Genomic DNA, 109,997 nt, shown 5'->3' with positions numbered 1-109,997 from the left:
CTCTCACGCGCATTTATCGTGTTCCCGAGGCGTTGATCGGTCCCGACTCCCCCGAGGGCATTGCTGTGTCCCATCGGGTTGCTGTCATGCACTATCTGCTCGACATGGGATAGGCGAAGAGATTCGTTGTAGAGGCTTCAAGCCATCTCCGTCTTCCCTAATTGATTTGGGTTCCGGTTCTATAGAGATCTGGATGGCATGACAGCAGTTCGCCCACGATCGATCTGCACCCTTCAGTTTTTCTCGGCAGCTCCACAGATCAACAGGACGACCACCGTTCTGTTGATTGAAATGAGTGACGCCAATCCAGCCCATGAATCAACTACCTATCAAGAGCGGCATAGCCATCCCGCGTTGGCTTGATGGGAGTTGGAGTGGATGGCCACACTCCAGTTCATGAGTAAGAGGGTTTATTTCTTCGTCTGCTACAGGCTTGAGGTGCCTGTCAGTTCTTGGGGCGGTGGAAGGGGGCTGCGGACGACTCGAGCTTGGCGTGGGCCTTGTCTGCCTTTCTCAAGATCTTCTGAGCTTCATCGCGGGTCAGGCACTCCTCAGCGGCGAGCTGGAGGGACTCGAGGTGTGAATGGGCGGTGCTTGTCTTCATCTCTTCATAACCTATTCATAACCTTTTATCGCAAAACGCCTGCAATATCAAGCGTTCCAACCCAAAAAATGGGATCTGTCAGCGCTTGGCGACGGCCAATGGGGTGAGGAACGTGTGATTTCAATGGCTCGTTCTGCCCCACTGGCCTGATCGATTCAGTTGCAGCCGAACACGCCAAAGGTGATCTGGCTCACGATCCCGTGCCCCGTCAGAGCTTCCGTCAGCACGCCCACCACAAAGCCGATCATGGCTGCGCGGCCATTGAGGAGTTCTGCTCGTTCGAAACGCTCGCTGCGAATTTGAGCTGCTGCGGCGCTTTGGAACCAGTCGTCGTTGGGAGTTGAAGAAGTCATTGCTCGTAGGAAGGTTTCGAAATGTTAACGCCCTTGTAACGGTTTGTGAATGGGTGGCGCTTCGGCTCCCTAAGAAGCATCACTAATTCCTGCCAAGTAGCTCGGTCCGTAGCCAGACCGTATGTAGGTGCTACCGCTCTAGTCATGTCAACGTCGCGAAACCGAGCCCACAGCCGCTTCTCCTCGCGTCGAATCGACCAGGAGCTGCAGGGAGCTCAAGACGCTTTGATTGCTTTTGAGGGGTATGGCTCCAATGGGCCAATGCTGCATGCCTCGGCATTGCAGCGGCCTGCTGGTCGGCGCTCAGGTACCTGGCTCGACAAGCTTGTCGAGCCGATTCATCAACTCCTGGCTGCGTTCAGCCGACGGAATTGAATGAACGGGTGGTGCGAACACCGCGTTGTTGATTCCTTCGTTGTTGGGATCCAACGGCCAGGTGGTGAAGTTCCTCTGGATTCAATGGACGCACTGCAGACATGAGTGCGTCATCAGTCCAATAGTCGGGGCTATCGAGAACTCCCAACCGCAATGGGCAGGATGGGCCAGAAATCATGGCTTCTCCTTTAAGGATGTCTTCAGCATGAAGCATCACAATTCCGAGGGGTTTGAACCTCCTGCTCCATATTTAGTGTCTCCTCAAGGCGGGCTCCCTTGCACTGGATGCATTGATGCTGTTGCGTTATCTGGCCGCTTCACGCATGTTCACCAGAGTCTTAAGTGAGGTTGACGTCCACTACATCTGGTGTTTGGTGGGTATTATTTTTTCATTGCATCAAAGATTGGTGCAGATCGCCGGGTGATGGGGATTGCCTTGGCTATCGAGCCGCTCCAGGGATGGAGCGGTTTTTTGTCTGCACCAGACGATTTATACCCTTGGTGCCCTGTGGATCAAGTCCGCTGAGGCTGGATCAGGTCAGCTGTGCATCTGCACCTGAACCCCTTGCTTGGAGAGTGGCAAGGCGGAGGCCGGGCGCATTGAGCAGTTGTTCAGTGGCTTGGTTGCGGTTGAGCGTTGCCAAGATGGATGTAGGTTCTCAATAAGTTCAGACCAGCAGCGAGATAGAGGAGAAATTCGGCCCACTCCTGATCGATATTGATTACAACCTCCGTTCCCGACTCAGTCGCCACGAAGTAAGACAGAAATGCCGCGCAGAAGAAGAGGGGCCAGAAGTATCGCGGAATGAAAAAGTTGCTGTTGGGAATCCGACCTTCATCAAGGATCGTTGTGCGCATCCTTCGAATTGAAGGCCGCCACAGCACCAACACCAAAAGCACGACCGAAACCAGGAAAAGATTGAGGTCGAGGTAATTCTGGAAGAATTCAAGGTTGTGGAGCGTTGTCTGGTTTTGGGCGTTGACTGCAGCGATGTTCTCAGGTGTTTTCCAGCCGAACAGGATTTGCTCCCAGGCAATCTCTTCCAGGCCAACCAACAGCATCACGAAAGCAATGATCGCGTAAACCACTGAATGCAGGCGCATGGACAAGCGCTGGCGGAAATCTTTGGAGATGAGCCACCCGATCCAAGCGGATGTAAAAAGAATCAGAGCTTGTGAATACTCGAGGATTCCTCCTTCGCCAACCAGGCGTTTGTAGCGATAAATGTCCTGAACATAAAGTTTCAGTAAAACAACGCAGCCGATGATGAATGATGCAAGGGCGAGCATGAAAAAGGCTCGTCTTGCGTGTGCTGAAGGATTTTTTTCCGACAGCAGTGTTGTTATGAATGCTGAGTTGAGAAAAATTCGTCCTGCCGCGACCAAGATCAAGCCAGCTGTACCAAGTTGCAACTCAGGTCAAGGCGAAGCATCAAGCCAAAAAGCGCTGATGAATTTATAAAGAGAGACCCCGAGAACAGCTATTCCAAACCACACAAGGGCCTGGCCGCAGATCCGCTGCACTGTTTTCTGTCTGGTCAAGCTCTCGGATCGCCTCTTCCTTGGGGACGAATCAGCCTCGAAGTCGTGTGTTAGGGGGGCGATTCACGAAGCAGCCTTCTCATTAAGAGGAGGTTATGACGCGATCGCGTGGATTTGTGCCAGGGCAATCAGGATTCTTGTCCGGTCACGCGGGCATCTCGGAATAACGCAGTGGTCGAACCAGTGAGATCGATCTTGGGGGATGGGACCTCAACCAGCCAATCTGGCTTGCCGAATCGATTCAAAATCGATACCCATCACTTTGGTTAGAACGAGGTATCCGCCCCAAGCGACAACGTTGAGGCCAAGGGCCCAGAGATAAAGCGTGCGTCTGGCTTGGGTTGAGTCATCGCTCATCGGTTATTTCCGGTTCAACAGGCACCAGGCACCATAAAGGGCAAGGCCAAGCAGGATCCAGGGAAAGATTGCGCGCAGCAGTGTTAATCCAATCAGGACGACCACAAGTGTGATCGCAGATCGCTTCACCATGGCTTTGCTGCTGTCAGTCATGAACTGCCAGCGGGGAATCAAGGCCATTACAACAACGATGCTGAACAGCGTTCTAGGAGACTTGGACGCAAATTGCCAACCTTTCTCTCAGGCTGGTCAATTCGCCATTTAAGGCTTTGGTTGGATGCCTGTTAAGCCGCTGTTTTTGGTTCTGATGAATCAGCTTGTGGCTTCAGCAATCGTATTCGAGATGAGATTTCTGCTCACGCTTGCCAAAATCGGCCTCTTTCATCTGTGATTCGTCATAAGCCCAGTCGCTGTAAATCCTTGATTCGGAAAAGCTCTTTTTAAGACGAAGTGCAGTGATGCGTTGGCCAAGTAGTTCGAATGACCACTTTGCTGCTGAAAGAACCTTGCCCATGACACCCCTTTGCAACGCTACCCATGTGATAGCCCATGGATACCAATTGAACATTGGTGCATATGCTCATTGAGGCTCGGTTTGATTCAAGCCTCCTCGACGGAATCATCGGCGTTTTGTTTGATGCCCTGTTGGCGTCGACTTGATTCATAGTTCCGGCACTCCTGTTGATCCAAGCCAAAGAAATTCAGAGGTTTGATGTCACCGCAGCTGATGCACTGACGTCCCTCTGCCAGGGGGGGCCTTCAAAGGCCATGGTGGTCACTCCTTGGTGTTGATCGGCGTTGGTTTGATCCGTTCTGACAACGCCTGGGGAGACCATAGGCGCCTCTGTTGATGGCACTGGGGGCAGTCCCCTCTCAGACTCGAGTGCATGTGACCACAGTGCGCACAACAAATCAGTGCCATGGCTGTTGTTGCTGATGCACCACGCTGATTGTTCAGATCGCATCAGGCATCGGTGTTTGTCCCTAGTTCGATCCCAAGGTTTGGCGGTTCTCAGGATTGATCAAAGATCTTTTGCAGGGCAGTTCGCTCGTTTTGAAGCGAATTCGCCTTCATGGGGTTGCCCAGTGGCCTTGGCTGTCGGGGTCGATTCAAAAAGACCTTGCTGAGCCACCAAAGCTGAAGCCCGACAAACGCCAGGGCGAGTAGTGCCAGTTCAGTTGCCCCCTGCATCAGTAATGCTTGCCGCGATTGTCGATCGCATCTGTTTTAAAGCACTCCAACTCTTCGGGTGTATGCAATGGGGGTTTCTCCCGTTGGCCATTCCATCGCCGAAGCAGCTGCAGCAATCGTTTCATCCCTTGAATATTGATTCATCAAAGCCATGTGCCATCAGGCTATGCCAATCCTGATTTCATTCGGCATCAAATTGGTTGTTGTCATTGCCTCTAAGCTTGTCCGCAGCAGAACACTCTGTTTCTCGTGACCTTTAAAGAGCTTGTGGCCAGTTTCAACAAACAAGGCACGAGCTGGGATGAGCTTTGTCTTGAAATCAGGTGTGAGAGCTGTTTTGCATCGGTTTTTGATGAAGTGAACGAGCAAATGGGCTCTTCAAGTGATGTACTTGCTCGGCTTGCCGATGAATTTCCCAATCACTACAAGAGTTATGCCAAGGAGAGGGGCCTGGTTCAGCCGTGACCAATCAGCCTTGATCAAGAGGTGTGAGAGAGGCAGTAGGTCGTGACACCACCCACCAAATCAAGCAACCACGCCCGAAGAGGTCTCCCTCTCACCTCCCAACCCTAGTTGTGGCTAGGGCCTCCGTCAGCCCCGGGTTCACCGAGAGGCAGCCAAGTTCGCTTCCGCTGTTTTTAGGGCTTCCTCGCAGGCCGCTCGGTCTTCGCTGTCGATGTCACCCTGACTGCCGTTCAAGCGTGCCTTCAGGAAGGCGATCTCATCAATCCAGTAGGCCCTGTCTTTGCCTTGTTGATCAGTCACGCGTTTGGAAAGGAGCCAGTCCATCGCACCCTTCATAGAGGAACGCTGCCCAGGCGGCTGCCACCACTGTCTGGTTTGTTCATGGCTTTGGGCTTATGCGCTTAGAGGACGCAGACTGGGTGGATCTGAAGAAGGAGCGCATCGCCATCGACGAGACGTCTCCAGTTACCCCCATGACCGCGCTGGTCATCGATGCCGATGGGCATCTGACGTACATGGGTGAAGACGGATGCCGCCGGCAGATTGTTGGTGATCCAGAGCTCTTGGCGCGTTTGCAAGAGTTGCCAGGGAAGGACTGCACTGATGGCGATGTCGATGGCGATTGGCAGTTGTAGTTGGTCTCGCCAGATCTCCCAAGATCAGCCGAAGATTTCTTCTTTCTTCGGAGCTGAATGAGTCTTTTGACCGATGGGCTGTTTTGCTTGCTTTCCTTATGACGAGCAAAGCCACCTTGAAGTCATGGACACAATGTTTTTCGTTGGCGTGAATGCGGGCCTTCTGATCCTGCTGATTTTTGGTCTTGTATCTGCCAAAGCCAAGATCAAGGCTGGCCGTAAAGAGATCATCTGAGCCATCAACGAAGCGCGTTTCATTGCTGGTAGGGGCAAGAAAAAACCGGCGCGTTACGGCACCCGGAATCTCTTCATCACGAAGATCAAAGTCCTGTCGATTCGTTCAGGGCCTTTCCTCGGTGGTTGTCAGAGCTGCCAGTGCTCTTTCGATTTGTTCAATCTCCTCTTTTTGGCGTATGTCATCGCCCTTGTATGGGGGGAAGCGGGTTGTCGTTCAGAGTCCTAAACCCAATCATCTGAATATTTTGTCTTGGTGGCACTCAGTTCACGTATGTCTTCTGTGAGGTGCTGTGCTGCCCACATTCCTCTGACGACTTGGCAGACCCCTTCTTGGTCACAAACCCTGTAGTACTCGAAGCCCTCTGGAGCGGTGGTGAGTCTGGTCTTGGTTCCTTTCATGTTCTTGATCTCCGCTGATCCAACAAATAGGCAACAAGATGAGTCCCGGCTAGGCGGATTGAGACAAAGAGTTCAGCTTGTTACAAATCCTTGGATGGCTTAACAGGCGCAATTTCAATTCAGGCCCTTGGCGCGATATGGGTGACAAGGTCAGCGTTCAGTCAGTTGATATGGCCGTTGTCCACGTCTGCGACCTGGACGAGGGTGGGGCATTGGGATTTCTGGCGCTACCGCGCAGTGAGAAGCCCGTTCAAGCAGCGAGCTTGAGAAGGGAGAGGAATAAAAAAACCGCCCCTTGCAGGACGGTTTAAAACACCAGCTGGGGACTGGTTTTTGATCGCATCGGGGAGACAGGATTCGAACCTGCGGCATCTTGCTCCCAAAGCAAGCGCGCTACCAAACTGCGCCACTCCCCGAACACAGAAATCATAGTGCTCAGCGGGCTTCCAGCGCTAGCAACGGTTTTGGGCTCTGGACATACGAGGGCAAATAGGGCCAAATAGGGTCACGTTGTCACTCGTTTGTCACTCGCTTTTGTCACTCGCCTAGATGCCGCAGCGCGCTCACGCTGCTGATTGGGAAGTTGGTTTACGGAACCAGCTGCGCAACACCGTTGGCTCTGCCTATCGGATTGGAGAGCAGCGCGGCAAAGCAAAGCTGGATGTCCGGTTCAGTGATGGCACTCGCAAAACCAAGTCACTCGGTATTCCTTGGCTTCAAGCGAGTGCTGGTGGCATCCAGAAGGCCGTTGAAGCGATTGCTCAGGGTGTTGCTGTTGGTCTGACTGTTGAAGAGGCGTTAGAGGCGCACCAGGGCCAACAGAAGCAAGCGCCGCTGCCAACTAAGAAGGTTGACCCCAACCAACTGGTGTCGCTCTTTGATCAGTGGCTGGCGTCGCTTTCCAAGCTTGGGAAAGTTCGTTCAGACACCCAGTTCAAGTACACACGCAATCGGCTGGTGCAGGCGACTGCTGCTGCTTCTGCTGACCAGTTGCTGGAAACAGTGGGAGACATGTTTCCGAAACCAGGACGCAGCAAAGAAATCAGGCTTCAGCACCTGGCTCGTTTTTTGCGTTGGGCAGTCGAGAAGAAGCATCTCGATGCCAAGCGTTGGACGCCACCAGTGACGGTGAAAGACGTTGTTGGCGACAAGGAGAAGAAGCCAAAGGTTGGTCTGCCGCTGCAAGACCAAGAGATCCTTGACCTCATTGAGTCGCTGCCAACGGATAAAGCTGGTGAACGCTGGAAGACGGTTCTCCGCTTTCTTGCCACTTACGGACTAAGGCCAGTTGAAATCCAGCACCTATCAATCCATGCGGATGACGGTCGCTTGTGGTGCGACTACATCAAGCGCTCTGGCGGGGGCGATACAGATCCACGGGTATTGAAACCACTGCATGAGGAGTGGGAACAAGAGTGGGGCCTGCTTGAGCAAGTAGCCAATGGTTTGGACTTGCCACCTTTTGGCGGTGGCGTTGCCAATGCCGGGCGTCGTTATTTGACGCGGCAGCAGGGCTGGAAACCATTGGAAGCCAAAGGCGTGACGATGTACGCGTTCAGGCATGGCTATGCCCTTAGAGCCCACCAGCAATACGGTTTAAGTGCACGAATTGCTGCCCGTGTGATGGGACACTCCGTACAAACGCACCAAACTAATTACGGCACCTGGGCAGATAATGATGAGATCGATAATGCTTTTGAAGCCGCAAAACGCTATAGACAGCGATTAAAAGGTTGACGATTGTCGCAACCTCGGCAAGGATGTAATCACAACACCGATCACCTCATTTGTAGGTGTTGTCTTATTCGACCTCCGACCCGGTTGAATCACCAGTTTTGGCTGGTGCTTCGCAGATCAGAGACCCTTCCTCTGATTAGCGACTCTCACAACTTGGTGATAGTTGTGTAGACGGCTTTTCAGCGTAAGAGCTGGAATTCGGCCCACAGGCGAGTCCGCAAAGCGGATTGGGCATTTTCCACTTCTTATCTATGCGTCATGGCTGCCGAATGGCTTCGAACTAACGAAGCGACCGTTGCATTGCAGACAAGCCGCAAGACGATGACTCGTCGAATCAAAGACGGGTACTTCGTTTTGGGCGATCACTTTGTTCAGATTGGTCCGCATAAAACTGCGACCCGTATCTGGAACATCGAACGCTGCCGTGAAACTCAGGCGCGTTGGGATGGGCCTACTCCTGTCTGCTGACAAGAAAAAAGCCCTGCCCGCACGCAGAGCCTTTGAAACAAAGATTCCGTATCCATCATGCCGTATTCCGTAGACACCGGCAGTGCAGCCGGTGACACTTCTGCTATCTCTGAAATTGTCGAGGTTCCTGCTTCTATTGTATTAGAAGAACAAACCTTTGAACTCGAAGACATCGACGAGGAAGAAGCTCTTTGTCATCTTGAGGCGCTTGGTTTTGGTGAGGATGACCCCTGCATCCTTGCTTGCTATGGCGAGACCTCTCGCTATGTGCCTGCCCGCAATCTGAAAAAGGATCTGCCTTACGACTGGGACAAAGTTGTTGCCAACTTCAACGGTGACCGCCGCTTTGACTTAGTACGCCACCACCTTCAAGATCCGAAGACACCCAACGTTGGCTTCCTCTCTGCCATTGGTGGCACGAGTAAGCGTCGCGACAAGATCACCGGTGTGGTGTGCATGTCGTATGAGATCGATGAGGGTCTCGACCTTGAGGGTCAGAAGGTTGCTTGGAAGAAGGCAAATTTGCCGACTCCGACGCTTGGTGTGTTCACAGGCAACCGGAGCATCCATTGGAGCTGGGTCTTCAGAACACCGGTTGGAGTTGCTGCTGCTGAGTTCTGTCGCAAGCGACTGAGCAAAGCGATTGAGGATGCCAACCCCGGTGTTCAAACAGATCACAACTTGCACAGTGCTGTGCAGGTACAGCGTCTTGCTGGCTCAGTGCATCCGAAAACCGGACGCAGGGCTGAAATCATCCACTTGTCATCTCAGACGTATGAGCTGGATGACGTGCTGTCGTTCTTGCCTGAACTGGATGAACCAGTTGATGACGTCACTGACAGCGGTGGTGACTTCAGGCCAGCAGATGGTCCTGAACCTGATGACTATGAGCAGTTTCCTGACTTCTCAACCCTGCCCCCGGTTCAACTGACTCAGGCACTTGGCCCCAGAACGCGAAAGCTGTTGCGGGGTTTAGATCCTGACTCTGATGACCGTTGGCGTAAGTGCTGGCAACTAAGCAAGCATCTGCGCGCTGCGCGCCTGCACCTTGAGTCGCTCGGTTGCACTGTTGTTGATGCCGACAGCATCGAAATGACGTTGATGTCGGATTTCATCGCCAATAGCGGCATGAAAGGTGGCGACGTCGAAGCGGCTCTTGAAGAGCATTACCGGCCTGAACCTTGCGGCACATCCGATTACTGCGACACCTACCTCAAACGAAAGTTGCGGGCGCACTTTGAACGCCAAGGTTTGTGGCGTCCTTCCTATGGCTGGCACAAGAAGCGTTTAGTGCCTGCATCCAACCAAGACGATTGGACCGCAAACATCGATGACTCGTTTTGGACGGTATGCCGAAACAAGACCTGCGAGGTGGTCATTGAGAACGCCATTGGTGTGAAAGGCGAGCTCACGGATAAGCACCTTGCTCACAGTGGTGGGCGCTTTGTCCGTTACACCCCTGACCAGGGCTGTTGGTTGCACGTTTCGCGTGACGCGATGAAGCGTGAGGTCGCAGACCTACTGCTCAAGTGCTTTGTGGTCACCAAAGCAGGGGACAAGAAGTTCAGCTTCTCAACCGCTGCACGGGTGAGGTCCTCAATCGAGTGGCTTCAAACCATGACTGCTGATGCAGAGATGGATCAAACCCCCGCCATTGCGTTCGCAAATGGCACCTACCTGATCGATAAGGGTGAGCTGGTGCCTCATAAGCCTGAGTACCGGCTCACTTATTCGATCCAAGGTGACTTCATTCCGGACTGCGTTCAGTGTCCGCCGCACCTGCATGACTTCATCGTCAGTAGCTTTGGCGATCACTACGTCGAACCGGTGCAGCAGTTGCTGCGCTACATGGTTGATCCGACGCTGCCTAACCGAAAGATCGTGATGATTATCGGGCCATCTGGCAGCGGTAAAGGCGTCTTAGAACGACTGATTGAGAAGTTGTTCCCGCCTAGCTGCGTCAGCTCCATCACCAGCAGCATCAAAGAGATCAACTCACCGGAAAAGATCCGGCAATACGTCTCGGGTAAGCAGCTGGTCGCTTTCCCTGATGTGCAGGGTTTGCAAACCGGGGTAACCACCATCTATTCAATGGTTGATGGCGGCTTGATGGCTCAACGCAACCTGTTTACTGATGACACCGAAGGTGTCGTCTTCACTGGTCGCGTCGTCATTTGCAGCAGCCAAGCGCCTCAGTTTGAGAACGCTGGTAGCGGCATGGCACGCAGGGCTTTGATCCTTGAAACTCAGCGGCCTGCGGAAAAGCCTGATGCTGACTTGGATCAGAAGCTTGCTGCTGAACTTGGCTCAATCGTTAGTTGGGCGCTTCAAGCCAAACACGCTGATGTGAAGCGTGTGCTGGTTAGCGGCAACCAGACCTTTATCGACGCTCAACACAACGTTGAGGCCGACATGGATGTGGTTCGCCAATTCCTCGACAACTGCTGTGAGCCCTGCGGGGGCGATTACATGCCGAAGTTGGGGGTGCTGTACGAAACGTTCAAGCAGTTCTGCGAGGACTTTGGTTACTCCAAGGTCATCAACAGAAGGACGCTGCTGACTCGGATCAAACAGGCGTTACCCAACCTGCACACTCAACGTCTTTCGGTACCTGGCACCAACTCAACCAAGAAGGTGAACCCTCAGTTGTTTGGCTTCCGGATACGTGCGGAGGTTGATACAGCTGGCCGGTGGGACAAACGCAATTACCGCGAAGGCAACTGGGCTGCTTTGTCCACGCATAAGGCTGAAGCGCCTACGCCTGAACAGGTGTTTGAGCACCAACGGCTATCCAACTAGTTCGTCGTCATCTAAGAGGGCATGGCCTTTGGCAACTCTCAGCACCTCTCCAGTTTTGGTTGGGGTGCTGAACAGAATTCGATAGGTGTTGCCGGTTGCCAGCGATTTGGTGCGGGCATGGACGAACGCCTTGAATTCAGTGCGAAAGCACATTTCTCTGGCCCACAGGTTGTGGCCACTGTCCCGTTCAACGCAGTACATCGCTCATGTACAGAGGACCCGCAGCTTGATGACGCTGCGAGTAAAAGCTCTCTAACTACAAGTCAGCTTCGGGATCATGTCTTCAGTTGGCTACCAGACATCTCCGGAAGCGCTTAAACAGCTGAGACCTTGCCGTGGTCAATGACAACAACCACGTTGCTGGTTGCCTGATCGACAACTCTGTAGTTGCAGCCTTTCACCTTCGACATCGTTCTTGCTCGGACAAAAGCTCTGAGCTCTGTCTTGAAGCAGAAGTCCTGAACCCATTGACCCGGGCTTGCTTCTCGATGGATGCAATACACGGCAACGTTGGTTTACCTAACTTCGTGCTAACACAGCCCGGACATGTCCGACAACACCCGGACACTATTGACCGTTTCGCTGAAAAGCCCTGCGGTGGCTACCTCTGGACATCTCGGACACTGTTCACACTCCTTTTTATGAGAGAGGAAAAGTAAAAGAGTTGAGGAGCTGTTTAATCACCAACGCCACCCAGGGTTGAACGAACACCGAAATGATGATGTCCGGGTTGTCCGGAACGTCCGGGCGTAGTTATTGCAAGGGATTTCAGCGATAATGGAATTGACCCGCATGATGTCCGGGACACCTTTGACGCAGTTTTTCGCCATTTAGACGGCGGCGCTTTTCTCACAGAAAAAACCATGAGTCAGTACCGCGACCTGATGGCGTTACAGCGCCAGGTAGACCGTCTTCAACGGGTTAAGAAGCCACCCACTCTGAGGATGGTGCGCATCTTTGACGAGTCACGTCCTGAAGAGCCGATTGGTGAATACACCCTGACCTACAAGATTGAACCGCCGTTGGACTGGCACAAAAAAACAGCTCAAGACTGAGCAGGCTTGTGCCGCCAACGCTCTAGCCGCCGTAATTCCACAATTTCTAGCCGTCTTCTGTTGGTTTCGATCTCAGCTTCACGCGCTAATTGTTCAAGTTGAGCATTTGCGCGTTTTTGGTGTTGAGAAGATACAAAAGACATTGGAAATAGGCAATTACATGCGCAGAACCTAAAAACCGCGAGAAATTGATGCGTGAAAGTGTTACCCAACTACACCCATTCATGTAGTTAGGTAACGGCCCATTCATAGGGTATTGATGGCAGCCCGTCTCTGCTTTGGCGTACAGCCGAGATAGCGCGAAAGGACATCCAAGCTTTGGTGACCAGAGACTTCCATGATGTGGCGCAGTGGTGTTCCGGCATCAGCCAGCTTGGTAAGCGAGCTTCGGCGCATTGAATGTGAACTCGCGCCTTTAATGGCGAGTTCTTCCAATGTTCGCCGTAATACCCGGTCGTAACTTTGCCGTTTCATGTGGGTTGCAAAGCCAAGACCGGGAAACAGGAAATGATCTGCCCCGGGCAGGGCTCCTTGTGCAATATCCACACGTTCATGAATTGGTTTGCCGTTTAGTCGGTAGTCCGACCATTCGGTTCGCCACTGATCTAAGGCGCAACTCAAGCGAGGATGAATGTCTACTTCTCTGGTCTTGCCGGACTTTGTGATTGATCCTGGGAAGACGACCACACCATTGGCGATGTAGCCCCAGCGCAGAGCTAAGCACTCGGAAATCCGACAAGCGGTGTACCGAGTGAGTAAGCAAGCGATCCGATGTGGACCTGCTGGCATCGCTGCTGCTAACTGGTCGAGCTGTACGTCATCGAGTATCTGGGCTTGTCCAGATCGATTGACCTTCATAAGCAAACAGATTGTCGAGGTTCAGAGCCTGTCTCCGAGGAGACTGTGCTCATTTGTGTATTAGAGCAGCAGTTGAACCCAGATTGTTGCTTATGGCGTACTAATTAGTATCAGCGTTTTTCGCAATCATGCGAGATAGCAATCATGAATACTGTTATCACTGATGTGTATTGTTTGCGATTAGGTTAATCAGTATACTTGTTATCAGTAGTTGCAATAGATGGGGGTAGGGTTGCAACTTTTGCTTATGTAATCGTCGCGCGGGGAACTTACTTAAACAGCATACATAGGCGAGAGAGTAATCGCAACCCTTGGGACACCCCAAGGTTTATTTAGTTCTATACTTTGAGAAGAGTTGATAACTCTATGGGTGATGATGACTGGAATCTAGATGCTGACACCTGGAGGATTATGAGCCGCTGCAACTCAGCAGCTCGAATGATCTTCCCGTACAGCACATCTAGCCAAGATGCTTGGTCATTAATGGCCTTTCGAAAGTGGCAGACCCAGGGTGTCCCACCCGAAGTTTTGAGAGATCAACGCTGCCCACAAATAAAAGAGCTGCATACTCTCCGCCCACCAAATCTGCGTAACTTCTGATGACCGACAACCTCCAAGACTTTGTAAGCACCTTCCAGAACTTGTTTCCTGGTGTGCAGGTACCCCCGATGCCAAAGAAACCGGGTGAATTGGGTCTGAGTGCAGAAATGGCTATCAGGCAAAGCAACCCGCAGCTTTGGCAGCGATTGTTTGGCGGCCAAGGTGCACCACTTCCAGCTGACATCCAGCAACGGTTGCTGAATGGTCAGGTCTTTCCCGAAGACGCAGCTGCTCTTCGTGCTGCACACATGGATGCGTATGCAGCAGAAGCAGATCAGCACCGTCAAACGATCATTGATCGTGCTCGTGAGGCCACCAGGGCTCGTGAGAAAGCGATCTACGAACAGCAGGTTCAGCGATCGAATGAATTCCGATCAATGGGTCTGCTTGGTCGTATGGCTGCTTCACCCGTTAGTGAGCGCGCAGCAGCTCAAGCAAGAGCCGCTTGGGGCATCTCTGAATGACAGAGACCCCAACTAAAGAAGGTCGGGGTAGACCTGCAATCGAAACGCGAGAGCTTCCTCCCGACATTCGAATTGCAATACAAGCGCGCAGCCAGGGCCTCACTTGGAAAGCAGCAGCAGATCGTGCCGGTACAACTGCAACTCGCGTCAGAGGGTTTATGCAGCGGCACCCAGACGCGAAAGCGTGTCTGGATGGCTGTCTGCAAGACCAACTGGATCAGAGCCACTCGATCCTGATTGAGGCAGCACCCGAAGCAGCTCAATGTCTTATCGACATCATTCGCGACGGGCGCTGTAAGCCGTACTCAAAGATCGAAGCGGTCAAAACCCTTTTCGCGATTGTCGAGAAGGGCAAGACCGAACGAGAGGTTGCTGATGCGTTGAAGAGCCTCAAAGACCAGCTGACTGCTCTTGAGGGTGGTCCGGTTTATGACGTTTGAGCCAAAAGCCATGACCCTCGAAGAGGCTCAACACCGCAACCATTGCGGCTGGTTCGTCCCTCAACTAACCATCAGGAGTCCCCAAAGTCGCAGACGGCGTCGTCGTAGACATCAATGTGAGGCCACTCAGGCTCTTGAACTGGCATCTCCTTATCCAGGATCAACGCAGCCATTGCCGTAATCGTTTGATCGGTCGGCAGCAAATAGTCGTCAGGCTCAAAATCGCGCCCCATTAGGGCTTCCCATGCCTCACGTGTCATCTGCGGATCATCAGTGTGACCCCACTGACCACGACCTTTGAGGATTTCCTCTTTCGCGATGAAAGAGAAACTCAGTGTGTGTTGGTGAGTCATGAAGGCTGCGGCAATGCGCCGGATCGCCTCAATCTCCCGTTCATACGCAAGTTTCATGAACATGAGTTTGCGGCGAGAGAGCTTGCCGTTGAGGCAGTACTCCGTTGTGACAGAGCCAAGATCCCACTCGTTTTGTGGGCGAGTAGGCCATTCGACAGCAGTGGTCTGCTGCTTCTGAGAGTTGGTCATTGTTCAGTTGGTATTACGCAAAAACCATCCACACGCCGAAGCGGCTTTGGCTGGATCGGTTAATTGCTTTGCAAGTACCAGACCACGCCGAAGCGGGATTGCGTCCAGTGCTGAAAAGTTAGCAGCACTGTCAAACCCCACCAGGGCTGTTTGCTTCAGACAAGCAAGCGCGCTGAAAAGCACTTGTCACTCGCTGTCACTCGCTTGAGTTGTCGAGGTGCTCAGAAACCTTGCGGTAACTGCGTTCGGGCTTGGGACTTTTGGAGCTCCCAAAGCAAGCGCGCTACCAAACTGCGCCACTCCCCGGCGCATACAGAGATTAGCGGTCAGCGTGCAGCCGTTCAGCCAGGTTGACGCCGCTGCTGATCGCTCCCTCCGCTCGGCCGAAGCCAGTCCCTGCGATCCAGTCGCCACAGAACCCCACGGCGCTGGTGGGGCACCACTGCAGTTCTTGTGGCAAGGGGTTGTTGAGGGGCCGTGAGGCGCCCCAGCGCATCACACCCAACGGCGTCGCCTGGTTCAACGCAGCTGAAACAACCGGCAGGGCTTGCAGAAGTTCGGGCAACAGCTCCTCCAGGCGCTGTTGCTCCTGAGCCAGCAGGTGCCCCTGGCTTTCGGGCGTGATTGCTTCCCCGGAATCCAATCCATGCACCACAAGCCCCCAGCGACCATCGCTTTGGGGCTGCAGCACGATGCGTTCCACCTTCCAGCGCGCCTTGGCGTCGTCGTCCAACCAGATCTGAGCGGGTAGCTCCTCAACGTTGAGCGCGAGCATGCCCAGATCCACCATCAGGTTCCAGCGCACATCAGCTTGGCTGTGTTGCAGCAGGCTCAGTGTCTTGTCGAGGTCGTCATCCACGCCTTCTGTAACGGCTGTGCGCAGGGGGACGTCATCCCAGGCGAGCATCTTCAGTGAGCGGGGATGGGCCAGCAGGGTTCCACTGAGCACAAGGCGTTTGGCCCTGAGGCTCCAGGTTCGATCCTCGTTCTCCAGCAGCCAATGGTCCTTGCGGCGCTCCAGCCAGCGCACACGGGTTTCGAACTGACGGCTCAGTTGCGCGGTGCCAGCCGTATCGAGAAGCGCCTCGCAGATGCTGGCCATGCTGGGAACACCATGCCACCAGCCACCATTTGGCAAGGCGTCTGGGCTAGTGGCAGGCGACAAACCGGCTTCGATATCGAGCGAAAGCACAGCTCGATCGTCCCGCTGAAGCACACCCTCTTCCCGCAACGGCTTCAGCAGTGAATCCATCCCCTTAGGCATGGATTCACTGAGGTTGAACCCAGGTGCTCCATGGTTGAGCAGCCAGCCACGTTGGCCGCGTCTTCTGCGGGTGGCCGTGCGTCCACCTGGCCCCCGGCCGGCCTCGATCAAAGCGATGTTGAGATCGGATCCCAGCTGCTGGAGCCGGCCAATCAGGCTGCAGCCAGCAAGCCCTGCACCGATAACGGCGAGATCAACCTCAGCCACGTCTGCTGGTGCCTCTTCCGCCGATCACATCCAGTAGCGCTCTGCGGCCACTCGAGAAAACAAACCACCCAGCAATGCCAGAAGAATCGTGACGCCAAAGAATGCGAAATACGCCATCCGAAATGTTGGCCTGATCAGAAATTCACGGCTTTCTAACAGCCGCTCGGTCGTCGGATCGGTTGAGTCACGAGACGACATCAAATCGTGGATATGGGTCGCCTGAGATTCGAACTCAGGACCAGCCGGTTAAAAGCCGGATGCTCTACCGCTGAGCTAGCGACCCGTGCCCGCTTGGGCATGCCAATTCGGCACCAAATGAGGTTATCACTCAGGTCGCCGGGGAGACTGGTGGCTGCTGAACCATGGCCATGACTGGCTCCAAGCCCTGGCTCGATCCCCAGATTGATGCCAACGCCTGGGTTGCTGAATCCGCCGTCGTGATTGGCAATGTGCAGATGGCAGCGGGCAGCAGCCTCTGGCCCACGGCCGTTGCGCGCGGCGATCTCGAGCAGATCAGCATCGGAGCAGGCAGCAATGTTCAAGACGGTGCCGTGCTCCATGGCGATCCGGGGCAGCCGGTTCGCCTCGGTGCTGATGTCACCGTGGGGCACAGGGCTGTCATTCACGGCGCCACGCTCGAGGATGGATGCCTGGTGGGCATTGGGGCCATCGTTCTCAATGGCGTCACCGTCGGTGCGGGCGCCCTGGTGGCGGCTGGTTCTGTTGTCACCAAGGATGTGCCTCCCGGAACCCTGGTGATGGGCGCGCCAGCGGCGGTGAAGCGGGAGTTATCGCCTGAGGCGATTGATCAACAGCGCTGCCATGCCCGGCGCTACGCGCAATTGGCGGCCTCCCACGCCCAGATCAGGCCTTGAACACACTCCTTTGATTGCTGCGAATTCGATCAGCTTTCCAGGAAGGTCGTGGGATCAACGGAGAAGTCCGTAAGATCGGCAACACAGATTTCCGTTTTCAAGAATGGTCCGAGTTGCCATCGGTCTGGTCCTCATCCTGGTGATCGTCGGTTACTCGGCCTTCAGCGTGATCACCACGGGCCAGGTTCTGGGTATTGATGCACGCCTATTCCTGGTGGTTGCCCCGATCCTGGCCGCCGTCAGCTGGGCTGCTTTCAACATCGGCCGTGCGGCTGTGGGTCAGCTGCAGCTGATGCTCAAGCGAAGCCGCGCCTGATCCAGGCAAGCGAGCTTCGTAGGCTGAAGGCTGCTTGATGCAGCCGGTTGTCTCAATCTCCCCATGTCATCGTTCTTGGTGCCGGTCTGGCAGGTACTGAGGCGGCCTGGCAGATCGCCCGAGCAGGGGTTGCGGTGACTCTGGTGGAGATGCGCCCAATTCGACGCTCCCCTGCGCACCACAGCAGTGATTTCGCTGAATTGGTGTGCAGCAACAGCTTTGGCGCTCTGAGCAGCGACCGTGCCGCAGGTTTGCTGCAGGAGGAACTACGTAGACTTGGCTCTTTGGTGATCGGCACGGCCGACACCCATGCCGTGCCGGCCGGCGGAGCCTTGGCCGTGGATCGCGGTCGCTACAGCGCTGCCCTCACTGAAGCTCTCGACCACCATCCTCTGGTCACGATTGAACGGCGTGAGCAGCAGGCTCTACCGCCGGAGGATGCGATCACCGTTTTGGCGACGGGGCCGCTCACGAGTGAACCGTTGGCGGAGGATCTGCGCCAGTTCACCGGCCGTGCCGACTGCCACTTCTTTGATGCGGCCAGTCCGATCGTGCATGGGGACAGCATCGATCTGTCGGTGGCATTCCGCGCCAGCCGCTACGACAAGGGGGATGCCGACTACATCAACTGTCCGATGGACAAGGAGCAGTACCTGGCGTTCCGCCAGGCCCTGCTGGAGGCGGAACAGGCGGAACTCAAAGACTTCGACAAGAACGACGCCACCTTCTTTGAGGGCTGCCTGCCGATTGAGGAGTTGGCGCGTCGTGGTGAAGACACCATGCGTTATGGCCCCCTGAAGCCGATCGGGCTCTGGGATCCCCGTTGGGGCGATGTGAACGATCGCGATGTGCGCCGCGCCAAGCGCGCCTACGCGGTGGTGCAGCTACGGCAGGAAGACAAGGACGGGCGCCTCTGGAATCTCGTGGGTTTCCAGACGAATCTCAAATGGGGTGAGCAGAAGCGAGTTCTGCAGATGATCCCCGGGCTGGGCCAGGCGGAATTCGTGCGCTTCGGGGTGATGCACCGCAACACCTTCCTGGAGTCGCCGCAGCTGCTGCAGCCCACCCTGCAGTTCCGCCAGCGCCCCAACCTCCTGGCGGCAGGCCAGATCACCGGCACCGAGGGCTATGCCGCCGCCGTGGCCGGTGGCTGGTTGGCCGGCACCAATGCGGCCCGGCTGGCCCTGGGCCTGGAGCCCATTGATTTGCCGGCCACCTGCATGAGTGGAGCCCTCACCCATTTCGTCAGCGAGGCACCAACGGCCAAGTTCCAGCCGATGCCCCCCAACTTCGGTTTGTTGCCGGAGCTGCCGGAACGCATTCGTGACAAGCGAGCGCGCTATGGCGCCTACCGCGATCGTGCCCTGCAGGACTTGGAGCCGATGCGGGCCCTCCAACCCCAGACCGTGACGGCATGACATCCCCTGTGGAGGCTCGCCGGATCGAACAGCGCTCGCTGCGCTTCGGTGTTGGAGCCAACGCAGTGATGGCCCTGGCTGGGTTTTCCGCCCATGTGCTCACCGGATCCTCGGCCCTGCTGTTGGACGGCCTTTATTCCGCCGTATTGGTGGGGTCGTCCTTGATTGCCAGTCGCATCAGCCGCAACGTGGTGCGGCCACCGGATCGAGCCTGGCCCTACGGCTACGAAGGCCAGGAAGCCCTGTATGTGCTGTTTCGCTCCCTGGTGCTGCTCGGGGTGATCGGCTTTGGCGTCGGCAGCTCCTGCTCCACCTTGATCGATTGGTGGCGGGGGAACAGCATTGCGCCGCTGCATCTGGAGCCGGTGGCGCTCTACACCTCTTTGATGACGGCGCTGTGTGGACTGCTGGCCTGGCGGCACCGCCGGGATTGGCGCCGCACGGGTCGTGTGTCGCTGCTGCTGCTCACAGAGGCCCGCAATGCCCGGATCGATGCCGTGATCACCCTGGCCACGGGTCTGGCCTTGCTGGCGTCGCCGCTGCTCTTGGCAACGCCGTTGTCTGTCCTTGCGCCGATCACCGATGCCCTGCTGGTGCTGGCGGTGAGCCTGGCCTTGCTGCGCGAACCGCTGGCGGCGCTGCGGGATGCCATGGTCCAGGCCGCGGGCTGTGCTGCTGACCCGGATGTGCTCCAGCGCACCCGCATGGTGTTGATGCAGGAGCTGGTGGGGCTTCAGCTGCAGATGATGGATTTCACGGTGCAGCAGCTCGGCCGCACGGCCTTTGTCGTGGTTTACATCAATCCGCTGCAGCCCCAGGAAAGTCGGGTGATTGATGGGTTGCGCCATCACATCGATGCCCGCTGCAGTGCCGAACTCGGACGTCCGGTGCGCTCTGAGGTGATCCTCACGGTGATGCCGCCGATTCACCGCCAGGATCCAAGGCCGCAGACGGCCACTTAGCGTCACCCCCAAAGAAGCGATGCCATGAGCGAGAACCAGCAGTGGGATGCCGTTGTGATCGGTTCCGGCATCGGTGGTTTGGTCACCGCCAGTCAGTTGGCGGCCAAGGGAGCCAAGACCCTCGTTTTGGAGCAGTATCTGATCCCCGGCGGCAGTGGTGGTGCCTTCAAACGCGAGGGCTACACCTTCGATGTGGGGGCCTCGATGATCTTCGGCTTTGGCAAGAAGGGTTTCACCAACCTGCTCACCCGGGCCCTCGCCGATGTGGGGGAGCACTGCGAGACCATCCCCGACCCCGCCCAGCTCGAGTACCACATGCCGGGTGGGCTGCGCATCGCCGTGGATCGCGACTACGAGCAGTTTATCGCCGATCTCACGGCGCGGTTTCCCCATGAGGCGAAGGGGATCCGCCGCTTCTACGACACCTGCTGGCAGGTGTTCAATTGCCTTGATGCCATGCCGCTTCTCTCGCTGGAGGATCCGGCCTACCTCACCAAGGTGTTCTTTAAGGCACCACTGGCCTGTCTGGGGCTGGCCCGCTGGCTGCCGTTCAACGTCGGTGCGGTGGCCCGCGAACACATCAAGGATGAGCAGCTGCTCAAGTTCATCGATATCGAGTGCTTCTGCTGGTCGGTGATGCCGGCGGATCGCACGCCAATGATCAATGCCGGCATGGTGTTTTCCGATCGGCATGCGGGCGGGATCAACTACCCCAAGGGAGGCGTCGGCGTGATCGCCGAAAAGCTGGTGAAGGGATTGGAACGTCACGGCGGCGCCATTCGCTACAAGGCTCGAGTCACCGAGGTGTTGATCGAGAACGATTTGGCGGTTGGTGTGAAGCTGGCCGATGGCGAGGTCATCCGCGCCAAGCGTGTCATCTCCAATGCAACCCGCTGGGACACCTTCTCAGGATTCTCAGGAGCGGGTGATGAGCAGCGCCGCTCCGGCCAGGCCCTGGTGGATGCCGCCCACACGCCGGGCAAGGAGCAGTTCTGGCGCAAGCGTTATGTGCCTTCCCCTTCGTTCCTTTCGCTGCATCTGGGGGTTCGGGCTGACCTGATTCCGGCCGGCACCCACTGCCATCACCTCCTGCTCGAAGACTGGAACCGGATGGAGGACGAGCAGGGGGTGATCTTCGTGTCGATGCCCTCGCTGCTGGATCCGGATCTGGCCCCGGCCGGGCATCACATCGTTCACACCTTCACGCCCTCATCGATGGAGGCCTGGCAGGGCCTGACCCCCAGCCAGTACCGCAAGAAAAAGGAGGCGGATGCTGCACGGTTGATCCAGCGCCTGGAGGCGATCCTTCCCGGCCTCGCCGATGCCATCACCCACAAGGAAATCGGTACGCCCCGCAGCCACCGGCGTTTTCTGGGTCGCTTTCAGGGCAGCTACGGCCCGATTCCGGCGATGCAATTGCCGGGACTGCTGCCAATGCCGTTCAACCGCACGGGCCTGAAAAACCTCTATTGCGTGGGTGATTCCTGTTTCCCCGGCCAGGGCCTCAACGCTGTGGCCTTCAGTGGGTTTGCCTGTGCCCATCGGGTTGGGGCCGACCTGGGCCTCAATCCCTGGGCGCTGCCGGCCTGATCTTCTTCCTAGCGTGATCGTCTATAGGAGTTGGGATGCCGCCTGAGTTTCAGCCGTCGTCGGACGATCTGGCCCGCTACCTCGAGCAGAGGGGCGAGCTGACCAAGCCCTGGAATCTGCAGATGCTGCGGCTCAAGAAGCTCAAGGAATCCAAGGACTCGATGGATCCTCAGCTCTACCTCGAGAAGGTGCAGGAGGCCCATGCCGATCTGATGCGGCTCGGTCAGTTCTGGAAGGGGCGTGAACAGGAGGTGTTTGGTGGCACCTACCAACCGTCTGAACTGATTGAACCGCTGCCCGGTTCTCCAGACGACCGATGAACGGCATCGAACGTTTCGGGTTATCGCCCCTGATCCGCTTCACCTTGCTCAGCCTGTATGGGGCCTTGGTGCTGCCTTTGCCATTGCTGGCCCCTGCGGAGTCGCGCTGGCTGATGGTGGCAGGGCTGCTGCTGGGCTTGGTGTTGGTGATCGGTCTGTTGAGTGAACGGGTGGAGACCGATGCCGAAGGCATTCAGGTGCGTTACCCCCCCTGGATCCGCTGGTTGCTGCGGCGCGGCTGGTCCATGCGTTGGCAGGACATTCGGGCCCTGGTTCCCGTTGGCACCAGTCAGGGGGGAACGGTGTATTACGTGAAGGCAGTCGATCTGCGCCACCAGCTCCTGCCGCAACGCATCGAGCGCTTCGATCGATTCCTGGAGCTGCTGGCCGCCAACACCCCTGTGTCGACCAAGGGCATCGGCCGACTCACGCCGCCCTGGACGTATCAGCTCTTGGCTGGATTGGCCGTGCTCATGATCGCCGGCGAACTGGTCACGTCTCTGGCGCTGGCCCAGGGCTGGATCAGTTTGCCGGCCGGTTATCCAGGCTGATCAGAGCTGTTTCTTTCAATAGAAAACCCCGCCAGTGCTGACGGGGTGAAATGGCTTGATTTGCTATCGATCGATGGATCAGTAACGGACGCATCCACCACGACAGTAGTAACCGCGAGCACAGGCACCATTGGGACCTGCAACAACACCGCGACCTCTGTAATAGTTCGGTCCGTAGTTGTAATAACCGTGGGGACAGTAGGTGGTGCCGCGATTGATGACGACACCGCCTCCACCATTGTTGATCCAATAAACACCACCTGCCTTGGCTTCGGGAACAGCAGTGATCGCAAGACCAAGGGCAGCGATTGCAGTTCCGATTGCGATTCCGAGAGTTGTGGTTTTCATGATCATTCCTCCATGCTTGATCTGTGGGCTTCAGCCCTGTATTCACACCATCTCCGTTCCAATAGGGAATTAACTCCCTGAGTTGAGGGATTTTTTCAACGGATCGCATCCCTCATCTGGGTATGCAATAAAAACCCCGCCATTGCTGACGGGGTGAAGTGTGTGAGGTTTGGTCGGGAGATGGATGGCGACAATCCGCGCCTCCTGCTTTCCGTTGACGGGTCTTGTATGGCTCTCAGCCTGTTTCAGAGACGCCCTCGGCAGGCATCAGGCTCCCCGACGCCATCGTTCAGGCATCAGCAATCCACTTGCATGTAGGCGATGCTGAGCAATGGAAGCATCCTGTTCTCCTGTCTGAGCACACCATCTCCGTTCCTGTCTGAGAGCAACTCCCCCGTTTGAGGGATTTGTTCACCAGCGCAGCTCCCCCATTCCAGGGACGTCATCCCACCAGCCACTCCCAATCCGGACGTAAAACGCTGTCTCGCTTCAGACCGGTATTGCCGCTTCGATCTCCCAGCCCTCGTTGAGCAGCTCTTCGGCTCGTGTTGGAGCCTCTTCTGAGGCAACATCGATGAGGAGAAATCTCTCTCCCTGGTTGCAATACAGCCTGGTTAATCCGATCACGGCGGGGGCTCCCGGGTGTCGACAGCGCCATGTTGACCCGGCTGCGCTGATCAAGCAATGAAGACGCTCCCGCAAACAACTCTTGATTTTGTCCAGATGTCTGGCGTTGCCATGGGTCGCTCAGACGTTGAAATCGATGCAGTTTTTCCGATCGGATGACAACCGAACTCACCAACCTCCCCTGCGGCACGGTTCAGCTCAAGGTCTGCTCGAATCACCTCTGTGAATTGGGTTGGGTGACCTCGCACCATCTGGTCCCGACCAAAGAGGCTCAGCTGAAGCAGGCCCTGCGTCACCACAAGACGAATTAGGGCTCTTCTGAGGACTTGAGCATCAAGGTTGCTTCGGGGTGGCGTTGATGGACCCTGACCCCAGAATTCCAGTCGCTGACTGGAATGAATTCACTTCATTCAGCTGGCCGGCAGATTGTCGAGGCTGAAGCGGTAGCCCCGCTGACGCACGGTGGTGATTCCACCGCCCTCGCCAAGACCGGCCTGCTCCAGCTTGCGGCGCAGTGTCAACACCTGAGTGTCCACCGAACGGGGGCCACCGCTGAAGGGAGGCCAAGCCATTCGCAGCAGTTCCTGCCGGCTGCGCACCAGACCAGGCGGCATCAAGAGTGCACAAAGCAGGGCAAATTCGCGGGGGCTGAGCTCCACCGGCTGCTCCCGCAGCGTCACCTGGCGGAGGAGCAGATGAACCTCCAGAGGCCCAACGGTGACCCGCTCCTGCAGGCCGCTGTGCCCCCGCTTGAGCAGGGTGCGGCAGCGGGCGGCCAGTTCCTCGAGGCCAAAGGGTTTGCGCAGCACATCGTCTGCACCGTCATCCAGCAGGCCCACCACCGGCTCGGCTCCGGCCCGTGCGGTCAGCACAATCACAGGGCAACGCAGCTGCTCCGCCAAGCGCAGGGCGGAGCTGCGCTCCAGCAGTTCTGCACTCACCAGGAGATCGGGAGACTGTTCCTGACAAACTTCCAAGGCTTCAGCGGCGTTGGCCACTGCTGCGGTGAGATGACCGTCCTGACGCAGCCGCTGCACCAGCACAGTACGCAGGGTGGGGTGCGGCTCGACCACCAACACTCTCGAAGGTTCCTGACCGGTGCTTGCACTTGGCATCACCACCGGATCAGAGCTGGCTGCAGATGCTTCCGCCGTGAGGTCGTGGGGAGTGGAGGTCACTGGATCGGCCCGGGCGCGCCTACGCTAAGCCGAAATTCCTGGCAGGCTGGTAGCAGGGGCTGCTGTTGTATCACATGACATCACTCGACGACCCTGAAGCCATCCGCCATTTCCAATCGCTCTGCGATGCCTGTCAGGAGCTGACGACGAGATATCACACACCGTCGGAGCTGCGGCTGTACTCCGATGGCTACCTGCATGCATTGCGGAAGTCAGGATCGCTTGATCCCCGCTCTCAGCATCGTCTTGAGCAATTGATTGATCGCTGGATCCTGGATCCCTCCAGCTTTATTGGCCCTGACGGGGATGTGAGCACCTTATATATGCGCCATCCCGAGGGCTATTGAGTTAGCTAGCGAGAGCGATTTCCAGCTTTTCGCGAAGTTCTCCGGAGTTGTACATCTCGATCAGGATGTCGGAACCACCGATGAATTCCCCCTTCACGTAGACCTGGGGGATGGTAGGCCAGCTGGAAAATTCTTTGATTCCCTGACGAATCTCTGGATCAGAGAGAACGTCAAATGTCTCGAATGCCACACCGAGGGAGTGCAGGATCTGCACCACATTGTTTGAGAATCCGCACTGGGGCATCAGCTTGGAGCCCTTCATGAATACGAAGATCGGACTGGAAGCGACCAGAGTTTCGATGCGAGCTTTGGTGGAGGGGTCCATCGTTGAGCGTTAGTTGGCGTTAAGCGGACGCAGCGTCCGAAGGGGTTGAGGTGTTGAGGGCGAGGGCGTGAATCGCTTCGCTGGCCAATTCCTGCTGCAGCGCGCCGTACACCATTTGATGCTGACGGATGCGTGAAAGGCCAGCAAAAGCAGACGACACCACCGTCACCTGGAGGTGATCACCGCCACCGGTGAGGTCTTCAACAGTGACGTTGGCGTCAGGAATGACCTGTTGGATCGCGGCTTCAACGGCATCCGGCTGCACCATGGCGGCGGTTGTGCAAAAGAGGACTGGCTCAGATGCTGACAGACCGGCTCATTGGCCGGCAGCCGATGCACCCCGGAATTCGGTTTCAACGAAGCCCAGTTCCAGCAGGCTCTGATAAGCCTTCTGACCCTGGGGTTTGGCCGGCGTCATCAGCTTGACCACTTCGACCAGCACCGGAACAGCCACCTCGGGCTGGTTCTGACGGCGGAACAGGGCTGCCAGGCGGAGGTTGGTTTCCGCCAGCAGTTCCAGGGCTTCACGGCCCTTGGTGTCCATCTCGCGGGGGATCCGAGCATCAAGCCCACGGAAGGCACCACTTAGGTCGCGATAGAAGGCCTGGAGCTGCATGGAGGCTTTGCGGGCTTTGTCGTAATCAGCCCGCGCCTCGGCCAGGTCCCCCCGGCTGGCTGCTGCATCGCCCTTAGCCAGCATCGAACGAACGGCCGTCGGGTTGAATCCACCCTGGCTCTGAGCCAGAACACGGTTCTCGGCTGAAGTTTGGGCGATGCCGGGAGCTGCGGTGACGCCCAGGGTTGCCACCAGTGCAGCAGTCGTCAGCAATGCGCGACAACCCATGAAACCAGCAAGAAAACTTGGGCGGACTTTAGAAGCTCTGAAGCGGTCGGCCAACGGCAGCACGGGCCGCTTGTTCAGCCGTATGCATCGCCGCAGCGAGTTCGCTGTTGAACTGCCGCGTCGCTTCTCGATCTCCCTTGGCTGGCACGCTGAGCGGTGCTCCGAAACAGAGCGCTGCCCGGCTGAAGGGCCTCGGTGGTGCCTGGCTGTAGCCCAAGCCAACGGGAACCACAGGAACGGAAACGCCGCGGCTCTGGGCCAGTTGGGCCAGACGCACCAGGCCGGGCCGCAGCTCAATCGCCGCGTCCTGCCGGTGAATCCTGCCTTCGGGGAACATCACCACTTGCTGTCCGTCGGCCAACAGGTCGATGGCCAGACGCAGGGTGGTCATCGAAGGCCGTCCCTGGTCCACCGGGAAGCAGCCGAGCCGTTGTAGGAACCAGCCCTGCAGCCCCCGCATTTCGGTGGTGGTCACCATGAAGCGGCAGTCGCGGCCACTGACCCGACGGCCTGCGGCCATCGGCAGCATCAGGGCATCCCAGCGGGCGCGGTGCGTCGGTGCCAGCAGCACCGGGCCCTGATGGGGGAGATGCTCTGCGTTGAGCACTAGACGCTCACGGAATTGAAGGCGCAGCGCCAGATCCTGGGTGGTGAACATCGCCAGGGGGGCCCAGAAGCTGTCGATGCCGACACGCAGGCTGTTTTCTCGGGTCGCCAGGGCCGCTTGCAACGGGCTGATCGGATTCGATGCCTGAGAACCTAAATCCCCCAGGCAAAGCTGCATAGGATCCGGCCAACGACAGCCCCGTCATGGCCAGCCTCGGCGTCAATATCGACCACATCGCCAACATCCGTGAAGCGCGGCGGACCGTCGAGCCAGACCCGGTGTCGATGGCACTGCTGGCCGAACTCGGTGGGGCCGATGGGATCACCGTGCATCTGAGGGAAGACCGGCGTCACATCCAGGATCGGGATGTGGAGTTGCTGCGCCAGACCGTGCGCTCCCGCCTCAACCTGGAAATGGCCGCCACCGAGGAGATGGTGGCGATTGCGCTGCGGATCAAGCCCGACATGGTCACCCTGGTGCCGGAACGGCGGGAGGAGGTCACCACGGAGGGGGGCCTGGATGTGGCCGGACAAGAGGCCTCCCTGGGGGCCATGGTGCAAACCCTTCAGGCCGCCGGGATACCTGTGAGCCTGTTTGTGGATCCGGAGGCCACCCAACTCCAGGCCTGCAAAGCAACTGGGGCTTGCTGGGTGGAATTGCACACCGGGCGCTATGCCGATGCCGACTGGAGCACCCAGCCCCAGGAGCTGGCGCGCTTGCAGGAGGGGACGGCCATCGCCCGGCAGTTCGGTCTGCGGGTCAATGCCGGCCATGGCCTTACGTATCAGAACGTTGAGCCCATCGCGGCCATCCCTGGGATGGAAGAACTCAACATTGGCCACACGATCGTGGCCCGCTCTGTCGCCGTCGGACTGCAACAGGCTGTGCGGGATATGAAGGTCTTGGTTCAGAATCCCCGCCTTGATCCCCTTTTCGGACAGGCGCCCGGATGACCACCTATCACTTCGTTGCAGCCAGCGAGCGCTTCCTCACCGTGGAGGAGCCGTTGGAGGAAGTGCTGCGGGAGCGCCAACGCAACTACGCCGAAACCGGCAAGACCATCGATTTCTGGCTGGTGAAGCAACCGGCTTTCCTCTCTTCTCCTGAGCTGGCTGAGCTCAAGGCAACCATTCCCCAGCCCGCTGCCGCTGTGGTGTCCACCGATCCCACCTTCATCACCTTCCTCAAACTCCGTTTGGAGTATGTGGCTGTGGGGACCTTTGAAGCTCCCTCCGCGGGGATTCCCGATGCCCTTGCCGGTGCCGTCTGATGAATCCCAGTTCCCTTCCCGTTCAGCAGCGCATTGCACTCCTGGTGCAGGCCCTCGATGGTGCGGAGAAAACCAACAAGGCCTTGGCCACCTGTCCCGACGGGGACGCGATGGTGGACATCCTGCTGGGGGCTTCGGCCAAGCTGGGGTTGGGGCTGACCCGCCGTGATCTCACGGAGACGCCGCCGATTCGCGACTGGATCTGGTTTAAGAACAACGATCCCCTGGTCACCGTTGGTGATGCCAAGCCCCGCTACCGCAGGGAAACCCCCGAAAAACCCAAGCCAGACCCGAGCCAACCCAAGGAACGCAAGCGCTTTCTCGGTTTGTTCTGATCTGCATGCCGGATTCTTGGCGCTGCCTGGCTGAGCATCAGAATTGACGCATCTCCAGGTTGTTGCTTTGAACCTGCACAGCCGCCGGCACTGGGTGATTGGAGATGTGCATGGCTGCTATCAGCCCCTATGCCAACTGCTCGCCACCCTGCCGCCGAACGACCATCTGGTCTTCTGCGGGGATGTGATCAACCGTGGTGAGGCCATTCCCGCCACGATGAATCTGGTCTGGGATCTGGTCCAGGCCGGCCGTGCCACGTGGCTGCGCGGGAACCATGAGCAAGACCTCATTGATGCCCTAAAATCCCAATACGGCTTGAGTCAGCACGCCACCTATGCCCAGTTGGGCGACAGCAGCGCTCGCCAATGGTTGCCGCGCCTGCAACAGCTCCCGCTCGTCTATTGCGGTGACGGTTGGTGCGCCACCCATGCCGGGTTCGATGCAGCGGGTCAACCGGACCTCTCCATTCGTGATCCCTTCTGGGAGGCCTATGACGGTCGTTTTGGCCAGGTTGTTGTGGGCCATACGCCCCGTCCCCAGGTGGAACGCCTTGGCGCGATTGTTCTGATCGACACCGGTGCGGTCTACGGCGGGTGTTTATCTGCCTACTGCCCGCAAACGGATGCGGTCGTTCAGGTTGAAGGAGCTGCAACCGATGCCGTGCTGGCTGGAGTTGGCCCTTGCTGACGGTTTACCGAAGCAACAGGGCTGAATTTCTGGCTCGCTTGCTCTCCCGTCAGTTGATCGAGCAGCAGCCGGGCCCCCTTGAAACGGTGGAGGTTATGGTCAACACGTGGCCCACCAGCCGATGGTTGGGGGAACAGCTGGCCATGGCCAATGGCATCAGTTCCCTGGTGCGGTTCCCCTTCCCGGGCAGTCGCCTGCGGCAGCTGGTGCGCCAGGTGCTGCATCTCCCAGCGCAGGAGGACGATCCCTGGCGGGCGGGCCAGTTGGTGTGGGCTGTGCTCGAACTGCTGCCGGAGCTGTTGGAGCAGCCCGTCGCCCAGCCGCTACGGGTCTGGCTCACCCAGCGTGAAGGAACCGTCTCGGGGTTGACGCGGGACCGTTGGCAGCTGGCACGCACCATCGCCGATGCCATGGACGATTACGCCCTTTACCGCCCCGACCAACTGGAGCAGTGGAAACAGCCGCGGCCCGATGACGACTGGCAGCCCGTGCTCTGGCGACTGCTGGCCCAACGTCTTCCCCGGGCTCCCTTTGGCCTGCAGGTGCATGAGGCCGTCGATCGGCTCCGGCGAGGAGACGTTGATCCAGCCCTGCTGCCGGAGCGGTTGCGGCTGTTTGGCATCAGTGCCCTGGCACCGGTGCAGGTGGATCTGATTCAGGCCCTGTCCGGTCTGCTGGAGGTGGAGATCTACTTGCTCACTCCGTGTCCGGATCTGTGGCAACGCTGTGGCAGTCGGCGTGCCTCGCTCGGGGATGACTGGCTGGTTCCGCCCGATGGGGGGTGGTTGGCGGAGGCGCCGCGCCTGGAGGCTGTTCTTGGGCGGATGGGTGCCGAATTTCAGCAGTTGCTGGAGGGCTCCGGTGAAGCGCAGCTGGGGGAACGACGCGAAGGGGATCTGTTTGCAGGTTCCCTGCAGATGGCCGCAGCGGAAGAGCGCCAGCCCACCCTGCTCGATCAGCTTCAGCAGCAGCTGGTGGATGCCGACAGCGTCCCCGCACTGGAGCGTTCCTCCGACGATCAGTCGCTGCTGTTTCAAGCGGCACCGGGATCTTGGCGGGAGGTGCAATTGGTGCGTGATCGCATCCTGCAGTGGCTGGCGGCCGATCCCGATCTCGCGCCCCGGGATGTGCTGGTGATGACGCCGCAGATTGAGCGCTATGCACCCCTTCTCAGCTCCGTGTTCAACGACACGGCGGCCATCGGTGTGGATTTGCCCTGGCGTCTCACCGACCGCAGTCAGCAGAGCAGTCCGGGGTTGTCGATGGCGATGTTCACGTTGCTGGAGCTGGCGGCCACACGCCTCACTGCCACGGGGCTGGAACGTTTGCTGGCCAATCCGGCCCTGCAGGGCCAGCAGGGACTCACGCCGGAGGAGGCGGTGCTGATCACCCAGACACTGCAACGCAGTGGTTTTCGCTGGGGCTTGGATGCCCGCGAGCGGGGCGGGGATGAGGTGCACAGCCTGCGTTGGTGTCTCGACCGTTGGCTGCTGGGCCTGGTGCTGCCGGTGGAGCCGGGCCTGGCTCCAGCAGGGGCGGCTCCGTTCCAGCAGGAGCTGGATCCCGATCGCCTGGTGCGTTGGTGGACGCTGTTGGATCGTTTGGCGCGGATGTTCGATCGCCTCCGACAGCCCCGGCCGTGCCATGACTGGGTGCAGCTGCTGCAGTCCCTGTTGCAGGAGCTGTTCGCTGAGGGTGGGGCCTGGGCCGATGAGTCGCAGAGCTGGGCGGCGGCCCTTGAGGAGTGGCGATTGCGGGCCCATGATTGCCCCCTGGACCTCGATGCAGCCGTGGCCTTGGAGGTGCTGCAGGAGGCCTTGTCAGTGGACAGCGGTCGCTTCGGTCACCGCAGTGGTGCCCTCACCATCAGTGCCCTGGAGCCGATGCGGGCGATTCCCCACAAAGTGGTGGTCTTGATGGGCCTCGACAGCGCCGACTTTCCGCGCCCGGGTCGCCGCCCTGGTTTTCACTTGCTCGAGCAGCAACGGCGTCTCGGGGATCCCCGCAGCAGCGACCAGGACCGCTACGTGCTGCTGGAGGCCTTGATGTCGGCACGCCGTCATCTGCTGATCAGCTGGTGCGGGCGGCTGGAGCGCACCGGTGAGCCCCAGCCGCCTGCTGCGCCGGTGGAACAGTGGCTTGCGGTGCTGCAGGAGCAGTTGCAACGGGCCGGTTCCTCCACGGAGGGATTGTTGATCACGCCGGCGGCCAACCCCCTCTCCAGAGAGAACTTTCGGCCCGAGGCGCCGCTCAGCTGTGATCGCCGCCAGTTGGAGGCCCGGCGCTGCCTGGATCGTGCTCCGGCGTCGGATCAGGTCCAGGGGCTGGCCTGGGCATCGCTCTGGCAGCAAGACCTGAACGATGTCGATGTCGATGTCGATGTCGATGTCGATGACGAGGCAGAGGCCGAGGGACGTGATGGAGATGACCTGGCCCTGGACCCTGAAGCGTTGCTGGCCTGGATGCAGCAGCCCCAGAAGGTCTGGTTGCAGGCACGGGGGTTGCGGCCTGGGGAAGGCATTGAGGCGGTGGAGGATTTCGAGGCGCTCGAGTTGGAGGGCCTGCAGCGCTATCTGCTGCTCAACCACGAGCTTGACGAGCAGTTCATTCTTGGATCGTCTCCGGATTGGCCAACGTTGCTGGCGGGCCAGGGTGTGCTGCCGGCGGGGGCTGGTGCGGCCCTTGAGCAGGAGGAACTGCAGCAGCGTTGGCAAGCCCTGCAACGGCAGTTGGCATCGCTTGGTCCCTGCCGCCGGGAGGTGCCTGTGCTCGCCGGCCTGCCGATGCCCCTGCTCTACGCCGGTGACACCCAGGTGGTGGTGCAGCCCGGAATGCTCACGGCCGCGGCGGTGATGCGCGGCTGGTTGCAGCATCTGTTGCTGTGCGCTGAGGGATTGGCGCCTGCTGCCGGCTCAGCGGTGGTGGCCCGAAGCACCCGGGTTGCCGGCGCCGAGGTGCATCTGCGCTGGTCGGCGTTGCCGACGGCTGAAGCCGAGCACCAGCTGCTGCAGCTGGCTCGGCTGGCGCAACAGGGGCTGGATCGGTGCTGGCCTGTCCCCCCGAAGAGCGGCTGGCAGATGGTCGCCAAAGACCGGCGCAAACCGGGGGAGGGGCCGCAGGACTTCCGCAAGACCTGGCAGGACGAAGGGGCCACCCCGGTGATGCAGCTCTGCTTCGGCACGGAGATCGCTGCGGAGCAATTGATGGATCAGGCCGGATTCCAGGAGGCGTGTCAGCTGCTGTACGGCCCGCTTCTGGCCCAGCTGCGTTAGTCGAACAACTCGTCGAGCATTTCGCGCATGCGTTCGTTGGAAATCACCAAGGGCTCGCCGGCCTGACGGCGGAAGAAGTAGGCCCGATGTTCCTGGTTGATGCTTTCAACAGCGGCGGCTTTGCGCACCAGCAGCTGGGCCAATTTCTGACGACGTTCGGGGGACACAACAGGCCGGTGGCTTTCACCAACGTGTTGGCCTGAAGGTCCCGCACCCTCACAAGCCCCTGTTCTCTCAAGGGTTGGGTTGCATCCGTTCACAAGCCCATAAAAAAGCGAGGGTTCTTCAGGCCCTCGCTCAAGTCGTCTTCTGTTCTGGGGTGTGACAACACCCAGTCCAGTTCGCAGCTTTCGCCAGCTGCTTCATGGAAGTTAACACTGGTTTTGAGGCCGAAGAAGTTGAGCAGACTCCATCCATGGCCCAGCGCTTCGATGCCAACACCTACCCCCTCGGCCCTGGGGTCCGCCTGCTTGAGGCCAGCGCTGGCACCGGTAAAACCTTTGCTCTGGCGCATCTCTGCCTGCGGCTGATCACGGAGGCCGACCACGCCCTCGAGGCGTTGTTGGTGGTGACCTTCACCGATGCGGCTGCCGAAGAGCTGCGCTCCCGCATCGGCCAGCGGCTGCAGCTGGCGTTGCAGGGCCTTGAGCAGCTGGAGCAGGGGATGGAGGCTTCCGCTCCAGACCCCGTCCTGATGGAGTGGCTGTCGGGTTCCGAGCCAGGGGAGGCGCGTCAGCGATGGATTCGGCGCTTGCTGGTGGCCCTCGAACAGCTGGACCGGGCCGACATCACCACCATCCACGGCTTCTGCCGCCGCAGTCTGCGCCGTCTGGCCCTCAGCAACGCTGCGGCAATGGAGCCTCAGCTGGACACCGACGCCACCGCGCTCCAGGCCGAGGTGGTTCAGGACCTGTGGCAACAGGAACTGCTCAGCCTGCCGCCGGATCAGTTCAAGGCGTTGCGTCAACGCGGCCTCTCGCCCCAGACCCTGCGCAGGGGGTTGGCGCAACTCGATGGCGAACAGCAGCCGCGGTTCAGGGCCGTTGATGGGGCGATCGATCTCGACCAGCCCCTCGCCTCACAGCTGGAGCACTGGCTGGCCCAGCTCTGGGACGAGTTCGTGCCGCTCTGGCAGCGGGACCATGCCGTTCTGGATGCCGGGTTCCGTCAGGCGGCCGAGCAGTGGAAAGCCCAGGGCTGTGGAACCACCACCCCTTATTCGGCCAAGCCCAAGAGCGATCGCTGCGCGCAGATCAACCAGTGGCTGCATGGGCAGACCGCAGTGCCGTCACTGCTGGAGATTGCCGCCCATGAGAAGCCGTTGAAGGAGTACTTCCATCCCGGCAGCTGGTGCAAGATCGCGCGCAAGTGCGGTGAGACCGACCCCAGCCTGGTGACGCCCGCTCTGCAGGCCGCTGTTGCGGCGCTCTGGGATGCACCGATTGAGCGCACCTGGCAGTACCTGCTGGAACGGGGCTTGCAGGAGCTGGACCGCCGCCGTCGCCGCCGCGGGGTGATCACCTTTGGCGGTTTGTTGGCCGCCATGGACCCGGGCGATGGCGACGTTGCCTGGCTTGCCCCGCTGCAACAGCGCTACCGGGCGGTGATGGTGGATGAGTTTCAGGACACCGACCCCGTGCAGTGGCGTCTGCTGCAGCGCGCCTTCGGTGGTGGTGAACGCCACCTGCTGCTGATGGTGGGGGATCCCAAGCAGGCGATCTACCGCTTCCGGGGTGGTGATCTGGCCACCTACATGGCAGCGCGCGATCAGGTGGAGCGGATCGATCACCTGCTCGACAACTTCCGCGCAACGGCACCGCTGATGGAGGGGTTGAACCGCTTGATGGCTCCGGGGCTCCCCCGATCTGAACTGCCTGTGCCGGCGGTGCAGCCCCGCAGCTCCACCACCCCACCGCAGGATGCCCCGGCGTTGCAACTGCTGCTGCTCTCCACCGAGGCGCCCTCCAGCCGCAGTGCCCTGGAAGCAGAGCTGCCCCAGCGGCTCGCCGCGATGGTGCTGGAGCAACTGCAGCAACGTGACGACCTCACCCCTGCAGATCTCTGCGTGCTGGTGAGTCGTCATCAACAGGCGGAAGACCTGCGCCGCGCCCTTGGGGTTTGCGGACTCCCCACCCGCCTGGTGACCCAGGGCGATGTGCTCGACAGTGAAGCTGCCCTGCTGTTGCAGTGGTTCCTCGATGCCCTGGCGGAACCGGGCGATGACGCTCGCTTGCGTCTGCTGGCCTGCTCGGGACTGATGACCATCGCGCCCGATGTCCTGGAGCCGGCCCTGTTGGATCAGCTGGCGCTGCAGTTGCGCGGTTTGGCTGAGGCGATACCGCGGCTGGGCCTGCTCGGGGCGCTGGCCGATCTGCTCAAGGGTGAACAGATGGCGGGGCTGTCGGAACGGGGCCGGATGCTGGGGGATCTGCAGCAGGCGGCAAGGCTGGTGCAGGAGGCGATGCACCGCCAGGGGCTTGATGTGGCCACCGCGGCGGATTGGTTGCGGAGGGAGCGGTTGCACCCCAGCCAGCCGGTGCCTGAGGCTCGCCAGCCCCACAGCGATCAGGCCGACAGCGCCATCGCCGTGGTCACCGTCCACCGCAGCAAGGGTCTGGAATATCCGGTGGTGATCTGCCCCTACCTGTGGCAGTCCCCCCCAGCTGTGTCCGGTCCGCTCTGGCGTGACCCCCGCTCCGGAGAGTGCCTGGTGCGGGTGGATGTCCATTGGGGGGAGGGCTGGCAGGCGGCGCAACAGGCGCAGCGGGAGGCTGCGGCAGAGGCCGAGCGGCTGGCCTATGTGGCGGTGACCCGAGCCCAATCCCAGTTGGTTCTGATCTGGGCCAGGGCCAACGGCCAGGAGGATTCCCCCCTGCCCGCCTGGTTGTTCGGTGCTGAGGCCGCTGGGGATGCGATCGACAGCCTCACCGATGAGCGGCTGAGCGAAGCCCTGGCGAAGCGACAGGTTCCGATCAGCATCGATGGCCTGGTCGAGAGCCTGTCCAGCGGCAAGCGTTGGAGGTCTCCGCTGCGGGCCGAGCCGTTGGCCCTTGGTTCCATCCCCAAGCGGATTGACCGGAGCTGGGGCCGGGCCAGTTATTCGGCCTGGATTGCCTCATCAGACGACGTTCAGCTGCATGAACAGGGTCGTGATCGCGATCCCGGCGCTGAGGAATCGACGGTGGAATCGGCGTTGGAACTGATGGCGGCGAGGGCAGAACCGGCATGGTCTGAGACGGGGCCGCTGGCGGCATTTCCGCGCGGGGCCGGGGCCGGGGACTGCCTGCACCGGATCCTCGAACAGTTCCCCTTCTCTGCGGCGGAGGCCTCTGAGCCCCGCCAACGGCTCGAGCTGATCGCCGCCGAGTTGCGCCGGGCCGGGCTTGATCCCGATCTTCAGAACGATGTGTTGACGGGGTTGGAGCAGGTGTTGCAGACGCCCCTGGGGGGACCGCTGGGTGCGTTATCGCTGGATCGGCTGGGGCCGCACCAGCGCCTGCCTGAACTCAGTTTTGATCTGCCGGTGCAGCACGTGCGCACGGCCGATCTGGTGGCCGCCTTCGGTTGTGATGCCGAGGCCCGTTTTGGCCGCACTTATAGCCCGGCGCTGGCATCGCTCTCAATCAACAGCCGTGGGTTTCTCACCGGTTCCATCGATCTGGTCTTCCAGGACCCCCACCACCATCGCTGGTGGGTTCTCGACTGGAAGAGCAACTGGATCGGTGAACGGCGCACCGGTGCTGAGCCGGGGCTGTGCGGTCCGCATCACTACTCCCAGGAGGCGATGGAGGAGCAGATGTTGCACCACCACTACCCCCTGCAGGCCCACCTCTACCTGGTGGCTCTGCATCGCCATCTGCGTTGGCGGCTGCCGGATTACGACCCGGAGCAGCATCTGGGGGGCTACGTCTACTGCTTCCTGCGGGGGATGCCCGGAGCGGTGACTGCCTCTCCAGAAGATGCTGTTGGGCCGGGGCGCATCGTTGAACCCGTGCCTCTTAATCGCATCGCGGCCCTGGATCGAGCCCTGGGGGAGGTGCCGGCGTGACGGAGCTGCTGCCCCAGGGAACCAGCACCTGGCCCTCCAACTTCACGGCCGGACTCCATGCCGCCTTGCGGCGACGGATCCCGCCTCAGGCGGAGGCGGATGCCTCCGCACTGGAGGAGCTCAGTCGCGATCTGGTGCTGGCCCTGGAGCAGGGGGAGTTGACGGTGGCGCTGACGCCGGAGCGGCTGGCAGCTGCCCAAGCCAGTGGATGGCTGGAGGGGGATCCCTCTCCCCTGCTGCTCCAGGGTGATCGGCTGGGCTGGCGCCGCTGGTTGCAGGCTATGGAGCAGGTGGTGGCCGAGCTGGTGGAGCGGGCCCATGCTCCGCTTCCCGAACCTGTCGAGGCTACCGATCCCGAGCTGTCGGATCGTCTCAACGCTGAACAGTGCGCCGCCGTTCGCGCCCTGGATCAGGCCTCGGTGGTGTTGCTCAGCGGTGGTCCGGGCACGGGCAAAACCAGCACGGTGGTGGAGATTCTGGCCCGTGCGGAAGCCCGCCATCCCGGCCTGCGCATCGGTTTGGCGGCCCCCACTGGCAAGGCTGCCCGGCGCCTGGGGGAGGCGGTGATGGCGCAGCGGGCTCCGTTGCCCTGCAGCACCCTCCACCGCTGGTTGGAGGCCGGAAGCCGTGGCTTCGGCAGGCACCGCCAGCGTCCCCTGGAACTGGATCTGCTGGTGATCGACGAGATGTCGATGCTGGATCTGGCCTTGACCCAGGCCCTGCTGGAGGCGTTGCCCAGTGGTTGCCGGCTGCTGTTGGTGGGGGATCCAGCTCAGCTGCCGCCGGTGGGGAGTGGAGCGGTCTGGCATCGGCTGCAGCAGTCGGACGTGCGCGGTCGTTTCGGTGCCGGCGCCGTGCATCTGGAGCGCACCTACCGCAACCGAGGTGCCCTGGCGCAGGTGGCGCAACAGCTGCGCCAGGGGGATCTGCAGGCCTTTGCAGCGGATCTGGCCGCCTTGCCTGAGCAGGCCAATCTTCAGGTGCATCCCTGGCCCCTGCGTCGTTTCCCTGCCTTGGTGCGCCAGCGCTGGATCCAGCGCCTCAAGCAGTTGCAGGCACTGACGGTTGATCTCGACCGCTGCACCGAGCAGGAGCTGATGGCGGCATCTCGGCCTTTGTTTGCGCTGCTCGAGCAGGACCTGTTGCTCTGTCCACGTCGCCGGGGGCCGTGGAGTCTTGATGATGTGCACCGCACGCTGCTGGGGGCCAATGCCGCCGGCAGGCTCGAGCGTTGGCCGATCGGCTTGCCGGTGATCTGCGGCAGCAATCAACCCGAACTGGGCTTGGCCAATGGCGACCTTGGGGTGGTGATCGGGGCAGGCTCTGAACGACGTCTGTTGTTCCAGGTGGTGGACCCGGGCGGCCGGCTCGAGGTGCGCCGTTTGCATCCAGCCCGTTTGCGGCGTCTGGAGCCGGCGGTTGCGCTCACTATCCATCGGGCCCAGGGCAGTGAGGCCGACCGGGTGATCGTGCTCTGGCCAGATCCCCTGGAGGATGGCCCGGCTGCAGAACATCAACGCCGATTGCTGTACACAGCCATCACCCGTGCCCGTGCCAGCCTTGACCTTGTGACGCTGATCTGACGCGGGTGGACTGATGCGGGTTGAGCGTCCCTGGGGCTGGTACGAAATGCTGACCCAGGGGGACAACTATTTGGTCAAACGGCTGTTGGTTCGTGCCGGGCAGCAGTTGTCGCTGCAGCGGCATCGTCATCGCAGCGAAAGTTGGACCGTGGTGTCCGGCTCGGGGGCTCTGCTCTGCGGAGACATCTGGCATCCCGCCAGTGCGGGCGTCATGCTCTCGATCCCCTGCGGCGCTGTGCATCGCGCCCGTGCAGACGGTTCAGATCTGCTGATTCTGGAAGTTCAGCACGGTGATGATCTGCGGGAAGACGACATCGAACGGCTGCAGGATGATTACGGCCGGGTGATAACTTGATGGCCAACCTTTGAAGCGTAGGCAACACAACCAGAGCGCAACTCTTACGTTGCAGGGAGGTTGTGAGCCTGATTTCAGAGATCAATCAGGCGAAGCCACCTTTCATGACTGAACAGCAACAGCAGCGCGACGATTCCGCCTGCGCAGTGGATCTTTCTGCATCCGACCTGCCGGAATCGAACTCCAGTGCTGAGGTGTTCACCACCACCATCACATCGGCTGAACCGGAATCCGGTTTCGCCGGTTTTGGTTTCAGTGAGGCCCTGCTCCGCACCCTGGCGGACAAGGGATACAGCGAACCTTCCCCCATTCAGAAGGCGGCCTTCCCCGAGCTGATGCTCGGCCGCGATCTGGTGGGTCAGGCCCAGACCGGCACCGGCAAAACAGCAGCCTTTGCCCTGCCGTTGCTCGAGCGTCTCGAGAGCGGCCAGAAAACACCCCAGGCCCTCGTGCTCGCCCCCACACGGGAGCTGGCGATGCAGGTGGCCGAATCGTTCAAGGCCTATTCCGCCGGCCACCCCCATTTGAAGGTGCTGGCGGTGTATGGCGGCACGGATTTCCGCTCCCAGATCAGTGCACTCAGGCGCGGGGTTGATGTGGTGGTGGGCACCCCCGGCCGGGTGATGGACCACATGCGTCAGGGCACGCTCGACACCAGCGGTCTGCGCAGCCTGGTGCTCGATGAAGCGGACGAAATGCTCCGCATGGGCTTCATCGATGATGTGGAGTGGATCCTCGATCAGCTCCCTGAGCAGCGTCAGGTGGTGCTGTTCTCCGCGACGATGCCCCCTGAGATCCGTCGCCTGTCCAAGCGTTATCTCAAGGATCCGGCTGAGGTCACGATCCGCACCAAGGATCAGGAAGGCAAGCGGATCCGTCAGCGTTCGATCACGGTGCCGATGCCGCACAAGCTCGAGGCCCTGCAGCGGGTTCTCGATGCCTGTGGTGGTGAGGGTGTGATCATCTTTGCCCGCACCAAGGCGATCACCCTGACCGTGGCCGAAACCCTTGAGGCCGGTGGCCATCAGGTGGCGGTGCTCAATGGCGACGTTCCCCAGAACCAACGGGAACGCACCGTGGAGCGGCTGCGCAGTGGATCGGTCGACATCCTTGTGGCCACCGACGTTGCAGCACGGGGTCTCGATGTGGAGCGCATCGGCCTGGTGATCAACTACGACATGCCGTTCGACAGCGAGGCCTACGTGCACCGCATCGGCCGGACGGGCCGGGCTGGACGTACCGGCGAAGCGGTTCTGTTCGTGACTCCACGGGAACGCCGTTTCATCCGCAACCTCGAGCGGGCCACGGGCCAACCGATCGAAGCGATGGAGGTGCCCGGCAACACGGCCATCAACCAGGGACGGCTGGACCGCTTGCGCAAGCGTTTGAGTGATGCGGCCCAATCGCAACGCCCTGACGCCGATGAAGCGGCCCTGCTCCAGGAATTGATGCAGCGGGTGGCCACGGAACTTGAACTCAGCCCCGAGCAGCTGGCTATGGCGGCACTCAACCTGGCCATCGGCCCCGATGCGCTGTTGCGTAAGGGCGACGACGACTGGATTCAGAACACCCGTCGCAATGACCGCGACCGCGATCGCCATTCAGGGGACCGCCGTGAGCGGCGCGAGCGTCCGGCCCGGGCTCCTGAGGAGAACATGCAGCGCTACCGCGTTGAGGTGGGCCACCGCGATCGGGTCAAGCCGGGCAACCTGGTGGGTGCTATCGCCGGCGAGACCGGTCTGCAAGGCCGGATGATCGGCCGCATCCAGATTTTTGACAATCACAGCCTGGTGGATCTTCCCAAGGGCATGCCGGAAGATGTGTTCAACAGCCTTCAACGCCTGCGCGTGATGAACCGCGAACTGCAAATCAGCAAGGCCTCTTGATGCGTGTGCTGTTGGCCGTTGGTCTGATGTCGGCTCCCCTGGCTTCTTCAGCCTCGGACAACAGCCTGATCACCCAGTTCTGCAAAACGGCCGTCAAAGCCGAGCTTCACAGGGCTGGGACCGTTCATCCGGAGGGAATGGTTGATGACACCTGCCGTTGCTTCCTCGCCGAGGTGCAGAACGGTGCGGGGATCCAGACGGCCCAGGCCACCTGCAAGGCCAAGGCTGCCGTGACCTACGGCCTCTGATCCCCGGGGATCAAAAACCGTCAGAGATGGCTCACCTGAACGGTGGCTTCGGGCTGAAGCAGGGCCAATTTCTCCACCACCTGAATCAATTCGATCTGCTCGCTCGGCGTGCCCTGCCGGATCAAGTTGTTGAGCAGCACAAGTTTGTCCACGGGATCCAGTTCTCCATCGACGGTCCAGCTCAGAGCCTGGAAACAAAGGCTGTCGAATGTCATCTCTCTCCTGTGTCAGGGTCTTCTGACAATGGAGTGGATGGCTCGGTTGCTGGCGAGTCTTCGTAATTGCTTCTTTTTTTTGTGTTGATTCCTGCGACTGCCCTGTAACGTCATCGGGTTCAAGCTTGAGCACTGGCCCTTTCCGAGCTTTCGGAACCAGCTCAAGCGACTGAGCACGTTCAACGGTTCCACGGTCCATGACCATCTACATCGGCAATCTTTCGTTCCAGGCGGAGCAGGAGCACCTCTTCGATCTCTTCAGTGAGTACGGCGAGGTCAAGAACTGCAGCCTGCCCCTGGATCGTGAGACCGGCCGCAAACGCGGTTTCGCCTTCGTCGAAATGGTCAACGATGCCGATGAGCAGAAAGCCATCGACGATCTTCAGGACGTGGAGTGGATGGGCCGCATGATCCGCGTCAGCAAAGCCACCCCTCGGGAGCGCTCCGGCGGCCCCCGTGGTGGTGGTTACCGCGGCTGAGGCTCAGGCCTCGGCCTCCAGCAGGTCCAATTCCATTTCACGCAGGCTCAGCCGACGCAGCACACCATCACCGCTGTTGGCTGGGCTTTCTTGATGCTCACGGGCGTCCTGGAACTGGGGCAAGACAGCCCGCAGTCCTCGGCGTTTCTGCCGCGCCAGGTAGCGGTGAAAGCGGTTGAACGACCTTGATCGGCTCATGGCACCTCCTTCAGTTGTGGTTCCGTTGTAGTGCGTCTTCAGGGGTGAAAACCGTGTCGGAACAAACCCTCAGGAAAGCTTCAGCAAATCGCTCCCCCTTGATGCGGTTGTTGCGCCATCTGGCGCCGCAGCGCCGCCTGGTGGTTGCAGCGGTGATCTGCTCCCTGCTCAACAAGCTGTTCGATCTGGCCCCGCCGATCTTGATCGGCCTTGCCGTGGATGTGGTGTTGCTCAAGGAGCAATCCGTGCTGGCGGGTTTCGGTCTGAGGACCGCCCACCAGCAACTGTGGGGTCTGGCTCTGCTCACCTTTGTGATCTGGGCGGCGGAGTCGCTGTTCGAATACCTCTACGACGTCCTCTGGCGCAACCTGGCGCAAACCACCCAGCACAGTCTCAGGCTCGAGGCCTACGACCATCTGCAGAAGCTGCAGCTGGCCTTTTTCGAGCAGGACAGCACCGGTCGCCTGATGGCGGTGCTCAATGACGACATCAACCAGCTCGAACGGTTTCTGGATCGGGGTGCCAACCAGATCCTGCAGTTGATCACCACGGTGCTGGTGGTGGGCATCGGCATGGCGATGGTGGCGCCGGCGGTGGCCCTCTTCGCCTACCTGCCGATCCCCGTGATTCTCTGGGGGTCGCTGCATTTCCAGCGCCGGCTGGAGCCTCGTTATCGGGAGGTGAGGGCCCGGGCGGGCGACCTCGCCTCCAGGCTCGCCAACAACCTGGGGGGGATGCTCACGATCAAGAGCTTCACCGCTGAGGCTCTGGAGCTGGGGCGCCTGCGGGCGGAAAGCCTGGCCTATCGCCAGAGCAATGCCCGGGCGATTCGTCTCTCGGCGGCCTTCATTCCCTTGATTCGCTTCGCGATTCTGTTCGCCTTCCTGGCGATTCTGTTAATCGGTGGGTTCAAGGCCTTGGCCGGGGAACTGCCGGTGGCCATCTACAGCGTTCTGGTGTTCATCACCCAGCGGCTGCTCTGGCCGCTAACCGCCATTGGCCGCACCCTCGATGAGTACCAGCGCTCGATGGCCTCCACGCGAAGGGTGCTCGATCTGATCGATACGCCGGTGTTGATCCAGGGAGGAACGGTGCCGGTGGATCCGCAGCGGCTGAGGGGTGAGATTCGCTTTGAAGCGGTGGATTTCGCCTATGCCGGCCGATCAACGCTGCTGAAGGGTTTCGATCTCACCGTGCCAGCGGGATCGACCCTCGGCATCGTCGGAGCGACGGGGTCTGGCAAGAGCACCGTGGTGAAGCTGTTGTTGCGGCTCTATGAGCGCGATGGCGGACGCATTTGTCTGGATGGGGTCCCCATCGACACCCTGCAGCTGCAGGACCTGCGCAGCTGCATCGCCCTGGTGAGTCAGGACGTCTACCTCTTCCACGGCACCGTGGCCGAGAACATCGCCTACGGCGTTGCAGATCCCGATCCGGTGGCGATTGACCAGGCCGCTCGCCTGGCGGAAGCCGCTGGCTTCATCGACGCCTTGCCCCAGGGTTACGACACCCTGGTGGGGGAGCGGGGGCAGCGCCTCTCCGGCGGACAGCGTCAGCGCATCGCTTTGGCCCGCGCCATCCTCAAGGATGCGCCGGTGTTGGTGCTCGATGAAGCCACCGCTGCGGTGGACAACGACACCGAAGCCGCCATCCAGCGCTCCTTGGCGCAGATCACCCAGCACCGCACCACCGTGGTGATCGCCCACCGGCTCAGCACGGTGCGCCATGCCGATTGGATTGTGGTGATGGATCAGGGACGGATTGTGGAGCAGGGCAGCCACGACAGCCTGGTGGACCAGGGCGGGATCTACACCAACCTCTGGCAGGTCCAGGCCGGCGAAGGGCTTATCGCTTCCTGAAGCAGCTGTTGTTGCCGGCAGATCCCGCGACCATGCTGGGTCCGCAAGCCGGCGGTGCAGCCATGGCCATGCAGGCCTCGATCAGCCACGTCATGCATCACCCCCTCGGGGTGTTCTCGATGTTGGTGGCGATCAGTGCGGCGGTGCCGCCGTTGATCCGGCGGCTGGGTCTGCCCGACCTGGTGGGGTTGCTGGCGGCGGGTGTGGTGGTGGGCCCCCATGCCTTGAACTGGGTCGACAGCAGCAGCGAAACGGTGCGGCTGCTCTCCGATCTCGGGGCGGTGTATCTGCTGTTCACCATGGGTCTGGAGATCGACCTCGAGGAGTTCAACCGGGTCAAACGTCGCTCGTTGATCTATGGCCTGCTGATCCTGTTGATCGGTGTGGGCACGGGCGTGTCGATCGGCCTGATGGCGGGCTTTGCCTCGGTGTCGTGCCTGTTGCTCGGCGCCCTGATGGCCACCCACACCCCCTTGGGCTATCCGATCGTGCGCAGTTATGGCGCCCAGAAGGATGAGTCGGTGGTGGTGAGCGTGGGCAGCACGATCTTCACCGACATCGTGGCTCTGCTGCTGCTGGCGGCGGGGCTGGGGCTGGGTCAGGGCAGCCTCAGCGGGCTGGGCCTGGGCCTGCTGCTGCTCAAGATCGGTGCCTTCGCTCTGGTGGTGGTGATCGGCATCCGCTGGCTGGGCCGGCGCCTGGTGCTGCGGGGCATCAGCGATGAAAACCGGATGGTGCTCGCTGTTCTGGTGGCCCTTTTCCTGGCCTCCCTGGGGGCTGAGCTGGCCGGCGTTGAGAAGATCGTCGGCGCCTTCCTGGCTGGTCTGGCGGTGAATTCCGTGTTGCCCGAGGGCAGGGTGAAGGAGCAGGTGATCTTTGTGGGTGGGGTGCTGTTCATCCCGATCTTCTTCATTGATCTGGGATTGCTGCTGGATCTGGGCAGCCTTGGCGAAAGCCTGGGCAACTTTCAGTTCACCGCGCTGATGCTGGTGGGCGCCATCGGCGGCAAGGGCCTGGCGTCGTGGGTCAGCGGACGGCTGTTCGGTTATCGCCGCGCCCAGATCCTGATGATGTGGTCGCTGACGATGCCCAAGGTGGCGGCGACCCTGGCCACGGCCTTCATCGGCTACCAGGCGGGCCTGCTCAATCAGACCGTGCTCAACAGCGTGCTGGCGGTGATGGTGGTGACCGCCACCCTGGGGCCGATCCTCACTGAGCAGTCGGTGACCCGGCTCAAGGATCCCAGCCCTGATGAGGTGCCGGTCAGCTTCGGTGAGGAGGCGGCGGTGCTGGACGGCGTTAACGAGGTGGTGCAGCGCCCCCTGCGCATCGTGGTGCCGGTGGCTAACCCCAGCACTGAGAAAGGGTTGCTGAGCATGGCTGCCCGGCTGGTGCAGGGCTCATTGGGGGCTGAAGGTGTGCTGTTGCCCCTGGCGATGGTGAATCCCAGCCTCGAGGAGATGCGCGGTGGCTTGAACCGGGCCGTTGCGGCAGCGCGCGGACGCCTCAGCACAGCGGAGAGCATCGGCGCCCAGTTGGCCGTGCCCACCCGCAGCCTGCTGCGGCTGGATGAAGACATCGCTGGCGGCATGAGCCGCACAGCCCTGGAGCAGGCCGCGGATCTGTTGCTGATCGGTGCAGCCCGTAGCGATCAGCTCCGGGCCTGGCTGATGGGCGACATCGTTGATGGGGTCTGCCGCACGGCCCACTGTCCGGTGGTGGTGGTGAATCTGGGCCGTGAGACCGATAGCGGTCTGGGCCGGATCCTCGTTCCGATCAAAGACCTCTCCGCCAGTGCCCGCGAGCAGTTCGAACTGGCGCTGCGGGTGATCAACTCAGCCCCGGAGGATCAGCGCGTGCGGATCACCCTGCTGCATGTGCACGACCCCCGTTTCAGCGGCCAGGACCGTCATTGGATGGAACAGCAGCTGATCCGCTGGCGCCCGCCGGGGATTCCGGAGGAGCGGTTCCACATCGTGATCGTGCGGGGGCCCGGCATCGACGGGGCCATTCATCGCCTCAGTCGCGAACACGATCTGGTGATCCTGCGCACCCAGCGCAGGCGGGTTGCCGGTCTGCCAATTCCCGGCAGTGATCGCACCAGCAAATTGATCCGTCAGCTCCCCTGCGCCTCGATGGTGATCAGCGATCCGTTGGTTTAACAGAGGCCTGCGCCCCTCTACCCGAGATGGGACGAGCGCGCCAAGATGCTGCACAACACGTGTTCCATGCCACAAGCCCCCCCTGCTAAGGCGTCATCTGAGGCCATCAATTGGCCGGTGGTTGCTGCTGTGGTGGCGGGTCTCAGCGGTGGCCTGATTCTTTCGGTTCCGCTGAGCAGGTTGATCACGGCGCCATCCAGCACGGCAGATCAACCCTTCGCGCTGCTTCAGCCCGCGCCGCTGTCCAACCCGTTTGCCGGTTGGACAGGCTTCGGGACCAGGGAGGTGGTGGTGCTAGGCCGGGACCGCACCAGTAGCAACACCGATGTGATCTTCACGGTGCGGGTGGATGGCACCACCACATCGATTACCCAGATCCCACGCGACAGCTACATCGATGCCGAGGGCTTCGGCGGCATCAAGCTCAATGCGCTGATGGCCTACGGCGGTGTGGAGGCGGTGGAGCGGCAGTTGTCGCGCCTGATGAACCGCCCAATCCGTCATCACATCGTGGTGCGCCTGGATGCGATCGAAACCCTGGCCAACCTGGTGGGGGGCATCGAAGTGGATGTTCCCAAGCGTCTGTACTACGTCGATCGCAGTCAGAACCTGTTGATCGACCTGCAGCCAGGACCTCAGCTGTTGAAGGGCAAGGATCTGGAGGGCTTTCTTCGTTGGCGCAACGACGGTCGCGGCGATTTCGGCCGGCTGGAACGGCAGCAGCTGGCGCTGAAGGGGCTGTTTGAGCAGATGAAACAACCGCAGAATCTGATCCGCCTGCCGGCCTTGATCACTGCGGCGGGGCAGGCGTTGGAGACGGATCTGGGGCCAATGGAACTGGGCGGGTTGGTCACCGCCATGGCCACCACCGAACTGAAGGCCTCCAGCCTGAGGGCGGTTCCGTTCGATGCCGACGGCATCAGCTATCTGGATACGGAGTGGCCGGCGCACTCGAGCACTGGCGCCGATTCAGGTGACCCCAACGGCCGGCGTTTTCGCTTCCTGTTCTGATCAAATCAGCAGGGTCAGTGAGCGCACCACCCGGCCGCAGAGGTCACCCACCTTGCCCCAGCGGTCTTCATTGACGCTTGTGGCCAGGGTGTAGAGCCGGCCGCGGTCCACCACGACGGTCGCCAACTCGTGGCGGTCGCGGTCTTCCAGGTGCACGGCGTATTCAAGGTCGTAGAAGGTGTGGCCATTCACTTCACGCTCCTGCGCTTCCACCAGCTCGGCGGTGCGGCCGCTGCCTGCGGTGGCGATCACTTCACGGCGCAGGCGCTCGCCAACGGCAACGGCGCTGCCCAGTTCACTCAGCTCGTTGTCTTCGTTCACCTTGTTGATCATCAGGCTCACGGTTTCATCGCTGTGGATGAGGTCGTGAAACACCACCCGGGGTCCGTTGCTCACCTGTACCTCGGTCCAGCCGGTGGGATAGAGGAAGGCGAAGCGGCCATCCGGGCTCTGGTACGACTGCAGCCCTGCCGTTGGTCCCGTCGCGCAGGCCCCCAGCACCAGAGCCAGAACGCCGCAAACGATCACGCGACTCAGAGACTGGAGGAGCTGCATCAGCGGGGCGATCAATCCACGGGCCATTCTGCCGTTGTGGCCTGATGGTCGTGGCCCCTGTTGCGGCAGATGATCTCCGCAACTCCTACATTTCCCTCATTGGCGGCAGACCCCTGAGCGGCTTCACCAAACCGTTGGCTCGACTGATTGATCAGTTCGAGCGTCTGCCCGGCATCGGCCCGCGCACGGCCCAGCGGCTCGCGTTGCATCTGCTGAACCAACCGCAGGAGGAGATTCATCAGTTCGCTGACGCTTTGCTGGCGGCCCGCACCCAGGTGGGCCAGTGCCAAACCTGTTTCCACCTCTCCGCTGATCCTGAGTGTGAGATCTGCCGCAACCCCGAGCGCCGCAACGGCGTGATCTGTGTGGTGGCGGATTCCCGCGATCTGCTGGCGCTAGAGCGCACCCGTGAATTCCAGGGGCGTTACCACGTGCTTGGTGGTCTGATCTCACCCATGGATGGCATTGGTCCGGAGCTGCTGCACGTCACCGAATTGGTGCAGCGCATCACCAATGAGGAGATCAGTGAGGTGATTCTGGCCCTCACCCCCAGCGTGGAAGGGGACACCACCAGCTTGTATCTGGGGCGGTTGCTCAAGCCCTTCTGCTCAGTGAGCCGAATCGCCTACGGCCTGCCGATGGGCAGTGAACTGGAATACGCCGATGAGGTCACCCTCAGCCGCGCCCTTGAGGGGCGCCGGCCGGTATGAGCAAGTACAGCGCCATCCCCCCTGCCGAGCGATTGCCGGACTGGCTGCGGCGGCCGATCGGCAACGCCTCGGAGTTGGAGCGGGTGCAGGGGCTGGTGAAGCAGAACCGGCTCCACACCATCTGTGAGGAGGGGCGCTGCCCCAACCGCGGCGAGTGCTACGCCGCCGGAACGGCGACGTTTCTCTTGGGTGGCTCGATCTGCACCCGCAGCTGTGCCTTCTGCCAGGTGGACAAGGGCCAGGCCCCGATGCCGGTGGATGCCGCCGAAGCCGAGCGGGTGGCCGATGCCGTTGAGGCGATGCACCTCCGTTATGTGGTGCTCACGGCGGTGGCCCGCGATGATCTCGCCGATCACGGCGCCAGCCTGTTCACCAGCACCATGGCGGCGATCCGGGCCCGCAATCCGCTGATCGCCCTTGAAGTGCTCACCCCCGATTTCTGGGGGGGCGTGTCGGATCACGATCAGGCGTTGGTGGCTCAACGGGAGCGATTGGCCACGGTGCTGGCGGCCCAGCCGGTGTGCTTCAACCACAACCTGGAAACGGTGCAGCGGCTGCAGGGGGAGGTGCGCCGCGGTGCCACCTATGAACGATCCCTGGGTTTATTGGCGGCCGCCCGTGAGCTGGCGCCGGAAATCCCCACCAAGAGTGGCCTGATGCTCGGCTTGGGGGAAAGCCGCGACGAGGTGATCGCCACCCTCTACGACCTCCGTGCCGTGGATTGCCAGCGGATCACCCTGGGGCAGTACCTGCGCCCCTCGCTGGTGCACATTCCGGTGGCCCGCTATTGGACGCCCCAGGAGTTCGATGAGCTGGGGGATGTGGCCCGAGAGCTGGGCTTTGCACAGGTGCGCAGTGGTCCGCTGGTGCGCAGCAGCTATCACGCCGCCGACTGACGCCAGCCCCGCAGGCTGCGCTCCAGCACGGTGGCCACATCACCAGTCATCAGGGCCCCGGCGCCGCCCCAGACCATGCGCAGGGGCAGATCCCAGAGTGCCGCTTCCACATCGCGAGTTTTGCTGAAGCCGCGTTGGCGGAAGTAGCGCACCAGCCGGCAGTGCTGCTGCTCGTCGTCCCGGATGGCCAGTAAACGGGCCCGTGAACAGGGGGTGGCCTCCTGGGCCCAGGCCATGGTGGCCGCCCAAATCAGATCACCCACGCCGGCAGGCGCCTTTGGCATCACCCGCATCGTGTCGAGCTGCAGGCCTGTGGCGGATGGATAGGCCCATCCCTTCATTTCCCCCAGCAGCAGCAGGCTGCCGCTAGAGGCTTGCCGGGCCACCACCAGCCGCAGGCTCCACAGACCCAGGGGGCGGCCCACCTGCAACCTCAGCAGCAGTCCCCGTTCGCGGGCTTCGGCTTCCAGTTGCTCAAGCATCGATCGGGATCTGGCCACGGTCATGGTCGTCCAGTCATGCTGCCGCGGGCATGGTGCTGACCGAGCGCACAGCCTTTAGGGGCAACGGGCCGTAGAGATGGGGGAACAGTTCGCCGGTGGGGATGGCATCGGCCCGCAGGGGAGCGTTCAAGGCGGCGGGATCAATCTCCAGCAGGAGCACCTCGCCGGCGTCGGCGTAGAACCGCTCAAAGGTGGCCTGCACTTGCTCTTGCCAGGAGCAGTGGATGAAGCCCACCTGCTCCAAGCTCATTCCCCGGGTGGAGATGCGGTAGCTGCCGTCTGCCTGGGCGGCCTGCCAGTCGGCCTTGAGGACCAGGTGAAACAGGGGCTGATCCAAGGGCACCGCCACGGCATCGGCGGGGAAGTGGTGGTGTTGTCCGCCGGCACTCCAAGGGTCGGCCCGTTGCATCAGCCGCTCAAAGCGGGGATCCTCAAGGAAACGCTGGAGCCACTGGCGTAGAGCTTCCAGGCTGTTGTCGTTGTCGAATCCCTCGGGATCGGCGATGCGCCACTGCCGCACGAACGGCCAGAGGGCGGCATCCGCCAGCGAGCAGCGCTTGCCCAGCAGCCAGCCCTGATCAGCGATCGTCAGGCTCCAGTTCTGAAGGATGGCCAGCCCGGCGGCCCGTTGCTCGTCTTTGTTGATGCCGGGGTAGCGGTCGGTGTATTTGAAGCGGTCGAGATGATGTTTGAACGCGCCGTCGTTCTGCTCGATCAGCCCTGAGGCATCGCCGGCGTTGCGCAGCTCGCGTGGGTCCGCCTGATCCAGGGCCCAGTGCATCACCGCCAGGCTTTCTTCGATTACGCTGCCGTCCGGCAACACCAACACGGGCACGGTGCCCTTGGGGGAGACCGCCAACATCTCCGCCGGTTTGGCCTTCAGCGCGATTTCCCGCCACTGAACCAACAGTCCTGCCTCCAGCAGAGCCCAGCGGGCGCGCATGGCGTAGGGGCAGCGTCGAAAGCTATAAAGGATCGGCAGCACGGCATCGGGGTGGTCCCTGGCAGGGATTGTCCGATGCGGACTGACTAATTAGGCCTGCTGCTGGTCGATGTTGTGTTGGTCGATCTGGCGTTGATCGATCTGACGCTGCCGCATGGCGAAGCGTTCCCGGTCGGCATCGGTGAAGCGATCCACGCAGTGAACGCACTGCACCCCCTTGATGTAACTCGGCAGTTCACGTTGCTGGGCTGACACCGGCAGGCCGCAGGCGTGGCAAAGGCTGTGCTCTCCAGGCTCCAGCCGGTGGTTCAACGCCACCCGTTGATCAAAAACAAAGCACTCCCCTTGCCAGCGGCTCTCGGCTTCCGGCACCTGCTCGAGGTACTTGAGGATGCCGCCGCGCAGGTGATGCACCTCCCCGAAACCCTGTTGCTGCAGGTAGCTGCTGGCTTTTTCGCAGCGGATTCCGCCGGTGCAGAACATGGCGATGCGCTTGCTGCCCTTCTCTTCGATCATGGGCCGCAGCGTGGACTCTGCCCATTGCGGGAAGTCGCGGAAGCTCTCGGTGCTGGGGTCGATGGCCCCCTCGAAGCTGCCGATTGCCGTTTCGTAGCTGTTGCGGGTGTCGATCACCAGGGTGTCGGGATCGTCCACCAGGGCATTCCAGTGTTCGGGTTCCACATAGGTGCCCACGCTGGCGCTGGGATCCACGCTGGCTACGCCGATGGTCACGATCTCCTTTTTGCGGCGGGCCTTGAAACGGCGGAACACCGGTTTGTCGGCCCAGCTGCGCTTCACCTCGAGCCGCGCGTAGTGGTCGTTGCCCAGATCCAACGAGGCGCGCAGGTGATCCAGCACCGAATTAACGCCGTGATCTGGTCCGCTGATCGTGCCGTTCACGCCTTCATGGGCCACCAACACAGATCCGAGCACGCTGCCTTCGCGAGCCAGGCTCGGCAAGCGGTTCAGCAACGCCTCACGACGCTCGTCATCCAGGGGCGTGAAGGCATAGAACGCCGCCACCAGGAGTCGGCTGTCCTTGGCCAGCACAGGCTCCAGGTTGCTCGGATCCACGCTGTTACGGGCTCAACAGTCCTCCAGCCTGCATCAGGCCGGGGAGTGCCACCGCGTTGTTGGTTGTCAGGCTTTCCTGCTGATCCTCACCGAAGCCGGCTTCAGGGGACAGGCCAGGGCATGGAAGGGCTTATGCCCTCCTTCAAAGATCAGGCTTCCCATCGGTTGAGCGTTGGCGCTGTCGATCTTCATGGCTGAGCCACAGACCAGCAAGGTGTAGCTCAACCGGGATGCTACCCACAATGAGTGTTTTGTGCAGTGTTTCCGGTTGATGACAGTCGGGATGGTCCGCGCAGGATCTGTCCAGCCGGATCTCAATAGCGGTGACGCTGCCTGTGGTCCTTGATCGCTTCCAGGATCACCGAGAGGACAAACAGACCGAGCAGCGAGGGGATGACGATGGGATCAATCAAAGCGCCTCATCGAGGGGCTGTTTCCGGCCTAGCCCTGCACTCCCTCAGCCTGTGTGCCAGTGGGGTGATCGTTACATGGGTGCAGCTGATCAGCGGGGAGGGCAGCTGGCCAGAGCCGCCGCGCCCTCTTGCCAGTTGGCGGTCACCCCCGCATCGGCAAGCAGTTGGCGGTCGGCCTCCACATCCGGGTTGCCGGTGGTGAGCAGAACATCGCCGTAGAAGATCGAATCGGCCCCCGCCTGGAGGCAGAGGATCTGCGCTTCCCGGGTCATCGATTCACGGCCGGCGCTCAACCGCACCCGGGCATGGGGCATCAGGATCCTTGCCGTCGCCACCATCCGCACCAGCTCCAGCGGTTCGAAGGGAGCCTGCTCTTCCAAGGGGGTGCCTTCCACCGCCACCAGACCGTTCACCGGAACGCTTTCGGGATGGGGATTCATGCTGGCCAGCACCTGCAGCATGGAGGCGCGGTCCCGCAGGGTTTCACCCATGCCGATGATGCCGCCGCAGCAGAGGGTGACGCCGGCCTTGCGCACCCGTTGCAGGGTTTCCAGTCGCTCCTGATAGGTGCGTGTGGAGATGATCCGGTCGTAGTGCTCGGGGCTGGTGTCGAGGTTGTGGTTGTAGGCCGTGAGGCCGGCTTCGGCCAAACGTTCCGCCTGCTGGTCGGTGAGCATCCCAGCGGTCACGCAGGCTTCCATCCCCATGCCGCGCACCCCCCGCACCATCTCGAGCATCGCCTCAAAGGGAGCGCCATCGCGGATCTCCCGCCAGGCCCAGCCCATGCAGAAGCGATCAGCTCCGGCTTCCTTGGCGGCCCGGGCCCGCTGAAGCACTGGTTCCACCTGCATCTGGGCTTCAAAGGCCGTCACGTCACTGCTGTTGTGGATCGACTGCGAGCAGTAAGCACAGTCTTCTTCGCAGCCCCCCGTTTTCACGCTCAGCAATGAGGCCAGCTGCACCCGGTAGCCAGGGTTGGCCTCCCGATGCACGGTTTGGGCCTGCCAGAGCAGCTCCATCAACGGAAGTTCCAGCAGGGTCTGGATCTCCTCGGTGGTCCAGTCGTGGCGGATGCTGAGGGTCATGGGCGGATCGGATCAAGACCGCCGAAGCGGCGGTGGCGACGTTGGAAATCGAGCAGGGCGGCTTTCAGTGCATCGGCATTGAAGTCAGGCCAGAGAACATCGGTGACGTGAATCTCGGCGTAGGCCAGTTGCCAGAGCAGGAAATTGCTGATCCGGTGTTCGCCGCTGGTGCGGATCAACAGATCGGGATCCTGTTCGCCAGCCGTGAACAGTTCGGCGGCGATGCTGTTCTCGTCGATGCTGTCGGGGTCCAGCTCCCCGGCAGCAGACCGTTGGGCCAGCCGCTGAGCGGCTTGCACTAGCTCCCGTCGACCGCCGTAGTTGGTGCAGACGTTGAAGTGAATGCCGTTGTTGCCCGCCGTCCGGGCCGTGGCATCGGCAATCAGCTCCTGCAGTTTCTGGGGCAGGGCCTTCAGATCGCCGAGAAAGCGAATCCGCACCTGTTCGGCCTCGAGCGCCTGCAGTTCGGCCTGCAGCACCCGTTCGAACAGGGTCATCAGGAAATTCACTTCCTCCCCTGGGCGCGACCAGTTCTCCGTGGAGAAGGCGTAGGCCGTGAGGGCTTGAATCCCCCAGTCGCTGCACAGTCGCAGGGTGGCTTTCAGCGCTTCAACCCCAGCCCTATGCCCCATCACGCGGGGCAAACCGCGGGATTTCGCCCAGCGACCGTTGCCATCCATGATCAAGGCCACGTGCTGTGGGAGCCGACCCGGGTCGAGGTCCGCAGGCAGAAGCGAACGATCGGCCGTGTCAGTGCTGGTGGCCGGAGGGCGGCTCAAGACAGCGTTTCGGACGGAGCGCTACCCACCGTACGCCGTGCTGGCGGAATCGATTCGGCGGTGCTGAACAGCTCCCTGAGCAGTTCCTGGAGGCGTGAACTGGTGATTGGTCGTTCCAGCTTGCCCTGGTTCGCCAGAGACAGCGTTCCAGTTTCTTCCGATACAACGATGCAGATGCAGCGATCGAAGCGTTCGGTAATCCCGAGGGCCGCCAGATGGCGGGTGCCGAAACGGCTCACGCTGTCCCTCGACAGGGGAAGAATCACCCCCGCCGATTCGATGCGATTGCCCCGCACCAGCACTGCACCGTCATGGAGGGGGGTGTCGGCGGCGAACAGGTTGAGCATCAGCTCGCGACTCAGCACCGCACCAATGGGGATGCCGGGATTGAGAAAGTCCTCAGGCCTCAGGTCGCTGCCCAGGTCCACCACAATCAGGGCCCCACGCCGCAACTGCGACAGCCGGCCCGCCGCCTCGGTGATTTGGCTGACGGTGCCTGCCGAAGCGCTGAACTCTTTCTGTGGATTGCCCAGCAACACGGCCAGACGGCCAGTCCCCAGCAGTTCCATCAGGCGCCGCAGCTCCCCTTGCCAAAGGATGGCCAGGGAGAGCGAACAGGCCATGACGAGCGCGTCGACCAGCTTTGTGGTGAGGGGCAGGTTGGCGAAGCGCTGGACGAACCAGGCCATCGCCACCAGAAACAACCAACCCCGGAGCAGCCACAGGGTGCGCTGCTCGTTGACGCGGGAAAAAAGCAGAAAGCCGATGGAAGAGGCAAAGAGAACGTCGAGCACAAGGCGCGGATCCACCACCGCCAACACGTTCACTCCGCCCTTCTCATCACTGTTGTCAACGTAACGCGTTGAATCGTTCTGGCAAAACGTCGTAGCGCAGCAGGTCATCCGGCTGCTCCCGCTTCTGCACCAGTTCAGCTGCCCCGTCGTGCACCAGAACGGCAGCGGGCCTCGGGATCCGGTTGTAGTTCGAACTCATCGAGGCGTTGTAGGCACCGGTGGCAAACACGGTGACGATGTCACCGCTCTCGGTGGTGGGCAGGGGCAGGTCTTTCAGCAGCACATCGCCGGATTCGCAGTGCTTGCCCACCAGGTTCACGCTTTCGTCTGACTTGGCCAGGGGGCGATCGGCCAGGCAGCAGGTGTAGAGCGACTGGTAGGTGATCGGGCGAGGGTTGTCGCTCATGCCACCGTCGATGGCCACGTAGGTGCGCACGTTCGGGATCGTTTTGCGCGAGCCCACCGAGTAGAGGGTTACGCCGGCGGTCGCCACCAGGGAACGGCCCGGTTCGCACATCAACCGCGGCAGCTCGAGGCCCCGTTCCTGGCAAGCGCTGGTGACGGCTTCGGCCACCACCTGGATCCACTGCTCAATGCTCGGTGGGTCGTCCGACTCCACGTAGCGGATGCCCAGGCCGCCGCCCACGTTGAGGTCGCTCACGGGATGGCCCAGGTCACGGGCCAGCTTCAGCTTGTCGGCCATCACCGCCGCCAGATCCCGGTGGGGTTCGAGTTCAAAAATCTGTGATCCGATGTGGGCGTGCAGCCCGGTGAGTTGGGCCCAGGGCTGTCCCACCAGGCTGCGCAGCACTGGTTCCACCTGGTCGGGATCGAAGCCGAACTTGCTGTCCAGGTGACCGGTGCGGATGTATTCGTGCGTGTGGCACTCGATGCCTGGGGTGAAGCGCAGCATCAGGCGAGCCGGTTCGGCTCCAGCGGGCACCAGTTCGGCGAGGCGATCGAGATCGTGCTGGTTGTCCACAACGATCGTCACCTTGTTGGCGTACGCGAGCAGCAGCTCCTCGTCGGATTTGTTGTTGCCGTGCAGCACCATCCGCTCTCCGGGCATCCCCCCGCGCAGTGCGGTCAGCAGTTCACCGGCTGACACCGCATCCAGACCCAGCCCCTCGGAGGCCGCCAGGCTGCTCATCACCAGAGAGCTGTTGGCCTTGGAGGCGTAGATCGGCAGGGATGGCCCGGCGTAATGCTTTTCCAGGGCCTGGCGGTAGGCCCGGCACGTGGCCCGAACGGTGGCTTCATCCAGCACATACAAGGGTGTGCCGTAACGCTCGGCCAGATCGCTGAGACGACACCCGCCCACAACAAGACGGTCGGTGTCGTCGAGTTCTGTGGTGATCGGGGTCAGGTTGCGATTGGGGCTCTCCGCATCCCGGTTGGCCTCGAAGGGCCGTTGACTGGTGATGGTTTGGGTCACGGAGTGGCGGCGTCGAAGGGCAATCTAGGAATCGACCCTGCAGGGGGCGAACCGACTGCGCAGATCCTGCGCCTTGACCCGTCCTGGCAGCAAGCCTGTCTGGCACTGGATCAACGGGCGCTCAACGGCCTCTGGACTGCAGAACAATGGCGGCGTGAGCTGGACGACCCCCGGCGCCTCTGCATCGGTCTTGTGCAGCCCGAAGCCCTATTGGGGGTGGCTTGCGGCTGGATGGTGGCCGATGAACTGCACATCACGGCGGTGGCTGTGGATCCCGACAGGCGTCGCAGCGGCCATGGAGGTGTGCTTTTGAAAGCACTGTTGCAACGGGCACGACAGCACGGTGCCGTGCACGCCACCCTCGAGGTGGCCAGCGACAACGTTGCCGCTCTTGCGCTTTACGCCAAAGCCGGTTTCCGCACCGCAGGCACCCGTTCCGGGTACTACTCCGATGGTCGCGACGCCCTCATTCAGTGGTGTCGCATCCCGTCAGCGCCGTCGCCCACGTCGGCGGCTTGAAGTTGTTCGGTTTCCCGTCCCTGGGAGACAAAAAAAGCGGTGAATCTTGTGGGATTCATTGTTATTTTTTGTGCGCTTCAGGCCAGTCTCAGACTGGAAAGTGACCGAACAAACCGAACACTCGCAGCAGTCCCTCAACCCTGATAGCTTGGTCACATCACTGCATTGGCCCAGCGATGTTTGAACGCTTCACCGAGAAGGCCATCAAGGTGATCATGCTGGCCCAGGAAGAGGCCCGCAGACTTGGTCACAACTTCGTTGGTACCGAACAAATCCTCCTCGGCCTAATTGGCGAGGGAACGGGGGTTGCCGCCAAGGTGCTCAAGTCCATGGGGGTGAACCTCAAGGATGCCCGGGTTGAAGTTGAGAAAATCATCGGCCGTGGATCCGGCTTTGTCGCTGTCGAGATCCCTTTCACACCCCGCGCCAAGCGCGTCCTGGAGCTGTCTCTGGAAGAGGCCCGTCAGCTCGGTCACAACTACATCGGCACAGAGCACCTGCTGCTAGGTCTGATCCGTGAGGGCGAAGGTGTTGCTGCCCGTGTGCTGGAGAACCTTGGCGTCGACCTGGCCAAGGTGCGCACTCAGGTGATCCGCATGCTCGGTGAAACCGCTGAAGTCTCCTCCGGCGGCGGTGGCGGCGGTGTCAAGGGATCCACCAAAACCCCCACCCTCGACGAGTTCGGCAACAACCTTACCCAGCTCGCCACCGAAGCCAAGCTCGACCCGGTGGTGGGTCGTCACAACGAAATCGATCGCGTCATCCAGATCCTGGGTCGCCGTACCAAGAACAATCCCGTTCTGATCGGCGAGCCCGGTGTCGGTAAGACCGCCATCGCTGAAGGTCTGGCCCAGCGCATTCAGCAGGGCGACATTCCCGACATCCTTGAAGATAAGCGCGTCCTGACCCTGGATATCGGTCTGCTGGTGGCCGGCACCAAGTACCGAGGTGAGTTCGAAGAGCGCCTCAAGAAGATCATGGAGGAGATCAAGGCGGCCGGAAACGTGATCCTCGTGATCGACGAGGTGCACACCCTGATCGGTGCCGGTGCTGCTGAGGGTGCGATCGACGCCGCCAACATCCTCAAGCCGGCCCTCGCCCGCGGTGAGCTGCAGTGCATCGGTGCCACCACCCTCGACGAGTACCGCAAGCACATCGAACGGGACGCCGCCCTGGAGCGCCGTTTCCAGCCGGTGAATGTGGGCGAGCCGTCCATCGACGACACCATCGAAATCCTTCGTGGCCTGCGCGAGCGTTACGAGCAGCACCACCGCCTCAAGATCACCGACGACGCCCTTGTGGCAGCTGCAACCCTCGGAGATCGCTACATCTCGGATCGCTTCCTGCCCGACAAGGCCATCGACCTGATCGATGAAGCCGGTTCCCGTGTGCGTCTGCTTAATTCGAAGCTTCCCCCTGCGGCCAAGGAAGTGGACAAGGAACTGCGTTCCGTCCAGAAGGAAAAGGAAGATGCCGTTCGTGATCAGGACTTCAACAAGGCCGGTGAACTGCGCGAGAAGGAAGTGGAACTGCGGGAGCAGATCCGTTCTCTGCTTCAGGCCAACAAGGACGAGGTCAAGGCTGACGCAACCTCCGAATCCGGTGAAACAGCTGCAACTGAAGCGCCTGCTTCAGATAGCTCACCGATGGTGAACGAGGAGGACATCGCCCAGATCGTCGCCTCCTGGACCGGTGTTCCTGTGCAGAAGCTCACCGAAAGCGAGTCGGTCAAGCTGCTCAACATGGAGGAAACCCTCCACAAGCGCCTGATCGGTCAGGACGAAGCCGTCAAGGCGGTGTCCAAGGCCATCCGCCGTGCTCGGGTCGGTTTGAAGAACCCCAATCGCCCGATCGCCAGCTTCATTTTCTCCGGCCCCACCGGTGTGGGTAAAACCGAGCTCACCAAAGCTCTGGCCACCTACTTCTTCGGCAGCGAAGAGGCGATGATCCGCCTCGACATGTCGGAATTCATGGAGCGCCACACGGTCAGCAAGCTGATCGGCTCGCCTCCGGGCTATGTGGGCTTCAACGAAGGCGGTCAGCTCACCGAGGCGGTGCGTCGCCGGCCTTACACCGTGGTGCTCTTCGACGAAATCGAAAAGGCGCACCCCGATGTGTTCAACCTGCTGCTGCAGCTTCTGGAAGACGGCCGTCTGACCGATTCCAAGGGCCGCACGGTCGACTTCAAGAACACCCTGATCATCATGACCTCGAACATTGGTTCGAAGGTGATCGAGAAGGGTGGCGGCGGCCTCGGCTTCGAGTTCTCCGGTGAAAGCGCTGAGGAGTCTCAGTACACCCGGATCCGTTCCCTGGTGAATGAGGAGCTCAAGCAGTACTTCCGGCCTGAATTCCTCAACCGTCTCGACGAAATCATCGTCTTCCGTCAGCTCAACCGCGAGGAGGTCAAGGAGATCGCCGAGATCATGCTCAAGGAGGTCTTTGGCCGCATGGGCGAGAAGGGCATCACCCTCACCGTGTCCGATGCCTTTAAGGAGCGCCTGGTGGAGGAGGGCTACAACCCTGCCTATGGCGCACGTCCGCTGCGTCGCGCTGTCATGCGTCTTCTCGAGGATTCCCTCGCCGAAGAGGTGCTGTCTGGTCGGATCAAGGACGGCGACCACGCCGAAGTTGATGTCGATGAGAACAAGAAGGTGGTGGTCCGTCACAAAGGTCAGGTGGACACGGCACCGCAACTCGCCGGTGCCAGCGTCTGATGGTTCGATCCATCTCGTCCCACTCCATTGCCCCCGCCAGCGTCTTGCGGGGGGATGGAGCCTGGGATGAGGCCTTGCCTCAGATCAAATCTCTCTGTTCACGTCCGCTGGTGCTGGGTCGCAGTGCCTCCACTGCCGATCAGCGACAGCGTTTGGTGTCGGATCTCTTGGCCCATGGGCTCCAACCTCTTCAGGCTCAGCTTCAGTTCGACTGCTGTGAGCAGGATCTCCAGAGGGTGGCTGCTGAATCCCAGGGCTGTGACGCCGTTCTGGCTGCCGGGGGCGGAAAAGTGCTGGACGCCGGCAAGTTGCTGGCCCATCGCCTTTCCCTGCCCTGCATCACCGTTCCACTGAGCGGCTCCACCTGTGCTGGCTGGACGGCTCTCTCCAACATCTATTCCCCTCAGGGTGCTTTCGAAGGGGATGTGGCCCTTGATCGCTGTCCTGATCTTCTTGTCTTCGATCACGGCCTGGTGCGCCAGGCCCCACCCCGCACGCTGGCCAGTGGTGTCGCTGATGCCCTGGCCAAGTGGTATGAGGCTTCGGTGAGCAGCGGCGACAGCAGCGATGGTCTGGTGCAGCAGGCCGTGCAGATGGCACGGGTGCTGCGGGATCAATTGCTGATCGATAGCCTCACGGCGCTGAAGGATCCAGATAGTGAAGCCTGGGTGCGCACCGCCGAAGCCTGTGCTCTAACTGCTGGTGTGATGGGGGGACTGGGCGGTGCCCGTTGCCGCACTGTTGCAGCCCATGCCGTTCACAACGGCCTCACCCAGCTGGAGGCCTGTCACCACATTCTGCATGGCGAGAAGGTGGGCTTCGGAATTCTTGTGCAGCTTCGCCTGGAGGAACGTCTGGGCGGCAACCGGCTTGCAGGCCAGGCACACCGCCAGCTGTTGCCGTTGCTGCGGCAGCTTGGTTTGCCCGTCAGCCTTGATGATCTGGGTCTGGCGCAGGCCAGCCTCAGTGAGTTGCAGGAGGTGTGTCGCTTCGCCTGCCGCGAGGGTTCCGATCTACATCATTTGCCTTTCGCTGTGACGCCTGGTGCTTTGCTGGAGGCCCTTGTGGGCGCTGCCGAACTCAGCCCCAGCAGCCTTTGAAGACGCTTCTGGATCAATTGCGGCCGGCTCTGCTTGACCCGCAGGCCGAGTCCCTGGCCGCTGAGGTGCAGTGGTGGACGTTGCCGTGTCTGGGTGTGGATGATCCGTTCCCGGTGGCGGTGCTCGGCCAGGGCGCTCCGTTGTTGCTGCTGCATGGTTTCGACAGCAGTTTTCTCGAATACCGGCGCCTGGCTCCCCTCCTGGCCGATTGCTTTCAGCTGTTCATCCCCGACCTGTTCGGTTTTGGTTTTTCGCCGCGTCCCCGGGGCCTGACCTACGGGCCAGAGGCTGTGTTGCGGCATCTCGATGCCCTACTGGAGCGGCTTCCCACGGACGCTCCCCTGAGCTTGATCGGGGCCTCCATGGGAGGGTCAGTAGCCGTGGAGCTGGCCCGGCGTCATCCCGAGCGTGTGGCTTCTCTGCTGCTGCTGGCTCCTGCCGGTCTCACGGGGCGTCCGATGCCTGTTCCGCCCCTGTTGGATTGTTTTGGTGCCTGGTTCCTGGGTCGTCCGGGCGTGCGGCGGGGGCTGTGTCGCCAGGCTTTCGCTGATCCCGATGCGGATGTGGGTGCTCCTGAAGAGCAAATCGCCTCGTTGCACCTGCAATGCCCCGGCTGGGCGGAGGCCTTGGCGGCCTTCGCCCGCAGCGGTGGTTTCGCCGGATGTGGGGATCCCCTGCCCTCCCAATCACTGCACGTGATCTGGGGTGACAACGATCGAATTCTGCGTGCTCCGCAGAAGCAGGCGCTTCAGGCCTTGTTGGATCAGCCTGTGGAGACCTTCTCCTCCTGCGGCCACCTCCCACATATCGATCAGCCCCGCAAGGTGGCTGAGCGGTGTCAGGCTCTGTTGAACCATGGCTGATCCTGTTCTCAATGTGCTGGCAGGGGCCCTGCGCCTGTGGATTCGCAGCCAATGCGACAGCATCGGCAGCCTCGAACTGGCCCTGAACGGCTCCAGCTGGTCATTGCTGCGGGGGCGTCTGGATGGTGTGACCCTCACGGCGAGGGATGCCTGTTTCCAGGGGCTGCCCCTGCAGCATGTTGAGTTGCGCAGCGGTTCGATTGCGGTGGACATGAAGCTGCTCAGTCCCGGTCAGATGCTGGCCCTGAAGCAGCCGTTCCAGGTGGCGGGCGAGGTGAGTTTCAACGGCCGTCAGCTCAACAGCGCGTTGCTGGCCGAACCCTGGCGCTGGCTCGGGGACTGGATGGCTGAACAGCTTATGGGGCTCAGCCCGTTGGGGGCGCTGCGCATTGACGTGGATCTGCTCGAGTTGCAGGTGCCCGTTGCGGCCCATCAAGACCCGGTTCGCCGTCGCTTCCGCCTCAATGCGGCGCAGGGAACGTTGTGCTTCCGGCCGGAGACCGCCGATGAACCGCGCACCTTGCTGCCGATGGACCCCGCCATTCGAATCGAGCAGGTGCAGCTGGCGGGTGGCCAGCTGGCCCTCAAAGGTCAGGCCAGCGTCACCCCATAGCGCTGCTTATGGTGCCAACAGTGGTTGGCATAAAGCGATCGCGTAAAAGACCACAGCTGGGGTGAACAGATAGCTGTCGATCCGGTCAAGGATCCCGCCATGGCCGGGCAGCACATCACCGGAGTCCTTCACGCCTGCATCGCGTTTCATCATCGATTCCGTCAGGTCTCCCACCAGGGCGAACAGAGCGATCAGCGCCCCCAGTAGCAGGCCCGGCAGGCCATGAAGCGCCCAGCCCATCAGCTGGCCGCAGATCAGGCCGATCAGCATGGCCGAGATGAATCCCCCGATCGCCCCCTCGATGGTTTTCCCAGGGGAGATCGGTGAGAGGGGCCGTCGCCCGTAACGCCGTCCCACGGCCCAGGAGCCGATGTCGGTGGCCACGATCATCAGGCAGGCCGACAGGGTGATCTCCAGACCGTTGTCCAAACCGCGCAGACTCAGCCAGTGGCTGGGCAAAAACCCCAGGTAGAACAGCCCGAAGATCGATGCCGCAATGTCGGCGATGGACCCCGTCACCGGTTGCAGCAGCAGCCAACCGCAGATGGCGGCTCCAGAGAGGGGCAGAACAGCGTGGGCCACATCAGCCGGCAGCCCGCCCTGGATCGCCCACTGGGTGGTGAACAGCAGCAGTTGGCAGGCCACAAGGGTGGTTTTCGTGGCGGGGCGAATTCCCTTGAATTGCGCCATCCGGAAGAACTCCAGCAGGCCAAGGTGCACCATTCCCCCCAGCGCGGCGGTGAACCACCAGCCCCCCAGGCTCACGACAAGCAGGCCAAAGCCCCCCACACCTATGCCACTGATCAACCGCTTGCGCAGGGCTGCTCGGGCCGCTGGTGCTTGGCTCTGATCGAGGACAACCTCACGGATCACGCTGATTGGAGGCGTCCTGGATTCACACTATCAATCGCTGTTGGCCGTGATCTCGAGGCTTGAGGCCACCTTTGCTGTCCCAGCTCAGCCCCCACTCACCACAGTCAGTGCGTCTGGGATCTGGTCTCCCCAGAACAGTTTCTGGCGTTCAAGCCAGCGCTGCCGCTGTCGATCGAGGCGTTCGCCGGGAATCAGCAGGGGGATGCCCGGTGGGTAAGGGCACAGCAATTCAGCCGCGATGCACCCCTCCGCATCCTTCAACGCCACCTGTTGGTGCTCCGCCGTCCAGGCCTGGGTCGGTGACTGGGCTGGGGAGGTGACCAGCGGAAGCGGTGGGGCTTCGAAGGCTGGCAAGGGAGGGCGATCGGGGAAGCTCCGCAGCAGGTGCTGCCAGTGGTGTCGCATCCGGCGCCCCAGCCCGCGGTGGCGTGCCAGCCCCAGGCAGAGGGTGAGGCTGGCTGGCTCCGGCAATTCGCCCACCAGCCCCCGGGGCAGAAACCAATCGTCGGCATCCAGGCCGGTGATGCCCGCCTGCCCCGTGTGCAGGATCAGGCGCAGCGGATCCTGGTTGCTCAGCAGAGGCACGCCGCTGTGGCGCAGGCCATCGGCGAGGGCTTCAGCCTCCTGCAGACGCTGCAGCAACTGACGGCGCCCCTTGCGCCGTTGCCAGTGTTGAAGGGCTTCTTCGCAGGAGGCCAGCAGCAGCGCACTGGGGCTGGTGGTTTGCAGCAGGCCCAGGCTGCGTTCCACACGCACGGGATCCAGACGCTCCCCCTGCAGCCAGAGCACCGCCGTTTGCGCCAGTGCTGCAGCCGACTTCTGTAGGGAATGCACCACCAGATCAGCGCCGCAGTGCAGAGAGCTGGGGGGGAGGGGATGGTCCACCCCAGCGGCGAAATGACAGCCGTGGGCTTCATCCACCAGCACGCAACAGCCCTGTTGCTGCAGCCGCTGAATTACTGCCGTTGGGTCATTGGCATAGCCCTGGTAGGTGGGATGCACCAGAACTGCAGCACGGATGGGGGCTCCATCGCGGGGCAGGGCCTGAAGCACCCGTTCGATCCAGGCCGAATCCGCCGGTGCCGGCTGGCCCCGGTCGCTTTGAAAGGGGAGATCGAACAGCACCGGCCGCAGGTCCCCAAGAACGCAGGCCTGAATCAGGCTGCGATGCACGTTGCGGGGCAGCAGCACCCGCTCTCCGGGCCGGACCATGGCCAGCAGTGCGGCCTGCAGCAACCCCGTGGCCCCGTTCACCCCGTACCAGCAGCGCGCCAGCCCCATCGCTGCCGCGGCGGAGCGTTGGCTGTCTGCGATGGCGCCGTCCGCCTCCAGCGGACCGCCAAGGGCTGGTAGTTCTGGCAGGTCCCAGACGCCGGCGCGGCGTCGCAGCAATTGACGCAGTCCATCCGGAAGGGCAGCCCCCCGTCCGTGGGCCGGCAGAAACAGGGGCTGACCGAGGTGACGGGTGAGCTGGGGCAGAAGCGCCATCAAATCCCCCTGATCTCCTTAAAGTCTCCCTCTGTACTCAGCGCGATGCGATGCGTTACGACCCCGGGCGGGATCTCGGCTGGCTGCTGCTGCGTCCCTGGGTCGCCATTCCGCGCCTTGTTCAGGTGCTGTGGTCCCTGGCGGGGCTGGTGCTGGTGCTGCTGCTGCGTGGAGGCAGCAATGACCCCACCGTTCAGCAGGGGCTGGCGCGTCGCATTCTCAACACCCTGACGGGTCTGGGGCCCTGCTTCATCAAGCTGGGACAGGCCCTCTCAACCCGACCTGATCTGGTGCGTCGGGACTGGCTGGAGGAACTTACACGTCTCCAGGACGATCTGCCGGCCTTTCCCCATGCCACCGCCCTGGCTTGCATCCGCGAGGAACTCGGTGCGCCGGCCGAGGAATTGTTTGAGGAGTTTCCCGACACGCCGATCGCCGCCGCCAGCCTGGGCCAGGTGTACAAGGCCCGTCTGCAGGGCCAGCACTGGGTTGCGGTGAAGGTGCAGCGGCCCAATCTCACCTTCATCCTGCGGCGGGATCTGGTGTTGATCCGGGCTTTGGGGGTGATGACGGCGCCGCTGCTGCCGCTCAACCTCGGTTTCGGGCTGGGCGGAATCATTGATGAGTTCGGCCGCAGCCTGTTCGAGGAGATCGATTACGGCCTGGAAGCGGCCAATGCCGAGCGGTTTTCGGCGCTTTTCGCAGATAACGATGCGGTCTACATCCCCAAGGTGGAGCGGATGCTCAGTTCCACCCGGGTGCTGACCACCACCTGGATCGATGGCGCCAAGATGCGTGACAGCGAAGAGCTGCGTTCCCAGCGTCTTGACCCAACGGCGTTGATCCGCACCGGCGTGATCTGCGGCCTGCAGCAACTCCTGGAGTTCGGCTATTTCCATGCCGACCCCCACCCCGGCAACCTCTTCGCCCTGCCGGGTCGCACCGGCGATCTCGGCCATGTGGGGTATGTCGATTTCGGGATGATGGATTCCATCAGCGACAGCGACCGGCTCACCCTCACCGGTGCTGTGGTGCACCTGATCAACCGTGACTTCTCCGGGTTGGCCAAGGACTTCCAATCCCTCGGGTTTCTCAGCCCCACGGCCGATCTCACGCCGATCATTCCTGCCCTTGAAGAGGTGCTCGGCGGCAGCCTCGGCGACTCGGTTGGATCGTTCAACTTCAAGGCGATCACCGACCGTTTCTCGGAGCTGATGTTCGATTACCCCTTCCGGGTTCCGGCGCGCTTCGCCTTGATCATCCGGGCCGTCGTCAGCCAGGAAGGCCTTGCCTTGCGGCTGGATCCGAACTTCCGAATCATTGCTGTGGCCTATCCGTACGTGGCCCGTCGACTGTTGGCGGGTGACACCAGCGAAATGCGCGAGAAGCTGCTGGAGGTGATCTTTGATGAATCAGGCCGCCTGCGCCTGGATCGGCTGGAAAGCTTGCTGGATGTGGTGGGTCAGGACGCTCCCGCTCCTGGGAAGGAATTGATCCCTGTGGCTGGGGCAGGTCTGCGGCTGCTGCTCAGTCGAGATGGTGCTGACCTGCGCAAACGTCTGCTGATGACGCTGATCCGTGACGATCGTCTGCACACCGACGACGTGCGTGCCCTGGTCGGCCTGCTGAGTCGCACCTTCGGCCCAGGGCGTCTGGCCGGCGGCCTGTTGCAGCGCCTCAACCCGTTGGCGGCAGCGTGATCCTGAGATCACGATTCCAGCGAGATTGTGGAACCCACCGCTAAGGTCTCAGCTCTTTGAGATCGGCGTCGATGCCTGAGGAGATCAGCGCCCAGGAGCTTGAGCAGCTGCTCCAGATGATGACCCTGCCCCAGCCCCCCTACCTGCTGGCGGGCATCGGTCTGTTGATGGGTGTGCTCTGCGGCCTCACCTTCGGCCGTCAGGTGCAGAACAAACTGGATGGCTGGAAGCAGGACCGACTCCCTCTGATGCCCCTGGGGACTGCCGAGATCAACCTCAGCTATGCCGGCACCCTCATCGGGGTCACCCTGTTCATCGGTTGCTGCCTTCAGATCTTCGGGTTTGCCTCTGGCGCTGCCCTGCTGGTGGCCCTGCTGCTCTCGCTGCTGACCGGTGGTGCCTTGTTCTCTCAGCTGGAGCGCCTGATGCAGCAGGTGGAAGCGGGCAAGTTCAAAGCGGTTGATTTCGACAACTTCGACGAATTCTTCTAAGCCCTTAAGCGAACCCGCTGTTCTGCTTTGTCGGGTTTCGTCCTCGGTCAGGATGGATGCGCTCCCGCCTCATGGACGTGACAACCCTGTCTGCGGCTGTCTCCACCCGTCGTCTCCTCGTGGTGGAAGACGACGACAGCATCCGGGAAACAGTCGGAGAGGCCCTGCGCGCGGAAAGTTTTGAGGTGCAAACCTGCGCCGATGGCGCCTCAGCCCTCAATCTGATCACCGCTGAAACTTCAGATCCGGTGGATCTGATCGTGCTCGATCTGATGCTCCCCGGATTGGGGGGGCTTGACCTTTGCCGCGAGCTCCGTCGCATCAACAACACCACCCCGATCCTGGTGATCAGCGCCCGAGACAGTGAGACCGATCGGGTGCTGGGGCTTGAGGTGGGCGCCGACGATTACCTGGTCAAACCCTTTGGGCTGCGCGAACTGGTGGCCCGCTGCAGGGCCTTGCTGCGGCGGTCAAGTCAATCGGAGACGTCGCCCTCCCAACCGCATTCCTTCACTCACGCCAACCTGTGCCTGTATCCCAGTGAATGCAGGGTCACCCGGGATGGAACGGACCTCACACTCTCTCCCAAGGAATACAAGATCCTCGAGCTGTTAATCCAGAACCCCAAGCGCGTCTGGAGTCGCGATCAGCTGCTGGAGAAAATCTGGGGTGTCGACTTCATCGGTGACACCAAAACCGTGGATGTTCACATCCGCTGGCTGCGGGAAAAGGTTGAGCAGGAGCCCTCATCGCCTCAGTTGATCCGTACGGTTCGCGGCTTCGGGTATCGCTTCGGCTGAAGGTGCTGTGGTGATCTCCGCCGCACTCGGCTTTGTAGCTGGCATCGGGATCACGCTTCTGCTGCAGCGTCGACGCCGCGTTCTGGCGTCCAAGCGAACGTCCAAGGATCGCTCCATTGTCTTGAACGCTCCTCAGCTGCTGGCCTGGATTGATGCGGCCACCCAGGGCTGGATGATCCTGGCCCCGGATCATTCCATCGCCTACATCAACGACCGGGCTGAACGGCTGCTGCACATCCCCTCCAATCGCCTGGTTCGTGGCATGAAGCTCCGGGATGTCCTCGACATTCCTGTCTTGGAGGAATTGATCTTCAGCAGCCGCTATCAGCTGCGTTCCCAGCGTTGTGAATGGGATCAACAGGGGACCCCGCTGGAGGCGGTTGTTCTGCCGGGCAGCGACGAATGCTGGCTGGTGCTGATCCAGAGCCGTCAGTCCCTCGAAGCCCAGCAACAGCAGCAGGAACGCTGGGTGAGTGATGTGGCCCATGAGCTCAAGACCCCCCTCACCGCGCTGATGCTGGTAAGCGATCGGCTGGAACTGGCCGTCAAGGAAGACGACACGGCTCTTGTGCAACGGCTGCAGAAGGAACTCCGGCGTCTTCAGCTGCTGGTGGAAGACCTGCTGGAGCTTTCGCGGTTGGAAAACAGCCTGCCGCAGGACGACAGCGAGCATGTGCCCCTCACCCTGGAGGATCTGGTGGACAGCGCCTGGGGATCCATCGGCCCGATCGCGGAGGAACGGCGGGTGACGCTGCAGCTGGACCGCAGCGAATCCGGCCCCCTGTGTGGTGATCAGCGCCGGTTGCACCGTGCGGTGCTCAACCTTCTCGACAATGCCCTGCGCTACTCCCCTGATGAGAGCAGCATCGACGTGTCCGTGCGCGAGAGCGGTGGCTGGTGGTTGCTCAGCATTCGTGACCATGGCCATGGCTTGAGTGAGACCGATCTCACGCGCATGTTTCAACGCTTCTACCGGGGGGATCCCTCCCGCACCCGCTCCAACCGCAGCGGCAGTGGCCTGGGACTGGCGATCGTGCAGCAGATCGCCGTCAACCATGGCGGTCGCATTGAAGCCCGCAACCATCCCGCCGGTGGAGCCTGCATGGATCTGCTCCTGCCCCGGGAGCCCCTGCAATGACGCGCCAGCGCCTCCAGAAACTGATCGCTGCTGCCGGACTCTGCTCCAGACGCCGGGCTGAGGAATGGCTGCAGGCCGGCCGCGTGACGGTGGATGGTCAGGTCGCCCGCGTTGGCGACCAGGCCGATCCGCAGCAGCAGACGATTCATGTGGATGGTCAGCCGTTGCCCTCCCGTGGTGTGGCGCGGGTGCTGCTGATGAACAAGCCGGTGGGGGTGATCTGCAGCTGCGATGACCCGCAGGGTCGCCGCACGGTGCTGGACTTGCTGCCCCCGGAGCATCGGGCTGGCCTTCACCCCGTTGGCCGTCTGGATGCCGACAGCCATGGTGCGCTTCTGCTCACCGATCTGGGTGAGCTCACTTTGAAGCTCACCCACCCGCGTTACAGCCACGCCAAGACCTACCGGGTGTGGGTGAAGGGTGTGCCGCCGGAGCCGGTCCTCGATCGCTGGCGTCGGGGTCTGCCTTTGGATGGTCGATTGACTCGCCCCGCTCGGGTGCGCCGGTTGCGGGCCTGGGGTGACCGCTCGCTTCTGGAGATTGAGCTGCGGGAAGGGCGCAACCGACAGATCCGCCGAATGGCGGAAGCCCTGGGCCATCCGGTGCTGGACCTGCAGCGCACGGCCATTGCCGGGTTGCCGCTCGGTGATCTGGCCGAGGGGTGCTGGATCTGGTTGAGCGAGGGAGAATGGAAGCCCTTGCTCGAGCGGGCTAACCCGATGGAGTGGCCCAACAGCCCATGCGACTGAAGCGTCCAGGACTTTGGTGGCGACGTCCGCGTAAGGGTTCCAGCCCTGATGCCGGCACGGTGGAGGCCCAGGAGCAGCAGCGTCAGGATCTGGGGCTGCTGCTGCGGCGTCGCCGGGAGGAGCTGGGCCTCACGCTGCGTGATCTGGCCAATGAGACCCGGATCACCACTCCTGTGATCGAGGCTCTGGAGCGGGGCTGGCGTGATCGCCTGCCCGAGCGGGCCTATCTCGCCTCGATGCTTCCTCAGATTGAGCGTCGCCTGGCCCTGCCCGGGGGATGCCTCGACCCCCTGCTTCCCCCGCCGGTGTTGCTCCGCCGCGGACCCGCCAAAGCGGGCCTGGGTCGCTTCACCCTGGGCAACATCGATGTGTTCACCACCTGGCAGGGAACGGTCGTTTACGCCGCGGTGATCGCCTTCAGCCTGCTGGCCATCAACCGTCAACAACAGGACCTGGCCGTGCGCAACAGCCTCAGCCTCGAACCCGTGCGTGCTGATGTGGAGGCGATCAGCCGTGGCCCGAACCTGGTGGGTTCAGACGAAGGCATCGCGGCCCTGCGCCCCCTGGAACAGGTTCAGAAACGCACGCCTCAGCAGTGGCTTGATCTGGTGCGGGATGCCCTGCCGCAGTCCCAGGGGGTGCTTGAGGTTGTTGTGGCTGAGCCAAGAGAGCTGCAGCTCTCCAGCGGTGGGGGAGATCGGGTTCAATTCGCAACGAGCGCCGGCACGCTCACCCTGCAGTTGATGGCCCCGATCGAGGTGCGCCTAGACCCCCCGGCTGGTGCTGAGGATCAGGTGCTCTGGAATGGAGAGCCTCTGCCTGTGGATCAAGAGCGGCCGGGGATCTACCGGGTCAACAAATTGCCGGCTCCGGAGAGCGACCTCCCCCAGACAGCTCCCCTGCTCCCGTAGCCGCCCAGGGCATTCCCCAGCGCGGTATCAAAGCTGCCCAGCCTCCAGCTCCAGTTGCCTTCGCAGGTGCCGGGGATGTTGAACCTTGCCCGGTCGTCGAGGTGCATCAGGTCCTGCAACGGGGCGATCACCAGGCCTGCGGTCGTGGCAAAGGCCATGTCGAGCAGATGCCAGGCCGGAGCACTGATCTCACCATTCACCCGCGTGGCGATGCGGGCGCGGCTGTCGGCATCGAGCGCGTTCCACCAGCCCAGCGTTGTGGGGTTGTCGTGGGTGCCGGTGTAGACGACCCAGCGATGCCCATCGGTGTTTTCCGGTAGATAGGGGTTGTCGGATGCGCCGTCGAACGCGAACTGCAGCACTTTCATGCCCGGCAACCGGAAGGCATCGCGGAGTTGTTCCACATCCGGTGTGATCACGCCGAGATCCTCGGCAATCAGGGGAAGGGAGCCACCGGCATCCCTGCGCAGTTTGCGCAGCAGGGCATGACCCGGCGAGGGCTGCCACTGACCGTTCTCTGCGGTGCTATCACCACCGGGGACAGCCCAGAAGGCCGCAAGGGCCCGGAAGTGATCCAGGCGCAGCAGATCCACCATCTCCCGCTGGCGCGCAATTCTTTGCCGCCACCAGCGGAAGCGCGTGATCCGATGCTGTCCCCATCTGTACACCGGTGAGCCCCACAGCTGTCCGGTTTCCGAGAAGTAATCGGGCGGAACACCGCTCTGGGTGGTGAGCTGGCCGTTCTCCTTGACGGTGAAGAGCGAACGGTTGCTCCAGACATCGGCGCTGTCACTGCTCACATAGAAGGGCAGATCGCCAAACAGCTGGATGCCCAGGTTGCTCGCCTGGCGGCGGATCGCCTGCCACTGCCGGTCGAGCTGCCATTGGATCAGCTGTTCCCGCAGCAACGCGTCATGGTGTTGCTCCGCCCAGGCCTTGAGGGCTTTGTTGTCATGCCGGGCCAGCGGCAGCGGCCACTCCCACCAAGCGGTGTTGTGTTGGTCGTGCAGAACCTGGAAACGGGCATGGTCCTGCAGCCAGCTGCGCTGCCTTTGCGCCCAGCGCTTGAAGGCGGCATGTCGCGCTGGATCCTGCTCAGGCCAGGCGTCAAGCAGGGCATCCCCCAGGGCATTGGCCCGTTGCTGGGCCAGGTTGAATTCCACACGCTCCGCGCCCTCCAACGGTGCATAAGCCCCTGGAGCGGCCCTGAGCGCTTCTTCGCCGATGAACCCATCGTTGGCCAGGTCCTGGCCGTCGAGGAACCAGGGGTTCAGGGCATTGCAGGAGGGAGAGCTGTAGGGCGAGCCGGTGGGATCCGGCGGGGACAGGGGCAGCATCTGCCAGACGCCGATGCCATGGTCGGCCAGCAGCTGGAGCCAACGGCGGCAGGGCTCACCAAAGCTGCCGCAGACGGGGCTGCCCGGCAGGGCGGTGGGATGCAGCAGCACCCCGGTGCTGCGCCCCCTTCCGGCCTTGGCCGGGTCAACGCTGGAGTGATCCATGGGGGGGCCTTGGTCACCCAAGGATGGCGGCTTCAGAACAGCGCCGCATCCCCCAGGTCCTGCCCGGCCATGCCCTCCCGGGCCACGCGCTCAAAGAACTGCTCCAGCGTGTCGGTTCCATAGGACGGCGTGGCATCCGCGTCGTAGCACTGCTTCTGCTCATCCCAGACGAGCATGGATTCGCTGGCGTAGTAGCGGCCGATCCGACCAAATTCCGCCGTGTCGTTGATGCCTGGGAACACGCGAGCCAGGGCGTCCAGCACGGCGATCGGTGCATCCATCAGGGCAATCGGCACCGACAGCATCCGTTCGGGTTTGTTCAGAGCGCGGAAGAGCATCTCTCCCTGCTCCCGGGCGCTCAGCGCCGGACCCGGCCCCCCAATCGGCAGCACCTGGTTGCGTTTGGACTCGTCATGGATGCAGTCCGCCATGAACCGGGCCAGGTCGGCTTCGCTGATCGGCTTGCAGCTGGCCAGGGTTCCGCCTCCGAACATCACGTAGGGGCCGCCCTTGCGGCAGCTTTCCACCTGTCCGCCCAGGCTTTTGAAAAAGGCGGTGGGGCGAACGATGGAGTGGCTCATCTCCTCATCCGCCTGCAACACGGCTTCGAAGGCCAGCTTCGCCTTCTGAAATTCCAGCAGTGGCTTCTGCACGCAGATGGCCGAGAGCAGAACGTAGTGGGCCACCCCGGCCGCCCGTCCCTGCTCGTAGGTGTTGAGGGTGGCTGCGTGGTCAATCGCCCAGGAATCCTTGCGGCCGCCGGTGCGGGACGCCAGGCAACTCACCACCACATCCGTGGGTTGATCGAAGGCCTCGGCGGCGATTGAGGCTGGATCGGTGACATCCCCGAAGCGCACCTCAGCTCCCGGGAAATCGGCGATCACCTCGTCCCTGCTCTGACGACCACCGATGCCGCTGCGCTCGCGGGCGAAGGCGATCACCTGGTAGCCCCGGTCCACCAGTTCCTTCACCACAAAGCGGCCGATGTAGCCCGTGGCTCCGAACACCACCACGCGCACCTGTTCGGGTGGTCGGCTGCGGTAGTCGTTGCGGAGGGACATCGATGACGGCTTCACGGGGCCCAGGCTAGGAACTGGAGATCTGGGCGAAACTAAGCGCCATTGCGGTTCGTCCAGCGAAATGAACTGGTTGTCGCCATCCCGAGTTCGCGGTGCGCTGTGTGTCGGTGCTGCCGTGCTGGGGATTGGTGTGACCGGGGGGTTGATGGCGACCCTCTGGCCAAAACCCGATCGCGTTGCCGCGGGCGCCCCGCTGAGTGCGGATCAACCTGAAACTCTGGCCCCCTTTCCGGAGGTCCCGGTGACGGTGTTGGTGATCGGTGTTGATGCGGATCGGCTGGGTGCCGCCTCCAATCAGGCCGCGCCCAAGGGGGCCCCCAATGCCGATGCACTGCTGTTGCTTCGCATTGCCGCCCAGGAGCCGCTTCAGGTGCTCCAGATCCCCACGGAGCTCGGAGTTCAGCTCCCTGGCGCAGAGAATCCGGGCCCCTTGGCTCAGTTGTGGCGACTGGGTGGCGTCAGTCTTCTCGGCGATGCAATCCGCGACATTGTTGGTCTTCAGCAGGGTGATCCCAAGCGCTATGTGGTGATGCCCCGTGCGGCCCTACGCCGCATGGTGGATGGTCTGGGCGAGGTGGAGGTGGTGTTGAGCGACTCCTATAAACGCCAGGACAAGACGCAGGACTACACCGTCATGCTCAAGGCCGGACGACAGCGTCTCAACGGTGCTCAGGCGGAACAGCTGGTGCGCCATCTGCCCGATTCCAAGGCTGTCTCCCAGCGTCGCCAGCGCCAAAACATCCTTGTTGAGGGTCTGATCGAACAGGTCAAGGCTCCCAGCGGAATCGAAGTGATCCCTGGTTTGGTGAGCCAACTGAACACTGAGGTGGAGACCAACCTCAGTCGTTCGGAGCAGCTGAGCCTGGCCGCGGCGATCATCGCCAGCCCTGAACCCGCACGGATCAGCCGGCTGCCCCTTGCCGAGCGAGCCGGTGAGCAGACCTTGCGCCAGATCGACGCCGGCGCCAGCCTTCCCCTCTGGCCCCAGCGTTAAGCGGGGCTGCGGAGTTGCAGCCTCCGGGCAAGGGCGTCGACGCATTCGCTCTGTTCCGGATGCTGTTCATCGGGAATCCAGCCCAGCCAGCTGAGGCCATCCCGGCGTCGCGCTGGGCCATTCCAGGGGCCCTGGAGCTGCACCAGGCCGAGCAGCGGCACCTGCAGTTCCCGGCAGAGGGCGGCGTAGGCCGCGGCTGCGCCAGAGATTGAACCGTCCTGTTCAGCAGTGGTAAGCAGCAGCACCGGCTGACGCCAGTCGGCCAGGGCCTGCAGCCAGCTGGCATCACCCTGCGGGGTCGGCCGGGCTGCGTCGCCGCTGAGTCGCACCAGCCCTGTTGCCGCCGGGTTGGTCTGCAGAACCTCAGCCGGTGATGCACCACTGGCCACCGTGGTGAGAGGGCATCGGCACGCTCGTGCCAGGGCTTCGCAGGCCTGACGCATTTTGAGTTCAGGCAGGGGGCCCGCACCCACCAACAGTGGGAAACCTGTGGACATGGGGGCACTGCTCACCTCTACCATCGGATTACAGCAGAATTCGTTCCGCGGGCGCCGTGACAAGTTTCCTGACAGCAGCCCGTTCCGAACAGGAGCAGATGACCCCGGACAGTCGTCGTCTGCGCCTGTTCAGCGGCACCTCGAACTCTGCTCTGGCCAAGGAGATTTCCGCCTATCTCGGGGTGCCTGATGGTCCCCGTGTCTGCAAGCGTTTTGCCGACGGTGAGCTGTACGTGCAGATCCAGGAGTCGATCCGTGGCTGCGACGTGTTCCTGATCCAGCCCACCTGCGCACCGGTGAACGATCACCTGATGGAGCTGCTGATCATGGTGGATGCCTGCAGACGGGCCTCCGCACGGCAGATCACTGCGGTGGTGCCTTACTACGGCTACGCCCGAGCCGACCGCAAGACCGCTGGTCGTGAATCAATTACCGCCAAGCTCACGGCCAACCTGCTGGTGACGTCGGGCGTGGACCGCGTGCTGGCAATGGACCTGCACTCCGCCCAGATTCAGGGCTATTTCGATATCCCATGCGATCACATCTACGGCTCTCCCGTGCTGGTGGACTACCTCTCCACCCAGGATCTGGGAGATGTGGTGGTGGTGTCTCCTGACGTTGGGGGCGTGGCGCGGGCCCGGGCCTTCGCCAAGCAGATGAACGATGCCCCGCTGGCGATCATCGACAAGCGCCGCACCGGCCACAACATGGCCGAAAGCCTCACGGTGATTGGTGATGTGGCGGGGCGGACAGCGATTCTGATCGACGACATGATCGACACCGGCGGCACGATCTGCGCCGGTGCACGCTTGCTGCGGGAGCAAGGAGCCAAGCGGGTGCTGGCCTGCGCCACCCACGCCGTCTTCTCTCCCCCCGCCAGCGAACGCCTGTCCGTTGAGGGCCTGTTTGAGCAGGTGGTGGTGACCAACAGCATCCCGATCCCGCAGGACCGGGTCTTCCCTCAGCTGAAGGTGCTCTCCGTGGCCAACATGCTTGGGGAAGCGATCTGGCGCATCCATGAAGAGAGCTCTGTGAGCTCGATGTTCCGCTGACCGTTGGCCGCGGGCCCATGGACTGTTGAATGAGCGGGCTTGGTTCGGCTTGATCACGGTTGATCCGCGCCATCCTTGAGGCCCGGTGCTTCAACGGCGTTGGCTCAGCGGTGGAAGCCTCTGTTTGGTGTTGCTCTGGCCAGCCTGATGGCGGGGCTTCCTGCACCTCTGATGGCCGAATCCCGGTTTGACCGGTTGCTCCGCAACCGCAGCACGATGGGGGTATGGCTGACCAACAGCCCCAGCCAGCTCTATTACGACCGGAAGCGCATCAGCGCTGCGATGCAACAGCTGCAGGATGCGGGCTTTAATCGCGTGGTGCCGAACGTCTGGAGCCGTGGCACCACGTTTCATCGCAGCCGCTTCGCTCCAGTGGAGCTGCCGTTGCAGAAGGCTGGGGTCGGTCTTGATCCCATCTGCACCCTGGCGGCGGAAGGTCGGCGCCGTGGCATCAAGGTGATGCCCTGGTTTGAGTACGGCTTGATGGAGCCGGCCGATTCATCCGTTGTGCGCAACAACCCCAGCTGGGTGTTGGCCAAAGCCAATGGCCAGCGTTGGATGGCGATGCATGGCAACCATCGGATGGCTTGGCTCAATCCTGCCCATCCGGAGGTTCGTGCCCGTTTCATCGGTTTGGTGGTGGAAACCCTGAAGCGCTGTCCGATGGATGGCCTGCAACTGGACGACCACTTCGCCTGGCCGGTTCAGTTCGGTTATGACCGCACCACCGTGGGGTTATACCGGCAGGAGACGGGACTGGTCCCTCCTCGGGATCACAGCAATCGGCAGTGGATGAAATGGCGGCGCAATCAACTCACCTCTCTCTTGCGTGAGTTGCGGCAACGTCTCAAGCAGGAGCGCCTTTCCACCCGAATCAGCCTGTCTCCAGGTCCCTTCCGTTCGGCCTACAACCTCTGGTTGCAGGACTGGGAGCTCTGGGCTTTGGGCGGACTGATTGAAGAGTTGGTGGTTCAGAACTATGCCTATTCGGTTCGAGGATTCGCCAAAGACCTGGATCAGCCGGCGCTGCGCAAAGTGCGCAGCTGGGGCATCCCTTCGCAGATTGGCGTGTTGGCGGGATTCGGCAAACGCACCACCTCGATGGCCGTTCTGGAACAAAAAGTCCGCCTGGCCCGGCAACGTGGTCATGGCGTGATCTTCTTCTACTGGGAAGGCTTATGGGGCAAGCATGTGGCGGAGCGGTATCGAGATCCTCGCCGCACAGCATTCACCAGGCTTGGATCTGATTGACCAGCAGACCAAGCTCGACACGATCGTTATTGAGTTGCATGAAACAGTTCACCGAAACCAGTTCCGACCCCTATGACCGTCACCACTACCGCGTCTGGTTGTGTGATGGGTCGTTCAAGGATGTCGAGAGCTACGACGAAGCGCAACGCATTTGGTATTCCAGCAAGACACGGCCAACAACAATTGAGGTGATGCAACCGAAGGGGCGAAGACGTGTAAAAGGCTTTTAGATGTTTTGTTCAACGTGCTGTTCATTGAACGGCTTAGGATTAATTCAGACAGACGCATTTGGCTTTCTTCTCTTGAAGGGTCACATTGAGATAACGGTCTCGCTAAAATCCTGGATCATTCAATATGAGGTTTTGAGGAATAGCCCTTCAATGATGAATAGGCAGGAAAGTGAGGGGTTTTGAGCCATGAATCAGTTTGAGCTCAACCAGATTCGTTCCAAGCTGCGGCGGCTTGAACTCGATGATCAATTCATCGAGCGGTACATCGACAAGTTGATCAGGAATAAAGAACCGTTTGTGACGGCATCGAAGGCCATTGATCGTTGGGAGAGGAAAGATTCAGGCCAATTTGTGCTTCAAGCCCTCGCCTGTGGCTTGATTGCAGCCCTGGCTGGTGGTTGGTTCGCCGTTGTGCATTAGCGGGTTGGATGGAGCCATGAGCGATGCAAGCTTGATCGCCCTGTTCAGCGTGGGGATGGCCTCAACGCTGACTGTGTTATTCCTGGCCTTTCGGCGCACCTTCCGCCTGGAGCAGGAACGCATATTGATGCGGAGAATGCGGCGCCGCCTTGATCGGATGTTCCTGAATCAAAAGCCATAAAGAAGGCTTCTCTTGTCACTGTTGCTCTGCAGTGTTGACCCTGTAGGTGAATAGAAGTGCCAAGCACAGTGTTCCGATCAGTGGGCCCGGTGGCAGGTCAACAGCAATCGCCAGCATCATTCCGCCACCACATAGAAGCAGCCCCGTGCTCGCGCTGCGCAGCATGAGTTCCTTCAGGCTTCGGCTGCGCTCCACGTGCATCAGCACTGGAGCGCACAGCAGGCCAATCACCAGAATCACCCCCACGGCAGTAATGGCGCTGATCACCACCAGGGCGGTGATCAGGCTGCAGATCAGCCGAATCAAGAGCACCGGTCGTTTGGCGATTGCTGCTCCCTCGGGGTCGATGCCAACGAAAACCAGGTCGCGGTAGCCCCAAATCAACAGGGCCAATAGAGCTCCGGCTGCAAAAGCTGTTCGCAGCAGATCTGTTGTGTTGGCGGCAAGCAGGTCGCCGAACAGAATCGTTTCCAGGTCCACCCGAGCGTCCAGCAGGGGAACCAACAGAACTCCAAGAGCCGTGAAGCCGGCCAGCACGGTGTTCATGGCGCCTTCTTCTCTGCCTTTGAAGCGCCGGTTCAGGCGTTCAGCTACCAGGGCCCCTAGCAATCCACTGATCAGGCCCCCGATGCTTGGGTCGATCCCGATGGCCAGGGCGACCACCAAGCCAGGCAGAACGGAATGGGCCATCAGGTTGGCCAAAAGCACCCGGCGTTGGGTGATCAGCAACGCTCCAGTTGCTGGACAGATGGCTCCGATCAACAGCGAGATCGTCAGTGGCAGAAGCCACCAGATATCGGTTTCAACCACAGCAGTGGCTCCCCATCATGCAAGTCAGGTCGCTGAGTTTTTCTCGAACCGTGTCGGGTGATCCGTTGGCCAGGATCTGGCCGTCCATCACGACCACCTGGTCGTAGCTGTCGAGGGCGCTGCCCCAGTCGTGGCTGCTGACCAGCAGCGTTTGCCCTGCTTCTGCTTGGTCTCTCATTACCTTGATCAGGTGCTCGCGCGTTGGTGGATCAATAGCGCTGCAGGGTTCGTCCAGAAGCAGGATCTCGGTCTGCTGCATCAATGCTCTGGCCAGCAGGACGCGTTGTTGCTGGCCGCCAGAGAGCTGGTTGAGGCGTCGTGATCCCATGGCTCCCATGCCGACCCGCTCCAGCAGCTGTTCGCAGTGGTTCACTGCTGTGGCTTTGTCCTTTTTGGGCTCCCCCAGCTGAACCATGTCGCGGGCGGTGATCGGAAACGACCAGTCAATGGCGGCCCGCTGGGGCATCAGGCCAATTGGTTTAGTGGAGTTGACCGTTCCCTGGCTGGGTTTCAGTCGCCCCTCCAGCAGGTGCAACAGCGTTGACTTGCCGGCTCCATTGGGGCCAACGAGTGCAGTTAGCGTTCCAGCCCGGAGTTGCAAGTTGACGCGGTCGACGGTCTTACGACTCCCGTAGCTGAAGCTCAGTTCGGTTGTGCTCAGCACAGACAAAGAATCGTTCATCAGCCCCTTGGTGGCCTGAAGTGGGCCTCTTGTCGTTTTGCACACCCAATGTTGGCAAAGGATCATGCGATCACCAAAATGATAATCATTCTCATATTGTCGTCCATGCGTCTTCCCTTGGCTCATTCGGCAGGGGTTTGTGTTGCTCTGGCCCTTGGCGCTGGTGTTGTTCCGGCCAGTGCGGCTCAACCTGTGCTGGTGGCCGTCGACGGCACGCTGTGCGATCTCACCAAGACACTGGCTGCCGCTGCAGCCTCGGTGACGTGCCTGATCCCCCCTGGTGGTGATCCCCATTCCTATCGCTTAAAGCCCAGTGATCGTGCAGTAATCGCCAAGAGCGATCTCATTTTCCATATTGGTTTTGGGCTGACCCCTTCCGCCAAAAAGCTCAAGTCACCGGGAACGGTGGTGGCGGTCGGTGAAGTCGCCTTGCCGTCCTATGGCGGTAGCGACCCCCACGTCTGGCACGATCCGGCCAATTCCGCTGCGATGGTGCGGGTCATATCCCGTTCTCTGGCACCTCTTCTGACTGCCAGTGATCGTGCGGCCTTGCAGCAACGAACGGCTCGGGCTGTGGGTGTCTTCCAGGTACTTCAGAGCTGGGAAGCCAAGCAGTTCAGTTCTTTGCCCTCGGCGCAGCGGGTCATGGTCACCGATCACAAGACATATAGCCATCTCGCTGATCGCTTCGGACTTGTTGAGTTTGCGATGTTGGACAGCCACACCACCGGTGGAGTCTTGCGGCCCTCCAGTCTGAAAAAAATTACTGAGGAGGTGAAAACTTCTGGTGCGCAAACTATTTTTTCTCCCGCTGCATTCCCGAGTAAAACTCTAAAACGCATAAGCAAGAGCACTGGGTTGCCCATTGCGAAAACTCCGCTATACGGAGAAGGAATCGCTGAAGGTCTTAATGCTGTTTCGACGGCGACTCTCAACGTCTGTACGATCGTGAATGGTCAAGGTGGTTCCTGCGATATCTCAGGTGCCAAAGAATTGAATGCTGAATGGTCATCTATTCGTTGACCAAGCTCTAATTCAACTTTTACTTCCACTATTTCTCTTCCATGATCCGTTCTCATCTCCTTTTCCTGGCTCTAATTTTGAGCCCTTTCGCTTCCATGGCTCCAGTTCATGCGCATGGTTCACATGGTGGTGGCTCTGAATTGGAAGCTGGTGAGTTTGATTTCACGCCACTTCTTACTGTTGAAGGTCATGCTGGATTTGATGACAATCTTGAAATCCCGGAAAAGCACTATGCAGCTGATTTTTTGATTGGTGGCGAATTTGCTTGGGGTCTTGGTGATAATAAGCAGTTTTCTCTAAGTGCTTTTGTTGGACCTGCTTTGGTTAGAGGCGGAGCAGAGCACTTCTACGGTGAAATCCACGTAGAAGATCATAGTGAGGAAGAGCATGAGCATGAAGCTCATCCAACTCGCTCAAGAGTTGATTTCAAGGCTTATTTGGAGGCTAATTACAAGCACTCAGATAGACTTAACATACAGGCTTATTGGAACCCATATTTAGTCACAAGTGACGAACTCGAATTCCATGCTGATGAGAATGAGTGGGAAAAATTTGAGTCTAAGGGTATTAAGAATGAGTTGGGTGCAAAGGTCAAATACGCTTTTGGTGATGGTGACGTCGACTTCGGTCTGGGAGATTCTGTTTCTGATCTTATCGATGGCGCATACGTATCAGTTGATCACCGCCAAGGTTGGGGTGTGGATGGAGTTTTCATTGGAAATTACACTGATCCTCGCCTCGGAGTTGGTTTTAATTATGGAGAGACATCTTTCCAGGTCGAAGCTGGTCCTCGTTACTACACCCCTGGAAGCTATGCCAGCGATCTTGATTCCCGTACTGACTTCGCGGGCGAGATAATGATCTCTCGACCAGTCAGTGATGAAGTTGAATTTTTTGCACATTGGAAAGTAGTTTATTCTTGGGACAAGGCTGAGGGTTGGGGTCGCGGTTATCAACATCATGTTGGAACCGGTATTACATACAAGCTGTAATTCAAAGCTATTGAGTTATGCCTCGCCAATTTATTGGCGAGGCTTTTTGTTGTTAATTTTTTGAAGAGGTTGAAACTGTTGTTCATCCTGCATTGAGCCACTGTGCTTCGCTGATGGGTGTGTTGATCACCTTGATGAGCTTCAAGCTGTCGCCATCGATCAGTCCGGCACGGGCATGGGTTTGCTTCGCTCGCGTCAGTGTCATCAGCAATTGATTCGTCACTGGGTTCCACTGGATGGGGCTGCCCGCCTTGAGCGTCCACGGCTCCAAGGCCCTGCGTTGTGTGACCTCCCCCGCGTCGCTGATCAGCACCAGTTCGTGATTGCCCCGTTGCTGCTCCCAGCGTCCCAGCACCGCCCAGATCCGTTTGCCGCGGTTGTCGCAGGCCACCCCCAGAACCGCCTGATCACCAAGGTGCAGTTGCTTCGGCGCTTGCCCGGGAACCACCAGCTCGATTGAACGCCTGTAATCCGGCCAGTGCCGGATGAGGACGGCCCGTCCTGAGGCACCGCAGAAGGCCCCCAGTTCCCTGCTCCCCGGCAGCATCTGCGACTTTTGCTCGGTTGCTTGCAGGGGCCGGAGGCTGAGGCCGTTGCTGGTGGGCATCACCACGCCCCCTCCCGCCGGAAGCAACTGCATCGGCCCGGAGGGTTTCAGTGCCAGAGCCTTGCGTTTGCCATTGGCCTGCAACAACAGGGCCTGGTCGCTGCCCGGCTGGAACCCACCGCTCTGCACCAGCAGATCACCATTGAGATTGCTGCTGAGATGGGCGAAGAGCACCTCCCCTTTCAACAGTGGTTCCGTGCGGCTCAGCGTTGGTGGCCCCAAGGCCGCCCGGCGGTTGGCGGTGCTGCGGGGTGTCAGTTGGTCCCACCACACCTGTTCGGTGCCGTTCTGATCGCGTCCCACCAGGGCAATACCCCGGCCATTTCCGAGGGGGACGACGCTCGGGATGGCGGGCCAGATCCGACTGATCGGCATCCATGCTCCCGATCGTGTCTGCAGTTGAACCTGCTCACCCCCCGGCACAGGCCGTGTTGCGATCAGCCAGGGTCTTGAGTCCCACCACCATTGCTTTTGCCCCAGCTGCAGCCCGTGCTGGTCCTTCCCTGCGATCGATAGCTCGAGCGGAGCCATGAGCACGACATCCGCATCGATCACCATCCGCAGTGCTGTCGTCTCCCCCAGCCACTGATGGGGCACGGCTGGAGTGATTCGGGTGGCCTCGTTGACCCTCGGCACATCCATTGGGCGACTGAACTGCAGATCCAGGGCCGCGCTGCCGCTTTGCACCTGCTGGGGCACCAGGCGCAGCAGCCGCGGAGGCTGTCGCAATAGCAGCTGTTGCTGCGCCAGAACAGCGGCGCAGGCCATCAGCATCAGCAGCCAGGGCCGCCGCGTCATGGTTCCAGGGGCCGCTCGGGCCTGGCAATCGGCGTGATGTTTTGGGGAATCACAACGGGGATGCGCCGTTCCTTCCGCGTCTGCACGCTCATCGTTCCCTCGATGGCCAACCACTGGTTGGTTTGGGGGGTGAACGACTCCGGCCACTCCACGGCCAGGCCAGCGGGTGTGGCATCGGCCAGGCAACAGCGCACCGTGAGCCGGGCGATTAGCGGTGGACCCTGGCGTTGCCTCCAGACAAAACCGCTGATGCGCACAGGATTGCCGGCCACAAGGTCGGGATCGGGCTGGCTGCGCAGCAAGCGCACCCATTCCGTGAGGCTGCGTTGTTCGGGGGGCAGAACAAAAGCCAACTCCGGTGGATCGGGCAGGCCCTGGGGGCGGTTGCTGGCCAGATCGCTGAAGGAGGGGCTCGGCGGAAGGACCAGCACCAGCGCAGCCATCACGCCACTGAGCAGCCAGGGCCAGCGCCAGCGTTCGTTTTGCTTCTCTTTTTTCAGCAGAAGGGCCACGCCCAGCATTAGCAAGACCAGGCCGGTGACTCCCACCAGGCCATGGAAGACCCCGCGAAGCAGCAGATCGAGGCGTCCGCTGTGGAAGCTCCACAACAGCGTCAGGCCCCAGAGCAGCAGCAGCGTTCCGCGCTTCAGCACAACCGGCCCCTCACAGCAGCCACAGGTTGATCCACTGACCGATCAGCAGCACGCCAAGACTGGCACCGATCGCCGTGATCAGGATTGCCCTTGGCCGCATCAGCACGGTGAACAGGCCCGCGAGTTTGAGGTCCACAACGGGCCCCAGCAAGAGGAAGGCCAGCAGGGCTCCGGGGGTGATCTGAGCGGCAAACCCCAGGGCAAGAAAGGCATCCACGCTGGAGCAGACCGACACCACCACCGCCAGCAGCATCAAGGCCAGGATTGATGCCGTCGGCGCGCCCCCCACGGCCAACAGCCAACTGCGCGGCAGCCAGGTCTGCACCAGGGCCGCAATCACGCACCCCAGCACCAGCAGAGCCAGCAGATCGAGAAATTCGCGGCAGCTCTGGTCCAGCACCTGCCAGGCCTTGAGGCGCCTGCCGTTCATGGATCGGGGGGGGCTGGGTGATCCGCCGATCACACCACTGCTGCGCTGCAGCAGCCCCAGGTTGCTTAGGGGCTGGCTCATACGGCGTTCCTCCAGCAGCGCAGTGGCCAGGAGCTGCGTCTCGGGCAGTTGCACCAGCAACAAACTCAGCAGGATCGACAGCAGAAAGGCCCCCAATGGCCGGGCCACCAGCAGCCAGGGCTGATCGGGAAACGCGGCCCAGGTGCTGGCCAGCACGATGGGATTCAGCACCGGAGCTGCAAACAGAAAGCCGAAGGCCGTGCCCATCGGTGCCCCGCTGGCCAGCAGACGGCGAGCGACGGGGACGTTGCCGCATTCGCAGGCCGGAAGTGCAAAACCCATCAGGGCCCCGATGATCGGTGCCAGCACTGGGTTCTTGGGGAGCCGCTCGATCCAGGCACCCGGTGGCACGGCCCATCGGGCCAGTCCTGCGATGGCAACGCCGAGCAGCAGAAACGGAACGGCTTCCAGCAGTAACCCCTGAAAGATCGCCCAGGCCGTGGCGAGCTTGTCCAAGCGTTTGGGCGGCAGTTGCTTCTCAACGTTCTCAGTTCAGCTCGCCCATCGGGGGGCGTTGACATGGTTTGTTGATCGGCCTGCGCGGCAGGCTGGGACGACGTTGGCCAGGGCCTGAGATGGGGTGGTGCTTCTGGATTGATCGCGGTGGCACCTTCACCGATCTGATCGGTCGCGATCCAGAAGGCCAGCTGCACGTGCGCAAGGTGCTCTCGGAGCAGGCCGGTGCTGGAGACCCTGCGGTGACGGCCATGGAAGCGATGTTGGCGTCGGCTTCTCCACCCGTGGAGTTGGCGGAAGTCGACGACGTGCGCCTCGGCACCACCGTGGCCACCAATGCGCTGCTGGAGGGGGCTGGCGCTCCTTTGTTGTTGCTCACCAACGCCGGGCTGAGGGATCAGCTGTGGATCGGCGATCAACATCGCGACGATCTGTTCGCGCTTGAGCAGCCCCAGCGTCCCTTCCTGGCGCAAACGGTGCTGGAGCTGACCGGTCGGCTCGATGCCCGGGGTGAGGAGGTGGAGCCCCTGGTGCTGGATCAACCACTGCGGCGGCGTCTCGAGGAGCTGCGCCGTTCCGGCCTGGACGTCGTCGTGGTGGCGTTGTTGCATGCCCAGCGCAACCCAGCCCATGAGCAGCGCTGTGCTGCATTGCTGCAGGAGGTGGGTTTTCGCACCGTGGTCTGCTCCCACCAGGTGAGTGTGATGCCCCGCCTGGTGCCGCGGGGGCAGACGGCCTTGGTGGAGGGGGCCGTGCATCCGGTGCTGGATGGCTACCTGCAACAGGTGCAAGGGGCGTTGGGTGCCGCCACGCCCCTGCGGGTGATGACCTCCAGTGGAGCGTTGCAGGCTCCAGACAGGCTGCAGGCCAAAGACACCATCCTTTCGGGGCCGGCGGCGGGGATGGTTGGGGCGATCGCCGCGGCGCGGATGGCCGGCTTTGACGGGGTGCCGGTGCTCGGCTTCGACATGGGGGGCACGTCGACGGATGTGTTCTGCGTGGCTTGCGCCGATGCGCAGGCCACGCGGCAAGTGAAGGAGCAGACCGAGATCGCCGGTTTGCAGTTGCTGGCCCCACGGCTGCCGATTGAAACCGTGGCGGCCGGTGGCGGATCCGTGCTGGAGCTCCAGGGGGAGCGTCTGCTGGTGGGGCCCCGCTCCGCCGGAGCACAACCGGGCCCGGCCTGTTATCGCGCTGGCGGACCGCTCACCATCACCGACGCCAACCTGCTCCTGGGGCGTCTGCAGGTGGATCGCTTCCCAGCGGTGTTCGGACCGTCCGGGGATCTGCCACCGGATGTGGAGGTGGTGCGGCATCGCTTCGCGGAGCTCGCGGCAGCGCTAGGGCAGACCCCGGAGCGGGTGGCATCCGGGGGGTTGCAACTGGCGGTGGAAACCATGGCTGCTGCCATTCGCAGGGTGTCGCTGCACCGCGGTGAGGACATTCGCGGCGGGGTGTTGGTGGCCTACGGAGGGGCTGGTGGTCAGCACGCCTGTCGCCTGGCGGATGAACTGGGGCTGAACACGGTGCTGATGCATTCCATGGCCGGCGTTCTCTCTGCTTTTGGCATGGGCCAGGCCCGCCAGCGCTGCCGGCGGCAGATGCATTTCGGCGCTGCCCTCTCGCCTGAACTCTTGGCGGCCCTGCCGGATCAGGTGAAGCGGCTGATGGGTGAAGCGCAGGAGACCTTGCATCGCCAGGGGGATCGCGCTGATGCCGAGGAGGGGGAGCCGGAGGTCTGGGTCAGCCTCGCCCTGCGTTATCCCTCTGCTGAGCAGACCCTGGTGCTCCGCTGGTCCGCCGAGCAAGGCGTTGATGACGTGATCTCTGCATTCCAGGCGAGCCATCAGCAACGCTACGGCTACTGCATTGATGCCGATCAGGCCCTGATCGTCGAACAGCTCAATGTTGAGGTCACAGCACCCCAACAGTTTGACGCCACAACCGCAGCTAAAGCCACAGCCACAGCTGAGAAGGCCGAACCAACGCCAGAGGTGCAGCCATCGCCGCAGGTGTCGATGCACCTGGAGTCGAGCGGTTGGACGCAGGTGCCGTTGCTCAACCGCAGTGCCCTGCGGCTGAATCAGCGGCTTGTAGGGCCGGCCCTGATCGCCGAAGCCACGGGCTGCACAGTGCTGGAGCCGGGCTGGCAGGCCCGGGTGGCGAAGGGGGGCACGCTGTTGCTGGAGCGCTCGCATCCTGCAGAGGGATCACCGGAGCTGGCCCAGGCCAGTGCGCACGACCCATTGCAGGCGGAACTGTTTCGCCACCGCTTCATGGCGATCGCTGAACAGATGGGGGAACAGCTGCGGCAGAGCAGTCGCTCTGTGAACATCCGCGAGCGCCTGGATTTCTCCTGCGCGTTGTTCGATGCCACGGGGGCCCTCGTGGCCAATGCTCCCCACATTCCGGTGCACCTCGGATCAATGGGCGACAGCGTGCGCGACCTGCTGGCCCAGGTGGCGAGTGGTGATGTCGAACCGCTGCAGCCCGGCGACACGCTGCTCAGCAACGATCCTTTCCACGGCGGCACCCACCTGCCCGACATCACCGCCATCTCGCCGGTGTTCTGCGATGGGGATCAGCCCAGCTTCTTTGTGGCCAGCCGTGGCCATCACGCCGATGTGGGTGGCATCGCTCCCGGATCGATGCCGTCCTTCAGTCGAACCATTGCCGATGAGGGCCTGCTGCTGCGCAACCAGCTGTTCGTGCGCCAGGGCCGGGTTCTCGCCGCTGATCTGAAAGCGGTGTGGGGCGGCATGGCGACGCCGCCCCGCAACCCTCCGGAATTGCTGGCCGATCTACAGGCGCAGGTGGCGGCCAATCAGGCGGGGATTGTGGCGCTGCAATCCCTCGTGGAGCGGGAGGGGCTGACCCTGGTGCAACGGCAGATGACCCTGCTGCAGCAGGACGCAGCCCGCAGTGTTCAACGGCTGCTGTTGCGCCTGAGGGACGCCCGGCATCAGCTGGCCCTGGATGACGGTTCCTGCCTGGTGGTGCAGGTGTGCCTTGATCCCAACCGCCAACGGTTGCGTTTGGATTTCAGCGGAACATCGCCGCAACGGCCGGGCAATTTCAATGCCCCCCTGGCGGTGACGCGGGCGGCTGTGCTGTACGTGATCCGTTGTCTCCTCGACAGCGACATCCCCTTGAACGAGGGCTGTTTCGCGCCGCTCGATCTGGTGGTGCCGGAGGGCTGTCTGTTGAATCCGCGGCCCCCCGCCGCTGTGGTGGCCGGCAACGTGGAGGTGTCTCAAGCCCTCTGCAATCTGCTGTTTGCGGCTTTCGGCGCCCAGGCGGCCGGCCAGGGAACGATGAACAACGTCAGCTTCGGCAATGGCCGCTGCCAGTACTACGAAACAGTGGCCGGGGGTGGCGGCGCTGGTGAGGGCTTTGCCGGATCGGTGGGCCTGCAGTCGCACATGACCAACTCGCGGCTGACGGACCCCGAGGTGCTCGAGGGCCGTTATCCGGTGCGCTTGGAATCCTTCGCGGTTCGCTCCGGCAGTGGCGGCCGAGGCCGTTGGCCCGGGGGCGACGGCTTGGAGCGCACGATCCGTTTCCTCGAGCCGATGAGTGTGTCGTTGATCAGTGGCTCGCGGCAGGTGGCCCCGTTCGGTCTCAAGGGTGGGGCCAGTGGTGCCTGTGGCGAGAACCTGCGGCTGGATCGGGAGGGGGTGGCCCATCCCCTGCCCGGTGCCGTGCAGTTGGAGCTCCAGGCGGGCGAGGCCATTCGCATACTCACCCCAGGAGGAGGCGGCATGGGACGTTGAGGGGGATGCCTTCTGGGGGTGTGATGCCGATGCGTTCACAGGGTTGGTGGTTGAGCGTGCTGCTGGGCTGCAGCCTCAACGGGGCTGCCCATGCCAGAAGCCTCGACCAGCAGATGTTCCAGTTGCAGCTGGTGATGGATCAGATCCGTCTTGCCCGTTCCGTGGGGGATCGCGTTGGCGTTTGCGTTGAATCCCGCCGGGCCAACAATCTTGTGCTCGATCTTCTTCCGGCCCTGCAATTGCAACGTCCCGGCCTCAATCACGCTGCCTTGCAGGACCGGATCCTGTTGGGATTTGATCAGTGTTGATCGCCTGAGTTGACCGAGCCTTTGATCGATCTTTCCTGATCGGCTTTGGTGCCGCTGTTTGAAAACCAGCATGACGACCCATTGTCGATCGGCATTTGCGGATTCAATCTGAATGCAGCAAAGCTGATGGCATGGGTTTGCTTCAAACGATCCAGGGACGGTTGCTTCAGTACGACTCACCGTCGCGGCAGTTGCAACAGGCCCATTTCGACGCTGCCCGACGTCTGGCCCAGGCTCAATTTCAGCTGGCTGATGCCGAATTAAGCCAACGCCTCTGGCAGGACGTGGCTGATCGTGATCTCGATGTTGATCGGATCCTGAATCTTCTCTATGGCTGCTGGTTCCAGGATGATCCTGCGGCGCTGCGTGCTGCTGATGCTGAGTTTCAGGCGCGCCGCGAGCGGGAGTTGATCCCCGGGGTGTTCGAACACTGCTGAGGATTGTGGGCCTGGAAAGTTGTTGTGCTGAACTGACGGACCTGTTGGTGACGGCGTGCTGTTGATCCCTGAGATCCAGCCATGAACATCGTTGTTCTCAACCGTTCGGATTGGCTGGATGAACGGAAGGTTCGTCTTGTGGATCGGCGGGCGGATCACATCCGTTCGGTGCTACGGGCTGCAGTGGGCGACAGCATCCGGGTTGGTGAGCTGAATGGCGATCTGGGCCAGGGCCGCATCTGTGCCCTGGATGCAGATGCCGTGATGCTGGAGGTGGACCTCAACCAGCCACCGCCGCCCCGCCATCGGTTCGACATTGTTCTGGCCTTGCCGAGGCCCAAGGTGCTGCGCCGTTTGTTCCGCACCGTGGCCGAGTACGGCGTGGCCAACCTTCACTTGATCAACTGCGCTCGGGTTGAAAAGAGCTATTGGCAGTCGCCTTTGCTCGTTCCCGAAAAGGTGCACGAGGCTCTGCTTGCGGGGATGGAGCGCGCCAGCGACACGGTGGCGCCCCGGGTGCATCAGCACCGGCGCTTTCGACCCTTTGTCGAAGACCAGCTCAAGAATCTCTGTGCCGGACGGCCCTGCTGGATGGCCCAGATGGGGGCCTCCCTTCCCTTGCGCGACACCCCAGCGGGGGCCGCTGTGGTGATGGTGGGGCCGGAGGGCGGTTTTGTGCCCTTTGAACTGGAGTTGGCCCAGGCAGTGATCGCCCAGCCCGTGCATCTGGGATCGCGCACCTTGAGCGTGGACACGGCCCTCACCACCGCTCTGGCCCAGGGATGATGGTGTTGCGTGTGTTGCTTCAACGGCGACGGCAATGAACGATCTGGCTGGTTTGCAAGCTCTTGTGGAGGACGTCGGGTCCGGCAACGTCATCGATGCTGAACTGCTCGATGGGTGTCCGGTGGAAGCCCACGAACTCGATGAAATGGATGCGTCCCAGGCCGCGCAGGTCGCCGCCCATTGCTTCGGCCTGCTCTTCGATCACAAGGTGGAGCAGCTGGAGGGGATCGAAGCGGATCTCGATGCAGGCCTGTGGACCGGCACCGTCGATGGCTTCGGCTTCCAGATCAGCCGCGATGACGTCGGCGATCTGGTGCTCGATTTCTCGAGCCAGCCGGCGTGACGGTTGATGAGCTGCGCAGCGACCTGACGGCTCGGCTTGGTGAGCAGGTGGAGCAGGTGTTCAGCCGGGATGGAGCCCCTGTTGACGACATCACCGAGCTCTATCAGCCCTCTCCGGCGGGCTTTGGCGGCCAGCTGCGACTGAAACGGAGCGGCCGTCGCCTGGCCTGGGAGCTCTGGCTGGAAGACGGTGATCGCTGGAATTTCCACACCACCGACCTTGCCGATGCACCGCCACAGGTCGAATGATTGTTGGTCAGGCGCGATGGCCAAGCGCCGGTAGGGTGGGGTGCTGGTTTCAGCGGGGAACAGCCGCTGAAGGTAACGGGGAAAGAGCAGTGAAAATCTGCCGCTGTCCCGCAGCTGTGAAACGTCGGCTCTCCGCCCACGTCAGTCAGAACGCCCGCCAGATCAAACCGACGAGGATCGACTTTTGAATTCTTTGCCACTGGCCCTGCGCAGGCCGCTGCAGATCGCTGGCCCTTCGCTTCTGGCGGTTCTTCTCCTGGCCAGTCCGGCGTTCGCCCACCATCCCTTTGGCATGGGCGACAGCGCTGTCCTCACCCCCCTGCAGGGATTGCTCAGTGGCGTTGGTCACCCGCTGCTGGGTCCTGACCATCTCCTGTTTCTGCTGGCCATCGCCTTCATCGGCCTGCAACGTCCCCGCGCCTGGGTGATTCCTCTGCTGGCTGCTGGCCTGGGCGGCAGTGTTCTGTCCCAGTTCATTCCCCTGCCGGATGCCGTTGCTCCCTGGGCGGAGGCCATGGTCTCCCTCAGCCTGGTGGTGGAGGGTTTGATGGCTCTCACCGTGGCCTCCACCCGTTGGTTGCTGCCGCTGGTGGCCCTGCACGGTTTTCTGCTGGGGAGCACCATCGTTGGTGCGGAACCAACCCCGTTGTTCACCTATTTCCTGGGCCTGCTGATTGGCCAAGGCGCGCTGCTGCTTGTGGTGAGCAACTGGTCCAAGTCTCTGGTTGAGCGCCTCGGCTCCCAGGGGCAAAGGCTTGGCGCAGGCATCTGGATGGGCATCGGCATGGCCTTTGCCTGGGTGGCCCTGATCGACTGATTACGAGCACGCCGTTTCACAGCTTCTAACCCCAGGGATCACCTCTGGGGTTTTTTTATCTCTTCCCAGTCATGACGTTTGTCCAGCAACTGCTGGTGGCGCCCGCCGCCCTTGGTCTGATCGCCCCTTTAGCTGTGGTCAACAGCCCAGCCGCCCAAGCCACCGAGCTGAATATCAACGGCGTTTCTGATTACGCGGCTACTGCCAGTGGCAACAGCCTTGATCAGGTCACCAGCGTCACCCAGTTCTCTGACGTTTACCCCACCGACTGGGCCTATCAGGCTCTGGCCAACCTGGTGGAGACCTACGGCTGCGTCGCCGGCTACCCCAACGGCAGCTTCCGTCGCAACCGGGCTATCACCCGCTATGAAGCGGCTGCCCTGCTGAATGCCTGCCTCGAGCGGATCACTGAAGTGACCGACGAGCTGCGTCGCCTGCTCAAGGAATTCGAAACCGAGCTGGCCATCCTCAAGGGTCGCGTTGACGGCCTCGAGGCCCGCGTGGGCGAACTGGAAGCCACCCAGTTCGCCACCACCACCAAACTCAAGGGACAAGCCTCCTGGGTGTTCGGAGCCAGCCGCTTCAAAGGGTCCGCATCCCGGCTGCGTTCGGACAGCAATTCCGAGTTCGGCGGAACGGTATTCAATTACGACCTCCAGCTGGCTCTGGAGACCTCCTTCACCGGCAAGGATCAATTGACCACGGTGTTGCGTGGCGGCAACTTCGACGGAGACGGCAACGTCTTCGGCAGTGGAGGGCCGTCGGGTCTGGCCACTCTGGAAACCGCGTTTCAGGAGGGTGATCGCCCCAATCTGGTGGCGATCGACAAACTCTTTTATTCCTTCCCGTTGGGGGATGAGATCACATTCACTGCCGGCCCGATTGTTGGCCAGGAAGACATGCTCGCGATCTGGCCAAGCTTCTATCCCAGTGATCCGATTCTCGATGTGCTCACGGTGAATGGTGCGCCGGGGGCCTACAACAAAAACAAAGGTGCGGGTGTGGGCATCAGCTGGGCAGCGGAAAGCGGAGCCCGCGCGTCGGCCAACTACGTGGCGGCCAATGGTGCATTAAGCGACACCCGCTCCGGTGGTTTCGCCACTGATGAGGCGGGCGGCACCGGCACCCTCCAGTTGGGTTGGGAGGGTGAGAACTGGGGTGTTGCTGCCCTGTATTCCAAGGTTCAGAACGGTCAAGACCTGATCGTGTATGCCTCGCCCTTCGTCAGGGATCGCATAAGTGATCGGGGCGTGACCGACGCCTATGCCCTTGGTGGTTTCTGGCAGCCATTGGAGAGCGGCTGGTTTCCTTCGCTGTCGCTCGGTTGGGGCATCAATCAATCCGATACTCAGCGCGAAGGCCAGGTGAGCACCAGTCAGTCCTGGAGGGCTGGGCTGGAATGGAACGATGTGTTGATGGCCGGGAACATTACCGGAATGTCTGTAGGCCAGCCTCTTGTTGCGACGGATCTGCGTGGTGGCGACACCCCTGCTGATGGCCAGTTCATCTGGGAGTGGTGGTACCAGTTCCAGGTCACTGACAACATCAGCGTCACACCGGCGCTGTTCTACCTGTCGCGACCCATGGGTGAGCTCACACCGGACGGCTCAACCTTCCAGCAACTGGGCGGCCTGATCAAGACGACATTTGTGTTCTGAGCCGAGGATCCTTTCATTGGATCCGAGGTCAATCGAGGCTGCCCTCTGCCAGGGCTTCTTTGTCTGCCTCCTTGCCGTCTTTCTTGTATGGGGCTGCTGCAGTGGATATTCACCTGAATGGCAAAACAAATAAAGAAACCCCTCATCTCAATGAGATGAGGGGGACATCTAAAACGTCAGCCTAATCAAGCACTGACTTTGGAATTTCCCATGTTGTCAAGCGCCTCAGAAACGCGCTTGAAGTTAAAGCCCATGCCGCGCAAGGCATGCCAAAAATGTCCTTGCAGGAAAAAGAATGCGAGGTAGAAGTGCGTATTGGCCAGCCAGGCCCGGGCGGAGTGGGCACCACCCTCAAGAGCAGTTGCGTCACTGAAGTAGGGAGAGAAAGCGAAGTTCAATTTCAATGGATCGCCATACAATTCAACGGGGTAAATTGTTGTGTTTTGAGCACACCAAATGGCGGTCACAAATCCCATCAGAGCTACACCAGCAAGCGAGTAAGACAGGATGGATTCGCCGTTGTAGATCAAGACCTTTTTGAAGGGTCCGAAAGGACTGGAGATGATATGCCAAACACCACCAATCGTGAGAATGAAGGCCAAAACAGCGTGGCCACCCATCACGTCTTCAAGACTACTGATGGAGAGAAAATTAGCCTGGTAACCCCACACCATTCCGAGGTCAATATTCGGCTCAACTTGTCGAACAGCTCCGATAGTGCTGTCGTAAATTCCGTGGCGCTTTGCCCATTCAACGAAGGCAATGACACCGAGGCCGAGAAAAATCAGGTGATGACCCAGGATGAACGTAAGCTTTTTGCCATCACTCCATTCGAAATGAAACTTTTGGGCGCGGCCTTCAGCCTCTGAAAGGTCCTTAGGAGCTCGCAGTGTATGCCAGATTCCAGCTGCTCCAAGAACTGCAGATGAAACCAGATGGAATGCTGCGATCGCGATGAGGGGTTGTTGGTCAACGATTACAGCACTTTCCCCTACACCGAAGCCAAGGCCGGCGAGGTGTGGAATCAAAATCAGCCCTTGTTCTCCCATTGGCAGTGTTCCGTCATAACGGGCCAACTCAAACAAGGTGAATGCACCTGCCCAAAACATGATTAAACCTGCATGGGCAGCGTGGGCTGCAATGAAAGAACCGCTGCGCTTCGCGACTCCTGCATTTCCAGCCCACCAGTCATAACTGACTGACGAACTTCCGTAAGACTGCATTTTCAGAAAGATGCGGCATAAGGAACATAATGAGTGCTGACTATCGAATAGATTTGCTTTTACATAGCTTTGCAGGGGTAAGTCATATTTAACTGGTCAAAGAGTCATTTGATTTAAGAATTCTGCTTTTAATTCTCTGGGCAATTGATTGGGATCATTTGATCCTATGGCCTGAATGATTTGAGCTTCTCAATAAAATTAGTTGCTCTGGCAAGAGAATCAATTTGATATCAAATTGCGGTCAATTGATGGCATAAACCGTATCAAATGTGCCCGTGCAAAGAATGTGAATCTCTCTGGATTATTCTTGAGTTTGCATGATATGCATATTGGGGCAAGATATGCTCTAGCCACACATCACTTGTTCTTTAAAGACCTACTGTCAAAAAAAATCTATCTCCCGAAATTGCCTACGAGAGATAGATCACTTTTATTTTGTCTAAACCCGTCCAAGGTCGACACGACAATTATCCTGCTTTGCAATGTCTTGGATGTTGGCAACGCATCAATCGAGTGTTAGATCCTGAACATCTTTCAAGTCAAATGATCAAGGATCAGAGTGGCTGTCTTGCTCAGAGTGTTGCCCACTCAGAAGGCAACACACTATCGATGATCTTGAAACTTCTTCTCCCATCCGGCTGAAGGATGTATGCGATTCCTTGCGGTTCAGGATAAATTCCTGTCACGGCTTCAAACGGATCATCATGTCCGATAATGACTGTGTTGGTTCCTGGTAGGGGTTGACGCGTTAATAAAGGCATGACATTCTTCTTCATCAGTTCAACATGACTTTTGGTATAATCCTCATAAGGTAAAAAGTTTAATCGGGAATCTTTTCGTGTCCATTCTCCAAATGCGAGGTTTGCTGTTTTCCATGACCTGCAATATTCACTAACAATAATTTCACCGACTGGGATTCCCTTTGCAGCAAAGGCCATGCCAATTCCGTGCGATTCTTTGATGCCCTTAGTGCTCAGCTTTCTCTGAGAACTGCAATCATCGAGGCTCATCAGAGGATCAGCTTGGTCTGCGTAATCCCTCTCCGTCGTTGCATGACGAAAATAAATGACATATCCTCCATCCTTGAGTGAAGCCAGCAACATTGGTTTCCCAATACTCGGTTCTGAGCTCAGACCAATCCCTGGTGTTTTGGTATTTTTGGCCGCTGTGGTTTTAGCTTCACCATCATTAGAGGAGGAACCAGATTCTCCATGGAGTCCGCATGCACTCAAAAGTAATGCAATGAACAATGGAATAAAAATTTTAGACATGAGATTGGTGGTTGAAGTGCTTACTTTGCTTTCAGTAAAGCCAGGGTTTTGTTGTCCCTTGCTTAGGAGTTGAAGGCGCTGCTTTGGCTGTCACTCTTCCTTTAAGTTTGCTCATGCCCATTCGTTTTTCGCCAAATTCTTTGTAGAGAAGTAGGATCGCACTGTTTGTTGTTGGAGTGAATTTCATTTTGTTTCTGTAACTTTTTAATTCCAATAGGGGCATGGGAAGATTAAAATTATCTCAAAAATAAATTTTTAATTTGTGATCATGTATATCCTTTGGACTCAAAGCATGTTGACGCTCAATGACATTTTCAATTGTGGTTCGATGCGCTTCTGCAATTGCATCAACAAGACCTATCGGCCATTCTGACCCGCAGCGCATCTGTGCTTCTAATACCGATATGTCAAGTTTAGACAACCGGGACATTTTTTTTGACATTGTGTTGATGGTGAGAAGAAGAAAACATCAACGCCAGTTATTTATTGGCAAAAAAAGACCAATCAATTGTACTGGTTTGGTTTTTAAACGCCACCTTGGCTCTTGAACCTGGAGGGAAGAAGAGTCAAATGAAGCCCAATGAAACTGAGATGATCAGAATCATTGTTTGAGCAGATCCGGCTAGAGTAAACTGCCCAACCAAATGTTCGCGTTGTGAATAGGTCCATGTCGCTCACATGTAGTAGTACTACGTTTGAATTGATGCACTCCCGTGTAAGTGATGCTACTTTAAAAAGTCTGAAGTTTGTTGATATACGGAAGAGTTCGATCTGTAAGCATTGCGCCATGTTGATTTCCCGATAAAAGTATTTTCTGATTTATTTTCTAGTCTATCAATCGGCGTGATTCTGAATATTTTGTCTTTGTTCACTGGCTACTGAAACGATGATAATTGGTGCTAGCCATTCTTCATTTATGCACAGCCTTGCTCTTTTGTTTTGAGTGTTTGATTCGCGAGCCGCTCTTCTACTAATTGTCTAAAATCACAATAATCTATATCTTCCGTGTTTTTGTCGAGCATGATTTCTTGTGCTTCTCTCATTAAATACTCGTAAGTAGCCGCGTCAGTCGTTCTGTTGGCGAGGTCAATGATGTGCGCGAATGCTTCAATGTTAGTCAAGAATTAATTGCTGCTTTGCATAAACTAGCTGCTTCTGAATCAGGCTATGTCCTAAATTCTACTGATCGATGTTTGTATTGATTGATTTGTGTTGATCGATAATGATCCAGTGATCTGTTTCGTGAGTTGGTCAACGTCTTATTCTCGCTCTTGGTGCTTCTAGCCTAAAACTATATAAGGCATGCACGCTCCCATGCTTTGATTAAAAGTTGACAACCAAAGTTTTGTTTTGAGTCTGTTTTATTTGTTGAAAGCCATTGTGTAAGTATTATGGTTTTCTCCTATTTTATTTCGCGATGAAGAGTCATCCTGTTGAGTTGTGGGCAGAATTTTTTCAATTCGAGCCTTTCAGGATTGTTTCTTCGGTTTTTAGTTGTTGTATAGCGAGAGACTCCAGGGCTACGTTTTTCAGCAGCAGTTGCTGTTCTGCATTCGGTGCATTCGAGTGTGACAACGATACGAACGCCTTTGCTTTTGGCCATAATGATTCAGTTCGTTTCTGGGAGTAAGCAACTGGACTGACTCCCCTGGTTGAGTAGAGGAGCCAGTTGTAACCCCAGCGCGATGACCCGGATCAGCCATCGGATGAAGGTGCCTCGCGAGAACCTTCAAGTCCATATTGGCTGGTTTTTCTCAGAGAGCGAGTACAAACCATCTAATCTCATCTGTCAAATGAATCGATGACTGGTCTTCTTTTCCTATGTGCCTCTGGTTTCTCCGCCTGTCCACTCATTGGAGAGGAGTGAATGGTGTAACCAGCTTGAATTAGCTTTGACTACAACTCTTCAAGCAGATGTTATGCGTGGATCTCTTTGACTAGCTTCAATCCATTTCATTTGCACGCCAGATGAACTCAGTGGGTTCGTCAAATTAGCTTTGGCATTTTTGGAATGAAATTACGCTGATCTGACTCCCCGCATCGTCAGAAGGGAGTCAGTGGTGTTATCAGCGCCCAATGGTGATTGCCCCCACCATTGGTTGGAGGTTCCTGCGACGAACGTCCATGACTATTATGGATTTGTATATGGATGTAGCTGCTGCAGGTGATGCTTGCTGGTGAATCAAATGAGCTTAAGAAAGGTTGTTGGGAGCCAAGCGCTGAATTGGCTCCTTATCTTCAAAAGAAAAGTCAGTCGTTTGCTTGCTGACTGGTTGCGGCTCACGTTGTTCTGACTACCCCGGTTGAGAAGAGGACCCAGCAGACACTCAGCGCCCAATGGTCATCGCTCCATTGGATGGAGTGGTCCTCAAATGTGACAACATCACCGATCATGGCTACTGCTTGTTCTTAAGAACAGATAGCAGGGATCCCATGAGCGGCGCAAACGTGCATAGTTGTTCACCAAAACCGTGGACGAGCTGCTGTTCCAGGTTGAGCTGCAGGGGCTGAATCTTTAATCCGGTTGTCCATCGCAAAGGTGAAAATGCCGAAGGTTTCCTGTAACCAGACCTGCTGTGCCGCAAATCATGGCGACTCCTTCGAGCAACTAAGGCACTTTGTTTTGCGAGATCAACTCACCCATCTAACGCTGAACTGACTCCCCGCTCGCCAGAGTGGGAGTCAGGTTGCTCAAGCCTTCAATGGCAAGGGTTTCGAGCCATTGGACGGAGGTTTGGGAACTCCTTAGACACAATCACACTTGTCAGGAATGAGACTCGATACAGATGAGTTGGTGGCAATGGCTAAATGAGTTACCCGAATGTTGTCGCAAGACAAATCGTTGACCGAGCTCGCCGATTGTGAAGAGCATTCAGACCCCTAAACATGCGCCCCATGGTCATGGGGGAACCATTGGATGGAGGACTTGATGCTCCGTGAAATGGATCTCACTGGTGATTGGCAGAGCTCTGTGCTGATGTGGAAAGGGTGGCCACACTCTTAGAGGTGGCAAGTTGGCGGTGGGTGACCCCACCCACCCCTCTTTCTTGAGGGCAATCCAGTGATTGGTATTGCTTTTTTGTTGATGGGATTGTCCAATGTGCCGTGCATGCACCTGATGACTCTCGGGTCCCAAGCGGTCGCTCTCCTTCATGGACCCCAGGAGCATCAGCTATTTCTTGACTTTCTTTTATCTGTACCGTCCAAACGGTGAGCTTTCTCCCATTGCCGCAGGCCGGTTGGGGGCTGATCAACACAAAAGCTGCGTTCCTTGTGTTTTGACAAGGAATTACAGCGCACACGCTCAATAAGAACGCCTCAGCGTTGTAAGCGATCCATCGGGCACTCAGTGAGCGCGGTGTACTGGGCAATAACCACATCAAGCCGATGCTTCGAATTCAGGGCGATGCTCAGCTGCTCCGCTCACTTCTTCTGAGTACGGAGGGAGCTTGCTTGCAGCGTATTGAGAAAGAATCTCAATTTGAGGGCCTTATTGAGAATGACTTGCAATATCGACAAGAAGTCTGTACTATTGCGAGTAATTCTCAATCGCGTTAGTTCGTGACGACCTCTTCCTACCGGTTCTTGCCTGATGATCCTGCGGCACCTTTGTCGATGCCCAGGCTTCAGACCGTTCTGCTGGATCCTGCCGGTCGCGATCAGGCCACTGTTCTTGAGGTGTTAGAGGGGGTTTGCCGGGTGTATTGCCCTTGTGAGGAAACCGAGGGAATGACTTTGGCGTTTTTGCAGTCAGGCGACAGGCTTCGTACCGATCGCATGTGCAGCGATGGGGCTTGTGTGGAGGCACTTACGGCCCTGAAGTTTCGTCGTGATTCAGTCTCCGCGGACGAATTCGGAATCGACGCAGTCAATGAGTGGACGTTGCAGCTCCTGAGAGTCCGTCATCTGGGCCAGGCAGAACAGCGGCTTCATGCTCTGTTGGCGCTTCTGGTTAACCGCCTTGGTCTTCGTTGCAGTGATGCTTATCAGCTTCCCTTCCGTTTAACTCATGATCGTTTTGGTGAGTTGATCGGTGCTACCCGGGTTACCACAACCCGTCTTCTCTCAAAATGGCGTCAAGCTGACATGATCGCTATGTCGTCTGGCGATGTCACGATGCGTATTGCACCTGACCTCATCAACTCTTCACCACTCCAATTTTGAAGATCGTGAATTCCTTTGGTGTTCTTGGAGATCTCTGCAGAGAGGCTGAATGGATGCGTCGGCGACTTGAATGTGCGAGTCGTTCAATACAGCATTGTCAGCATCCTCAGCTTAAAGAACGTCTCTTAGTGGAAATATCTTGTTACCAGGCTAGATGTTTTGTTATGAAAGACTCTTTAAATATGATTAGTCATTCTATTGATTGTCAATCTATACAGAAATTTCTTCTAGAAGAATTGTTGTCCCGTTGCCTATCAACAGTTCAACTTTCGTGTCGTCTCATTTAAACTGCTTCTCTAGTTTTTCAAGGAAGCCCTAATGGTTAACCATTTGGGCAATTATTGTTTAGAGTTTACTCTATTTACAAAGTTTACAGCCGCAATCATTGCGCATCTTTTGATGATCGCATTAATTTGCGTGTCCTTGTTCTGAAATTAAAAATCAAATGACATACTAATTTTATAGACCATTCAGTTTGCATTGTCTTTGCTTTTATTTGTTTTAGCTTGGTATTTCTTAAGACCTAGCCAAAAGAATCATTTGACTAGCCGCCGTTCAAAGTATTTTTTAAATTTTGGCATTGCTCTTTAGAGTTCGACATGCTTGTTGGATCAGCCATACTTGAAGAATTTATTGACCACATTGAACGTGATGATTTGGTTCGTCTCCGTTGGCTCAAGCGTATCCGCGAGACAGGGTTTGATCAAGCACTATCGGAGTATCGCGAGTCTTTGAATCGCCTTAGACAGTCTTAGATAAGAATTTGTCTGGGAGACCTAGGTCATTGAGTTGTCTGTGTGTAACTGATTTCACTTGCAGTTGAAACAAGCTTTAATCCGGGAGGGCGATGATTTGCGAGTCTTGGTTGGCGATCTCTTTTGCATGACTTTCACTATTTTCTTCGCCACTTCTACTGGCAAGACCGAGGATGTGGCTGATCGACTCAAAGAGCTTCTTCCTGGAACAGAAGCGAAGGACGTTGACAACATCGATTCAATCGATGAATTGGTTTCAGCTGAGTCGTTGATTTGCTGTGTTCCAACCTGGAATACAGGTGCTGATGAAGCCCGGTCAGGAACAGCTTGGGATGATCTGGTTCAGGAAATTCCTGACAAGGATTTTGCTGGTAAATCAGTCGCAATCGTTGGTCTTGGTGATTCTTCCGGTTATTCAGATTTCTTCTGTGATGCCATGGAGGAACTTTATACGGCCTTTCTTCAATCTGGTGCCAAGTTGATTGGTAAGGTTTCCACAGAAGGATATACCTATGATGACTCAAAGAGTGTTATTGATGGTAAGTTTTGCGGACTTGCAATCGATGAAGACAATGAGTCGGAATTAACGGATCAACGTTTACAGGCATGGGTTCAGCAAATTAACGCTGAGTCTTGAACTTATTTTGTTTCTAAACTGTATGCATAAGCGCCCTAGAGGGCGCTTTTTTTATCGATGCACCCAATCCACCCGGACGTCCTTTCGTTTATTCAAATACTTGTCAATTGCCATCGCTGCAATGCATCCATCAGAGCAAGCAACAACAGCCTGTTTAAAGGGTGTATTGCGTATATCACCGATTGCCCAGACTCCTTCGAGATCTGTCATCATGTCGCTGTTCACTCGAATTCCACCATTAGATTTGACCGGGACTTGGTCTTGTAGATAATCGGTGATCGGAAGTGAGCCTGTGGAGTAAACAAAAGCACCCTGAACTTGGATCATCTGCTCATCACGATCAGCAGATGATTGCACTTTGACAGCATTAACTCCCTGATCATCTCCATGGATGGAGGCGAGCCTGGTGCGCTTCCAATGCTTCACATTTTTTGAATTGAGAAGGATTTCTACTGCTTGAGATTTAACGTTTGGTTTATTGTTGGTTATCCAATGTACTGTTGATGCAAATTTTGTGAGTACAAGCGCCTCATCAATTGCTTCATGATTTGAACCATAGACAGCTACTTCTTGGTTCTTATAAAAAGCTCCGTCACAAGTCGCACAATAACTAACCCCTTTACCAAGAAATTCGTTCTCACCGGGTAGTGTTGATGCTCTTCCCATTGCACCAGTTGCAAGCACCAATGTCTTCCCGACGAATGTACCTTCTGGTGTATATACAGTCTTCTCTGAACCAGTCATGCTGATTCCATAAACTTGAGCTTGCTTGTATTCCGCTCCATAGTTAATTGCTTGAACTCTCATTGTTTTTAATAATTCCTCACCTGATGTGTCTCCCTCCACACCCGGATAGTTTGCAATTTTGTGAGTGATAGCAAGTGCACCAACAGCTGGATTTTTGTCAAGGATAATTGTCGATAGATTTGACCTTGCTGTATACAGTGCACAAGAACAACCCGCTGGTCCTCCACCAATGATGATGACGTCAAAGGTATTCATTTGATTCATGAGTTGGTTTTACTAATACTCAGATTTTTGCAGCTATTAGGAATTTGGTTCTGATGTTGCTCAGGTATCATATTGACAAATGATTCGATCATTTTTGCAGTTTGGCTCCACTGTGTAAATGGGAAGAAGTGGCGTCCGTCAGCAACTTTTTGATAGCAGTCTCCAGATTTCAGGTAGTTTTTCCATCTGTCATGACTCTGCTCGTCAACAACAAAGTCTTTTTCGCCGTTTATCACGAGTACAGGAACCTCAGCTTTCTTTATATTTGTGATTGTTTGACTTTTGACGATAGATCCATACACAAAATCATTATCTAAACATTTTGCTAATAGTTTTATCATAATTTGTCCAACCTGTTCCGTTTGACTAGCGACCAGTAGTCGGCTCAGATGGCTTAATATATGAAATCTTGAGCATGGTAATTGGCTCCGCATGCTCTGATAATGACTAGTCCATTGATTTGTTGAACAAGTATCTACTGACAATACTGAAACTGATGATATATGGTTGGGATATTTCTGAGCATATAAATATGCAATAGTTCCACTTACTCCGTGGCCTACAAGATGAACTGGATTTGAAGAGTTTTCTATCGTGTGCCTCATTAGGCTGTGGACGACTTCAACATCACATGATTCATCAAGATCATGCTCGAAAGACCATCTTTTGACCTCAAAATTCTGCCCTAAAGTTTGTGCTGTTCGCTTGAAAAGGCAATACAGTGAAGGTTGGAGATCAATCCAAAGTATTTGACTGGTGTTCATCTGCTCTTATTTTCTATATTTTCTGATGTTTTTGATTATGTTTCCTCTCAGAGTAGACGTTTGGTTGTATTCTTTATCACATCCAGGCTGATCAAGCTTTCTCTTTTGACCCAGAAGAAAGCACAACCTTTCCATGCTTAACTTGTTCTTTGATCCTTGTAATCAATTTCTTTTCGATCGGATCGGCTTTTGATTCGTAACTCAGCATGTTCTGATATGTAGTATCGCTTATTTTATTAAAGCACGATGCGTTCAAATACTGATCAACCAAGCTAATTTCCCTTTTTTTATGTGCTTTCATTTTGAGGTGATCTTTTCGTTTATCCATTGTCACCAAAGCTCTTCTTCGCAATCAGTCTTTACGATCAAATCTGATGTCGCATAAGCTACGCATAGGAGTGAGTAGCCGTCTTGCATTTGTTCGTCATCCAGAAAACTTTGATCAGATTGATCAACTGTTCCTTCGATGATCTTACCCACGCAAGTGCTGCATGCTCCAGCTCTGCACGAATAGCTCATATCAATTCCAGCCTGCTCTGCTGCCTCTAGAACGTATTCATCATCAGGACAATCGAATTGTTTGATTCCATCAGGCATTCTTAATTCGACCTTGAATGAGGTCATTACCCCGATTAAAATCATACAATAATCTTAATTAGTCTTCTCGGCTCGTATATGTATCTCGCTTGTGCATCATTGGCTACGTTCCAGGCTGATGTTAGTTATGCAGCAGTCTTGCTTATATGATGTTTGCTAGCAACATTCAATTATTGTCTTATTAACTTGTCTGCTTAAATTTATACTATCTTCCAAGTAAGGTTCTTTCTCATGATTTCAAACTCGTCATCAAGAGTTTCGCACTATTTAGGCTCTCCTAATGGTTGGCGCAAAAAAAGACTGAAGATTGCGTTGGCATTAAGAAACCAAGGCTGGTCTCATCGGCTTATTTCTGAATACCTTGAAGTTTCGCCGAAATCGTTGATGAGGGATATTAAGTGTTTCGTAATCGATCCGCAAGGGCTTAATGGTTGAAACCAGAAAGTTGGTATGTATTAATCAACTTTCTGGTTTGAATGGGTTATCCCTGAAGGGAAGCAGGCTTATTATTGCCTTGATCAAGCTCATTGTCGATGAGCAATAGAGCCGCTGCTTGATTATCTGCAAACTTGACCCGTCCAAGAAGGTGTGCAAATTCATGTTCTGATTGGGTCTGCATTTCCACCATCGGGTCGAGAAATACTGTGGTACGCGTATCGTTCACTCGTTCTGCGATGGAGTACAGCTGTTGCAATGATGCCGTGACGTCAACCTCCATTTGAAATGCGGTTGCCATCACATCAGCAGGAAATCCCCAACTCTGCAAAGGAGCATCGACAACTTGCAGTTCAACGCATTGCCCTCGAGCAATGATGTATTCCGCAAATTTTGCAGCATGCTCATGCTCGCTGTTGGATTCGTCTCGGAAGAATCGCGAAAAACCCCTCAACTCCCGTTCGGCAAACCAGATTGCTGCAGCGAAATAGGAAGCGTGGGCTTGCCTTTCCATGTTGAGGTGAGCTTGGATCGCGCTTAGAAGATCAGTGTCAATTGCTTCTGCAATTGCCCGACCCGATGGACCGCAAGCGATAGATGACGCGGAGATTGAGTTGGTTGTGCTCAGCATTTTTTACTTGTCGATGTCCAAATGATACATACAGCCAAGTTAAGTTGCTCGAATGGTGTGTTAGATGCACCAAGTTAAATGAGAGTCATTATCAAAAGCAATTAAAGACTTGTATTTTTTGGTCAATTACTGAATTCTTTAAATTAACGCCAGCCGGCATCTGCCATCATTTTGATAGCGGTTTTCTGTGTTTCGCCTAGAGCGCTAATAGATACATTGTCTGGCGTAAATGTTCCAAATGCTTTTAATTCTTTTGATGTACCAAGGTTTTTTAGCGGATATTCATATGTTGGGCCTGCAATCAGTCGACTGCCTTTGGGTGATGAAATGTACTCAATAAATTGAATCGCCTCTTTTTTGTTTTTTGCTGACTTAGCAACCCCTGCTGCACTGATATTCACATGGGCTGGGTTTGGCATAACTAATTTAATGTTTGATGTTACTTTCTGATCTGACTTTCCACTCGCTCCCGCTTGCATTCGCGCAAGATAGTAATGATTGACAAGTCCCACACCGCATTTGCCTTGTCCGACTGCACGAATCAGTGAAACATCACCACCAAAGTAAGGCTCGCTGACATTATTGACCATTCCTTTGACCCAAGCAGAAGCAGAATTTTGACCCTTCAATATGATTTGATCTGCTACCAGTGATTGGTTGTAGACGTTTTTTCTTTTACGCAAACAGAGTTTTCCCTTTAGAACTGGATTTGCAAGATCCGAATAAGTTTGAATCGTGTTCGGATCAACAACATTTGGATTTACAATAATGGCCCTAATGCGTCTTGTGAAGCCAAACCATCGATTCGACGGATCCCTATAACGTGAAGGTACATTCTTCTGAAGTTCTTTCGAAGACACGGATTGCAGAAGACCGGCTTCAGCAGCATTGTTAACCCTCGCTGCATCAACCAATAGAATCACGTCGGCGTTTGAATTTGCTCCTTCCCGTTTAAGGCGTTCGACCAGTGATATGCCTGTGGCCTCGATTAGTCTTACTTTGATTCCAGTTTCTTCACTGAATTGTTTGTAGGCAGCACGATCAGTGTTGTAATGCCGGCCTGAATAGACCCTTACTTCCTTTGCTTCTATTGAAGGTATAGCAGCTAATGGTGCCACTAGAGCCATCGCTGCAAAGTACCTACGCATGCTTCAAGACATAGTTTCACCTATGTTAGGTCCGCGATTCCAGTTGTCAGCTGTTTTTGATGGTCCGTTTCGTAGCATTTGTCAAACGCTTACTATTCCTGAAATTCTTTTAACGATGGACTTCCTGACGCATTCTCTTTTGCCTCTTCCTGAAGTTCGTGACTTTCAGCATCGTCTCAGTGCTCCAAGCCTTCCTTGGCGAGATGGCCGATTGACTGCTGGTGATCAAGCTGCACTTGTGAAAAAGAATCATCAGCTCGACCCAACTGCTGAGCTTACGCTCTCGATCATTAACCGTATCTCAACTGCACTAACAACCGACCCTTTGGTCAAAAGTTTTTCACTTGTTCGCAAGGTCCACAGCCTGTTGATCTCTAGGTCAAGTGCTGGGGAATCTTATGGCTGGCATGTTGATAATCCTTTCTCTCGCCATGGACGTCGGGATTTGTCTTTCACCTGCTTTCTCAGTGATCAGGATACGTATGAGGGTGGATCCTTAATGATCCAAACCGGCGGTGAGGAAACGAAGGAATTTCGATTGCCACCTGGGCAAGTTGTTCTCTATCCGTCATCTATGCTGCATTGTGTTACACCAGTTTTGAGTGGTGTGCGTTATGTATGTGTTGGCTGGATTGAGAGCTACGTTAAGGCATCTGACGACCGCTCACTGTTATTCAATATCGATGCCGGCGCTCGTGGTTTGTTGGCACGCCATGGCCGATCGGATGAACTTGATCTGATCTTCCAAAGCTACACGAATGCTGTCCGACGCCTGTCGAACTGAGTTGTAGCTTTTGATAGCTTTGGTTTGATTATTACTAGTGCATCTTCTGTCTACAATTGGCTCAGTTGAGCTTTATTTCAATGCCAAAGCCTTCTGCTATCTCAGTTTTCGCCGCTGCAACGTCCCTTCTTGTTGCATCGGCTCCTGCCGTGCAGGCACAGAGTGCTGGCGGTCTTAAGGAATGGAACACTGATCAGGATGTCAACGAGGAAAGCGTTCTCGATTCTGATGCTGCTGCTTTAAAGAAAAAGGCGGAGCAAGAAGATATTTGTGTTCCTATTGGAGAGGGAGAGAACTGCTGGTGACAGCATCCTGATTTTTCCAAGGGGGTAAAGACCCCCTTTTTTTATGCTAAAAAAAAAGCGCCCATTTGGGCGCTTCCTAGGACTTCAGAATTCTTTTATCAGAATTTGAAGGTAGTTGTTACAACAGCTCCGAACTTGTCGTCAGCATCGCTGTCGTAGTTGTTTGTCCAGAAAACAGCAGGTTTAACGCTGATGTTGTCTGTTACTTGATAGTCATACCAGACTTCAAGTGCGCTGTTGTCACGATCAACGTTTGCAGAGCCCTTCGTATCAGTGATGTAACTGCCGATTGAGCCGAAGCCCACACCAGCTTTGTTGCCATCGACAAATACGTTATCCCAGTTCAGACCAACCATGTACCCGAAGGTTTCAGTGGTTGCACCGTCGTTCTTAGCGTCGGCACTACCGAAGTCGATGCCTGCGCTGATTGAAGGGATAATGCCTGACTCTTCAGGTGTCCAGAATCCACGGAGACCCCATGCATTCAGATCTCCTTCCACTGTGCCGAGGGTTGACTGACCGGCGATCCATTTGCCGTAGTCATTTTTCAGTGCATATGAAGCACCAATCCACCACTTGCGGGTTCCGTATCCGACCTGTGTCAGCATTGAAGAACCGGCGTTCTCACCGAAGATACCTTTATCCTCAGCGGAGTGATCACCTGTATTAGAGGTGTAGTTGATAGCGAAATTGAATGCAGGTTCGCCAGGATTCACGTCTTGACGCCATTGAATGCCTGCACCGGCGCCTGTGCTAGCGCCCATGACGGCACCGTAACCACCTAACTTGAGTGCTTTGAGAACGGCGTTATATCTGGTCGGTGTTTCGACCATGTAGTAGTTCTCGATCTTCGGACCGATTGTGAACTTAAAGCTTCCTACGGGGAAGGTGTACCACAGCTTGTCAACGCTAATGGCGCTTCCGTTAGAGCCCGAGGCATTCAGGTGCGTATCACCGGTTTCCCAGTGGTCACCCTTGCCGTCTGCAGCCTGAAGTCGTGCATACAACAAATCCTTACCTGTGAAGGATGTGTTGAGATTGAGGCGATAACGGTATTGCATGAATACCTCTTCGCCCATTCCTTTCTCAGCCTCGTCCATGTCGACTGCGCCGACGAAGAAGTTGGCAACACCTTTGAGTTTGGTGGTGGTGGAGAACTGGCTTGCTTCCAGTTCGCCGACGCGGGCCTCGAGGCCGTCAACGCGACCCTTGAGGATGGCCAGCTCGGTTTCGAACTCAGCCATCAGGCGACGCAGCTCGTCGGTCACTTCGGTGACGCGGTCGAGGCAAGCGTTCAGCAGGGCAGCCGCTTCGAAGCGGGTCATGGCCCGGTTGCCACGGAAGGTGCCGTTGGGGTAACCAGCGACGCAGCCGTAGGTCTCAACCAAACCAGCCAAAGCCTGGTAGGCCCAGTCGGTGGGGTAAACGTCGGAGAATTGAGTGACGCTGGTGACCTGATCAGCGGAAGCCGCGTAATCAGAAACGCCGTTGATGTTCAGCTCGGCAGCATTGGCGCCGGTGGCCAGAAGGCCAAGGGCGGCAGGAGCCACCAGCAGTTGCTGGAAAAACTTCATTTGATTCCTCACACAGGAAGGCCCGATTAGGGCATACATATATTGCTGCTCTGCTGTATCGCCCGCTACTCGTTTACTTCAATTAAAAGTATCTTTCTATACACGCTAGGTTTTATTTGATACGGTTGTTGCCTTTTTCCTCAATGGAGGCAAGCGCTCTTAGGCCTCGGCTGTATCTTGACTCGGATCAGATGACTCGCGATCTTGTGCTTTTTGTTACTCTCCACGTCTAGATCCATCTCCGTTAGTGACGTTATTGTTGAAAGATACATTTTCTAAGGTCTTGGCTGAGTCTTCCGAAAACCGACTTGCAGTAAATAAGAAAAAGGGTTGCAAGAAATCGAAGTGCTCTAAGTGGAAGGGCGGAACGTGTCGTTGTGGGCGTTAGTTAGTCCACAGGTAATAGAATCTGCCCTTTTAGTTCATCAATATAAATTTGTTTGGACTTCCTCAGAGTGCTTATCGTCCGTGATACGGTTGATCTCGTAGATCCAATGATTTCGGCAATACGTGCGTGAGGCAGTGTGTGCTCGAGCAGTAGCCCTTCTGATGTTCTTTTGCCTAGTCTTGTTATCAGTAATCTAAAAAATTTCATCAATCTGTTTTTTATATTTGTCTCGTGCCTCACTATGTGTAGTTGAATGATCCATTCCATAATTGCATCGCTTGTGTCGGATCCCTTTTTTTCTATTGATTCAACTATGTAAGTTGTGTCTGTTATGGCTTCTATTGTGATTTCCAGGTCGTCTGGATAATGGAATTTGAAAGCATCTGCTCTGCATGCAAAAGCCAAAGTTATGTCTTTTGCGTTGTTTGATTGGTTGCCCGCAATCCTTATAACCCCATTTTTTACTATTATTTCTGCAATTTCTCCAGCTTGAGGCCTTTCTAGGCGGATTGTTTCGTGTGAATTTAAGGATATGGATCTCCCTCCCTTTTTTTGATGTTGGTGCTCAGTATTCATTGATTTGCTGACATGTATTTTTTGCTACACCAGGTTGTGCTTAATTTTCCTGATGGAATCTTTTTGCTATCTATGAACGGGTAAACCAAGATTTAGTGCGTATTTAATGTCTCTTATAGCACGATGTGGTTTTTTGGTTTTGTCTTTTCTTGTGATATTCGCTTTCATTGAGGTCAGGTACGACACGATTCGTCGGCGCGATAAAAGTGCTGTTTCAGTCAAGTACCAACCCAGAGCAAGTTTTCGGGGTTGACGTTTTGGAGTAACTCCATGTGTTCTTCGGTCAGCGCTTGTGCCGCCTTGTCATGACCGGTGATTGAAAGGTGGGAAGCACGTTTGTAGCACCATGCATTGATTTCTTGAAGCGTCTTGTTTCTAAGTTGATCAATTTCGTTCATGTCCTTTGGGTCGATGTCTTTTTTATTCTTCTATTTCCTTATTGATTTCCGACGGCTTTAATTGCTTTTGCTTGTGTCATTTGGTTTGTTGCGCCGTGACTATTGGCCTTTCCCTTTTTATTTCTGTTGCCCGCCCTCGCTGTTTGATGCGACTCATTGTTGCCTAGTTTCTGCATGTGATGTGAGCCGTTGTCACTTTTTCCGCATGAATGTTGTGTGGGAATAGTGTGTCCTTGCCGGTTTCTTCTGTTTTTTCGGCCATACAGCACTGAGTTGATTGGTTGTGATGGCTCCAGCTACTACCTGTGCCTGTCCGCGTTGCACCTGTGAGGTGCAAGCGGCCCAAGCTGTTTTTCGCGATGGCCAGAGTTTCTGTTCAGAGGCCTGTGCCACCGGTCATCCCAACCAGGAGCCCTACCATGGCAGTGGCTCCTGCGGCTGCACCTGCGCGGATCGAGGCAGTCGGGTGATTCACCCCCTTGTTGTGCGGGCTGGCCTGAGCAGCATCGTCAGCCCAGATACGGTGAGAACAATGGTCAGAGTTCCCAACAGGATTGGGTAGACGGGCTGAAGATTGAGCCATCCGAACTGTCCTGTGTGCAGCTTGAGCAGCCAGAAGGCATCAATGTTCTGCTCCAGCAGCAGGCTGTAGAGGGAGCCGGTTCCTGCGGTAATCAGCAGTGGTGCGGCGGCGATCGGCACCAGCCAGCGATGGACGCGCCGCGCTTGCCGGCTGGTTGTTTTGAAGGCTTTCATTGCTTGCGCAGCTGTTGGTGGAGTTCCCGTTCATCAATGCAGGGCATCCAGCGTCCGTTGTTCTCATGAACGCTGTTGCAACCGATCTCAGCTGCCCGCTGCCGCGCTTCGGCTTCGGTGCCATAGAGCCCCTTGCCATGGGCTATTCCTGGCGTTGTGTTCACCAACAGGGCCAAAACCCCGAAACTCAGAGCCAATAACGGTTGGATAGCGTTCATCGGTGTAGAAGCCTTCGAAGTGTTCGACGGCTTTGAGGTAATTCATCTTGCCGGCAGCTTTGCCTCCCTTTGGATTGACGCTGGCCCGCAGGGCGATCTGTACGTCGATGCAGCGGTTGTAGCGATGGGTTTTGACGGCTTGCGGGATCTGCAGAACCGTGATGCTGAGCAAGCTGAGACTGCTAGTACGGAGTAGGAGTGGGCCCGCACCATCTCGCGAGTCGTGAGCTTTTGTTGGCTGTGGTCGACCATGCGTCGCTTGTGATTGGTTTCAATGTTTGGACAGGCGTGCGCGTCGAATGGCCTTGAGCAACGTTGCTGATCTGGCGATGCAGCAGAAGAACGTGGAAGCTTTGGTTACCGCGCTCCGCTATCTCGACCTGATAACAAAACAATGTCCGCTCTGGGTGTGGTGAAAAGGCGATTCCGTTGTCACGCGACATACGAGAACCAGCGTCAAGACGGAACAGCCACAACTCGAGTTACGGCGAGGGTGCGGTGTCCTTCGATTCAATGCGCCACACAGGCTTGTAGTTGTTCCCGCAGTTTGTTGTGGTCGATGTTGCGGCCGATCAGCACCAATTGATTTTTGCGA

122 protein-coding genes, 2 tRNA genes and 1 riboswitch (1 of these 125 running past the window's edge) are annotated in these 109,997 nt (G+C 58.8%); of the genes, 67 read left to right on the top strand and 57 right to left on the bottom strand.

Annotation, left to right across the window (positions count from 1 at the left end; genetic code table 11):
• Positions 1–113, top strand: partial view of a hypothetical protein gene (locus DXY02_RS02445; protein WP_114987856.1) — the end only. 286 nt of this gene lie to the left of the window's left edge; the window shows 113 of its 399 coding nt (coding positions 287–399); its start codon lies off the left edge, out of view; it ends in the stop codon at positions 111–113.
• A 332-nt stretch (positions 114–445) separates the two neighbouring features.
• On the opposite strand, the gene DXY02_RS12390 is transcribed toward DXY02_RS02445, so the two are convergent.
• From DXY02_RS12390 to DXY02_RS12085, 6 genes are all read right to left on the bottom strand, one after another.
• Positions 446–604, bottom strand: coding sequence for a hypothetical protein (locus DXY02_RS12390; RefSeq protein ID WP_170951452.1), 159 nt, complete (start codon positions 602–604; stop codon positions 446–448).
• 155 nt (positions 605–759) lie between these two features.
• Positions 760–957, bottom strand: coding sequence for a chlorophyll a/b-binding protein (locus DXY02_RS02440; protein WP_114987855.1), 198 nt, complete (start codon positions 955–957; stop codon positions 760–762).
• A 303-nt stretch (positions 958–1,260) separates the two neighbouring features.
• Positions 1,261–1,386: a hypothetical protein gene (locus DXY02_RS13035; protein WP_256377281.1), complete on the bottom strand. Its 126-nt coding sequence runs from the start codon at positions 1,384–1,386 to the stop codon at positions 1,261–1,263.
• A gap of 558 nt (positions 1,387–1,944) precedes the next feature.
• The gene (locus tag DXY02_RS02435; RefSeq protein ID WP_206749622.1) at positions 1,945–2,724 is read right to left on the bottom strand and encodes a pectate lyase; all 780 of its coding nucleotides are present in this window, start codon (positions 2,722–2,724) and stop codon (positions 1,945–1,947) included.
• Between the two features lie 510 nt (positions 2,725–3,234).
• Positions 3,235–3,411 carry a hypothetical protein gene (locus tag DXY02_RS12380; RefSeq protein ID WP_170950550.1) on the bottom strand — a complete coding sequence of 59 codons (177 nt, stop codon included), beginning with the start codon at positions 3,409–3,411 and terminating at the stop codon, positions 3,235–3,237.
• Positions 3,412–3,556: 145 nt separating this feature from the next.
• Positions 3,557–3,745, bottom strand: a complete 189-nt coding sequence (locus DXY02_RS12085) for a hypothetical protein (RefSeq protein ID WP_136975384.1) — start codon at positions 3,743–3,745, stop codon at positions 3,557–3,559.
• A 927-nt stretch (positions 3,746–4,672) separates the two neighbouring features.
• On the opposite strand from DXY02_RS12085, the gene DXY02_RS02425 reads away from it, so the two are divergent.
• A complete protein-coding gene (locus tag DXY02_RS02425) occupies positions 4,673–4,888 on the top strand; it encodes a hypothetical protein (RefSeq protein WP_114987852.1) in 216 nt (71 codons plus the stop codon).
• 138 nt (positions 4,889–5,026) lie between these two features.
• Here DXY02_RS02425 and DXY02_RS02420 read toward each other — a convergent pair whose 3' ends face one another.
• Positions 5,027–5,188 carry a hypothetical protein gene (locus tag DXY02_RS02420; protein WP_244276116.1) on the bottom strand — a complete coding sequence of 54 codons (162 nt, stop codon included), beginning with the start codon at positions 5,186–5,188 and terminating at the stop codon, positions 5,027–5,029.
• Positions 5,189–5,283: 95 nt separating this feature from the next.
• Between DXY02_RS02420 and DXY02_RS02415 the strand changes: the two genes are divergently transcribed.
• Both DXY02_RS02415 and DXY02_RS12375 read left to right on the top strand, forming a co-directional pair.
• The gene (locus DXY02_RS02415; RefSeq protein ID WP_244276115.1) at positions 5,284–5,523 is read left to right on the top strand and encodes a hypothetical protein; all 240 of its coding nucleotides are present in this window, start codon (positions 5,284–5,286) and stop codon (positions 5,521–5,523) included.
• 73 nt (positions 5,524–5,596) lie between these two features.
• The gene (locus DXY02_RS12375; RefSeq protein ID WP_170951450.1) at positions 5,597–5,758 is read left to right on the top strand and encodes a hypothetical protein; all 162 of its coding nucleotides are present in this window, start codon (positions 5,597–5,599) and stop codon (positions 5,756–5,758) included.
• Between the two features lie 743 nt (positions 5,759–6,501).
• On the opposite strand, the gene DXY02_RS02410 is transcribed toward DXY02_RS12375, so the two are convergent.
• Positions 6,502–6,575 (bottom strand) — tRNA-Pro (locus DXY02_RS02410).
• Between the two features lie 133 nt (positions 6,576–6,708).
• On the opposite strand from DXY02_RS02410, the gene DXY02_RS02405 reads away from it, so the two are divergent.
• The 3 genes from DXY02_RS02405 to DXY02_RS12080 all read left to right on the top strand — a co-directional run bounded on the left by DXY02_RS02405 (position 6,709) and on the right by DXY02_RS12080 (position 12,218).
• Entirely contained in the window at positions 6,709–7,896 is a 1,188-nt protein-coding gene (locus DXY02_RS02405) for a hypothetical protein (protein WP_114987850.1), read from the top strand.
• Between the two features lie 525 nt (positions 7,897–8,421).
• Complete coding sequence (locus DXY02_RS02400) at positions 8,422–11,163, top strand: primase-like DNA-binding domain-containing protein (protein WP_114987849.1); 2,742 nt, start codon at positions 8,422–8,424, stop codon at positions 11,161–11,163.
• A gap of 863 nt (positions 11,164–12,026) precedes the next feature.
• The gene (locus tag DXY02_RS12080) at positions 12,027–12,218 is read left to right on the top strand and encodes a hypothetical protein (RefSeq protein ID WP_137024361.1); all 192 of its coding nucleotides are present in this window, start codon (positions 12,027–12,029) and stop codon (positions 12,216–12,218) included.
• A 246-nt stretch (positions 12,219–12,464) separates the two neighbouring features.
• Here the strand turns inward: DXY02_RS12080 and DXY02_RS02395 are convergent, their stop codons facing one another.
• Complete coding sequence (locus DXY02_RS02395) at positions 12,465–13,076, bottom strand: site-specific integrase (RefSeq protein WP_114987848.1); 612 nt, start codon at positions 13,074–13,076, stop codon at positions 12,465–12,467.
• 599 nt (positions 13,077–13,675) lie between these two features.
• Here DXY02_RS02395 and DXY02_RS02390 point away from each other — a divergent pair.
• Both DXY02_RS02390 and DXY02_RS12075 read left to right on the top strand, forming a co-directional pair.
• Positions 13,676–14,140, top strand: coding sequence for a hypothetical protein (locus DXY02_RS02390; RefSeq protein WP_114987847.1), 465 nt, complete (start codon positions 13,676–13,678; stop codon positions 14,138–14,140).
• Entirely contained in the window at positions 14,137–14,580 is a 444-nt protein-coding gene (locus DXY02_RS12075) for a hypothetical protein (RefSeq protein ID WP_137024359.1), read from the top strand. The genes DXY02_RS02390 and DXY02_RS12075 overlap by 4 nt, the downstream gene beginning before the upstream one ends.
• Positions 14,581–14,651: 71 nt before the next feature.
• Here the strand turns inward: DXY02_RS12075 and DXY02_RS02380 are convergent, their stop codons facing one another.
• From DXY02_RS02380 to DXY02_RS02370, 4 genes are all read right to left on the bottom strand, one after another.
• On the bottom strand, positions 14,652–15,122 hold the full coding sequence (locus tag DXY02_RS02380; protein WP_114987845.1) for a hypothetical protein: 471 nt from the start codon (positions 15,120–15,122) through the stop codon (positions 14,652–14,654).
• A 319-nt stretch (positions 15,123–15,441) separates the two neighbouring features.
• Positions 15,442–16,593, bottom strand: coding sequence for an NAD(P)-binding protein (locus tag DXY02_RS02375; RefSeq protein ID WP_114987844.1), 1,152 nt, complete (start codon positions 16,591–16,593; stop codon positions 15,442–15,444).
• 24 nt (positions 16,594–16,617) lie between these two features.
• On the bottom strand, positions 16,618–16,791 hold the full coding sequence (locus DXY02_RS12370) for a hypothetical protein (protein WP_170951449.1): 174 nt from the start codon (positions 16,789–16,791) through the stop codon (positions 16,618–16,620).
• A gap of 13 nt (positions 16,792–16,804) precedes the next feature.
• Positions 16,805–16,876, bottom strand: a tRNA-Lys gene (locus tag DXY02_RS02370).
• A gap of 79 nt (positions 16,877–16,955) precedes the next feature.
• Here DXY02_RS02370 and DXY02_RS02365 point away from each other — a divergent pair.
• The 7 genes from DXY02_RS02365 to DXY02_RS02335 all read left to right on the top strand — a co-directional run bounded on the left by DXY02_RS02365 (position 16,956) and on the right by DXY02_RS02335 (position 22,625).
• Positions 16,956–17,468, top strand: a complete 513-nt coding sequence (locus DXY02_RS02365) for a gamma carbonic anhydrase family protein (protein WP_114987843.1) — start codon at positions 16,956–16,958, stop codon at positions 17,466–17,468.
• A 193-nt stretch (positions 17,469–17,661) separates the two neighbouring features.
• Positions 17,662–17,784, top strand: a complete 123-nt coding sequence (locus DXY02_RS12365; RefSeq protein ID WP_025362202.1) for a photosystem II protein Y — start codon at positions 17,662–17,664, stop codon at positions 17,782–17,784.
• A 47-nt stretch (positions 17,785–17,831) separates the two neighbouring features.
• On the top strand, positions 17,832–19,202 hold the full coding sequence (gene trmFO / locus DXY02_RS02355; RefSeq protein WP_114987842.1) for an FADH(2)-oxidizing methylenetetrahydrofolate--tRNA-(uracil(54)-C(5))-methyltransferase TrmFO: 1,371 nt from the start codon (positions 17,832–17,834) through the stop codon (positions 19,200–19,202).
• Positions 19,199–20,164, top strand: coding sequence for a cation transporter (locus tag DXY02_RS02350; RefSeq protein ID WP_114987841.1), 966 nt, complete (start codon positions 19,199–19,201; stop codon positions 20,162–20,164). Before trmFO ends, DXY02_RS02350 begins: the two co-directional genes overlap by 4 nt.
• Positions 20,165–20,188: 24 nt before the next feature.
• Positions 20,189–21,754, top strand: coding sequence for a carotenoid isomerase (crtH, locus tag DXY02_RS02345; RefSeq protein ID WP_114987840.1), 1,566 nt, complete (start codon positions 20,189–20,191; stop codon positions 21,752–21,754).
• Between the two features lie 35 nt (positions 21,755–21,789).
• On the top strand, positions 21,790–22,074 hold the full coding sequence (locus tag DXY02_RS02340; protein ID WP_114987839.1) for a hypothetical protein: 285 nt from the start codon (positions 21,790–21,792) through the stop codon (positions 22,072–22,074).
• Positions 22,071–22,625, top strand: coding sequence for a hypothetical protein (locus DXY02_RS02335; protein ID WP_114987838.1), 555 nt, complete (start codon positions 22,071–22,073; stop codon positions 22,623–22,625). The genes DXY02_RS02340 and DXY02_RS02335 overlap by 4 nt, the downstream gene beginning before the upstream one ends.
• 78 nt (positions 22,626–22,703) lie before the next feature.
• Here the strand turns inward: DXY02_RS02335 and DXY02_RS02330 are convergent, their stop codons facing one another.
• The gene (locus DXY02_RS02330; RefSeq protein ID WP_137024357.1) at positions 22,704–22,973 is read right to left on the bottom strand and encodes a hypothetical protein; all 270 of its coding nucleotides are present in this window, start codon (positions 22,971–22,973) and stop codon (positions 22,704–22,706) included.
• Between the two features lie 782 nt (positions 22,974–23,755).
• Here DXY02_RS02330 and DXY02_RS12360 point away from each other — a divergent pair.
• A complete protein-coding gene (locus DXY02_RS12360; RefSeq protein ID WP_170951448.1) occupies positions 23,756–23,911 on the top strand; it encodes a hypothetical protein in 156 nt (51 codons plus the stop codon).
• 99 nt (positions 23,912–24,010) lie between these two features.
• On the opposite strand, the gene DXY02_RS02325 is transcribed toward DXY02_RS12360, so the two are convergent.
• Positions 24,011–24,778 (bottom strand): response regulator transcription factor, encoded by a 768-nt coding sequence (locus DXY02_RS02325; RefSeq protein ID WP_114987836.1) that lies wholly within the window; start codon positions 24,776–24,778, stop codon positions 24,011–24,013.
• Between the two features lie 74 nt (positions 24,779–24,852).
• On the opposite strand from DXY02_RS02325, the gene DXY02_RS02320 reads away from it, so the two are divergent.
• Positions 24,853–25,125, top strand: coding sequence for a DUF6761 family protein (locus DXY02_RS02320; protein WP_114987835.1), 273 nt, complete (start codon positions 24,853–24,855; stop codon positions 25,123–25,125).
• 1 nt (position 25,126) lies between these two features.
• Here the strand turns inward: DXY02_RS02320 and grxD are convergent, their stop codons facing one another.
• The 4 genes from grxD to DXY02_RS02300 are packed head-to-tail and all read right to left on the bottom strand — an operon-like array spanning position 25,127 to position 27,078.
• A complete protein-coding gene (gene grxD, locus DXY02_RS02315; protein WP_006851683.1) occupies positions 25,127–25,450 on the bottom strand; it encodes a Grx4 family monothiol glutaredoxin in 324 nt (107 codons plus the stop codon).
• Between the two features lie 19 nt (positions 25,451–25,469).
• Positions 25,470–25,718: a BolA family protein gene (locus DXY02_RS02310; protein ID WP_114987834.1), complete on the bottom strand. Its 249-nt coding sequence runs from the start codon at positions 25,716–25,718 to the stop codon at positions 25,470–25,472.
• A gap of 48 nt (positions 25,719–25,766) precedes the next feature.
• Complete coding sequence (locus tag DXY02_RS02305) at positions 25,767–26,294, bottom strand: hypothetical protein (protein WP_114987833.1); 528 nt, start codon at positions 26,292–26,294, stop codon at positions 25,767–25,769.
• 28 nt (positions 26,295–26,322) lie between these two features.
• Positions 26,323–27,078 (bottom strand): 1-acyl-sn-glycerol-3-phosphate acyltransferase, encoded by a 756-nt coding sequence (locus DXY02_RS02300; protein WP_170951447.1) that lies wholly within the window; start codon positions 27,076–27,078, stop codon positions 26,323–26,325.
• Between the two features lie 26 nt (positions 27,079–27,104).
• Between DXY02_RS02300 and DXY02_RS02295 the strand changes: the two genes are divergently transcribed.
• The 5 genes from DXY02_RS02295 to DXY02_RS02275 all read left to right on the top strand — a co-directional run bounded on the left by DXY02_RS02295 (position 27,105) and on the right by DXY02_RS02275 (position 32,466).
• Positions 27,105–27,854, top strand: a complete 750-nt coding sequence (locus tag DXY02_RS02295; protein ID WP_114987832.1) for a pyridoxine 5'-phosphate synthase — start codon at positions 27,105–27,107, stop codon at positions 27,852–27,854.
• Positions 27,851–28,171, top strand: coding sequence for an MgPME-cyclase complex family protein (locus DXY02_RS02290; RefSeq protein WP_114987831.1), 321 nt, complete (start codon positions 27,851–27,853; stop codon positions 28,169–28,171). The genes DXY02_RS02295 and DXY02_RS02290 overlap by 4 nt, the downstream gene beginning before the upstream one ends.
• Positions 28,171–28,506 carry a hypothetical protein gene (locus tag DXY02_RS02285; RefSeq protein WP_114987829.1) on the top strand — a complete coding sequence of 112 codons (336 nt, stop codon included), beginning with the start codon at positions 28,171–28,173 and terminating at the stop codon, positions 28,504–28,506. The genes DXY02_RS02290 and DXY02_RS02285 overlap by 1 nt, the downstream gene beginning before the upstream one ends.
• A 67-nt stretch (positions 28,507–28,573) precedes the next feature.
• Positions 28,574–29,194: a metallophosphoesterase gene (locus tag DXY02_RS02280; protein WP_114988002.1), complete on the top strand. Its 621-nt coding sequence runs from the start codon at positions 28,574–28,576 to the stop codon at positions 29,192–29,194.
• Positions 29,188–32,466 carry an exodeoxyribonuclease V subunit gamma gene (locus tag DXY02_RS02275; protein ID WP_114987828.1) on the top strand — a complete coding sequence of 1,093 codons (3,279 nt, stop codon included), beginning with the start codon at positions 29,188–29,190 and terminating at the stop codon, positions 32,464–32,466. The genes DXY02_RS02280 and DXY02_RS02275 overlap by 7 nt, the downstream gene beginning before the upstream one ends.
• Here DXY02_RS02275 and DXY02_RS12355 read toward each other — a convergent pair.
• Positions 32,463–32,633 carry a hypothetical protein gene (locus DXY02_RS12355; RefSeq protein ID WP_170951446.1) on the bottom strand — a complete coding sequence of 57 codons (171 nt, stop codon included), beginning with the start codon at positions 32,631–32,633 and terminating at the stop codon, positions 32,463–32,465. The two genes, DXY02_RS02275 and DXY02_RS12355, sit on opposite strands and share 4 nt — an antisense overlap.
• 197 nt (positions 32,634–32,830) lie before the next feature.
• Between DXY02_RS12355 and DXY02_RS02270 the strand changes: the two genes are divergently transcribed.
• The 5 genes from DXY02_RS02270 (at position 32,831) to DXY02_RS02250 (ending at position 40,586) form a co-directional block, all read left to right on the top strand.
• On the top strand, positions 32,831–36,514 hold the full coding sequence (locus DXY02_RS02270) for a UvrD-helicase domain-containing protein (protein ID WP_244276114.1): 3,684 nt from the start codon (positions 32,831–32,833) through the stop codon (positions 36,512–36,514).
• On the top strand, positions 36,511–38,097 hold the full coding sequence (locus DXY02_RS02265; RefSeq protein ID WP_114987826.1) for an ATP-dependent RecD-like DNA helicase: 1,587 nt from the start codon (positions 36,511–36,513) through the stop codon (positions 38,095–38,097). The genes DXY02_RS02270 and DXY02_RS02265 overlap by 4 nt, the downstream gene beginning before the upstream one ends.
• Before the next feature lie 13 nt (positions 38,098–38,110).
• A complete protein-coding gene (locus DXY02_RS02260; RefSeq protein WP_114987825.1) occupies positions 38,111–38,452 on the top strand; it encodes a phosphomannose isomerase type II C-terminal cupin domain in 342 nt (113 codons plus the stop codon).
• A gap of 104 nt (positions 38,453–38,556) precedes the next feature.
• Positions 38,557–40,338: a DEAD/DEAH box helicase gene (locus DXY02_RS02255; RefSeq protein ID WP_114988001.1), complete on the top strand. Its 1,782-nt coding sequence runs from the start codon at positions 38,557–38,559 to the stop codon at positions 40,336–40,338.
• Between the two features lie 26 nt (positions 40,339–40,364).
• The gene (locus DXY02_RS02250; RefSeq protein WP_244276113.1) at positions 40,365–40,586 is read left to right on the top strand and encodes a hypothetical protein; all 222 of its coding nucleotides are present in this window, start codon (positions 40,365–40,367) and stop codon (positions 40,584–40,586) included.
• Between the two features lie 20 nt (positions 40,587–40,606).
• Here DXY02_RS02250 and DXY02_RS02245 read toward each other — a convergent pair whose 3' ends face one another.
• Positions 40,607–40,801: a hypothetical protein gene (locus tag DXY02_RS02245; RefSeq protein ID WP_114987822.1), complete on the bottom strand. Its 195-nt coding sequence runs from the start codon at positions 40,799–40,801 to the stop codon at positions 40,607–40,609.
• Between the two features lie 197 nt (positions 40,802–40,998).
• Here DXY02_RS02245 and DXY02_RS02240 point away from each other — a divergent pair, with 197 nt between their 5' ends.
• Positions 40,999–41,280, top strand: coding sequence for an RNA-binding protein (locus tag DXY02_RS02240; RefSeq protein ID WP_114987821.1), 282 nt, complete (start codon positions 40,999–41,001; stop codon positions 41,278–41,280).
• A 3-nt stretch (positions 41,281–41,283) separates the two neighbouring features.
• Here the strand turns inward: DXY02_RS02240 and DXY02_RS02235 are convergent, their stop codons facing one another.
• Positions 41,284–41,478, bottom strand: a complete 195-nt coding sequence (locus DXY02_RS02235; protein ID WP_114987820.1) for a hypothetical protein — start codon at positions 41,476–41,478, stop codon at positions 41,284–41,286.
• A gap of 101 nt (positions 41,479–41,579) precedes the next feature.
• Here DXY02_RS02235 and DXY02_RS02230 point away from each other — a divergent pair, with 101 nt between their 5' ends.
• The 3 genes from DXY02_RS02230 to DXY02_RS02220 all read left to right on the top strand — a co-directional run bounded on the left by DXY02_RS02230 (position 41,580) and on the right by DXY02_RS02220 (position 46,510).
• Positions 41,580–43,337 carry an ABC transporter ATP-binding protein gene (locus tag DXY02_RS02230; RefSeq protein ID WP_170951445.1) on the top strand — a complete coding sequence of 586 codons (1,758 nt, stop codon included), beginning with the start codon at positions 41,580–41,582 and terminating at the stop codon, positions 43,335–43,337.
• 62 nt (positions 43,338–43,399) lie between these two features.
• Positions 43,400–45,499, top strand: a complete 2,100-nt coding sequence (locus DXY02_RS02225) for a cation:proton antiporter (RefSeq protein WP_114987999.1) — start codon at positions 43,400–43,402, stop codon at positions 45,497–45,499.
• 66 nt (positions 45,500–45,565) lie between these two features.
• Positions 45,566–46,510, top strand: coding sequence for an LCP family protein (locus DXY02_RS02220; protein WP_114987998.1), 945 nt, complete (start codon positions 45,566–45,568; stop codon positions 46,508–46,510).
• On the opposite strand, the gene psbP is transcribed toward DXY02_RS02220, so the two are convergent.
• The gene (psbP, locus tag DXY02_RS02215; RefSeq protein ID WP_114987997.1) at positions 46,511–47,065 is read right to left on the bottom strand and encodes a photosystem II reaction center PsbP; all 555 of its coding nucleotides are present in this window, start codon (positions 47,063–47,065) and stop codon (positions 46,511–46,513) included.
• Positions 47,066–47,199: 134 nt separating this feature from the next.
• Here psbP and recR point away from each other — a divergent pair, with 134 nt between their 5' ends.
• A complete protein-coding gene (gene recR, locus DXY02_RS02210; RefSeq protein WP_114987996.1) occupies positions 47,200–47,775 on the top strand; it encodes a recombination mediator RecR in 576 nt (191 codons plus the stop codon).
• Positions 47,772–48,671, top strand: a complete 900-nt coding sequence (gene lipA / locus DXY02_RS02205; RefSeq protein ID WP_114987819.1) for a lipoyl synthase — start codon at positions 47,772–47,774, stop codon at positions 48,669–48,671. The genes recR and lipA overlap by 4 nt, the downstream gene beginning before the upstream one ends.
• Here lipA and DXY02_RS02200 read toward each other — a convergent pair.
• The 8 genes from DXY02_RS02200 to lysA form a co-directional block, all read right to left on the bottom strand.
• Positions 48,656–49,153: a hypothetical protein gene (locus tag DXY02_RS02200; protein ID WP_114987995.1), complete on the bottom strand. Its 498-nt coding sequence runs from the start codon at positions 49,151–49,153 to the stop codon at positions 48,656–48,658. The genes lipA and DXY02_RS02200 overlap by 16 nt on opposite strands.
• Positions 49,154–49,187: 34 nt before the next feature.
• Complete coding sequence (locus DXY02_RS02195; protein ID WP_114987818.1) at positions 49,188–50,159, bottom strand: DUF952 domain-containing protein; 972 nt, start codon at positions 50,157–50,159, stop codon at positions 49,188–49,190.
• Positions 50,160–50,207: 48 nt separating this feature from the next.
• The gene (locus DXY02_RS02190) at positions 50,208–51,191 is read right to left on the bottom strand and encodes a rhodanese-related sulfurtransferase (RefSeq protein WP_114987817.1); all 984 of its coding nucleotides are present in this window, start codon (positions 51,189–51,191) and stop codon (positions 50,208–50,210) included.
• A gap of 66 nt (positions 51,192–51,257) precedes the next feature.
• Positions 51,258–51,383, bottom strand: a complete 126-nt coding sequence (locus DXY02_RS13030) for a hypothetical protein (protein WP_256377279.1) — start codon at positions 51,381–51,383, stop codon at positions 51,258–51,260.
• Positions 51,384–51,693: 310 nt separating this feature from the next.
• Positions 51,694–52,689 carry a biotin synthase BioB gene (gene bioB / locus DXY02_RS02185; RefSeq protein WP_114987816.1) on the bottom strand — a complete coding sequence of 332 codons (996 nt, stop codon included), beginning with the start codon at positions 52,687–52,689 and terminating at the stop codon, positions 51,694–51,696.
• Positions 52,686–53,468: an isoprenyl transferase gene (locus DXY02_RS02180; protein WP_114987815.1), complete on the bottom strand. Its 783-nt coding sequence runs from the start codon at positions 53,466–53,468 to the stop codon at positions 52,686–52,688. Before DXY02_RS02180 ends, bioB begins: the two co-directional genes overlap by 4 nt.
• Complete coding sequence (gene cdaA / locus DXY02_RS02175; protein WP_114987814.1) at positions 53,465–54,295, bottom strand: diadenylate cyclase CdaA; 831 nt, start codon at positions 54,293–54,295, stop codon at positions 53,465–53,467. Before cdaA ends, DXY02_RS02180 begins: the two co-directional genes overlap by 4 nt.
• Positions 54,296–54,317: 22 nt before the next feature.
• The gene (lysA, locus tag DXY02_RS02170) at positions 54,318–55,697 is read right to left on the bottom strand and encodes a diaminopimelate decarboxylase (RefSeq protein ID WP_114987813.1); all 1,380 of its coding nucleotides are present in this window, start codon (positions 55,695–55,697) and stop codon (positions 54,318–54,320) included.
• Positions 55,698–55,700: 3 nt separating this feature from the next.
• On the opposite strand from lysA, the gene rimI reads away from it, so the two are divergent.
• The 5 genes from rimI to DXY02_RS02145 all read left to right on the top strand — a co-directional run bounded on the left by rimI (position 55,701) and on the right by DXY02_RS02145 (position 61,509).
• Positions 55,701–56,216: a ribosomal protein S18-alanine N-acetyltransferase gene (gene rimI, locus DXY02_RS02165; RefSeq protein ID WP_114987812.1), complete on the top strand. Its 516-nt coding sequence runs from the start codon at positions 55,701–55,703 to the stop codon at positions 56,214–56,216.
• 176 nt (positions 56,217–56,392) lie between these two features.
• Positions 56,393–58,933, top strand: a complete 2,541-nt coding sequence (locus tag DXY02_RS02160; RefSeq protein WP_114987811.1) for an ATP-dependent Clp protease ATP-binding subunit — start codon at positions 56,393–56,395, stop codon at positions 58,931–58,933.
• The gene (locus DXY02_RS02155) at positions 58,933–60,033 is read left to right on the top strand and encodes an iron-containing alcohol dehydrogenase family protein (protein WP_114987810.1); all 1,101 of its coding nucleotides are present in this window, start codon (positions 58,933–58,935) and stop codon (positions 60,031–60,033) included. Before DXY02_RS02160 ends, DXY02_RS02155 begins: the two co-directional genes overlap by 1 nt.
• A complete protein-coding gene (locus tag DXY02_RS02150; RefSeq protein ID WP_114987809.1) occupies positions 60,030–60,896 on the top strand; it encodes an alpha/beta fold hydrolase in 867 nt (288 codons plus the stop codon). The genes DXY02_RS02155 and DXY02_RS02150 overlap by 4 nt, the downstream gene beginning before the upstream one ends.
• Entirely contained in the window at positions 60,889–61,509 is a 621-nt protein-coding gene (locus tag DXY02_RS02145) for a DUF2993 domain-containing protein (RefSeq protein WP_114987808.1), read from the top strand. The genes DXY02_RS02150 and DXY02_RS02145 overlap by 8 nt, the downstream gene beginning before the upstream one ends.
• Before the next feature lie 6 nt (positions 61,510–61,515).
• On the opposite strand, the gene DXY02_RS02140 is transcribed toward DXY02_RS02145, so the two are convergent.
• Together DXY02_RS02140 and DXY02_RS02135 are read right to left on the bottom strand one after the other, a co-directional pair.
• Positions 61,516–62,382, bottom strand: coding sequence for a phosphatidate cytidylyltransferase (locus DXY02_RS02140; RefSeq protein ID WP_114987807.1), 867 nt, complete (start codon positions 62,380–62,382; stop codon positions 61,516–61,518).
• An 84-nt stretch (positions 62,383–62,466) separates the two neighbouring features.
• Complete coding sequence (locus DXY02_RS02135) at positions 62,467–63,870, bottom strand: aminotransferase class I/II-fold pyridoxal phosphate-dependent enzyme (protein WP_114987994.1); 1,404 nt, start codon at positions 63,868–63,870, stop codon at positions 62,467–62,469.
• A gap of 50 nt (positions 63,871–63,920) precedes the next feature.
• On the opposite strand from DXY02_RS02135, the gene DXY02_RS02130 reads away from it, so the two are divergent.
• The 6 genes from DXY02_RS02130 (at position 63,921) to DXY02_RS02105 (ending at position 69,659) form a co-directional block, all read left to right on the top strand.
• Entirely contained in the window at positions 63,921–65,570 is a 1,650-nt protein-coding gene (locus tag DXY02_RS02130; protein WP_114987806.1) for an AarF/ABC1/UbiB kinase family protein, read from the top strand.
• A gap of 71 nt (positions 65,571–65,641) precedes the next feature.
• Complete coding sequence (locus DXY02_RS02125; RefSeq protein ID WP_006850033.1) at positions 65,642–66,061, top strand: hypothetical protein; 420 nt, start codon at positions 65,642–65,644, stop codon at positions 66,059–66,061.
• A gap of 56 nt (positions 66,062–66,117) precedes the next feature.
• Complete coding sequence (locus tag DXY02_RS02120; protein WP_244276112.1) at positions 66,118–66,861, top strand: response regulator transcription factor; 744 nt, start codon at positions 66,118–66,120, stop codon at positions 66,859–66,861.
• Positions 66,862–66,868: 7 nt separating this feature from the next.
• Positions 66,869–67,999 carry a cell wall metabolism sensor histidine kinase WalK gene (locus DXY02_RS02115; RefSeq protein WP_114987805.1) on the top strand — a complete coding sequence of 377 codons (1,131 nt, stop codon included), beginning with the start codon at positions 66,869–66,871 and terminating at the stop codon, positions 67,997–67,999.
• Positions 67,996–68,748, top strand: a complete 753-nt coding sequence (locus tag DXY02_RS02110; RefSeq protein WP_114987804.1) for a pseudouridine synthase — start codon at positions 67,996–67,998, stop codon at positions 68,746–68,748. The genes DXY02_RS02115 and DXY02_RS02110 overlap by 4 nt, the downstream gene beginning before the upstream one ends.
• Entirely contained in the window at positions 68,724–69,659 is a 936-nt protein-coding gene (locus DXY02_RS02105; RefSeq protein ID WP_244276111.1) for a helix-turn-helix domain-containing protein, read from the top strand. Before DXY02_RS02110 ends, DXY02_RS02105 begins: the two co-directional genes overlap by 25 nt.
• Here DXY02_RS02105 and malQ read toward each other — a convergent pair.
• Together malQ and DXY02_RS02095 are read right to left on the bottom strand one after the other, a co-directional pair.
• Complete coding sequence (gene malQ / locus DXY02_RS02100; RefSeq protein WP_114987802.1) at positions 69,593–71,161, bottom strand: 4-alpha-glucanotransferase; 1,569 nt, start codon at positions 71,159–71,161, stop codon at positions 69,593–69,595. The two genes, DXY02_RS02105 and malQ, sit on opposite strands and share 67 nt — an antisense overlap.
• A gap of 32 nt (positions 71,162–71,193) precedes the next feature.
• The gene (locus DXY02_RS02095; RefSeq protein ID WP_114987801.1) at positions 71,194–72,222 is read right to left on the bottom strand and encodes an NAD(P)-dependent oxidoreductase; all 1,029 of its coding nucleotides are present in this window, start codon (positions 72,220–72,222) and stop codon (positions 71,194–71,196) included.
• A 79-nt stretch (positions 72,223–72,301) separates the two neighbouring features.
• Here DXY02_RS02095 and DXY02_RS02090 point away from each other — a divergent pair, with 79 nt between their 5' ends.
• Positions 72,302–73,234: an LCP family protein gene (locus tag DXY02_RS02090; protein WP_114987800.1), complete on the top strand. Its 933-nt coding sequence runs from the start codon at positions 72,302–72,304 to the stop codon at positions 73,232–73,234.
• On the opposite strand, the gene DXY02_RS02085 is transcribed toward DXY02_RS02090, so the two are convergent.
• Positions 73,231–73,731 carry a hypothetical protein gene (locus DXY02_RS02085; RefSeq protein ID WP_114987799.1) on the bottom strand — a complete coding sequence of 167 codons (501 nt, stop codon included), beginning with the start codon at positions 73,729–73,731 and terminating at the stop codon, positions 73,231–73,233. The two genes, DXY02_RS02090 and DXY02_RS02085, sit on opposite strands and share 4 nt — an antisense overlap.
• Positions 73,732–73,787: 56 nt before the next feature.
• On the opposite strand from DXY02_RS02085, the gene DXY02_RS02080 reads away from it, so the two are divergent.
• The 5 genes from DXY02_RS02080 (at position 73,788) to DXY02_RS12345 (ending at position 76,865) form a co-directional block, all read left to right on the top strand.
• Positions 73,788–74,783 carry a ribose-phosphate pyrophosphokinase gene (locus DXY02_RS02080; RefSeq protein WP_114987798.1) on the top strand — a complete coding sequence of 332 codons (996 nt, stop codon included), beginning with the start codon at positions 73,788–73,790 and terminating at the stop codon, positions 74,781–74,783.
• A 147-nt stretch (positions 74,784–74,930) separates the two neighbouring features.
• The gene (locus DXY02_RS02075) at positions 74,931–76,034 is read left to right on the top strand and encodes a glycoside hydrolase family 10 protein (protein ID WP_371639896.1); all 1,104 of its coding nucleotides are present in this window, start codon (positions 74,931–74,933) and stop codon (positions 76,032–76,034) included.
• Positions 76,035–76,072: 38 nt separating this feature from the next.
• Positions 76,073–76,264 carry a hypothetical protein gene (locus DXY02_RS02070; RefSeq protein WP_114987796.1) on the top strand — a complete coding sequence of 64 codons (192 nt, stop codon included), beginning with the start codon at positions 76,073–76,075 and terminating at the stop codon, positions 76,262–76,264.
• A 186-nt stretch (positions 76,265–76,450) separates the two neighbouring features.
• Complete coding sequence (locus DXY02_RS02065; protein WP_114987795.1) at positions 76,451–76,684, top strand: hypothetical protein; 234 nt, start codon at positions 76,451–76,453, stop codon at positions 76,682–76,684.
• A 16-nt stretch (positions 76,685–76,700) separates the two neighbouring features.
• The gene (locus DXY02_RS12345; protein ID WP_170951443.1) at positions 76,701–76,865 is read left to right on the top strand and encodes a hypothetical protein; all 165 of its coding nucleotides are present in this window, start codon (positions 76,701–76,703) and stop codon (positions 76,863–76,865) included.
• Between the two features lie 15 nt (positions 76,866–76,880).
• Here DXY02_RS12345 and DXY02_RS02060 read toward each other — a convergent pair whose 3' ends face one another.
• Together DXY02_RS02060 and DXY02_RS02055 are read right to left on the bottom strand one after the other, a co-directional pair.
• Positions 76,881–77,675, bottom strand: coding sequence for a metal ABC transporter permease (locus DXY02_RS02060; RefSeq protein ID WP_114987794.1), 795 nt, complete (start codon positions 77,673–77,675; stop codon positions 76,881–76,883).
• Positions 77,668–78,357, bottom strand: a complete 690-nt coding sequence (locus DXY02_RS02055) for a metal ABC transporter ATP-binding protein (protein WP_114987793.1) — start codon at positions 78,355–78,357, stop codon at positions 77,668–77,670. The genes DXY02_RS02060 and DXY02_RS02055 overlap by 8 nt, the downstream gene beginning before the upstream one ends.
• Positions 78,358–78,408: 51 nt before the next feature.
• Between DXY02_RS02055 and DXY02_RS02050 the strand changes: the two genes are divergently transcribed.
• Both DXY02_RS02050 and DXY02_RS02045 read left to right on the top strand, forming a co-directional pair.
• Positions 78,409–79,380, top strand: a complete 972-nt coding sequence (locus tag DXY02_RS02050; RefSeq protein ID WP_244276110.1) for a metal ABC transporter substrate-binding protein — start codon at positions 78,409–78,411, stop codon at positions 79,378–79,380.
• A 41-nt stretch (positions 79,381–79,421) separates the two neighbouring features.
• Positions 79,422–80,372: a hypothetical protein gene (locus tag DXY02_RS02045; protein ID WP_114987792.1), complete on the top strand. Its 951-nt coding sequence runs from the start codon at positions 79,422–79,424 to the stop codon at positions 80,370–80,372.
• Positions 80,373–80,454: 82 nt separating this feature from the next.
• On the opposite strand, the gene DXY02_RS02040 is transcribed toward DXY02_RS02045, so the two are convergent.
• Genes DXY02_RS02040 through DXY02_RS02030 form a run of 3 tightly spaced genes read right to left on the bottom strand, consistent with a single transcriptional unit; the run spans position 80,455 to position 83,397 of the window.
• Entirely contained in the window at positions 80,455–81,777 is a 1,323-nt protein-coding gene (locus DXY02_RS02040) for a hypothetical protein (protein WP_114987791.1), read from the bottom strand.
• Positions 81,774–82,427, bottom strand: a complete 654-nt coding sequence (locus tag DXY02_RS02035) for a TIGR03943 family protein (protein WP_114987991.1) — start codon at positions 82,425–82,427, stop codon at positions 81,774–81,776. The genes DXY02_RS02040 and DXY02_RS02035 overlap by 4 nt, the downstream gene beginning before the upstream one ends.
• 13 nt (positions 82,428–82,440) lie before the next feature.
• Entirely contained in the window at positions 82,441–83,397 is a 957-nt protein-coding gene (locus tag DXY02_RS02030; protein WP_114987790.1) for a permease, read from the bottom strand.
• 119 nt (positions 83,398–83,516) lie between these two features.
• Between DXY02_RS02030 and DXY02_RS02025 the strand changes: the two genes are divergently transcribed.
• The 8 genes from DXY02_RS02025 to DXY02_RS01990 all read left to right on the top strand — a co-directional run bounded on the left by DXY02_RS02025 (position 83,517) and on the right by DXY02_RS01990 (position 91,767).
• Positions 83,517–87,170 carry a hydantoinase B/oxoprolinase family protein gene (locus tag DXY02_RS02025; RefSeq protein WP_114987990.1) on the top strand — a complete coding sequence of 1,218 codons (3,654 nt, stop codon included), beginning with the start codon at positions 83,517–83,519 and terminating at the stop codon, positions 87,168–87,170.
• A 23-nt stretch (positions 87,171–87,193) separates the two neighbouring features.
• Positions 87,194–87,478: a hypothetical protein gene (locus DXY02_RS02020; RefSeq protein ID WP_244276109.1), complete on the top strand. Its 285-nt coding sequence runs from the start codon at positions 87,194–87,196 to the stop codon at positions 87,476–87,478.
• 131 nt (positions 87,479–87,609) lie between these two features.
• Positions 87,610–87,915 (top strand): hypothetical protein, encoded by a 306-nt coding sequence (locus tag DXY02_RS02015; RefSeq protein ID WP_114987989.1) that lies wholly within the window; start codon positions 87,610–87,612, stop codon positions 87,913–87,915.
• An 81-nt stretch (positions 87,916–87,996) separates the two neighbouring features.
• On the top strand, positions 87,997–88,701 hold the full coding sequence (locus tag DXY02_RS02010; RefSeq protein ID WP_114987788.1) for a 16S rRNA (uracil(1498)-N(3))-methyltransferase: 705 nt from the start codon (positions 87,997–87,999) through the stop codon (positions 88,699–88,701).
• Positions 88,702–88,735: 34 nt separating this feature from the next.
• Positions 88,736–89,044 carry a hypothetical protein gene (locus tag DXY02_RS02005; RefSeq protein ID WP_114987787.1) on the top strand — a complete coding sequence of 103 codons (309 nt, stop codon included), beginning with the start codon at positions 88,736–88,738 and terminating at the stop codon, positions 89,042–89,044.
• Positions 89,041–89,292 carry a hypothetical protein gene (locus DXY02_RS02000; protein WP_114987786.1) on the top strand — a complete coding sequence of 84 codons (252 nt, stop codon included), beginning with the start codon at positions 89,041–89,043 and terminating at the stop codon, positions 89,290–89,292. The genes DXY02_RS02005 and DXY02_RS02000 overlap by 4 nt, the downstream gene beginning before the upstream one ends.
• A gap of 27 nt (positions 89,293–89,319) precedes the next feature.
• A riboswitch (cobalamin riboswitch) is annotated at positions 89,320–89,469 on the top strand.
• 7 nt (positions 89,470–89,476) lie between these two features.
• Entirely contained in the window at positions 89,477–90,109 is a 633-nt protein-coding gene (locus DXY02_RS01995; protein WP_114987785.1) for a HupE/UreJ family protein, read from the top strand.
• 71 nt (positions 90,110–90,180) lie between these two features.
• Positions 90,181–91,767: an iron uptake porin gene (locus DXY02_RS01990; protein ID WP_114987784.1), complete on the top strand. Its 1,587-nt coding sequence runs from the start codon at positions 90,181–90,183 to the stop codon at positions 91,765–91,767.
• A 185-nt stretch (positions 91,768–91,952) separates the two neighbouring features.
• Here DXY02_RS01990 and DXY02_RS01985 read toward each other — a convergent pair whose 3' ends face one another.
• The 4 genes from DXY02_RS01985 to rpmG form a co-directional block, all read right to left on the bottom strand.
• Positions 91,953–92,990 carry a chlorophyll a/b binding light-harvesting protein gene (locus DXY02_RS01985; RefSeq protein ID WP_114987783.1) on the bottom strand — a complete coding sequence of 346 codons (1,038 nt, stop codon included), beginning with the start codon at positions 92,988–92,990 and terminating at the stop codon, positions 91,953–91,955.
• A gap of 572 nt (positions 92,991–93,562) precedes the next feature.
• The gene (locus DXY02_RS01980; protein ID WP_114987782.1) at positions 93,563–94,261 is read right to left on the bottom strand and encodes a histidine phosphatase family protein; all 699 of its coding nucleotides are present in this window, start codon (positions 94,259–94,261) and stop codon (positions 93,563–93,565) included.
• A gap of 241 nt (positions 94,262–94,502) precedes the next feature.
• Positions 94,503–94,682 (bottom strand): hypothetical protein, encoded by a 180-nt coding sequence (locus DXY02_RS12070; RefSeq protein WP_137024355.1) that lies wholly within the window; start codon positions 94,680–94,682, stop codon positions 94,503–94,505.
• A gap of 981 nt (positions 94,683–95,663) precedes the next feature.
• Positions 95,664–95,864: a 50S ribosomal protein L33 gene (rpmG, locus tag DXY02_RS01970; RefSeq protein ID WP_114987780.1), complete on the bottom strand. Its 201-nt coding sequence runs from the start codon at positions 95,862–95,864 to the stop codon at positions 95,664–95,666.
• A 2,012-nt stretch (positions 95,865–97,876) separates the two neighbouring features.
• Between rpmG and DXY02_RS01965 the strand changes: the two genes are divergently transcribed.
• Both DXY02_RS01965 and fldA read left to right on the top strand, forming a co-directional pair.
• Positions 97,877–98,425, top strand: a complete 549-nt coding sequence (locus DXY02_RS01965) for a Crp/Fnr family transcriptional regulator (RefSeq protein WP_114987779.1) — start codon at positions 97,877–97,879, stop codon at positions 98,423–98,425.
• Positions 98,426–99,307: 882 nt separating this feature from the next.
• On the top strand, positions 99,308–99,817 hold the full coding sequence (gene fldA, locus DXY02_RS01960) for a flavodoxin FldA (RefSeq protein WP_114987988.1): 510 nt from the start codon (positions 99,308–99,310) through the stop codon (positions 99,815–99,817).
• 51 nt (positions 99,818–99,868) lie between these two features.
• Here the strand turns inward: fldA and DXY02_RS01955 are convergent, their stop codons facing one another.
• The 6 genes from DXY02_RS01955 to DXY02_RS01930 form a co-directional block, all read right to left on the bottom strand.
• A complete protein-coding gene (locus DXY02_RS01955) occupies positions 99,869–100,819 on the bottom strand; it encodes an NAD(P)/FAD-dependent oxidoreductase (RefSeq protein WP_170951442.1) in 951 nt (316 codons plus the stop codon).
• A gap of 5 nt (positions 100,820–100,824) precedes the next feature.
• On the bottom strand, positions 100,825–101,592 hold the full coding sequence (locus DXY02_RS01950) for an alpha/beta fold hydrolase (protein ID WP_114987777.1): 768 nt from the start codon (positions 101,590–101,592) through the stop codon (positions 100,825–100,827).
• A gap of 91 nt (positions 101,593–101,683) precedes the next feature.
• On the bottom strand, positions 101,684–101,920 hold the full coding sequence (locus DXY02_RS12810; protein WP_244276108.1) for a hypothetical protein: 237 nt from the start codon (positions 101,918–101,920) through the stop codon (positions 101,684–101,686).
• Positions 101,921–101,922: 2 nt separating this feature from the next.
• Positions 101,923–102,216, bottom strand: coding sequence for a 2Fe-2S iron-sulfur cluster-binding protein (locus DXY02_RS01940; RefSeq protein ID WP_170951441.1), 294 nt, complete (start codon positions 102,214–102,216; stop codon positions 101,923–101,925).
• Between the two features lie 454 nt (positions 102,217–102,670).
• Positions 102,671–103,255, bottom strand: coding sequence for a ferritin (locus DXY02_RS01935; RefSeq protein WP_114987774.1), 585 nt, complete (start codon positions 103,253–103,255; stop codon positions 102,671–102,673).
• Positions 103,256–103,398: 143 nt separating this feature from the next.
• Entirely contained in the window at positions 103,399–104,382 is a 984-nt protein-coding gene (locus DXY02_RS01930; RefSeq protein WP_244276107.1) for an extracellular solute-binding protein, read from the bottom strand.
• A gap of 64 nt (positions 104,383–104,446) precedes the next feature.
• Between DXY02_RS01930 and DXY02_RS01925 the strand changes: the two genes are divergently transcribed.
• Both DXY02_RS01925 and DXY02_RS01920 read left to right on the top strand, forming a co-directional pair.
• Entirely contained in the window at positions 104,447–105,187 is a 741-nt protein-coding gene (locus tag DXY02_RS01925; RefSeq protein ID WP_244276106.1) for a Fe2+-dependent dioxygenase, read from the top strand.
• A gap of 80 nt (positions 105,188–105,267) precedes the next feature.
• Positions 105,268–105,492 carry a hypothetical protein gene (locus DXY02_RS01920; protein WP_114987771.1) on the top strand — a complete coding sequence of 75 codons (225 nt, stop codon included), beginning with the start codon at positions 105,268–105,270 and terminating at the stop codon, positions 105,490–105,492.
• A gap of 98 nt (positions 105,493–105,590) precedes the next feature.
• Here DXY02_RS01920 and DXY02_RS01915 read toward each other — a convergent pair whose 3' ends face one another.
• From DXY02_RS01915 to DXY02_RS12065, 3 genes are all read right to left on the bottom strand, one after another.
• Complete coding sequence (locus DXY02_RS01915) at positions 105,591–107,066, bottom strand: iron uptake porin (RefSeq protein WP_114987770.1); 1,476 nt, start codon at positions 107,064–107,066, stop codon at positions 105,591–105,593.
• Between the two features lie 388 nt (positions 107,067–107,454).
• Positions 107,455–108,030 (bottom strand): helix-turn-helix domain-containing protein, encoded by a 576-nt coding sequence (locus DXY02_RS01910; protein ID WP_114987769.1) that lies wholly within the window; start codon positions 108,028–108,030, stop codon positions 107,455–107,457.
• 218 nt (positions 108,031–108,248) lie between these two features.
• On the bottom strand, positions 108,249–108,428 hold the full coding sequence (locus DXY02_RS12065) for a hypothetical protein (RefSeq protein WP_137024352.1): 180 nt from the start codon (positions 108,426–108,428) through the stop codon (positions 108,249–108,251).
• A gap of 286 nt (positions 108,429–108,714) precedes the next feature.
• Between DXY02_RS12065 and DXY02_RS13170 the strand changes: the two genes are divergently transcribed.
• Positions 108,715–108,990 (top strand): metallothionein, encoded by a 276-nt coding sequence (locus tag DXY02_RS13170; RefSeq protein WP_114987768.1) that lies wholly within the window; start codon positions 108,715–108,717, stop codon positions 108,988–108,990.
• On the opposite strand, the gene DXY02_RS01900 is transcribed toward DXY02_RS13170, so the two are convergent.
• Both DXY02_RS01900 and DXY02_RS01895 read right to left on the bottom strand, forming a co-directional pair.
• The gene (locus tag DXY02_RS01900; RefSeq protein WP_114987767.1) at positions 108,900–109,184 is read right to left on the bottom strand and encodes a hypothetical protein; all 285 of its coding nucleotides are present in this window, start codon (positions 109,182–109,184) and stop codon (positions 108,900–108,902) included. The genes DXY02_RS13170 and DXY02_RS01900 overlap by 91 nt on opposite strands.
• A complete protein-coding gene (locus DXY02_RS01895; protein WP_114987766.1) occupies positions 109,181–109,402 on the bottom strand; it encodes a DUF3721 domain-containing protein in 222 nt (73 codons plus the stop codon). Before DXY02_RS01895 ends, DXY02_RS01900 begins: the two co-directional genes overlap by 4 nt.
• A 19-nt stretch (positions 109,403–109,421) precedes the next feature.
• Between DXY02_RS01895 and DXY02_RS13165 the strand changes: the two genes are divergently transcribed.
• A complete protein-coding gene (locus DXY02_RS13165; RefSeq protein ID WP_170951440.1) occupies positions 109,422–109,598 on the top strand; it encodes a hypothetical protein in 177 nt (58 codons plus the stop codon).
• Between the two features lie 314 nt (positions 109,599–109,912).
• On the opposite strand, the gene DXY02_RS01885 is transcribed toward DXY02_RS13165, so the two are convergent.
• On the bottom strand, positions 109,913–109,997 hold an 85-nt coding region (locus DXY02_RS01885), incomplete at its 5' end, for a GTP-binding protein (protein ID WP_137024375.1).

Origin of the sequence: Synechococcus sp. N19 (genome assembly GCF_900474045.1) — a bacterium.
Classification (GTDB): Bacteria; Cyanobacteriota; Cyanobacteriia; order PCC-6307; family Cyanobiaceae; genus Parasynechococcus.
The sequence above is the reverse complement of the archived record's forward strand: the minus strand, read 5'-3'. Positions and strand labels throughout refer to the sequence as shown.

Bases quoted from the DNA above. Each gene is read 5' to 3' on its own strand.
- DXY02_RS12075 (WP_137024359.1), top strand. From the start codon at position 14,137: ATGACAGAGACCCCAACTAAAGAAGGTCGGGGTAGACCTGCAATCGAA.
- DXY02_RS02090 (WP_114987800.1), top strand. From the start codon at position 72,302: ATGAACTGGTTGTCGCCATCCCGAGTTCGCGGTGCGCTGTGTGTCGGT.
- DXY02_RS02305 (WP_114987833.1), bottom strand. From the start codon at position 26,294: ATGGGTTGTCGCGCATTGCTGACGACTGCTGCACTGGTGGCAACCCTG.
- DXY02_RS02300 (WP_170951447.1), bottom strand. From the start codon at position 27,078: ATGCAGCTTTGCCTGGGGGATTTAGGTTCTCAGGCATCGAATCCGATC.
- DXY02_RS02015 (WP_114987989.1), top strand. From the start codon at position 87,610: ATGGGTTTGCTTCAAACGATCCAGGGACGGTTGCTTCAGTACGACTCA.
- DXY02_RS12080 (WP_137024361.1), top strand. From the start codon at position 12,027: ATGAGTCAGTACCGCGACCTGATGGCGTTACAGCGCCAGGTAGACCGT.
- DXY02_RS02320 (WP_114987835.1), top strand. From the start codon at position 24,853: ATGACATCACTCGACGACCCTGAAGCCATCCGCCATTTCCAATCGCTC.
- DXY02_RS02045 (WP_114987792.1), top strand. From the start codon at position 79,422: ATGATCCGTTCTCATCTCCTTTTCCTGGCTCTAATTTTGAGCCCTTTC.
- DXY02_RS12085 (WP_136975384.1), bottom strand. From the start codon at position 3,745: ATGGGCAAGGTTCTTTCAGCAGCAAAGTGGTCATTCGAACTACTTGGC.
- DXY02_RS02240 (WP_114987821.1), top strand. From the start codon at position 40,999: ATGACCATCTACATCGGCAATCTTTCGTTCCAGGCGGAGCAGGAGCAC.
- DXY02_RS02130 (WP_114987806.1), top strand. From the start codon at position 63,921: ATGCGTTACGACCCCGGGCGGGATCTCGGCTGGCTGCTGCTGCGTCCC.
- DXY02_RS13030 (WP_256377279.1), bottom strand. From the start codon at position 51,383: ATGAAGATCGACAGCGCCAACGCTCAACCGATGGGAAGCCTGATCTTT.
- DXY02_RS01935 (WP_114987774.1), bottom strand. From the start codon at position 103,255: ATGCTGAGCACAACCAACTCAATCTCCGCGTCATCTATCGCTTGCGGT.
- DXY02_RS01930 (WP_244276107.1), bottom strand. From the start codon at position 104,382: ATGGCTCTAGTGGCACCATTAGCTGCTATACCTTCAATAGAAGCAAAG.
- DXY02_RS01955 (WP_170951442.1), bottom strand. From the start codon at position 100,819: ATGAATACCTTTGACGTCATCATCATTGGTGGAGGACCAGCGGGTTGT.
- DXY02_RS02330 (WP_137024357.1), bottom strand. From the start codon at position 22,973: ATGAAAACCACAACTCTCGGAATCGCAATCGGAACTGCAATCGCTGCC.
- DXY02_RS02250 (WP_244276113.1), top strand. From the start codon at position 40,365: ATGTCGGCTCCCCTGGCTTCTTCAGCCTCGGACAACAGCCTGATCACC.
- DXY02_RS02095 (WP_114987801.1), bottom strand. From the start codon at position 72,222: ATGTCCCTCCGCAACGACTACCGCAGCCGACCACCCGAACAGGTGCGC.
- DXY02_RS01915 (WP_114987770.1), bottom strand. From the start codon at position 107,066: ATGAAGTTTTTCCAGCAACTGCTGGTGGCTCCTGCCGCCCTTGGCCTT.
- DXY02_RS01965 (WP_114987779.1), top strand. From the start codon at position 97,877: ATGCCCAGGCTTCAGACCGTTCTGCTGGATCCTGCCGGTCGCGATCAG.
- crtH (WP_114987840.1), top strand. From the start codon at position 20,189: ATGAGCGAGAACCAGCAGTGGGATGCCGTTGTGATCGGTTCCGGCATC.
- DXY02_RS02440 (WP_114987855.1), bottom strand. From the start codon at position 957: ATGACTTCTTCAACTCCCAACGACGACTGGTTCCAAAGCGCCGCAGCA.
- DXY02_RS02125 (WP_006850033.1), top strand. From the start codon at position 65,642: ATGCCTGAGGAGATCAGCGCCCAGGAGCTTGAGCAGCTGCTCCAGATG.
- DXY02_RS02120 (WP_244276112.1), top strand. From the start codon at position 66,118: ATGCGCTCCCGCCTCATGGACGTGACAACCCTGTCTGCGGCTGTCTCC.
- DXY02_RS02065 (WP_114987795.1), top strand. From the start codon at position 76,451: ATGAATCAGTTTGAGCTCAACCAGATTCGTTCCAAGCTGCGGCGGCTT.
- DXY02_RS02245 (WP_114987822.1), bottom strand. From the start codon at position 40,801: ATGACATTCGACAGCCTTTGTTTCCAGGCTCTGAGCTGGACCGTCGAT.
- DXY02_RS02040 (WP_114987791.1), bottom strand. From the start codon at position 81,777: ATGACGCGGCGGCCCTGGCTGCTGATGCTGATGGCCTGCGCCGCTGTT.
- DXY02_RS02405 (WP_114987850.1), top strand. From the start codon at position 6,709: ATGCCGCAGCGCGCTCACGCTGCTGATTGGGAAGTTGGTTTACGGAAC.
- lipA (WP_114987819.1), top strand. From the start codon at position 47,772: ATGAGCAAGTACAGCGCCATCCCCCCTGCCGAGCGATTGCCGGACTGG.
- DXY02_RS01950 (WP_114987777.1), bottom strand. From the start codon at position 101,592: ATGAACACCAGTCAAATACTTTGGATTGATCTCCAACCTTCACTGTAT.
- DXY02_RS12345 (WP_170951443.1), top strand. From the start codon at position 76,701: ATGAGCGATGCAAGCTTGATCGCCCTGTTCAGCGTGGGGATGGCCTCA.
- DXY02_RS02160 (WP_114987811.1), top strand. From the start codon at position 56,393: ATGTTTGAACGCTTCACCGAGAAGGCCATCAAGGTGATCATGCTGGCC.
- DXY02_RS02200 (WP_114987995.1), bottom strand. From the start codon at position 49,153: ATGCTTGAGCAACTGGAAGCCGAAGCCCGCGAACGGGGACTGCTGCTG.
- DXY02_RS02070 (WP_114987796.1), top strand. From the start codon at position 76,073: ATGAAACAGTTCACCGAAACCAGTTCCGACCCCTATGACCGTCACCAC.
- DXY02_RS01940 (WP_170951441.1), bottom strand. From the start codon at position 102,216: ATGACCTCATTCAAGGTCGAATTAAGAATGCCTGATGGAATCAAACAA.
- DXY02_RS01985 (WP_114987783.1), bottom strand. From the start codon at position 92,990: ATGCAGTCTTACGGAAGTTCGTCAGTCAGTTATGACTGGTGGGCTGGA.
- DXY02_RS12375 (WP_170951450.1), top strand. From the start codon at position 5,597: ATGGGCTGTTTTGCTTGCTTTCCTTATGACGAGCAAAGCCACCTTGAA.
- DXY02_RS02415 (WP_244276115.1), top strand. From the start codon at position 5,284: ATGCGCTTAGAGGACGCAGACTGGGTGGATCTGAAGAAGGAGCGCATC.
- DXY02_RS02075 (WP_371639896.1), top strand. From the start codon at position 74,931: ATGGCGGGGCTTCCTGCACCTCTGATGGCCGAATCCCGGTTTGACCGG.
- DXY02_RS12360 (WP_170951448.1), top strand. From the start codon at position 23,756: ATGACAACCGAACTCACCAACCTCCCCTGCGGCACGGTTCAGCTCAAG.
- DXY02_RS02390 (WP_114987847.1), top strand. From the start codon at position 13,676: ATGACCGACAACCTCCAAGACTTTGTAAGCACCTTCCAGAACTTGTTT.
- DXY02_RS02350 (WP_114987841.1), top strand. From the start codon at position 19,199: ATGACATCCCCTGTGGAGGCTCGCCGGATCGAACAGCGCTCGCTGCGC.
- psbP (WP_114987997.1), bottom strand. From the start codon at position 47,065: ATGCAGCTCCTCCAGTCTCTGAGTCGCGTGATCGTTTGCGGCGTTCTG.
- DXY02_RS02020 (WP_244276109.1), top strand. From the start codon at position 87,194: ATGCCGATGCGTTCACAGGGTTGGTGGTTGAGCGTGCTGCTGGGCTGC.
- rpmG (WP_114987780.1), bottom strand. From the start codon at position 95,864: ATGGCCAAAAGCAAAGGCGTTCGTATCGTTGTCACACTCGAATGCACC.
- DXY02_RS01980 (WP_114987782.1), bottom strand. From the start codon at position 94,261: ATGTCTAAAATTTTTATTCCATTGTTCATTGCATTACTTTTGAGTGCA.
- DXY02_RS12390 (WP_170951452.1), bottom strand. From the start codon at position 604: ATGAAGACAAGCACCGCCCATTCACACCTCGAGTCCCTCCAGCTCGCC.
- DXY02_RS02340 (WP_114987839.1), top strand. From the start codon at position 21,790: ATGCCGCCTGAGTTTCAGCCGTCGTCGGACGATCTGGCCCGCTACCTC.
- DXY02_RS02110 (WP_114987804.1), top strand. From the start codon at position 67,996: ATGACGCGCCAGCGCCTCCAGAAACTGATCGCTGCTGCCGGACTCTGC.
- DXY02_RS02255 (WP_114988001.1), top strand. From the start codon at position 38,557: ATGACTGAACAGCAACAGCAGCGCGACGATTCCGCCTGCGCAGTGGAT.
- DXY02_RS02310 (WP_114987834.1), bottom strand. From the start codon at position 25,718: ATGGTGCAGCCGGATGCCGTTGAAGCCGCGATCCAACAGGTCATTCCT.
- DXY02_RS02220 (WP_114987998.1), top strand. From the start codon at position 45,566: ATGCCACAAGCCCCCCCTGCTAAGGCGTCATCTGAGGCCATCAATTGG.
- DXY02_RS01990 (WP_114987784.1), top strand. From the start codon at position 90,181: ATGACGTTTGTCCAGCAACTGCTGGTGGCGCCCGCCGCCCTTGGTCTG.
- grxD (WP_006851683.1), bottom strand. From the start codon at position 25,450: ATGGACCCCTCCACCAAAGCTCGCATCGAAACTCTGGTCGCTTCCAGT.
- DXY02_RS02295 (WP_114987832.1), top strand. From the start codon at position 27,105: ATGGCCAGCCTCGGCGTCAATATCGACCACATCGCCAACATCCGTGAA.
- DXY02_RS02260 (WP_114987825.1), top strand. From the start codon at position 38,111: ATGCGGGTTGAGCGTCCCTGGGGCTGGTACGAAATGCTGACCCAGGGG.
- DXY02_RS01900 (WP_114987767.1), bottom strand. From the start codon at position 109,184: ATGAAAGCCTTCAAAACAACCAGCCGGCAAGCGCGGCGCGTCCATCGC.
- DXY02_RS02395 (WP_114987848.1), bottom strand. From the start codon at position 13,076: ATGAAGGTCAATCGATCTGGACAAGCCCAGATACTCGATGACGTACAG.
- DXY02_RS12370 (WP_170951449.1), bottom strand. From the start codon at position 16,791: ATGTCGTCTCGTGACTCAACCGATCCGACGACCGAGCGGCTGTTAGAA.
- DXY02_RS02230 (WP_170951445.1), top strand. From the start codon at position 41,580: ATGCGGTTGTTGCGCCATCTGGCGCCGCAGCGCCGCCTGGTGGTTGCA.
- DXY02_RS02380 (WP_114987845.1), bottom strand. From the start codon at position 15,122: ATGACCAACTCTCAGAAGCAGCAGACCACTGCTGTCGAATGGCCTACT.
- DXY02_RS02225 (WP_114987999.1), top strand. From the start codon at position 43,400: ATGGCCATGCAGGCCTCGATCAGCCACGTCATGCATCACCCCCTCGGG.
- DXY02_RS01910 (WP_114987769.1), bottom strand. From the start codon at position 108,030: ATGAATACTGAGCACCAACATCAAAAAAAGGGAGGGAGATCCATATCC.
- fldA (WP_114987988.1), top strand. From the start codon at position 99,308: ATGACTTTCACTATTTTCTTCGCCACTTCTACTGGCAAGACCGAGGAT.
- bioB (WP_114987816.1), bottom strand. From the start codon at position 52,689: ATGACCCTCAGCATCCGCCACGACTGGACCACCGAGGAGATCCAGACC.
- DXY02_RS02235 (WP_114987820.1), bottom strand. From the start codon at position 41,478: ATGAGCCGATCAAGGTCGTTCAACCGCTTTCACCGCTACCTGGCGCGG.
- DXY02_RS01895 (WP_114987766.1), bottom strand. From the start codon at position 109,402: ATGAACGCTATCCAACCGTTATTGGCTCTGAGTTTCGGGGTTTTGGCC.
- DXY02_RS12380 (WP_170950550.1), bottom strand. From the start codon at position 3,411: ATGGCCTTGATTCCCCGCTGGCAGTTCATGACTGACAGCAGCAAAGCC.
- DXY02_RS02055 (WP_114987793.1), bottom strand. From the start codon at position 78,357: ATGAACGATTCTTTGTCTGTGCTGAGCACAACCGAACTGAGCTTCAGC.
- DXY02_RS12810 (WP_244276108.1), bottom strand. From the start codon at position 101,920: ATGGATAAACGAAAAGATCACCTCAAAATGAAAGCACATAAAAAAAGG.
- DXY02_RS02010 (WP_114987788.1), top strand. From the start codon at position 87,997: ATGAACATCGTTGTTCTCAACCGTTCGGATTGGCTGGATGAACGGAAG.
- DXY02_RS02085 (WP_114987799.1), bottom strand. From the start codon at position 73,731: ATGTCCACAGGTTTCCCACTGTTGGTGGGTGCGGGCCCCCTGCCTGAA.
- DXY02_RS02365 (WP_114987843.1), top strand. From the start codon at position 16,956: ATGGCCATGACTGGCTCCAAGCCCTGGCTCGATCCCCAGATTGATGCC.
- DXY02_RS13170 (WP_114987768.1), top strand. From the start codon at position 108,715: ATGGCTCCAGCTACTACCTGTGCCTGTCCGCGTTGCACCTGTGAGGTG.
- DXY02_RS01920 (WP_114987771.1), top strand. From the start codon at position 105,268: ATGCCAAAGCCTTCTGCTATCTCAGTTTTCGCCGCTGCAACGTCCCTT.
- DXY02_RS02270 (WP_244276114.1), top strand. From the start codon at position 32,831: ATGGAAGTTAACACTGGTTTTGAGGCCGAAGAAGTTGAGCAGACTCCA.
- DXY02_RS02135 (WP_114987994.1), bottom strand. From the start codon at position 63,870: ATGGCGCTTCTGCCCCAGCTCACCCGTCACCTCGGTCAGCCCCTGTTT.
- DXY02_RS02285 (WP_114987829.1), top strand. From the start codon at position 28,171: ATGAATCCCAGTTCCCTTCCCGTTCAGCAGCGCATTGCACTCCTGGTG.
- DXY02_RS02290 (WP_114987831.1), top strand. From the start codon at position 27,851: ATGACCACCTATCACTTCGTTGCAGCCAGCGAGCGCTTCCTCACCGTG.
- DXY02_RS02025 (WP_114987990.1), top strand. From the start codon at position 83,517: ATGGGGTGGTGCTTCTGGATTGATCGCGGTGGCACCTTCACCGATCTG.
- DXY02_RS02335 (WP_114987838.1), top strand. From the start codon at position 22,071: ATGAACGGCATCGAACGTTTCGGGTTATCGCCCCTGATCCGCTTCACC.
- DXY02_RS02155 (WP_114987810.1), top strand. From the start codon at position 58,933: ATGGTTCGATCCATCTCGTCCCACTCCATTGCCCCCGCCAGCGTCTTG.
- DXY02_RS02005 (WP_114987787.1), top strand. From the start codon at position 88,736: ATGAACGATCTGGCTGGTTTGCAAGCTCTTGTGGAGGACGTCGGGTCC.
- malQ (WP_114987802.1), bottom strand. From the start codon at position 71,161: ATGGATCACTCCAGCGTTGACCCGGCCAAGGCCGGAAGGGGGCGCAGC.
- DXY02_RS02400 (WP_114987849.1), top strand. From the start codon at position 8,422: ATGCCGTATTCCGTAGACACCGGCAGTGCAGCCGGTGACACTTCTGCT.
- DXY02_RS12065 (WP_137024352.1), bottom strand. From the start codon at position 108,428: ATGAACGAAATTGATCAACTTAGAAACAAGACGCTTCAAGAAATCAAT.
- DXY02_RS02145 (WP_114987808.1), top strand. From the start codon at position 60,889: ATGGCTGATCCTGTTCTCAATGTGCTGGCAGGGGCCCTGCGCCTGTGG.